General features: G+C 62.0%; 113 protein-coding genes and 1 pseudogene (2 of these 114 only partly in view). 68 read left to right on the forward strand and 46 right to left on the reverse strand.

Annotated elements, in window-relative coordinates:
• The 5 genes from HY30_RS13100 to HY30_RS19390 all read left to right on the forward strand — a co-directional run.
• Nucleotides 1-391: the 3' end of a sensor histidine kinase gene (locus HY30_RS13100; protein WP_051615459.1), read on the forward strand. Its footprint begins 980 nt before the window's first position; the window shows 391 of its 1371 coding nt (coding positions 981-1371); its start codon lies off the left edge, out of view; the stop codon is at nt 389-391.
• Between the two features lie 102 nt (nt 392-493).
• Nucleotides 494-1936: a hypothetical protein gene (locus tag HY30_RS13105; protein ID WP_162176949.1), complete on the forward strand. Its 1443-nt coding sequence runs from the start codon at nt 494-496 to the stop codon at nt 1934-1936.
• Nucleotides 1937-1945: 9 nt separating this feature from the next.
• Nucleotides 1946-2188 carry a hypothetical protein gene (locus tag HY30_RS13110; RefSeq protein ID WP_034741295.1) on the forward strand — a complete coding sequence of 81 codons (243 nt, stop codon included), beginning with the start codon at nt 1946-1948 and terminating at the stop codon, nt 2186-2188.
• Between the two features lie 245 nt (nt 2189-2433).
• Complete coding sequence (locus HY30_RS13115; protein ID WP_034741298.1) at nt 2434-3450, forward strand: zinc transporter ZntB; 1017 nt, start codon at nt 2434-2436, stop codon at nt 3448-3450.
• 9 nt (nt 3451-3459) lie between these two features.
• Entirely contained in the window at nt 3460-4920 is a 1461-nt protein-coding gene (locus HY30_RS19390) for a mechanosensitive ion channel family protein (protein WP_051615460.1), read from the forward strand.
• A 41-nt stretch (nt 4921-4961) separates the two neighbouring features.
• On the opposite strand, the gene HY30_RS13125 is transcribed toward HY30_RS19390, so the two are convergent.
• Complete coding sequence (locus tag HY30_RS13125) at nt 4962-5495, reverse strand: GcrA family cell cycle regulator (protein WP_034741301.1); 534 nt, start codon at nt 5493-5495, stop codon at nt 4962-4964.
• A gap of 275 nt (nt 5496-5770) precedes the next feature.
• Between HY30_RS13125 and HY30_RS13130 the strand changes: the two genes are divergently transcribed.
• The 3 genes from HY30_RS13130 to HY30_RS20305 all read left to right on the forward strand — a co-directional run bounded on the left by HY30_RS13130 (nt 5771) and on the right by HY30_RS20305 (nt 7898).
• A complete protein-coding gene (locus HY30_RS13130) occupies nt 5771-6646 on the forward strand; it encodes an ABC transporter permease (RefSeq protein WP_081812234.1) in 876 nt (291 codons plus the stop codon).
• Between the two features lie 80 nt (nt 6647-6726).
• Complete coding sequence (locus HY30_RS13135; protein WP_051615461.1) at nt 6727-7323, forward strand: hypothetical protein; 597 nt, start codon at nt 6727-6729, stop codon at nt 7321-7323.
• Nucleotides 7324-7556: 233 nt separating this feature from the next.
• The gene (locus HY30_RS20305; protein WP_051615462.1) at nt 7557-7898 is read left to right on the forward strand and encodes an EF-hand domain-containing protein; all 342 of its coding nucleotides are present in this window, start codon (nt 7557-7559) and stop codon (nt 7896-7898) included.
• 129 nt (nt 7899-8027) lie between these two features.
• On the opposite strand, the gene HY30_RS13145 is transcribed toward HY30_RS20305, so the two are convergent.
• Together HY30_RS13145 and HY30_RS13150 are read right to left on the reverse strand one after the other, a co-directional pair.
• A complete protein-coding gene (locus HY30_RS13145; protein ID WP_051615463.1) occupies nt 8028-8765 on the reverse strand; it encodes a GGDEF domain-containing protein in 738 nt (245 codons plus the stop codon).
• Between the two features lie 102 nt (nt 8766-8867).
• Entirely contained in the window at nt 8868-9599 is a 732-nt protein-coding gene (locus HY30_RS13150) for a GGDEF domain-containing protein (protein ID WP_051615464.1), read from the reverse strand.
• A gap of 171 nt (nt 9600-9770) precedes the next feature.
• Here HY30_RS13150 and HY30_RS13155 point away from each other — a divergent pair, with 171 nt between their 5' ends.
• Nucleotides 9771-11165 carry a Na+/H+ antiporter NhaC family protein gene (locus tag HY30_RS13155; protein WP_155839333.1) on the forward strand — a complete coding sequence of 465 codons (1395 nt, stop codon included), beginning with the start codon at nt 9771-9773 and terminating at the stop codon, nt 11163-11165.
• Nucleotides 11166-11203: 38 nt separating this feature from the next.
• On the opposite strand, the gene HY30_RS20045 is transcribed toward HY30_RS13155, so the two are convergent.
• From HY30_RS20045 to HY30_RS13175, 3 genes are all read right to left on the reverse strand, one after another.
• Entirely contained in the window at nt 11204-12430 is a 1227-nt protein-coding gene (locus HY30_RS20045) for a hypothetical protein (protein ID WP_155839334.1), read from the reverse strand.
• Nucleotides 12431-12446: 16 nt separating this feature from the next.
• A complete protein-coding gene (locus HY30_RS13170; RefSeq protein ID WP_081812236.1) occupies nt 12447-13016 on the reverse strand; it encodes a PaaI family thioesterase in 570 nt (189 codons plus the stop codon).
• An 81-nt stretch (nt 13017-13097) separates the two neighbouring features.
• Nucleotides 13098-14072, reverse strand: coding sequence for an endonuclease/exonuclease/phosphatase family protein (locus HY30_RS13175; RefSeq protein WP_051615465.1), 975 nt, complete (start codon nt 14070-14072; stop codon nt 13098-13100).
• Between the two features lie 925 nt (nt 14073-14997).
• On the opposite strand from HY30_RS13175, the gene arr reads away from it, so the two are divergent.
• Complete coding sequence (gene arr / locus HY30_RS13180) at nt 14998-15414, forward strand: NAD(+)--rifampin ADP-ribosyltransferase (protein ID WP_034741313.1); 417 nt, start codon at nt 14998-15000, stop codon at nt 15412-15414.
• A gap of 11 nt (nt 15415-15425) precedes the next feature.
• On the opposite strand, the gene HY30_RS13185 is transcribed toward arr, so the two are convergent.
• From HY30_RS13185 to uvrB, 5 genes are all read right to left on the reverse strand, one after another.
• Nucleotides 15426-15656: a hypothetical protein gene (locus HY30_RS13185; RefSeq protein ID WP_155839335.1), complete on the reverse strand. Its 231-nt coding sequence runs from the start codon at nt 15654-15656 to the stop codon at nt 15426-15428.
• A gap of 129 nt (nt 15657-15785) precedes the next feature.
• Nucleotides 15786-16292 carry a hypothetical protein gene (locus HY30_RS13190; protein WP_034741320.1) on the reverse strand — a complete coding sequence of 169 codons (507 nt, stop codon included), beginning with the start codon at nt 16290-16292 and terminating at the stop codon, nt 15786-15788.
• A 9-nt stretch (nt 16293-16301) separates the two neighbouring features.
• Nucleotides 16302-16925, reverse strand: coding sequence for a GTP pyrophosphokinase (locus HY30_RS13195; protein WP_034741323.1), 624 nt, complete (start codon nt 16923-16925; stop codon nt 16302-16304).
• Nucleotides 16922-17950, reverse strand: coding sequence for a hypothetical protein (locus tag HY30_RS13200; RefSeq protein WP_034741326.1), 1029 nt, complete (start codon nt 17948-17950; stop codon nt 16922-16924). Before HY30_RS13200 ends, HY30_RS13195 begins: the two co-directional genes overlap by 4 nt.
• A 10-nt stretch (nt 17951-17960) precedes the next feature.
• Nucleotides 17961-20150 carry an excinuclease ABC subunit UvrB gene (uvrB, locus tag HY30_RS13205; RefSeq protein WP_034741329.1) on the reverse strand — a complete coding sequence of 730 codons (2190 nt, stop codon included), beginning with the start codon at nt 20148-20150 and terminating at the stop codon, nt 17961-17963.
• 258 nt (nt 20151-20408) lie between these two features.
• On the opposite strand from uvrB, the gene HY30_RS13215 reads away from it, so the two are divergent.
• Nucleotides 20409-21593, forward strand: coding sequence for a ParA family protein (locus tag HY30_RS13215; RefSeq protein ID WP_034741334.1), 1185 nt, complete (start codon nt 20409-20411; stop codon nt 21591-21593).
• Nucleotides 21580-22026, forward strand: a complete 447-nt coding sequence (locus tag HY30_RS13220; RefSeq protein WP_034741336.1) for a hypothetical protein — start codon at nt 21580-21582, stop codon at nt 22024-22026. Before HY30_RS13215 ends, HY30_RS13220 begins: the two co-directional genes overlap by 14 nt.
• A 160-nt stretch (nt 22027-22186) precedes the next feature.
• On the opposite strand, the gene HY30_RS13225 is transcribed toward HY30_RS13220, so the two are convergent.
• Nucleotides 22187-22642, reverse strand: a complete 456-nt coding sequence (locus tag HY30_RS13225) for a PEGA domain-containing protein (RefSeq protein ID WP_034741338.1) — start codon at nt 22640-22642, stop codon at nt 22187-22189.
• A gap of 328 nt (nt 22643-22970) precedes the next feature.
• Here HY30_RS13225 and HY30_RS13230 point away from each other — a divergent pair, with 328 nt between their 5' ends.
• A complete protein-coding gene (locus HY30_RS13230; protein WP_034741340.1) occupies nt 22971-23324 on the forward strand; it encodes a PilZ domain-containing protein in 354 nt (117 codons plus the stop codon).
• Between the two features lie 22 nt (nt 23325-23346).
• On the opposite strand, the gene HY30_RS13235 is transcribed toward HY30_RS13230, so the two are convergent.
• Nucleotides 23347-25716: a TonB-dependent receptor gene (locus HY30_RS13235; protein WP_051615466.1), complete on the reverse strand. Its 2370-nt coding sequence runs from the start codon at nt 25714-25716 to the stop codon at nt 23347-23349.
• Between the two features lie 226 nt (nt 25717-25942).
• Here HY30_RS13235 and HY30_RS13240 point away from each other — a divergent pair, with 226 nt between their 5' ends.
• Complete coding sequence (locus HY30_RS13240) at nt 25943-26389, forward strand: RrF2 family transcriptional regulator (RefSeq protein WP_051615467.1); 447 nt, start codon at nt 25943-25945, stop codon at nt 26387-26389.
• Between the two features lie 56 nt (nt 26390-26445).
• Nucleotides 26446-27357: a DMT family transporter gene (locus HY30_RS13245; RefSeq protein ID WP_051615468.1), complete on the forward strand. Its 912-nt coding sequence runs from the start codon at nt 26446-26448 to the stop codon at nt 27355-27357.
• A gap of 88 nt (nt 27358-27445) precedes the next feature.
• On the opposite strand, the gene HY30_RS13250 is transcribed toward HY30_RS13245, so the two are convergent.
• On the reverse strand, nt 27446-27655 hold the full coding sequence (locus HY30_RS13250; RefSeq protein ID WP_034741341.1) for a cold-shock protein: 210 nt from the start codon (nt 27653-27655) through the stop codon (nt 27446-27448).
• Between the two features lie 291 nt (nt 27656-27946).
• Here HY30_RS13250 and HY30_RS13255 point away from each other — a divergent pair, with 291 nt between their 5' ends.
• The 4 genes from HY30_RS13255 to HY30_RS13270 all read left to right on the forward strand — a co-directional run bounded on the left by HY30_RS13255 (nt 27947) and on the right by HY30_RS13270 (nt 30941).
• Entirely contained in the window at nt 27947-28318 is a 372-nt protein-coding gene (locus HY30_RS13255; RefSeq protein WP_034741343.1) for a PilZ domain-containing protein, read from the forward strand.
• 175 nt (nt 28319-28493) lie between these two features.
• On the forward strand, nt 28494-29972 hold the full coding sequence (locus HY30_RS13260) for a sigma-54-dependent transcriptional regulator (protein ID WP_034741633.1): 1479 nt from the start codon (nt 28494-28496) through the stop codon (nt 29970-29972).
• A 135-nt stretch (nt 29973-30107) separates the two neighbouring features.
• Nucleotides 30108-30584: an SRPBCC family protein gene (locus tag HY30_RS13265; protein WP_034741345.1), complete on the forward strand. Its 477-nt coding sequence runs from the start codon at nt 30108-30110 to the stop codon at nt 30582-30584.
• A gap of 12 nt (nt 30585-30596) precedes the next feature.
• Nucleotides 30597-30941, forward strand: a complete 345-nt coding sequence (locus tag HY30_RS13270; RefSeq protein ID WP_034741347.1) for an ArsR/SmtB family transcription factor — start codon at nt 30597-30599, stop codon at nt 30939-30941.
• 14 nt (nt 30942-30955) lie between these two features.
• On the opposite strand, the gene HY30_RS13275 is transcribed toward HY30_RS13270, so the two are convergent.
• On the reverse strand, nt 30956-31852 hold the full coding sequence (locus tag HY30_RS13275) for a hydrogen peroxide-inducible genes activator (RefSeq protein ID WP_034741350.1): 897 nt from the start codon (nt 31850-31852) through the stop codon (nt 30956-30958).
• A 125-nt stretch (nt 31853-31977) separates the two neighbouring features.
• Here HY30_RS13275 and HY30_RS13280 point away from each other — a divergent pair, with 125 nt between their 5' ends.
• From HY30_RS13280 to HY30_RS13340, 12 genes are all read left to right on the forward strand, one after another.
• Entirely contained in the window at nt 31978-32526 is a 549-nt protein-coding gene (locus HY30_RS13280) for a peroxiredoxin (RefSeq protein ID WP_034741352.1), read from the forward strand.
• Between the two features lie 242 nt (nt 32527-32768).
• A complete protein-coding gene (gene ahpD, locus HY30_RS13285; RefSeq protein ID WP_034741355.1) occupies nt 32769-33311 on the forward strand; it encodes an alkylhydroperoxidase, AhpD family in 543 nt (180 codons plus the stop codon).
• 452 nt (nt 33312-33763) lie between these two features.
• The gene (locus HY30_RS13295; protein ID WP_051615469.1) at nt 33764-34279 is read left to right on the forward strand and encodes a division/cell wall cluster transcriptional repressor MraZ; all 516 of its coding nucleotides are present in this window, start codon (nt 33764-33766) and stop codon (nt 34277-34279) included.
• Nucleotides 34279-35307 (forward strand): 16S rRNA (cytosine(1402)-N(4))-methyltransferase RsmH, encoded by a 1029-nt coding sequence (gene rsmH, locus HY30_RS13300; RefSeq protein ID WP_034741360.1) that lies wholly within the window; start codon nt 34279-34281, stop codon nt 35305-35307. Before HY30_RS13295 ends, rsmH begins: the two co-directional genes overlap by 1 nt.
• Nucleotides 35304-35639: a cell division protein FtsL gene (gene ftsL / locus HY30_RS13305; RefSeq protein ID WP_051615470.1), complete on the forward strand. Its 336-nt coding sequence runs from the start codon at nt 35304-35306 to the stop codon at nt 35637-35639. Before rsmH ends, ftsL begins: the two co-directional genes overlap by 4 nt.
• A complete protein-coding gene (locus HY30_RS13310; RefSeq protein WP_034741363.1) occupies nt 35636-37264 on the forward strand; it encodes a peptidoglycan D,D-transpeptidase FtsI family protein in 1629 nt (542 codons plus the stop codon). Before ftsL ends, HY30_RS13310 begins: the two co-directional genes overlap by 4 nt.
• Nucleotides 37261-38697: a UDP-N-acetylmuramoyl-L-alanyl-D-glutamate--2,6-diaminopimelate ligase gene (locus HY30_RS13315; protein ID WP_034741364.1), complete on the forward strand. Its 1437-nt coding sequence runs from the start codon at nt 37261-37263 to the stop codon at nt 38695-38697. The genes HY30_RS13310 and HY30_RS13315 overlap by 4 nt, the downstream gene beginning before the upstream one ends.
• The gene (locus HY30_RS13320) at nt 38694-40130 is read left to right on the forward strand and encodes a UDP-N-acetylmuramoyl-tripeptide--D-alanyl-D-alanine ligase (RefSeq protein ID WP_034741367.1); all 1437 of its coding nucleotides are present in this window, start codon (nt 38694-38696) and stop codon (nt 40128-40130) included. The genes HY30_RS13315 and HY30_RS13320 overlap by 4 nt, the downstream gene beginning before the upstream one ends.
• Nucleotides 40130-41323, forward strand: coding sequence for a phospho-N-acetylmuramoyl-pentapeptide-transferase (gene mraY, locus HY30_RS13325; RefSeq protein ID WP_034741370.1), 1194 nt, complete (start codon nt 40130-40132; stop codon nt 41321-41323). Before HY30_RS13320 ends, mraY begins: the two co-directional genes overlap by 1 nt.
• Nucleotides 41324-41333: 10 nt before the next feature.
• On the forward strand, nt 41334-42749 hold the full coding sequence (murD, locus tag HY30_RS13330) for a UDP-N-acetylmuramoyl-L-alanine--D-glutamate ligase (protein WP_034741373.1): 1416 nt from the start codon (nt 41334-41336) through the stop codon (nt 42747-42749).
• Nucleotides 42746-43897 carry an FtsW/RodA/SpoVE family cell cycle protein gene (locus tag HY30_RS13335; RefSeq protein ID WP_241765720.1) on the forward strand — a complete coding sequence of 384 codons (1152 nt, stop codon included), beginning with the start codon at nt 42746-42748 and terminating at the stop codon, nt 43895-43897. The genes murD and HY30_RS13335 overlap by 4 nt, the downstream gene beginning before the upstream one ends.
• Entirely contained in the window at nt 43890-44990 is a 1101-nt protein-coding gene (locus tag HY30_RS13340; RefSeq protein WP_034741377.1) for a UDP-N-acetylglucosamine--N-acetylmuramyl-(pentapeptide) pyrophosphoryl-undecaprenol N-acetylglucosamine transferase, read from the forward strand. The genes HY30_RS13335 and HY30_RS13340 overlap by 8 nt, the downstream gene beginning before the upstream one ends.
• Here HY30_RS13340 and HY30_RS13345 read toward each other — a convergent pair.
• Nucleotides 44987-45475 (reverse strand): annotated as a pseudogene (locus tag HY30_RS13345) (DUF3291 domain-containing protein). The gene HY30_RS13340 and the pseudogene HY30_RS13345 sit on opposite strands and share 4 nt — an antisense overlap.
• 192 nt (nt 45476-45667) lie before the next feature.
• Between HY30_RS13345 and murC the strand changes: the two are divergent.
• A complete protein-coding gene (murC, locus tag HY30_RS13350) occupies nt 45668-47089 on the forward strand; it encodes a UDP-N-acetylmuramate--L-alanine ligase (protein ID WP_034741380.1) in 1422 nt (473 codons plus the stop codon).
• Nucleotides 47090-47210: 121 nt separating this feature from the next.
• Entirely contained in the window at nt 47211-48728 is a 1518-nt protein-coding gene (locus HY30_RS13355; RefSeq protein ID WP_241765721.1) for an MFS transporter, read from the forward strand.
• Nucleotides 48729-48798: 70 nt separating this feature from the next.
• On the opposite strand, the gene HY30_RS13360 is transcribed toward HY30_RS13355, so the two are convergent.
• The 3 genes from HY30_RS13360 to HY30_RS13370 all read right to left on the reverse strand — a co-directional run bounded on the left by HY30_RS13360 (nt 48799) and on the right by HY30_RS13370 (nt 50556).
• Nucleotides 48799-49410: a TadE/TadG family type IV pilus assembly protein gene (locus tag HY30_RS13360; RefSeq protein WP_034741383.1), complete on the reverse strand. Its 612-nt coding sequence runs from the start codon at nt 49408-49410 to the stop codon at nt 48799-48801.
• A 3-nt stretch (nt 49411-49413) separates the two neighbouring features.
• Complete coding sequence (locus HY30_RS13365) at nt 49414-49974, reverse strand: TadE/TadG family type IV pilus assembly protein (protein ID WP_081812237.1); 561 nt, start codon at nt 49972-49974, stop codon at nt 49414-49416.
• Between the two features lie 138 nt (nt 49975-50112).
• Nucleotides 50113-50556 carry a pilus assembly protein N-terminal domain-containing protein gene (locus HY30_RS13370; RefSeq protein ID WP_034741386.1) on the reverse strand — a complete coding sequence of 148 codons (444 nt, stop codon included), beginning with the start codon at nt 50554-50556 and terminating at the stop codon, nt 50113-50115.
• Between the two features lie 262 nt (nt 50557-50818).
• Between HY30_RS13370 and HY30_RS19770 the strand changes: the two genes are divergently transcribed.
• From HY30_RS19770 to HY30_RS13410, 9 genes are all read left to right on the forward strand, one after another.
• Nucleotides 50819-50992, forward strand: coding sequence for a Flp family type IVb pilin (locus tag HY30_RS19770; RefSeq protein ID WP_081812238.1), 174 nt, complete (start codon nt 50819-50821; stop codon nt 50990-50992).
• Nucleotides 50993-51159: 167 nt separating this feature from the next.
• Nucleotides 51160-51675: an A24 family peptidase gene (locus HY30_RS13375; RefSeq protein ID WP_034741647.1), complete on the forward strand. Its 516-nt coding sequence runs from the start codon at nt 51160-51162 to the stop codon at nt 51673-51675.
• A 100-nt stretch (nt 51676-51775) separates the two neighbouring features.
• A complete protein-coding gene (gene cpaB, locus HY30_RS13380; RefSeq protein ID WP_034741389.1) occupies nt 51776-52618 on the forward strand; it encodes a Flp pilus assembly protein CpaB in 843 nt (280 codons plus the stop codon).
• Between the two features lie 2 nt (nt 52619-52620).
• Entirely contained in the window at nt 52621-54189 is a 1569-nt protein-coding gene (locus HY30_RS13385) for a type II and III secretion system protein family protein (RefSeq protein WP_034741392.1), read from the forward strand.
• 11 nt (nt 54190-54200) lie between these two features.
• Nucleotides 54201-54911 carry a CpaD family pilus assembly protein gene (locus tag HY30_RS13390; RefSeq protein ID WP_051615472.1) on the forward strand — a complete coding sequence of 237 codons (711 nt, stop codon included), beginning with the start codon at nt 54201-54203 and terminating at the stop codon, nt 54909-54911.
• Between the two features lie 33 nt (nt 54912-54944).
• The gene (locus HY30_RS13395; RefSeq protein WP_034741395.1) at nt 54945-56342 is read left to right on the forward strand and encodes a CpaE/TadZ family protein; all 1398 of its coding nucleotides are present in this window, start codon (nt 54945-54947) and stop codon (nt 56340-56342) included.
• A gap of 23 nt (nt 56343-56365) precedes the next feature.
• Nucleotides 56366-57856, forward strand: coding sequence for a TadA family conjugal transfer-associated ATPase (locus HY30_RS13400; protein ID WP_034741398.1), 1491 nt, complete (start codon nt 56366-56368; stop codon nt 57854-57856).
• Between the two features lie 3 nt (nt 57857-57859).
• Nucleotides 57860-58888: a type II secretion system F family protein gene (locus tag HY30_RS13405; protein WP_241765723.1), complete on the forward strand. Its 1029-nt coding sequence runs from the start codon at nt 57860-57862 to the stop codon at nt 58886-58888.
• An 11-nt stretch (nt 58889-58899) separates the two neighbouring features.
• Nucleotides 58900-59925, forward strand: coding sequence for a type II secretion system F family protein (locus HY30_RS13410; protein WP_034741401.1), 1026 nt, complete (start codon nt 58900-58902; stop codon nt 59923-59925).
• A gap of 80 nt (nt 59926-60005) precedes the next feature.
• Here the strand turns inward: HY30_RS13410 and HY30_RS13415 are convergent, their stop codons facing one another.
• Nucleotides 60006-60971: a tetratricopeptide repeat protein gene (locus HY30_RS13415; RefSeq protein WP_034741404.1), complete on the reverse strand. Its 966-nt coding sequence runs from the start codon at nt 60969-60971 to the stop codon at nt 60006-60008.
• 116 nt (nt 60972-61087) lie between these two features.
• Here HY30_RS13415 and HY30_RS13420 point away from each other — a divergent pair, with 116 nt between their 5' ends.
• The gene (locus HY30_RS13420; protein ID WP_034741407.1) at nt 61088-62452 is read left to right on the forward strand and encodes a leucyl aminopeptidase family protein; all 1365 of its coding nucleotides are present in this window, start codon (nt 61088-61090) and stop codon (nt 62450-62452) included.
• Here the strand turns inward: HY30_RS13420 and HY30_RS13425 are convergent.
• Nucleotides 62440-63114 carry a tetratricopeptide repeat protein gene (locus HY30_RS13425; RefSeq protein ID WP_034741410.1) on the reverse strand — a complete coding sequence of 225 codons (675 nt, stop codon included), beginning with the start codon at nt 63112-63114 and terminating at the stop codon, nt 62440-62442. The genes HY30_RS13420 and HY30_RS13425 overlap by 13 nt on opposite strands.
• Nucleotides 63115-63175: 61 nt before the next feature.
• On the opposite strand from HY30_RS13425, the gene HY30_RS13430 reads away from it, so the two are divergent.
• The gene (locus HY30_RS13430) at nt 63176-64030 is read left to right on the forward strand and encodes an SDR family oxidoreductase (RefSeq protein WP_034741413.1); all 855 of its coding nucleotides are present in this window, start codon (nt 63176-63178) and stop codon (nt 64028-64030) included.
• Here HY30_RS13430 and HY30_RS13435 read toward each other — a convergent pair.
• Nucleotides 64020-65708, reverse strand: coding sequence for a diguanylate cyclase (locus tag HY30_RS13435; RefSeq protein ID WP_155839339.1), 1689 nt, complete (start codon nt 65706-65708; stop codon nt 64020-64022). The two genes, HY30_RS13430 and HY30_RS13435, sit on opposite strands and share 11 nt — an antisense overlap.
• A 183-nt stretch (nt 65709-65891) precedes the next feature.
• The gene (locus HY30_RS13440; RefSeq protein ID WP_034741418.1) at nt 65892-66467 is read right to left on the reverse strand and encodes an EF-hand domain-containing protein; all 576 of its coding nucleotides are present in this window, start codon (nt 66465-66467) and stop codon (nt 65892-65894) included.
• 213 nt (nt 66468-66680) lie between these two features.
• On the opposite strand from HY30_RS13440, the gene HY30_RS13445 reads away from it, so the two are divergent.
• On the forward strand, nt 66681-68417 hold the full coding sequence (locus HY30_RS13445; RefSeq protein ID WP_241765724.1) for a tetratricopeptide repeat protein: 1737 nt from the start codon (nt 66681-66683) through the stop codon (nt 68415-68417).
• Here HY30_RS13445 and HY30_RS13450 read toward each other — a convergent pair.
• A complete protein-coding gene (locus tag HY30_RS13450) occupies nt 68414-69169 on the reverse strand; it encodes an alpha/beta hydrolase (protein WP_034741421.1) in 756 nt (251 codons plus the stop codon). The two genes, HY30_RS13445 and HY30_RS13450, sit on opposite strands and share 4 nt — an antisense overlap.
• Before the next feature lie 58 nt (nt 69170-69227).
• Here HY30_RS13450 and HY30_RS13455 point away from each other — a divergent pair, with 58 nt between their 5' ends.
• The 13 genes from HY30_RS13455 to HY30_RS13515 all read left to right on the forward strand — a co-directional run bounded on the left by HY30_RS13455 (nt 69228) and on the right by HY30_RS13515 (nt 80332).
• Nucleotides 69228-70388, forward strand: coding sequence for a glycosyltransferase family 4 protein (locus HY30_RS13455; RefSeq protein ID WP_034741423.1), 1161 nt, complete (start codon nt 69228-69230; stop codon nt 70386-70388).
• 17 nt (nt 70389-70405) lie between these two features.
• The gene (locus HY30_RS13460) at nt 70406-71443 is read left to right on the forward strand and encodes a glycosyltransferase family 9 protein (RefSeq protein ID WP_241765725.1); all 1038 of its coding nucleotides are present in this window, start codon (nt 70406-70408) and stop codon (nt 71441-71443) included.
• A gap of 97 nt (nt 71444-71540) precedes the next feature.
• Nucleotides 71541-72080 carry a translation initiation factor IF-3 gene (infC, locus tag HY30_RS13465; protein ID WP_081812241.1) on the forward strand — a complete coding sequence of 180 codons (540 nt, stop codon included), beginning with the start codon at nt 71541-71543 and terminating at the stop codon, nt 72078-72080.
• Complete coding sequence (locus tag HY30_RS19400; protein WP_051615473.1) at nt 72077-72457, forward strand: I78 family peptidase inhibitor; 381 nt, start codon at nt 72077-72079, stop codon at nt 72455-72457. Before infC ends, HY30_RS19400 begins: the two co-directional genes overlap by 4 nt.
• Nucleotides 72458-72929: 472 nt before the next feature.
• On the forward strand, nt 72930-73133 hold the full coding sequence (rpmI, locus tag HY30_RS13475; protein ID WP_034741433.1) for a 50S ribosomal protein L35: 204 nt from the start codon (nt 72930-72932) through the stop codon (nt 73131-73133).
• Between the two features lie 42 nt (nt 73134-73175).
• Nucleotides 73176-73538: a 50S ribosomal protein L20 gene (gene rplT / locus HY30_RS13480; RefSeq protein ID WP_034741436.1), complete on the forward strand. Its 363-nt coding sequence runs from the start codon at nt 73176-73178 to the stop codon at nt 73536-73538.
• Nucleotides 73539-73663: 125 nt separating this feature from the next.
• Nucleotides 73664-74740 (forward strand): phenylalanine--tRNA ligase subunit alpha, encoded by a 1077-nt coding sequence (gene pheS, locus HY30_RS13485; protein ID WP_034741439.1) that lies wholly within the window; start codon nt 73664-73666, stop codon nt 74738-74740.
• Nucleotides 74741-74750: 10 nt separating this feature from the next.
• Nucleotides 74751-75359 (forward strand): hypothetical protein, encoded by a 609-nt coding sequence (locus HY30_RS13490; RefSeq protein WP_034741442.1) that lies wholly within the window; start codon nt 74751-74753, stop codon nt 75357-75359.
• Nucleotides 75360-75378: 19 nt separating this feature from the next.
• A complete protein-coding gene (gene pheT / locus HY30_RS13495; RefSeq protein WP_034741445.1) occupies nt 75379-77772 on the forward strand; it encodes a phenylalanine--tRNA ligase subunit beta in 2394 nt (797 codons plus the stop codon).
• A gap of 33 nt (nt 77773-77805) precedes the next feature.
• Nucleotides 77806-78660 carry an ion transporter gene (locus tag HY30_RS13500; protein WP_051615474.1) on the forward strand — a complete coding sequence of 285 codons (855 nt, stop codon included), beginning with the start codon at nt 77806-77808 and terminating at the stop codon, nt 78658-78660.
• Between the two features lie 29 nt (nt 78661-78689).
• Entirely contained in the window at nt 78690-79523 is an 834-nt protein-coding gene (gene dapB / locus HY30_RS13505; RefSeq protein WP_034741449.1) for a 4-hydroxy-tetrahydrodipicolinate reductase, read from the forward strand.
• 99 nt (nt 79524-79622) lie between these two features.
• Entirely contained in the window at nt 79623-80027 is a 405-nt protein-coding gene (locus tag HY30_RS13510) for a PTS sugar transporter subunit IIA (RefSeq protein WP_034741666.1), read from the forward strand.
• Entirely contained in the window at nt 80027-80332 is a 306-nt protein-coding gene (locus HY30_RS13515; RefSeq protein ID WP_241765728.1) for an HPr family phosphocarrier protein, read from the forward strand. The genes HY30_RS13510 and HY30_RS13515 overlap by 1 nt, the downstream gene beginning before the upstream one ends.
• Before the next feature lie 28 nt (nt 80333-80360).
• Here the strand turns inward: HY30_RS13515 and HY30_RS19405 are convergent, their stop codons facing one another.
• Nucleotides 80361-80972 (reverse strand): EF-hand domain-containing protein, encoded by a 612-nt coding sequence (locus HY30_RS19405; RefSeq protein ID WP_051615475.1) that lies wholly within the window; start codon nt 80970-80972, stop codon nt 80361-80363.
• A gap of 200 nt (nt 80973-81172) precedes the next feature.
• On the opposite strand from HY30_RS19405, the gene HY30_RS13525 reads away from it, so the two are divergent.
• Complete coding sequence (locus HY30_RS13525) at nt 81173-83623, forward strand: sensor histidine kinase (RefSeq protein WP_241765729.1); 2451 nt, start codon at nt 81173-81175, stop codon at nt 83621-83623.
• Nucleotides 83624-83627: 4 nt separating this feature from the next.
• On the opposite strand, the gene HY30_RS13530 is transcribed toward HY30_RS13525, so the two are convergent.
• The 3 genes from HY30_RS13530 to HY30_RS13540 all read right to left on the reverse strand — a co-directional run bounded on the left by HY30_RS13530 (nt 83628) and on the right by HY30_RS13540 (nt 86532).
• The gene (locus tag HY30_RS13530; RefSeq protein ID WP_155839340.1) at nt 83628-84452 is read right to left on the reverse strand and encodes a GGDEF domain-containing protein; all 825 of its coding nucleotides are present in this window, start codon (nt 84450-84452) and stop codon (nt 83628-83630) included.
• Between the two features lie 264 nt (nt 84453-84716).
• Nucleotides 84717-85532 (reverse strand): methyltransferase domain-containing protein, encoded by an 816-nt coding sequence (locus HY30_RS13535; RefSeq protein WP_051615476.1) that lies wholly within the window; start codon nt 85530-85532, stop codon nt 84717-84719.
• Nucleotides 85533-85560: 28 nt separating this feature from the next.
• Nucleotides 85561-86532 carry an oxidoreductase gene (locus tag HY30_RS13540; RefSeq protein WP_034741456.1) on the reverse strand — a complete coding sequence of 324 codons (972 nt, stop codon included), beginning with the start codon at nt 86530-86532 and terminating at the stop codon, nt 85561-85563.
• Between the two features lie 155 nt (nt 86533-86687).
• Here HY30_RS13540 and HY30_RS19410 point away from each other — a divergent pair, with 155 nt between their 5' ends.
• Nucleotides 86688-87287, forward strand: coding sequence for a tetratricopeptide repeat protein (locus HY30_RS19410; RefSeq protein WP_155839341.1), 600 nt, complete (start codon nt 86688-86690; stop codon nt 87285-87287).
• A gap of 2 nt (nt 87288-87289) precedes the next feature.
• On the opposite strand, the gene HY30_RS19415 is transcribed toward HY30_RS19410, so the two are convergent.
• Nucleotides 87290-87823, reverse strand: a complete 534-nt coding sequence (locus HY30_RS19415) for a bactofilin family protein (protein WP_051615478.1) — start codon at nt 87821-87823, stop codon at nt 87290-87292.
• Nucleotides 87824-87979: 156 nt separating this feature from the next.
• Between HY30_RS19415 and HY30_RS13555 the strand changes: the two genes are divergently transcribed.
• Nucleotides 87980-88639, forward strand: coding sequence for a GH25 family lysozyme (locus HY30_RS13555; protein ID WP_051615479.1), 660 nt, complete (start codon nt 87980-87982; stop codon nt 88637-88639).
• Between the two features lie 4 nt (nt 88640-88643).
• On the opposite strand, the gene HY30_RS13560 is transcribed toward HY30_RS13555, so the two are convergent.
• From HY30_RS13560 to miaA, 7 genes are all read right to left on the reverse strand, one after another.
• A complete protein-coding gene (locus tag HY30_RS13560) occupies nt 88644-89348 on the reverse strand; it encodes an endonuclease/exonuclease/phosphatase family protein (protein WP_034741458.1) in 705 nt (234 codons plus the stop codon).
• Between the two features lie 15 nt (nt 89349-89363).
• Nucleotides 89364-90383, reverse strand: a complete 1020-nt coding sequence (ilvC, locus tag HY30_RS13565; RefSeq protein WP_034741460.1) for a ketol-acid reductoisomerase — start codon at nt 90381-90383, stop codon at nt 89364-89366.
• Nucleotides 90384-90435: 52 nt separating this feature from the next.
• Nucleotides 90436-91089, reverse strand: a complete 654-nt coding sequence (locus tag HY30_RS13570; RefSeq protein ID WP_034741464.1) for a hypothetical protein — start codon at nt 91087-91089, stop codon at nt 90436-90438.
• Nucleotides 91086-91652: an acetolactate synthase small subunit gene (gene ilvN, locus HY30_RS13575; protein WP_034741467.1), complete on the reverse strand. Its 567-nt coding sequence runs from the start codon at nt 91650-91652 to the stop codon at nt 91086-91088. The genes HY30_RS13570 and ilvN overlap by 4 nt, the downstream gene beginning before the upstream one ends.
• Entirely contained in the window at nt 91649-92347 is a 699-nt protein-coding gene (locus HY30_RS13580) for a hypothetical protein (RefSeq protein WP_155839342.1), read from the reverse strand. The genes ilvN and HY30_RS13580 overlap by 4 nt, the downstream gene beginning before the upstream one ends.
• A gap of 38 nt (nt 92348-92385) precedes the next feature.
• A complete protein-coding gene (locus HY30_RS13585; protein WP_034741474.1) occupies nt 92386-94182 on the reverse strand; it encodes an acetolactate synthase 3 large subunit in 1797 nt (598 codons plus the stop codon).
• 172 nt (nt 94183-94354) lie between these two features.
• Nucleotides 94355-95305, reverse strand: coding sequence for a tRNA (adenosine(37)-N6)-dimethylallyltransferase MiaA (gene miaA / locus HY30_RS13590; protein ID WP_034741477.1), 951 nt, complete (start codon nt 95303-95305; stop codon nt 94355-94357).
• Between the two features lie 56 nt (nt 95306-95361).
• Here miaA and serB point away from each other — a divergent pair, with 56 nt between their 5' ends.
• Entirely contained in the window at nt 95362-96285 is a 924-nt protein-coding gene (gene serB / locus HY30_RS13595) for a phosphoserine phosphatase SerB (protein WP_081812243.1), read from the forward strand.
• A 210-nt stretch (nt 96286-96495) separates the two neighbouring features.
• Nucleotides 96496-97683, forward strand: a complete 1188-nt coding sequence (locus HY30_RS13600) for a pyridoxal phosphate-dependent aminotransferase (protein ID WP_034741480.1) — start codon at nt 96496-96498, stop codon at nt 97681-97683.
• A 67-nt stretch (nt 97684-97750) separates the two neighbouring features.
• Here HY30_RS13600 and HY30_RS13605 read toward each other — a convergent pair whose 3' ends face one another.
• The 4 genes from HY30_RS13605 to hflK all read right to left on the reverse strand — a co-directional run bounded on the left by HY30_RS13605 (nt 97751) and on the right by hflK (nt 101520).
• The gene (locus tag HY30_RS13605; protein ID WP_051615480.1) at nt 97751-99202 is read right to left on the reverse strand and encodes a Do family serine endopeptidase; all 1452 of its coding nucleotides are present in this window, start codon (nt 99200-99202) and stop codon (nt 97751-97753) included.
• A 78-nt stretch (nt 99203-99280) separates the two neighbouring features.
• Complete coding sequence (locus HY30_RS13610; RefSeq protein ID WP_034741483.1) at nt 99281-99481, reverse strand: DUF2065 domain-containing protein; 201 nt, start codon at nt 99479-99481, stop codon at nt 99281-99283.
• A 12-nt stretch (nt 99482-99493) separates the two neighbouring features.
• A complete protein-coding gene (hflC, locus tag HY30_RS13615) occupies nt 99494-100390 on the reverse strand; it encodes a protease modulator HflC (protein WP_034741486.1) in 897 nt (298 codons plus the stop codon).
• Nucleotides 100390-101520 (reverse strand): FtsH protease activity modulator HflK, encoded by a 1131-nt coding sequence (gene hflK, locus HY30_RS13620; RefSeq protein ID WP_034741489.1) that lies wholly within the window; start codon nt 101518-101520, stop codon nt 100390-100392. Before hflK ends, hflC begins: the two co-directional genes overlap by 1 nt.
• Nucleotides 101521-101615: 95 nt before the next feature.
• Between hflK and HY30_RS13625 the strand changes: the two genes are divergently transcribed.
• Nucleotides 101616-102767 carry an Mrp/NBP35 family ATP-binding protein gene (locus HY30_RS13625; RefSeq protein ID WP_034741493.1) on the forward strand — a complete coding sequence of 384 codons (1152 nt, stop codon included), beginning with the start codon at nt 101616-101618 and terminating at the stop codon, nt 102765-102767.
• Between the two features lie 56 nt (nt 102768-102823).
• Here the strand turns inward: HY30_RS13625 and HY30_RS13630 are convergent, their stop codons facing one another.
• Nucleotides 102824-103561, reverse strand: coding sequence for an SDR family NAD(P)-dependent oxidoreductase (locus HY30_RS13630; RefSeq protein WP_034741496.1), 738 nt, complete (start codon nt 103559-103561; stop codon nt 102824-102826).
• Between the two features lie 86 nt (nt 103562-103647).
• On the opposite strand from HY30_RS13630, the gene HY30_RS13635 reads away from it, so the two are divergent.
• Nucleotides 103648-104004 (forward strand): winged helix-turn-helix transcriptional regulator, encoded by a 357-nt coding sequence (locus HY30_RS13635; protein ID WP_034741499.1) that lies wholly within the window; start codon nt 103648-103650, stop codon nt 104002-104004.
• A gap of 5 nt (nt 104005-104009) precedes the next feature.
• Here HY30_RS13635 and HY30_RS13640 read toward each other — a convergent pair whose 3' ends face one another.
• Entirely contained in the window at nt 104010-104918 is a 909-nt protein-coding gene (locus HY30_RS13640; protein ID WP_034741502.1) for an SMP-30/gluconolactonase/LRE family protein, read from the reverse strand.
• A 113-nt stretch (nt 104919-105031) separates the two neighbouring features.
• Nucleotides 105032-105568: a dihydrofolate reductase gene (locus HY30_RS13645; RefSeq protein WP_241765730.1), complete on the reverse strand. Its 537-nt coding sequence runs from the start codon at nt 105566-105568 to the stop codon at nt 105032-105034.
• Between the two features lie 157 nt (nt 105569-105725).
• Here HY30_RS13645 and HY30_RS13650 point away from each other — a divergent pair, with 157 nt between their 5' ends.
• Nucleotides 105726-106463, forward strand: coding sequence for a hypothetical protein (locus HY30_RS13650; RefSeq protein WP_241765731.1), 738 nt, complete (start codon nt 105726-105728; stop codon nt 106461-106463).
• Between the two features lie 4 nt (nt 106464-106467).
• Here HY30_RS13650 and HY30_RS13655 read toward each other — a convergent pair whose 3' ends face one another.
• On the reverse strand, nt 106468-107154 hold the full coding sequence (locus HY30_RS13655) for an aquaporin (RefSeq protein WP_034741509.1): 687 nt from the start codon (nt 107152-107154) through the stop codon (nt 106468-106470).
• 146 nt (nt 107155-107300) lie between these two features.
• On the opposite strand from HY30_RS13655, the gene HY30_RS13660 reads away from it, so the two are divergent.
• Complete coding sequence (locus HY30_RS13660) at nt 107301-109295, forward strand: TonB-dependent receptor (RefSeq protein ID WP_034741700.1); 1995 nt, start codon at nt 107301-107303, stop codon at nt 109293-109295.
• Between the two features lie 6 nt (nt 109296-109301).
• Here the strand turns inward: HY30_RS13660 and HY30_RS20515 are convergent, their stop codons facing one another.
• Nucleotides 109302-109634, reverse strand: a complete 333-nt coding sequence (locus HY30_RS20515; protein ID WP_155839343.1) for an excalibur calcium-binding domain-containing protein — start codon at nt 109632-109634, stop codon at nt 109302-109304.
• Nucleotides 109635-109722: 88 nt separating this feature from the next.
• Complete coding sequence (locus HY30_RS13670) at nt 109723-110517, reverse strand: thymidylate synthase (protein WP_034741512.1); 795 nt, start codon at nt 110515-110517, stop codon at nt 109723-109725.
• A gap of 153 nt (nt 110518-110670) precedes the next feature.
• On the opposite strand from HY30_RS13670, the gene HY30_RS13675 reads away from it, so the two are divergent.
• On the forward strand, nt 110671-112024 hold the 5' portion of the coding sequence (locus HY30_RS13675) for a TadE/TadG family type IV pilus assembly protein (RefSeq protein WP_034741516.1). It continues 23 nt past the right edge of the window; 1354 of the gene's 1377 nt are visible here — the first part of the coding sequence; it begins with the start codon at nt 110671-110673; its stop codon lies beyond the right edge, outside the window.

Genomic DNA, 112024 nt, shown 5'->3' on the forward strand with positions numbered 1-112024 from the left:
GCTGAAATATACGCCAGCGGGCGGCAAGGTGACCGTGTTTTACGGCAATACTCCCAGCATGGTCGAAGCGCGCGCCAAGGCCGGACATGGCTGGCGCGAAGGCGAGCGGATGACGCTGCTGCCGGCGGCGGGCCGTCCGGGCAAGCCGGATCCTTCAGTCTGGCTGCGTATCGAGGACCAGGGGCCGGGCATCGAGCGCGAACACCTGCCGCGCCTAGGCGAGCGCTTCTATCGCGCCGACCAGAGCCGGGGCGGCAAGATTACCGGCACGGGGCTGGGCCTCGCCATCGTCAAGCATATCATGGCGCACCATCGCGGCGGCCTCGCCGTGGAGACCCGCCTCGGCAAGGGCAGCGCCTTCGGCATCTGGCTGCCCGCCGCGCGGATCTAGCCGGGTCAGACCGTACCAAGACGTCTGCGTGTTTACTATTCTATCATTGGGTGTATTATAAAATTATCTAATTAAAAGGATGGCGTTGGGGGGTGTTTTGTCGTGTGGATATCGAAACTTGTGATGCTCGGTTGCGCGGTTTATCTGACAGCCTGCGCGAACCTAAATACAATTGAACGCACAACCCGCCTTCCGGACGGAGCCAAGGCAGTTCACCTTGATATCCAGCAACGTGTACTGATTATGAATGAACTCGGGCGGTATTGCGCTGAGCCGAGCCCTGATGGCCTTGCCGCCTATGCCGCTGCACTGGGCGTAAGCGCGAGCAATCCGGCATCCTCTGCCTTGTCGGCGGCAGGATCAGGTGGAAGCGCTGCGGCGAGTATAGGACTCCGTACACAGTCGATTACGTTGATGCGGGATGCCATGTTCCGGGTCTGTGAGGCTTATGCAAACCAGGCCATTGGGGAAGCACACTATGCCACTATGCTCGACCGCAGCCAGAACCTGACCGCCGTGATCCTCGCCGTCGAACAATTGACGGGCCCGATGTCAGCGAGCCAAGCAGCACTGACAACGACGACAGATGCGACGGCATCAGCGTCGCTTGTTGCTATCGGTCGCCAGCTTGAGCTGGCGATGAAGCAAGTCGAGTTGGCCAACACGCGGCTTGAGGAAGCGACGGCGCGGCAGACAAAGGTGAATCAGGAGCTTGAAATCGCAAATGCAGAGCGGGAGGCCAGGCAAGATGCGCGGGACAACGCTGACAAGGCTGCCACTACAGCGCAAATCGCAAAGCTGGACCGCGACCTTAAGGCGGCAACCGATCGCAGCGATGCCCTGCAACGCGAGAGCGAATCCCTAGAAAAGACTGTCGAATTGCGTAAGGAGTTTCTGGCCTCCGCGCAGCAGTCTAAGGAGATAATCGAACAGAAGCAGGAAACGGCCTTTGCGTCTGCAGCGGCAGGAACATCAAGCGGTAGCAAATTCAATGCGCCTGCCGATGCATCCAAGCTGTCGGAAAGTGCGAGCATTGCGATAGCTGGGGCCGTCAAGGAGATGGTCGTTGCGGTGCTCGACAAAGACTATCTGATGGAGAGCTGCATTTCTGTCCTCACCATGGGGGGAGAAAGTGCGCCAGCGGGGGCCAATATTGCTGCTGTTGCAGCGGCGGCGAAGCGCCAAGAAGACAATGATAACTTCCGTAGCCAGTGCATCAAATTGATTAAGGTCCAGACAGAGCTCAAAATCGCAGAGGACAAACTTGCGGCTACAAAAGCCGCGGTGCAGACTTCCGAAATTCTCAGCAGACCCGCCCTCGACCCGGTCCTGGATTGCGTCAGTGACGATGGGGTGGGTGTTGATGACAAGAGGCTGCAAGCCATTGTGGATTTGACCAGCGCGGGCAAGATCAGCGCGAATGTCAAAGCAAGCCTGAAGGGGAGGACAGCCGCGAGCCTGCGCGGATTTCTATCTCAACGTCCGGATGTCCTCAATGCGATGGTCGATGTGATCTTGAAAGATAATTCGGTGTGCAGCAATTAGGGTGATCCAATGACCGACGTTACAATCGAGATGTGCAAGAGCCGGGCCGATGCAGAAGAGCGCAAGGAACAGATCAAGGCAATGGCGCCGGGTATCGGGTTTTCCAGCAGAATCATCGAGGATGTAGTCACGCTGGCAGTTTTCCAGACGCCGACTGCGGCACCTGGCGGTGTAATCACAAAACTTGCCGACACGACGGCGGCAGCGTTGAATGTGGCGGCTGCCGCAATCCTCATCATCTGGACCGAGTAGATTCAGAAGTCCGGCGGCAAAGCCTGGCCGGGGGCACTGGCGGTCCGGAGCGACCGCTAGTTGAGGCATCTGATGTTGCAAAGCAGATCTCGAGAGATGCCGTAGGGGCCGGTGTCATGTCGGCTGAATGTCCGGATCAGAGGCAGTGCCCCAGTCATCCGCCATGCGAGCAAGCCGTGTGTTTGCTTGGAGGGGCGTGTTAGGGTTTAGTCTCTGAACGTGGACAGGAAACTGCAGGCAGCTTAATGGCAAAACGGACCGAAAAGGGCACGACGCAGACTGAGGCGGGTCCCTTGATGGTGTTCGGGTGCGTGCTGGACGGTGCGGGGGGATGCCGGACCATTGGCTGGGATGCGGTGCAGGACTGGCAGCCGGCCAATGAGCAGGAAGTGTTGTGGCTGCATCTCGACCGGACAGCCGAGGGCGCGGCCGAGTGGATGCACAGGGCGCTGCCGGCCTCTGAAGCGACGATCGAGGTGCTGCTGTCGAACGAGACGCGCCCGCGTGTGTTCCGTGAAGGGGAGGGGCTTGTCTGCGTGCTGCGCGGGGTGAACTTCAACCCGGGCGACGAGCCGGAAGACATGATTGCCATGCAGGTCTGGGCCGAGCGGTCGCGCGTCGTGACGCTGCGGCGGCGCCGGCTGCAGACACCGCGCGATGTGCTGGCGCACCTTGAGGAGCGCGGCGACGGGCCGAAGACGGCGGGCGACCTTGTGATGGCGCTGTCAAAGGAGCTGATCGGCAAGATCAACCTGGCCATCACCGACATGAACGAGCGGATCGACGAGCTGGAAGCCGATGCAGCAGACACAAAGACCGACGAGATGCTGGACGAGATTGGCGGCATCCGGCGGACCTGCCTCGCGTTCAAGCGCTATATCTCGCCCCAGTTCGACGCGCTGCTGGCACTGAAGCAGGACCCGCCGGACTGGATGTCGCCGGAGAATCGATTGACGGTGCGCGAGATGCTGGACCGGCTGAGCCGCTACCTTGAAGACCTTGACGTTTCCAAGGAGAGCGCGCTGGTGCTGCAGGACGATCTCAACAACCGGGCCGCTGCCGAGATGAACCGGACCATGTTCGTGTTCTCGATCATCGCGGCGATCTTCCTGCCGCTCGGTTTCGTAACGGGGCTGCTCGGCATCAATGTCGGCGGCATGCCGGGCGTGAATTCGAGCGGGGCGTTCTGGATCACGGTCGTGATCCTTGCGATCATTGTCGGTATCGAGTTCATGCTATTCAAGCTGATGAAATGGTTATGAGGCGGCCCCATGAATCCTGACGATATCGAAATCGATACCGAGGCCGTTGCCGAGCAGGTGGGCACGCTGTGGGGCCAGCTGCAGGTCTGGTTCGATGACTTCCTCGATCAGGCGCTCTCGGAAGCGACCCTGTGGCAGGCAGGTGTCGTGGTTCTGGCCGTTGTGCTGGCCTGGCTGATCGCGCGCATTCCCTACAAGCGACTGGTGGAATTCGTCGAGGAGCGCGGCAAGCCGGATGCCATCGGGCGGCTGTTCCGGTCGATTGCCAGCGTGATGTGGCCGCTGTTCACCGTGATCCTCGTATGGGCTGCGATTGCGGGCTTCGTCGTGGCGGACCTGAACCGGGACGGTTTGCGCATCGTGGCGAGCCTGCTCATGGCCTGGATCATCATCCGGCTGCTCACGGCCAACATGAAAAAGAGCTTCCTGTCGCGCACGATTGCGATTGTCGCATGGACGGTGGCGGCGCTTTATATCCTGCGCTGGCTGGGACCGACGGTTTCGGCGCTGAACGATTTCCAGATCCCGATCGGCAAGGGGTCGATCTCGGCCTGGCGGATCCTGACCAGTTTGGCGATTGCCATCGTCGCGCTCTGGGTGGGACGCGTGGCCGGTGCCACGGCGCAGACGCGGCTGCGGTCGACCAGCAAGCTGAACCCGTCCATGGCGGGCCTGCTGGGGCAGGTGGCCAACATCCTGCTGATGGTGATCGCGATTGCGATTGCGCTGCAGACCGTGGGTGTGAACCTGAGCGCGCTGACCATCTTCTCCGGTGCCCTCGGCGTCGGCATCGGTTTCGGCCTTCAGTCGATCTTCTCGAACTTCATATCGGGCGTGATCATCCTGATCGAGAAATCGGTCAAAGTGGGTGACTTCATCGAGCTGCAGTCGGGCGTCACCGGCCTCGTCAACGAAATCAATATCCGCTCCACGGTCGTCACCACCAATGACAATGTCGATATCCTTGTGCCCAACGAGGAGTTCATCAAGGCGCAGGTGATCAACTGGACCCTGCGCGAGGCGCGCCGGCGCACGCATATCAAGTTTGGCGTGGCCTATGGCAGCGACAAGAACCTGGTGCGCAAGGCGGGCATGGAAGCGGCCGCCGAAGTGCAGTGGACGCTGGAGAACATGGGCCCGCGCATGCCGCAGGTCTGGCTGACCGGGTTTGGCGACAGCAGCCTGGATTTCGAGCTGGTCGTGTGGCTGACTGAGGAAGCGGTGAAGAAGCCGGCCAAGGTGACGGCCGACTATAACTGGGCGATCCATTCGGCGCTCGAACGGCACGGCATCGAGATTCCGTTCCCGCAGCAGGACCTGCACTTCCGGGGCAGCGACGTGTTGCGCGTGCAGATCACGCCGGAAGGCACGGCCGAGGCGGAAGCGGCGGCTGCTGCCAAGGCAGCGGAGGACGAAGCGGCCGAAGCGGAGGCCGCAAAAGCGGACACTAAGAAAGCCCCCGAAGAATAACTCCGGGGGCTTTCCTGTTTGTCGCGTTTTGCCGACCCGTGTCAGCCAGCTATGCGACGCACATAATCATACTGGCTTTTCTTGGTGTCGCGCTTGCGGGCGGGCTGGAAGGCCACTTTCGCATGCTCGGTGCAATACGGGCCGCAGTCTGATTTGCGTCCACAGAAGGCGAATTTGGGATCGGCCGGGTCGCCGATTGGCCATTTGCACATGGAATCCCGCAGCGTGAGGATGGTGGCAGCGCCGCCATCGGCCAGACGCATCGGGGGCAAGGGAGCGCTCATCGCCGTGCGCTCGACAGCCGGCTTGGCCTCTTCGGCGGCGGGCGCGGTGACGGCCGGCGTTGGCGTCGTGACCGTTCCGTCCGGCATGAGCCTTGGCTTCGGCCGGGCCAGGCGCGGGGGACGTTTCACCGGGCGTGAAGGTGTCGCGCGGCCGGACAGGCCCAGGCGATGCACCTTGCCGATCACGGCATTGCGCGTGACGCCGCCCAGCTGTTTCGCAATCTGGGAGGCCGAATGGCCCTCTGCCCAGAGTTTCTTGAGCACATTTACGCGTTCATCGGTCCAAGACATGGATTGAGGTCTCCCAGCTCCAGGATGCGGGCCCGATACGCGGTCCCGTCAGCCCCTATATGTTGTGATAGCAGTTACGCGCCATCTCTCTCAGCACCTAGATATCGTATCAGGACCGAAATGAAACACAACATGCAGACTTAGCTTTCCACAGGCTTTCCATATCTTGTGTCATGTGAGTCGCACTTTTGGCAGGCGTGCCCGAATTGTGATCAGGGCAAAAAAAGCGGGCCTGCCCCCTCGTTCCGGGGCGCGTTGCATACTAGATAGCGGACATGACAGATATTTCACCAGACGCCACCTCCGTAAGCCCTGTTTCCACAAGTTCTTCGCGTTCAGAATCCAGTCTCAGGGTGATCCGCCAATATGGCGCGTTCAACGGCCTGGGTCTGTGGACGCTTTACAAGCGCGAAGTGGGCCGGTTCCTCAAGGTGTGGATGCAGACCGTGTTCGCGCCCGTGGTGACCACGCTCCTGTTCATGACTGTGTTCAAGCTGGCCTTTGGCGACCGAGGGCGCCTGACCGGCGACTTTGACGGGCTGAACTATAACGACTTCCTGGCGCCGGGCCTTGTTGTCATGGCGATCCTGCAGAACGCCTTCCAGAATACGAGCTCCAGCCTGGTGCAGGCCAAGTTCAATTCCACGCATGTCGATTTCCTGATGCCGCCCCTGTCGCCGCTTGAGCTGACGGCGGGCTTCCTTGGCGGGGCCATCACACGCGGCATCATCGTGGCGATGATCTCGGCCATCGGCATCGAGGTCAGCGGCCTCGCGGACATGTCGGTCGTGCATGTCTGGCCGATCATCTGGTTCAGCATGACCTCGGCCATCGTGCTCGGCGCGCTGGGCGCCATGGGCGGCATCTGGGCCGACAAGTTCGACCACCTCTCGGCCGTGACCAACTTCATCATCGTGCCGCTGACCTTCCTGTCGGGCACGTTCTACGACATCAAGGTGATGCACGAGCCCTTCCTGACACTGGCGCATCTGGATCCGTTCTTCTACATGATTGACGGGTTCCGGTATGGGTTCCTGGGCGTGGCAAACAGCTCGATCGTGACCGGCATGTGGGTGACGGGCGGGCTGTCGGTGGTGCTGACGGCGGGCGTCTGGTGGATGTTCAGGACCGGTTACAAGCTGAAAGCCTGATATTCCCCGATCACGGGAGTCGCGTTGACCCAATGGTTAACGGCCCCCTTAATGCCCTCCGAAGACACCGGAGGAACGCCATGCGTATCGCAAAACTCGCCGCCGGCACTGTGCTGGCCCTCGCTCTGGCCGGTTGCCAGAACCTGATCCCGCAGGAGATGAGCGTTGCCGACTATTGCGCCAATCCCGACAAGGCGAAGGAAAATGTCTGCCGCCTGAAAGTCGAGATCGACGGCCAGTCGACGGCGCTTTCCGAGACCGACATGCGGCTCTCCGAGGCGCGCAGCGTGGCCGACAGCGCAACTGATGCGGCTGCCCGCGCGCAGGCCACGGCTGACGAGGCCAAGGCTGCTGCCGAAGCGGCCCTGGCCAAGACGGACGAGATGGTCTGCGAGACACGCACAGTCCAGAAAAGTGACACAGGCACCTGCCGGCCGGGCTATACGCTGACCAGCTGCACCCAGACGCGCTACACGACGCGGGCAGGGGGCCTTTCCTTCCTGCGCGAGATCAATGACGAGAAGTGCCGCTTCAATGACCGCGTGCTGGAGATGCAGGTCCGCTGCTGCAACACAGCCTCGGCCGCGCCGGCACCTGAAGATGCAACCGTCGACGAGAACATGCCGGAGCCGGAGGCAACGCCCGAGGCACCTGCTGAATCGCCGCTGGGCTACTAATGTAGCTCATCGGCGAGCCCGGGGCACACCGGGGGGAAGGAAGTCGTCTGCAGGGATTTGCAGGCGGCTTTTTCGTATGCGGTTTGCGAAAGCGGGCAGGGGGCGGTTCGCCACATTTTGGCCCGGAGTCTTAGAAATCGGACAGGTTGGGAACGTGTGGGGCGGGGCGGGCTTGTTCTTTCACCAGCGCCGGGCACGGCCCGAAACGCCGGGATGTCAAAAGGAGAGACACCATGAAGAAGACATTCGCATTCGCCGCCCTTGCCACACTGATGGGCGCCCCTGCCTTCGCGGCCGCCGAACCGGCCCTGGCCGAAGTCGACGCAAACGCCGACGGCTTTGTCACCATCGAAGAGCTACAGGCCAATGACCTCGACGTCACGGCGGAATCCTTCGCTGACTGGGACGTCAATGGCGACGCCAAACTGTCGGAAGCCGAATTCACGGCTTGGCAGAAGGCCAGCTCCGAAGACTGGGGCAAGCCGACCATGACCCCGGCGCCGGATGAGGCAACCGCTATTGACGATGCAGATGATGCAGCCGACGCGGCCGATGATCAAATGGAAGAACGCTAATACGCCTGGAGCGTAATCCCCCTTCCGCTTCAGGATAAGGAAAGGCCCCGGCTGATTGTCGGGGCCTTTTTATACGCTTCCATTGGGGGCGATTTCGACTCGATGGTCGCACGATCCGTCGTCGCGGTTTCAGGCTGCGAGTGTGAACCGGTTACGGCCGTGGTTCTTGGCCTCGTAGAGGGCCTTGTCGGCACGGCTGAGTAGGGTCGATAGCGTGTCGCCGGGCGCAGCGAGCGCGAGGCCGAGACTGACCGTGACGCTGATGCGCTCACCGCGATAATAGAAGCTGGTCGCCTCGGCACTTTTGCAGACGGCATCGGCCAGCTGCGCCAGGTGCTCCGCATCCGTTACATTTGTCAGGATGGTGAATTCCTCGCCACCGAGGCGCGAGACCAGCGCTTCGGCCGGCACGGCGTGCAGCAGGGTCTGCGCAATATGGACCAGCGTTTCGTCGCCGGCCTCGTGGCCATGCTCATCATTGACGCGCTTGAACCAGTCAATGTCGACCAAGAGCAGCGCGGCCTGTGCAGCGCCTTGACGGGACGTTGCGAGGCGGTGTTCGCCCTCGGTGAGGAAGGCGCGGCGATTGGCCAGGCCTGTCAGCGGGTCGCTATTGGCGGCCATCTGGGTCTGCAGGTGGAGGCGCAGATATCGCACGTTCTGACGCACACTGTACGTCAGCAGCGAGGCGGCCACGGTGCCCGTCAGGACAACCGACAGAACCAACGCATGCAGGCGGCCATGCAGATCGAGATCAGCCGTGCTGAGCCAGGCGGCGAGCGCCGACGTGATCAGCGCGCCGAGCATCCCGAGCACGACAAAGCGGATCTGCTGGGCCCAGAAAATCTGCCTTATGCTGTCTATCACGCTGTTATCCTCGGGTGGGGCAGGGGTCATGATAGACTTTATACGTTAATATAATTTATGAGACCTCAGCCCGATCGGTGAAATTTGCGGCAAACATGGGGCTCAGGCGGCGACCGAGAACTGGTTGCGGCCATGGTCCTTGGCGCCATAAAGCGCCTTGTCGGCGCGGCTGAGCAGGGCCGACAGCGTGTCGCCCGGGCGGGCGATGGCGAGGCCCAGGCTGATCGTCACGCGGATGACCTCGCCATGATAGATGATGTGCGTGGCCTCGGTGGCGCGGCGCAGCTTTTCGGCGAGGCGGGTCAGCTCTGCGGGACCGGAAATCTCGCACATCACGGTGAATTCCTCGCCGCCGAGGCGGGCGATCAGGGCGCCATCGGGGGCGGCATGGATGAGGGTTTGGGCGACGTGGCAGAGGACGTCGTCTCCGGCCTCGTGTCCGTGCATGTCATTGACGCGTTTGAACCAGTCGATGTCGACGAGGAGGAGGGCCGTCTGGGAGCGGCCGGCGCTCGCGAGGCGGGCGGCGCCCCGGCGGTTGAAGCAGCGCCGGTTGGCGAGGCCGGTCAGGTCGTCGCTATTGGCCAGGCGCTCGTACTGGAGGTGAAGCGCAAGGTGGCGCGAATTCTGGCGGATGGCATAGGCCGAGCCAAGCGGCGCGAGGATGCCCGAAATGCCGGCGGCCAGGATGACGCCCCGGATGCGGATGGCCATGTCGAGGTCGTAGGTGGAGATCCAGATCATCGCCATGGCAGCGGCCACAACCCCGACGCAGACGATCATGCTCGTCTGGATTTGCTGTTTCCAGAACTGGTGTCTGAAATCGTTCGTCATACCGGGCTCCCGCCGATGTGTGAGTATCGGCGCGCTCTACCGTCCAAGCCCCAATATTTATTGGCGGAAAACGATCAAATTTCATGCATAAGCCGGTGCACGCGCAGCGGGGAGGGGCGGGACGCGGCAAGGTGCAGATGGCGGGCTGGGCTTTTGCGCGCGGATGGGTTTATGTGCCCGCTTCAATTCACAGGAGGCTGGGCCCTGGATATCCTGACTGTACTGCCGCCGGTTCTGGCGATCGTGGTCGCCATGCTGACGCGCAATGTGTATGCGGCGCTGGGCCTCGCCCTGCTGGCATCGGAAACGCTGATCGCGCACTTCAACCCCGGCATGGGGGCACTCGGCGCCATCGACCGGGCCGTCGGCGTGTTCGACTCGACGGGCAATACGCGCGTGCTGCTGTTCTGCCTGCTCATCGGCGCGCTGATCGCGTGGATGCGAGATAGTGGCGGCGTGGAGGCACTGGTGAGCAGCCTGATGAAGCGCGGCCTCGTCTCGACGCCCCGGCGCGCGGCGCTGGCCCCGGCGCTGTCAGGCACGGCGATCTTCGTCGAAACCAATGTCAGCCTGCTCAGCAGCGGCGTGCTCGGCCAGCGCCTGTTCGACGCGCACGGGCTCAGCCGCGAACGCCTCGCCTATATCATCGACTCCACGTCGGCGCCGGTCAGCGCGCTGATCCTGTTGAACGGCTGGGGCGCCTATGCGCTCGGCCTAGTGGAGCCCTATGGATTCGAAAGCCCGATTGGCGTCGTCGCGGGCACCATTCCGTGGAATTTCTATGCGCTGGTGACGCTGGCGGGTGTCTATTTCACCGTGTTCTCGGGCCGCGTGTTCGGGCCGATGAAGACGGCGGGGCAGGGCCGCGACGTGCTGGTGGAAGACGAAGAGGCCATCGCGCCGACGCGGGCGATCTACATGTGGCTGCCGCTGCTGGTGATGATCGCCGGGGCGCTGGGCTTCATGGCGTGGACGGGCGGCGGCAACATCCTGGCGGGCAATGGCAGCCAGTCGATCCTCTGGGCCATCTGCCTCGCCATGCTGGTGGCGGCACTGCTGCTGATCAGCGGCAAGGCCTTCCCGAAAGGCGGGCTGCGGGAACGCGGCTTTGCGGGCATTTCGGAAATGGTGCCGGTTGTGGCCATCCTCTTCCTGTCGATTGCGCTGGGCGACAGCCTGCGCGTGCTGGGCACGGGGGCGTTCCTCTCCAGCGTGGCGGCGCAATTCGTTTCGCCCATCGTGATCCCGGCGGTCCTGTTCGTGGTGGCGGGCGTGACGGCCTTCATGACGGGCACCAGCTGGGGCACCTATGGCATCATGATCCCGATTGCGATGCCGCTCGCCCTGGCGCTCGGCATTCCGCCATCGCTGGTGCTGGCGGCGGTGCTCGGCGGCGGCGTGTTCGGTGACCATTGCTCGCCCATTTCCGACACCACGATCATCGCCTCGCTGGCCGCCGGCTGTGACCATATCGACCACGTCCGCACGCAGATGCCCTACGCACTGGTCGGCGGCGGGATTGCGGTGGTGATGTACCTCGTGGCGGGACTTGTGGTGAGTTTGTAGGGGAGGGGGGCGGTGCATTGCGCCCCGCTCGACCCACCCTACCCTTGCTGGCTTTCAATAGCGGCTAGGAGAGAATCCAGCGAAGGTGCGAACAGTTTCCTGATTTGCTCCTCTATTCCGGCGAGATCTTGGGCGGAGAATACATTCGAAGATACCAATTTGGAGATGTATTCTGCCAAAGCCATTTCAATAAACCAAAAGCTCAGTGGTCCGGATTCTAGTTCATCGTCCATCATGTCACTACCGCCGAAATGCGTCCGGAGACTCCAATAGTGAGATGCGAGCGGACCGAATATTTTCTTGATGGCTGCTTTTTCTTGTCGCGACCGGCGTAAATCTCGATCCGCAGAGGCGCGCCTAAGCTCCAATTTATCTTCAAGGGATGCAGGCGGTCGCTGAAGTATCAGATCGGTCGCGCCGCTATGGCGTTGCCCTGCCATCCTGCAATATAGATGTATACGTACTAAAGCAGCTAAATGATCTAAATGTTGTTGCGGAGTCGAGGTATTCTCCGGCGATGAAGCAAAGATGCTCACATTTGTATTTGCTCCAGCTTGCGGGCACTCAATTGTCAGATAGTCAATTCTCAGTCCTGTGTATTCTGGGCGCGGGATGAACACAATGCGGGCTTCATTTTGGTACTCATAGAAAGGCTTTTTGTTCAGTACGTCAACGCGAAACCCTGTTAGATATTTCTCGGCATAAGCTTGGTTTGAGTAAGTCACAAATCCCGTCGTCACATCGAATACATCCCGTACGGACTTCCCCTCGACTTGAGGATGTCCATGAACAGTTCCGTAAGCATATAAACTTTGTGCCACGTGAACCAGGGAGGGGAATCTCACAACGGAGTTATACTCCGGGCTAAGAAAAGTAGTGCTTTTGGAGTCAGGGGATAAATGGGTTTGCGAGCGACTGGCGCAGAACAAGAAACATGGAATGTGAGTGCGGTCTATGAAATCTGTTATCAGAACGTCTTTGACGCCTTCGCTAATGACCATACCTATTTTCGCTGCATCTGCACGCTTTCTCTCTTCTTCGGCAGGTATATCACCATTGCCGACTTCCATCCTTTCTAAAACGGTTTCTCCGCTTGCCTCATCCCGGTCCCCAATATTTCTGTCGCCAGTAGCAACTTCCAATAGGCGGTAAAGCCGAGCGTTTCCGATTCTGAATGAACCGCCGGCGAGTTTGTCCGTAAACTGTGAGGATAGATACTTGTATACTGGAACATCCAAGGCTGCGTTTGTGCGTTGATTGTCCACGTACCAAATCTCCAAATTATGTCGGCTTGCCACTATAGCTTATTCTAATCTTCGTGCCTTCGTTGGCTTCAATACAATGGTGTCTTCGCTTGTAGTAGAGTGGGTTGTTATTGCGGCTATTCTGTGATCGGCGCCGCGCGCTATTATGAGCCCCCTTCCGCAAAACCATCTGCGTACACCGGAACAGCGCCATACGCTTTCCCGTGTCGGCGTGGGTGACTTCGCAGTGCCAGACCTGGGTGGCGCCGCCGATGTGGACCGGGGTGGCGCGGGCGTGGACGCGGCCTTCGAGCGCGGTGGCGAAGAAGTTTGATTTCAGCTCGATCGTGGTGAAGCCGCTGGCCGTGTCTGACACGTTGGCGAGCGTGCCATAGCCGCAGAGCGAGTCCGCGAGCGTCACCACGCTGCCGGCATGGAGGAAGCCATTGGGGGCGTGGTGCGTGGGCACAATGTCGAAATGGCCTTCGACGCGGCCGCGCTCCATCACCGTGACGACAAGGCCGAGATGGCCGGGGAGATTGCCCTCGCCACGCTGGGTGAAGGCGGCGGCGCTGACCTGGTCGTCAGGCAGGAGATAGGACGTCATGCGGGGCTCCATGGAAGGGCGTGTGATGCCCCCTATGAAAGCCGCCGCAGGGCCGCGCGCAAGGCGTGACGTCGGGCGAGCCTATGCGGGGCGCAGCAGCAGGCGGTAGAGCATGGGATAATGGTCCGAGCCGCAGGCTTTCAGGCGGCGGATCTGCTTGATATCGAAATCGTCGGTGGCGAAGACATGGTCGAGGGGCCAGGCGAGGACCGGGTTGCCCGCGCCGAAGGAATTGTAGAGGCCGCGCCCGCGCTTGGGGTCGCAGAGGCTGGCGTGGTCCTTGAACTGGCGCACCATCCATGACCAGCCGACTTCGTTGAAGTCTCCCATCACGAGGGCGGGGCGTTCCTGCTGGCGCAGCTCGTCGGCGACGATCATCAGCTCGTCATCGAGATATTCCGTGTCGTCGCGCGGGCGGGGCGGGCGCGGATGGATGCAGTAGAGGCGCACTTCGCGGCCGCCCGCCTCAATGTCGATGGTGAGGGAGGGGACGTGGCTCTGGCAGAGATAGCGCTCCTGCACGCGCGCGATGGGGAAGCGCGAATAGACGAGGAGGCCGTTATGTTCCTCCTTGGGCAGAAGGCTTGTGTGGGGATAGGTTTCTTCGAGCGAGCGCAGGGCGCTGCGCCAGCGGGCATTGGTTTCCGAGAGGAACACGACGTCGGCATCGGCCTCGCGGATGCGGGCGCGGACGGCGTCCTCGTCGGTATTCTCCTGCAGGACATTGAGGAGGAGGACGGAGAGGCCCGTGCCCTCGGCGCCGGGGAGGGCGGTGTCCATTTCCAGCGGGCGGCCGCTTGTATAGGGCCAGAGGTCTGCCGCGCAGGTGACGAAGGCGGCGGCATAGGCGAGCATCAGCAGGGCGGCGGGCAGGCTGTCCACGCCGTAGAGGAACAGGAACAGCGCGGCGACGATGATGAGGGCGATGCAGGTCTGCTGGCGGCCATAGACCCAGACGCGGAGCCACCAGATCTCGGTTTTGAACTTGGGAACGAAGGCGGCGAAGAGGCCAAGCGCGCCCAGCAGGTAGAAGGCGGGCTTGAGGAGGGCGAGCATGGGCGGGCTTTCGGGGCAGGGGAATGCGGGCGTGCGGGGAGACTACGCGCGGATCACCGAGGGGTTGCGCCGGCCGCGTGGGGGACAGGGCGCGGGCTTTCCGACCGGGATGGGGGCGGGTGTAGATTGCTCGCCAGAGGACGTAGGGCCCCAACAGAAAAAGACGTGAGCGGTGAGGCTCACGTCTTCTCTGGTGCATCGAATCGGACTACCGAGACTATGTGCTAGCACTCGTCGCCGGTCATCTCAGCCACCGGGCGACACTTGATCCGCCGAAACGGGTCTCCTGTCACCTTTCCGGATCCGGCTGGTCGCCTTTTGGGGGCGCCCATGCTGGGCCCGAGGCCTTCCATCACCCAGGGGCGAAGTTCAGACCTGACCGCCGGAATTTCCAGAGGATTTTCCTTTGGTCCCGTGTTTCGGATCGCGCCCCGGTCACGGTCTAGGGCTCCTGGTTCAGGGGTCTAGCTCCCCCTCAATCGGTCACCGCCTGCTTTATCCCTTCACTTTACAAGGCCCTTTGCGCGGCTGCTCTCACAGCCTGGCTCCTGGCCCGGTATCGTCCGGGGACGGTGTGCATCGCCAACGCGCCTTGGGTGGGTGTGCTCCCGTCCTGACTTCGTTGGTTAACCGAAACGATCTCACCAAAGCCCCGGTGAGTCGAGTCCCTGTCCATCACTTTTTCGCCTCTCGGGGGAGGAATTTCACAGTTTTGCGACGGGTGTGAAATTGCTGCGCCGCACACGGATACGAAGCACGAACAGATGCACGGAAAAAGCACGAAAACAGCCCGGAGGATGATGTCAGGTGTCCCTCTCCCTGCCACCCTGGAGATGGCGATGAATGCTTTTCTTTCAAGAATTGTTCGCGCGCCGGTTTTTCGCATAGTGCGGGGCTCAGGCAGTTCAGGCGGAGGGCGAGCGACATGTATGCACGGGATGTGGACGCGGCGGCGGAATTCTATCACGGCACACGGGCGGACCTTGGCACGGGAGACCTGATCGGTCCCGGCCACCGCTCCAATTATGGCAGCCGGCGCGTGGCCAAGCATGTCTATTTTGCCGCGACTCTGGAGGCGGCGATCTGGGGAGCGGAACTGGCGCAGGGCGAGGGGCGCCAGCGCATCTACCGCGTCGTGCCGACGGGCGCGTTCGAGGACGACCCCAACCTCACCGATCAGAAATTCCCCGGCAATCCGTCCATGTCCTACCGCACGCGTGATGCGCTGCGCATCATTGGTGAGGTTGAAACATGGCAGGGCCATGCGCCCGACGTGCTTCAGGCAATGCGTGACCACGTCGCGGAGCTGGCGCGTCAGGGGATCGAAGCGCTTGATGAGTGAGGAGGGCGCCGTCAGACGTCGAGGAAGGAGGCGAGGCTGAGGATGCGGTCGGCGGCGAGGAGTTCGATGCGCTGGCGCAGGGAGGCGGGCGAGCCCTTCATCTGCTTCTCGGTGACGCGGAAGCTCACGATGATCTCCGTGCCGTCGATGCGGTGCACGGCCCGCACCTTCGCATCACGGTCCTCAAGGTCGATGGTGACCCCATCGATTTGCCACAGTTCCAGCCGCACCATATTCTCCAACCACGCGAGTGCCCCTGTCGAGGATACAGCTATTTGGAGAATTGTCGCGACCGGGCGTGGAAGAAGGTGTGCGTGGAGGTTGAGGGGGTTTGGTAGGTTGGGTTGAGCGAGGTGATTCCCACTCAACGCTTACTTCCAATAGCCAGAGCGCTGTTGTGGTTCTGCAAAAGTATCCGTTACATCATGAAGTCGGTCAGATTTTCTCTTGGCAGAGACATATCCGAGCAGAAACACTAAACCGTATAAAACGTAGCAAACCAATCCTGCTGTGAAGGCGCTCGCTAACTGTTCCTGGGGTAGAGATTGGGCGGCACCGAAAGCGATGAAGCCAGAAAACATTCCCACGCTTGATGTCAAATATGAGTAACGAGCTAAGGGCTTAGTTTTCCTGACGAAAAGTAGCACTGCGAGACCAAGGATAATGGGCAGGATGGCCATAGTAGAAGCGGTAACATAGTCCAATATCCGATCAACTTCGACATCACCCGTATTCGCAAAGGGTCGGTTGCAGAAGAAGAACAGCGTTGAGGTTATCAACCAAAGAGATAGGAATACCAATATCAGGCGCATCGACACTCCTAAACTTCTAACCTGAAGCAAGTGAAGGTTGGATGGCAGAGCGATACCCACCATCATTTGCTGCTTCTAGGGTTTCCTAAACTGCACTATTCTACTTCGAGCGATCTCTTCGAACGCATTGTCTGCGCCCCAAGCCTGAGCAGAGGCAAAAGCTATCTTCCGCTTATCGTCAAAGGTTAGTGGCTCGTTTTCTTCTTTATAGTCGAGATCGTGGCTTGCCTCTGACCACGCATGTTGGAAAACCGTCTTGATTTGAAGCTCAAAAATCTCAGGTGCTTGGTCGGGCATGCCTTCTACGAGAACGTCTGAGGGCAAAAGCAACACAAAGTGCTTTCCGAAATAGCCAAATTCGTACTCTGAGTTGGGAGATAATTCCTTCTCCTCAATCGGTGTGAAGTGCGTTTCAACCATCTTGGTGAGCGCCTCCACGTCTGGCCTGTAGAACGTCACTATTCGGGCACCAACTACGTCTTGAATTTGTTCAAGCGGATCGCTGTACTTAGCTGAGCCGTCGTTATTGAGTTTTGCGGCTTTCTTGACAAAGCTATCAATTGCCTTGGCCCGGCACGAAATGCGGTCCACACGCGGTTGTTTTTCGAAGACCTCTTTTAAGTGCAGCTCAAGTCGGGCGGCCAGCGGAACTAAATGTTTCTCTCGGATTTCCTGATAAGCCTTGTCGAAGCTGATCATTTTTCAGCTCCGATCCGACGGCGAACAATTCGCTCATCAACAATTCGCCCGGTCGTTTGAAATTGGGTTTTGTCGCCGACTTTCTTGGCCTCGAAAACTTCAGCAAACTGAATCGCATCCGCTGTGAGTACCCCTCCATTGTCGAGGACAATGGATCGGTACTTAAAATGCTCCGAGAACGCGACCGGTGCAAACTTGAAGTTTTCAGAGTAGGTGCCCGGATTTTTCAGGTGAGATTTGATAGCCGCGATGGTCTCAGCGGTGAAATTTAGCTTTTGAGCTATGTCTTCGATGCTCGTTACGCTTCCAGAAAATTTTGAGAGCAACATGCCAGCGCCAGCTATCTGTTGCTTAACGTCTAAACTCTTTGAGACCGTTGCAGCTTTCTTCAGCGCTTCAGCCATGCGCTTAGTTCCAGCTACTGACGTCGTAACAAAATCAGACTCTAAGAAATCGAAAATCCAGTACTCGGATGAAAGCCCGCTTACATCATTGATCTGCTTATCGACTGCCTTTCCTTTCCAAGCGCTGGAAGTCGAGATGACGTTTTTATAGGCGACAGCTTTGTACGAACGAGCGCTCTTCATGAATACACGTTCGAGATATTCAACTGAGAGCCCGCCGTTCTTCTCGTCAGCGAGTATCCCGCTGTCAGCCGGAAACCTCGAAATTACCACCATGGGCTTTCCCTTATAAAGCCCACGAACGAGAAATAGCAGACCCAAGCCGGATCGTTTGGTCGTGACCAATTCCAGTTTGTGCGCAATTTTCGTGGCGGTCGATAAACTGGGCGTCTCTGAGAACTCTGCGATAAGGTCTCGCGCGGCATTTTTTTGCTTTCCATCGGGCGCCATCTTGAAAACGATATCGATGTTGCACTCTTGATCAGAGGTCTCGAAAATACCGTTCAACATGTCAAAAAGCTTGCCGCTTTTAGGTAGTACCGTTCCTGCCGTGTTGGATTTTTTAGCGCTTTTGAGCTCTTTCACTAGGAATGAGCAAATGTGGGTTACCCCATCGGTCATAGATCGGCCCCTAAATCCCCAAATCCTGCTCCCGCAGCCGCTTTAGCTCGTCGCGCAGCCGCGCCGCATCTTCGAATTCCAGGTTAGCGGCGGCTTCGCGCATCCGTTTTTCTGTATCTGCGATGACAGCTTTCAAGTTGTGACCAGATTCACCGGCAAGTGGCAAGGCTTTTTCTTCGGCCATGCCTTTGTCGCGGTCACGGCGGGCGCGGGATTTGGTGCCGGGTTTCTCGCCCAGCTCGCCGAGGATGTCCTGCACGCCGCGGATGATCGTGGTCGGCGTGATGCCGTGCTCCAGGTTGTGGGCGATCTGTTTCTCGCGGCGGCGGCTGGTCTCTTCCATGGCGCGTTCCATGGAGCCGGTGATGCGGTCGGCATAGAGGACGACGCGGGCCTCGGAGTTGCGCGCGGCGCGGCCGATGGTCTGCACGAGGCTGGTCTCCGAGCGCAGGAAGCCCTCCTTGTCCGCATCGAGGATGCCGACAAAGGCGCACTCGGGAATGTCGAGCCCCTCACGCAGCAGGTTGATGCCGACGAGCACGTCGAACACGCCGAGCCGGAGATCGCGGATGATCTCGATGCGCTCGATCGTGTCGATGTCGGAGTGCATGTAGCGCACCTTGACGCCGTTCTCGTGGAGGAATTCGGTGAGGTCTTCCGACATCTTCTTGGTCAGCGTCGTGATCAGCGAGCGGAAGCCCTTGGCCGCGACGGCCTTCACCTCCGCCATGACATCATCGACCTGGTTGGCGCCGTCCTTCGAGACGGGGCGGACCTCGACGGGCGGGTCGATCAGGCCGGTGGGGCGGATGACCTGTTCGGTGAAGACGCCGCCTGTGCGCTCCAGTTCCCACTTGCCGGGCGTGGCCGAGACGTGGATCGTCTGCGGGCGCATGGCGTCCCATTCCTCGAACTTGAGGGGGCGGTTGTCCATGCAGGAGGGGAGGCGGAAGCCGTATTCGGCCAGCGTCGACTTGCGGCTGAAGTCGCCCTTGAACATGGCGCCGATCTGCGGGACGGTCTGGTGGCTCTCGTCGGCGAAGACGAGGGCATTGTCCGGCAGGTATTCGAACATGGTCGGCGGCGGCTCACCGGGCTTGCGGCCGGTGAGGTAGCGGCTGTAATTCTCGATGCCGTTGCAGCTGCCGGTGGCCTGCAGCATTTCGATGTCATACTGGCAGCGCTGCTGGATGCGCTGGGCCTCGAGCAGTTTCCCGTGTTTCTCGAAATGCGCGATCGTGGCCTTCAGCTCGGCCTTGATCTTCTCGGTGGCCTGCTGGAGCGTCGGGCGGGGCGTGACATAGTGGCTGTTGGCGTAGATCTTGATCGCGGGGAGGGACTGGATCTTCGCGCCGGTGAGGGGGTCGAACTCGGTGATGGCTTCCAGCTCGTCGCCGAAGAAGGAGAGCTTCCAGGCGCGGTCCTCATAGTGGGCGGGGAAGATGTCGATGACGTCGCCCTTCACGCGGAACGTGCCGCGCGTGAAGGCGATGTCGTTGCGAGTGTACTGGTTGGCGACGAGGCGCTCGGCAACGGCACGCGGGTCGATGCGCTGGCCGGGCTCGAGCTTGAAGGTCATCGAGGTATAGGTCTCGACCGAGCCGATGCCGTAGATGCACGAGACGGAGGCGACGATGATGACGTCGTCGCGTTCGAGGATGGCGCGGGTGGCCGAGTGGCGCATCCGGTCGATGGCCTCGTTGATGGAGGATTCCTTCTCGATATAGAGGTCGGCGCGGGGCACGTAGGCCTCCGGCTGGTAGTAGTCGTAGTAGGAGACGAAATACTCGACGCTGTTCTCGGGGAAGAAGGATTTGAACTCGCCATAGAGCTGGGCGGCGAGGGTCTTGTTGGGGGCGAGGATCAGGGCAGGGCGCTGGGTCGCCTCGATGATCTTGGCCATGGTGAAGGTCTTGCCGGTACCGGTCGCGCCGAGGAGGACCTGGTCGCGCTCGCCGGCCTGGATGCCATCGACGAGTTCGGGAATGGCGGTGGCCTGGTCGCCCGCAGGCTCGTAGGGCGCGTGGACCTTGAAGCGCTTGCCGCCTTCCAGCTTGTCCCACTCGCGGTCGGGCCTGTGCGGCGTCCACAGCATCGGGGCCACGGTCTCGATGGCGCCCTGCGCCGGCCCGTCCAGCGTGAACACGGACGGGGCTTCAGAGACGCCTTTGGCGGGGGATTTGGAGGAGGAACGGGCCATGCGTCCAGATATGGATGCGGGGCAGGGGCGTGTCTAGGGTGTTCTTGGTTTGTTTGCTGTTGCTGCTGACATGAACAGGAGGGCGGTGAATGACCTTTTCTTTCATCATGAGGCCCAGCGGATACGGGACAAGTTCTTACGGCTCCGTTTTATCGGCTTTGAAAGTGGTGCCAATAGCGAGGGGCGTCGATCCTACTTGCAGTTGCTGCTTGCTAAGTCCAACATCCAATTTGGGTTGAGGAAAGGGGCGGGTGCTGAATGTTAGAGGAATCGGCTAATAGTGAATCCTTACAAATGCCTGATGCTCAAAAGCTTTGGGAATGGGGCGTTAGCTTTGTACCAGACGAATATAAGCAGTGGGTCGTGGTGGGGGGAACTGCACTTGTAACCGCTCTCGTAGTTCTAAACTACGCTACGACTTTGTTGCGCTTTTGGCGGGAAGTGAGAAATTTTTGGAAGTCGAAAAAGCCTGTCGTGCCTCTTGGCCCAGATGAGATGCCTCCTCCCAAAATTAGTTTTTGGACCAAGCCTGTCAACGTCGCTAAACGGCCTTCGAAGCTTTCGAATTCGATTCCAATAGTCACAATCGCGGCAATGAAAGGAGGGGTTGGAAAGACTACTCTAACCGCCAACCTTGCTGCGTTTTTGGACAGGAGGGGTTCGCGAGTTTTGCTTATCGATTTCGATTATCAGGGGTCTTTATCTCAGATGGTCACGGCAGCGGCAAACTTATCAGTTAAAGCTAGCGTTGTAGACAGTTTGATAGACGGCACCGCAACGACCGAGAGCATACTCACCTCGGCGCGAAGCTTATCGCCAGCGCTTCCGAATACGAAACTGCTCAGCTGCTATTATCAATTTTCGGACACTGAGACCAACGTAATGGTGAACTGGGTGTGTGCGGATCGAATGGGTGGCGAGACCGAGGAAATCCGTTTTCGGCTTGAGCGGCTTTTGCATAACCGAGATTTCCAGTCACAATTTGACTTTGTGTTGATTGATGCGCCTCCTCGCTTTTCCACAGGAGCGATGAATGCATTTTGTGCGAGCACACACATGATTATACCGACAGTGCTGGATACAATGTCGGCTGAAGCGGCAACTTATTTTTCGCAAGATATCGCATCAATGCGTCAGGAACTGTTTCCGGAACTGCAATTGATTGGCGTTATCCCTTCGATGACTTATCAAACCGCGAAATATACGCGTAGAGAAGACGATATTATCGACTACTTGAACGACAATCTGAAGAAATTTTGGGGCGGGCGCTCCGTCGTCTTGGAGAAGGCGAACATTCCTCGAAAAAATGCGATCGGAGACGTGGCTGGCTTAGATATCGGATATCTCGACGCTGGCACGAAGACCGCGACAGCTGAAGTCCGGAAAATATTTGACAGAGTAGGCGCGGAATTTTTGAGACGGTTAGAACATGAACAAAGCTAGACTGATTGCCGACCTGAAGAGCCTGATGAAGGATGTTGAGGACTTAGGCGGTAATGCACCTTCGTCGCTTCTACTTGAGTTCGTAACGGGACTTGAGAACCAGACGTTTACCATTTCAACCAAGACTACCCGGAAACCCAGTGGTATTCCTCGCAAGCCCCGTAAAACGGCAGCAGGAAAAAAGGATCCGGCGGCCGTGGCAAACACAATTTCTGAACTGAGCTCTAAGCTTAGAGCCGCTTTTGAAAGCGATGAGAAGTTTGAGCGTACTGTTCAGGATCTTGAAGAAAGCGGCTTAACAAAAGCCAGTGTCATTGAAGTTTATAATGCCGTTTTTGATACTCGGAAGTCTTTTCCAAAATCAGTATCCAAAGACGCGCTGCTGAAAGCGTTACGTAAAGATCGTATCGCAAAGGTACGAGCAGCGTCTTAGCATTTATTCGGCGGAACACTCGTGGTGCCGATTTATCACGGCTACCTCCTGCTCCCCATTCATCGCCGCTCGCGCTTTTTCCTCCGCGTCCTCCAACAAAAAAGGGTGCGGAGCTTTTGCGCCGCACCCTCTGTCTCAGGCTCTAGAGCCGCGTGCGTGATCAGCTGGCGGGCTGGTCGTCTGTGAGCTCTTCGAGCTTGGTGGCGATCTCGGCCTTTGCGCTGGTGTCTTCGGGCAGTTTTTCCAGGGTGACCTTGAGCGGATTGGGCACGAGTTCCTGCGTCGCGCCATTATTGGCGTCGAGGATGGCGCCGATGCCGCCGCCGAGGATGACGTTGCCGGCCATGCCCGCGCCGCCGCCACCGGACATCTGGTGCGTGATGTTATGGGTCGTGGTCTTGTAACCCTCTTTCTCGATCGTGACGGAGAATTCGGCTTCGCGCTTCACCTTCGGAATGGCGCAGGGCGTCGGCGTGCAGCTGAGGCCGAGGCTGGTCGACACGTTTGCACCCGATGGTTCCGTTTCCACGAGGAATGCCTCGGTTGTGCCGCGTGTGACTGTCGCGCAGCCGCTTATGGCTATTGCCAATGGCAATAGCAGGAAGAGTGGTTTCATTGTTTAGGAGCCCCCAGGCTTTAAGTAATTACAGGTTGCCGATTCTACGGCAAGTTTAGTTATGGGTTGAGGGTGGGGGCTGGCAAGGCTTTTCTTGGAAATGGCGAGCGACAAGTTGCCTGCCGCGCTTTTGCCCTGGCATCGAAGGTCTTGATCACGGCGTTCGGCCTGGGCTCCGTACACGGCTGTTGCGGCGGCATCAGTTCACAGGGTAAATCGCCCGTTAAGATAGAATTTCGATAAAAGTAACTTTTTCCGGGAAATCCATATTGCTGCCACAGTCGTAAATTATTCTGCGCAATATAATAAAAAGTCGCAGGAGGATGCGATGAGTGCGTTGAGTGACAAGAGGGCGTCTGCGCGGGTGCGCGTGAACATGCCCGGGCGGATCGTCGTGACGAGCCTGGATGCGGCGCGCGACTGCGTGATCCGGGACCTGTCGGCGCATGGCGCGAACCTTCAGGTGCGCGACTGGGCCGAGGTGCCGCTTGAATTCTATCTCCTGTTCCAGAGCCTCGCCCACCCGGGGGGCGTGCGCCGCACCTGCCAGCGCCGCTGGCAGGTGGGCGATGTCGTGGGCGTCCAGTTTATCGATGCGGCCGTGGACGTCGCCGTGCGCAACACTCTGGCCGACGACACGGACCTCTACGCCCGCCTGACAGGCCTGCCGCTGAAGATTTAGGGCGGGCGGCGGTCAAGGCCGCTCAGAACTTCGCCGCGAGCGTGATGCCCCATGTGCGCGGGTCTCCCGGCTGGCCGACGATCAGGCCGGAATTGCCGGGCTGGGCCGCGAGGAGTTCGAAATAATCCTCATCGAGCAGGTTGCGCGCCCAGAGATAGACGCTCCAATCATCAGTTGCGCGAAAGCCGATACGGCCGTTGACGAGGGCGTAGCCGTCGACCGTCATGTAGCGCGACTCCGACGGGCTTGAGGAGAAGTCGGACCGGAAACTGGTATCCACGGCAAGGAAGCCATCGCCCTCGCGGCCGAGGAAGTGGCTGGCTGTCGTGTACTCGCCGCCGATGGCGCCGGCCCACTCGGAAATGCCGGGCAACCGCGACCCGGAGATGTCGACGACTTGCGGGCCTCCCGTTCCCTCGATTGGGGGAGGGGCGTCCGTGAAGGAGACATACTTGCCGTCGGTCCAGGCAAGCGCGGCGTGGAAGGTGAGGTGATCATTGACGGTGAGGTTTCCGTCAAGCTCGATGCCCCGCACACGGACCTTCTCTGCATTGGCGAGATAGCCGCGCAGCACGCCGACCTGCGCGTTGACGACCTGGGTCTGATAGTCGGAGATTTCGGTATTGAAGGCGGTGATGTTCGTGGTGAGGCCGGGGAGCGGCTGGGCCTTGAGGCCGATTTCGATATGGCGGACATCCTCCGGCTTCACTGTGGCGGCATCGAGCGCGGGCTGGCCGGACGCATCGTTCGGGATGCCGCCGAGGTTCAGGCCGACGGACTTGAATCCGGTGGCGAATGTGGCGTAGCCGTTCAGCGTGTCGGTGAATTCATAGGCGGCGGTCAACTGGCCGGAGATATTGGTATCGTCGGTCTCGGTCGCGTAGGCGAGCGGGGCAAGGATGGAGCGCTGCAGGGCGATAAGAACGGGGTCGGTCGTCTGCAGGCCGCCATAGACCTCCGCATTATAATCGACGCTTTTCTTGTCATAGTTGACGCGCAGGCCGGGCAGTAGGCGCAGCCTGTCCGTCACGCGCCATTCGAGCTGGCCGAAGAGAGCGGCACTGGTGTTTTCGGAGCTGATGTCGGACGTCTGGCCGTAGCCGTCGAGCAGGCCCGGCGTATCGGCGCCAGGGCTGGCCGGGTTCAGCAGCCAGCGCGCAGCGGCGCTGCCCTGTTGCTGCTTTCCGGTCGAGTCGATGGTCTGGTGGAATCCAAAGGCCCCGATGACGAAGCCCAGGTTCGGGGAGATGTCGCCGGCATAGCGCAGCTCCTGCGTCCACTGGCGCTGCTCTGACGGGTTGGCCGAGATCGTGGTGATCGGAAGGCCGATGAAGTCGCGGTCACTGGACGGGTCCCAGTCCCAGTAGCGCCAGGCGGTGATTGCCGTCAGCGTGCCGGGGCCGACATCCCATTCGGCGGTGAGGGAGAGGCCGCCGATGTCCTGGTTGGACTTGTGGCGCGTGTCTGTGTCGGTGAGGCGGTCGAAAGGATTGAAGCTCGGCGGGGCATAGCCGAGGTCAGCGGCCATGGCGACGTATCGGCGGGACGGATCGCGCAGGGTCGGCGCGACACTAACGGGCACGAGAGCATAGCCTTCAGGACGTTGGCGCGTGTAATCGCCCGCGAGCGTGATGGAGAGGGCATCCGACGCCTCGAAGAGGAGTGCTCCGCGCAGGCCGAGATTGTCGAGCGTGTTGAGATCATTCTGTTCGGTTGTATTGTAGAGCGTGCCGTCGCGATGCGTGCCGGAGAAAGACAACCGCGCGGCGACCTTGTCTGACAGGGGGCCGCTGACGGAGGCCTTGGCCTGCGTGAAGCCGAGACTGCCATAGCTGAGCTCGGCTTGCGTTTCAGGTTCGAATGAGGGCTTGCGCGTGGTGATGTTGACGGCGCCCGCGGTCGTGTTCTTGCCGAAGAGCGTGCCTTGAGGGCCGCGCAGGACTTCGACCTGGGCGACGTCGATGAAATCGAGCGTGGTGGCGGCGGGGCGCGCCTGGAAGACGCCGTCGACATAGAATCCGACGCCTGCATCGAGGCCGTCATTGGTGAGGCCGAACGGCGCGCCGATGCCGCGAATATTGACGGCGGTGTTGCGCGGGTTGGTGGAGTAGAATTGCAGGCTGGGGATCAGTTCCTTGAGACGACCGACATTGAACGAGCCGGTGTCAGCCAGGAGATCTGCGCTGAGGACCGAGATGGGGATTGGCACATCCTGCAGTTTTTCCTCCACCCGGCGAGCCGTCACGACGATGGTTTCGCGGCGCAGTTCCGCGTCCGGAGCATCGGTTGGCGGGGAAATATCGGCGGTGACCGGGACGTCTTCCTGGGCATAGGCAGAGGGGGCAGCAAGCAGGATGGTGGCGAGGGGCCACAGGGCGGATCGGGGCGTCATTGAGCAACTCCTTGCTATTAATACACTTAACTCGATCTGTTTAGTAGGAATTAGTCAAGACACGCTGGCGTGGGCGTTTTCAGTCTGAGGAAAGGACGATTTGCGCCCCGGCCCTGCGGCTGCTGCAGGACCAGAAGAAATAAGCCTATCGACTTAATCGACATTACATTTTAGCTATCAGATATTGCCCTTGCGCGGGGCGGCGACCAAACGGGCACCGGACACGATGATTTCCCAGAAAGCCAAATACGCCTTGCGGGCGCTGATCGATCTGGCTGAGGCATCGCATGATGATCCCGTCCAAATCAGCGACATTGCCGCCTCGCAGGATATTCCGCGCAAGTTCCTGGAGCAGATCCTGCTGGACCTGAAACACCAGGGCCTTGTGGCCAGCCGACGAGGCAAGGCGGGCGGCTATATCCTGCTGCGCGCGCCGGAGGCGATCACGTTCGGGGAAGTGCTGCGCATCATTGATGGCCCGCTGGCGCCGCTGCCCTGCCTGTCCAAGACGGCCTATCACCGATGCGTCGACTGCAAGGATGAGGCAGCCTGCCAGATCCGCCGCGTCTTTGCTGGCGCGGCCGATGCGACACGCGGCGTGCTCGACAAGGCGACGATCGCCGACGCGATGGGCGATGCCGGGCGGGCCGGCGCAGCGACTGTGCTCGCCTAAAGGGCTAGCTTCTGAAAGCTCTGGACAGCGTGCGGGGCTGGCCCTAGCGAGCTCCCATGATCGCGCGTCTCCTCTCTGCTCCCCTGTTGCTTGCCGTTCTGGCCGTGGCCATGGGCTCGGGCATTGATGCGCTGGTGAAGGCGACGGCGCCGGGGGCGGGGGTCATGGTGCTGGTGGCGTGGCGATTCCTGTTCGGAGCGATGATTGCAGGCGCGGTTTTCCTGCTGCAGCGGCGCGCCTGGCCGCCGGGTGAAGCCGTGCGCTTTCATATCATGCGCAGCCTGATGCAGGTGGCGAGTGCCATCCTGCTCTTCCATGCGCTGACGCAGCTGGCGCTGGCCGAGACGGTGCTGATCGGTTTCACGGCGGCGCTGATGGTGCCTTTTGCGGCATGGATCATTCTGGGCGAGGCTGTCTCGCCGCGCGCATTCGGGCTGACGGTGCTGGGCTTTGCCGGCGCGGCATTTGCGGTGAGCGCGGCGCCCGAGGGGGCCGTGGGCGCACACCGGCTGCTCGGCATTGCCTCGGTCCTGGCATCGGCCATGCTCTATGCGATTGTGCTGGTGCTGCTGCGCCTGCGCGCGGTGAAGGAGGATGCGACGACGATTGCCCTGTTCACCAATGGCGTGCCGGCGCTCTGCCTGTCGCCCTTCCTGTTTGGCATTGCCGGGCCGGTGAACGTGAATGACCTGCCTGTCTTCATGCTGCTGGGAGCGATCGGTTATGCAGTCTGGTACCTGCTGACGCTGGCCTATGCACGGGCGCGGGCGCAATTGCTGGCGCCACTGGAATATACGGCGCTGATCTGGGCGGCGCTGATCGGCTTTGTCTTCTTTGACGAAGTGCCGGGCTGGCGCGTGGCCGTCGGCGCGGTGCTGATTGTCGCCGCGTGCCTCGGTGTGGCCTTCGAGAACCATTTCGCGACACGCCGCGAAACCGGCCAGCCGGTCAGCGACCTGCCGGACTAGGGGCCCATAACGAAAAGCCCCCGCACCTTGCGATGCGGGGGCTTCAGGATCGTGTGGCTCTCGCGGCGTACGCGGGGCCTAAAGGCTTTTAGGCGGAGGCCAGTTGGCCAGCCGACATCTTGCCGCTGCGAGCGTCTTTTTCGAGCTCGTAGCTGACTTTCTGGCCGTCGTTGAGCGTGGCCATGCCAGCGCGCTCGACTGCAGAGATGTGAACGAACACATCAGCGCCGCCGGCGTCGGGTTGAATGAAGCCAAAGCCTTTTTGGCTGTTGAACCACTTAACAGTTCCTGTGGACATAGATCTTACCTGGTCTAAAAAATTCACGGACACGCGGAGTTGCGCGTACATGATCAATCTCGGTTATTGCGGGGGAGTAAGTCGGTCTTGCAGCGGCGCTTAAGCACGGCCTTAGTTGCGAGTTATCCGACACAAGTTCGAAGTCGATGGAAACCTTATCGCACAGATCGGGGGCTTCCACAATGCACCTTTACATGGCGGCGCCCGCACGCCGCCGTATCTTGCTGCTTATAGCTGAATTGGTGGAATTTATTTGCAAATGGTTTACCCGGCTTGCGCATATTCGCCCGCATGGACAGATTCACCTCAAGACTGCAGGCGGGCCTCAAGCGGGTCCAGATGGAGTTCCGGCGCGCAGAACCGCGTGTCGAGGCTTACCGGCCCGGCCGCATGGTCTGGCCTGATCTCTGCGCATCGCGGGATATTTCCATCCTCGACATGTCGCCATCGGGCGCGAAACTGACCTTCGGGGAAGGGGCCATCCTTCCCGAGCTTCCACGCGAATTCTACTTGTTCATCCATGGCCTGGGCGGCCATGTGTCGGTACGCCTTGTCTGCGAAAAACGCTGGCAGCGCGCGGAACTGGTGGGCGTGAAGTTCATCAAGAAGCTGGAAGACGCCGATTTCGAGCGTCTGGTGGCTGCGGCACCGTCCGAGCACTAGCGCGGCCAATCCGGCGAATTCGCCAGAAATTTCATCGATTCATTGAACGTGATCCACACATCCCTGTGTCAGAACGGGGCGTCGCGATGTGGGACGCCTTCTGTTCCATTTCGCTCCACTAACTGATGGCACGGGGGCGGCTTCAGACCCTCCGGCTACGAACAAGGGTATGATGATGGCGAAGACCGTACTGGTAATTGATGATGATCCGACACAGCGCCGCCTGCTTCAGGCTGCGGTGGAGAAGGCGGGCTTTGCCTGCCGCACGGCGCCTGACGGCGAAGCGGGCATTGCGGTTGCGGCCGATCCGAAGGATGGCGTCGACGTTGTCCTGCTGGACCTGACCATGCCCGGCCTTTCGGGCCTCGACACGCTCGAGCGCCTTGCTGCCAAGCGTCCGGACCTGCCTGTCATCATGCTGACCGCCACAAGCGGTATCGACACGATTGTCCAGTCGATGCGCCGCGGCGCGGTCGACTTCATCGTCAAGCCGGCCAATCCGGAACGCGTGGTTGTCTCGATACGGAACGCCCTGAAGATGCAATCGCTGACGGGCGAAGTGAAACGCCTATCTCGCAAGGCCGAGGGCGGCATGAGCTTTGACGACATGATCGCGTCGGCTGCGCCCATGCGCCAGGTGATCCGTCTTGCCGAACGCGCGGCCGTCTCAGACATTCCGGTCCTGATCCTCGGCGAAAGCGGTGTGGGTAAGGAAGTTGTTGCGCGCTGCATTCAGGGCGCTTCGGGCCGCTCGGGCAAGCCATTCGTCACCGTCAACTGCGGCGCCATCCCGGAAAACCTGGTTGAATCGATCCTGTTCGGACACGAGAAGGGGGCCTTTACCGGCGCTGTCTCCAAGTCGCCCGGCAAGTTTCTTGAAGCCGATGGCGGCACGCTGTTCCTCGACGAGGTGGGCGAACTGCCGCTCGACGCGCAGGTCAAGCTGCTCCGCGCTTTGCAGGAAGGTGAGGTCGACGCTGTCGGCTCGCGCCGTCCGACCAAGGTGGACGTGCGCATCATCTCTGCCACCAACCGCGACCTTGCCCAGCAGGTTGCCGATGGCACATTCCGCGAAGACCTGTTCTATCGCCTCAATGTTTTCCCTGTGGACATGCCGAGCTTGCGGGAACGCCGCGATGACATCCCGGCCCTGGTCGAGCATTTCATCACGCGCTTCAACGCGAGCGAAGGCACGAAAGTGTCCGGTGCATCCGATGATACGCTGAAAATGCTCTATGCGTTCGACTGGCCGGGCAACGTGCGCCAGCTGGAGAATGCCGTGTTCCGCGCAGTGGTCCTTTGCGAGAGCGACAAGCTGCAGCCACAGGACTTCCCGCAGATCTCCGGCCAGATGCCGGACATTTCGAGCCTGCCGGCAGCGCCTGTTGCGGCCAACGCCGTGCCGACGGCCCCCATGGCCGCCAATGACGTGGGCGCTGCGGGCGCTTCGTCCAGCCCCGTCAGCATCACCGATGAGCATGGCGAGCTGCGCTCGCTGACCGATATCGAGCACGATATCCTTCAGTATGCGATTGATTTCTATGACGGCCACATGAGCGAAGTCTCGCGCCGTCTCGGCATCGGGCGCTCGACGCTGTACCGCAAGGTCCGCGAATACGATCTTGAAGTCCGCAGCGAACGCGAAGCGGGCTAGGATATAAAAGGCAGGAAACGCTGGGAAACGGTCCTTCGAGGCCGTTTCCTTTATCGCAACACTAAAGTTTTCACTTGACTGTTGGCGGGCGCTGATAATACTGAAGTTCAGGCTTTAGTATTCCAGGAGATTTCCATGCCCATCCCTACCGTCACCCATGGCACCTTCACGATTGAGCGCACGTTCAAGTCTGCACCCGCGCGCGTGTTCGACGCCTTTTCCGACCAGGCCAAGAAGCGCCGCTGGTTCGCCGAAGGACCGGGCTTCCACCTCGACGCGTTCGAGATGGATTTCCGCGTCGGCGGGTCGGACCGGCTTCGGTTTCGTTTCGTCGCCGACAAGCCGATCGCCGAAGGTACGCCTTGCGCCAATGACACGGTCTACATGGACATCGTGCCGGATGCCCGGATCGTCATTGCCTATGGGATGAGCGTTGCCGGGCAGCCCATATCGTCCTCACTGGCCACAATGGAATTCCTCCCTGACGGTACAGGGACCCGGTTCGTGTTCACCGAGCAGGCAGCGTTCTTTGCAGGCGGCGACGGAATCGAGATACGCGAGGCGGGCACGCGCGAACTGTTTGGGCAGCTTGCGACCGAACTCGGTGAATAGGGGAGAGTGAGAATGCAGGCGCGCGCGACCGGCCCGACCATTGACGATGTATTCCATGCGCTGGGCGACCCGACGCGCCGGGCCATTGTCGAGCGCCTGAGCCAGCGCCCGGAATCCATGTCAGACCTGGCGGCGCCCTTTGACATGTCGCTCGCCGCCGTCGGGCAGCATGTTCAGGTGCTCGAGCGCAGCGGTCTTGTGCGTACAGAGAAGATTGGCCGGACGCGAACCTGCGAGATCAACCCGCTTGGAATGGCGCTCGCACGGCAATGGCTGGAAGCGCGCCGTCGGCTCTGGGAGACGCGGTTCGACCGGCTCGCGGATTTCCTCGGCGAGAACGAGGACGGCGCGGACTGACAAAAGCTGGCGCGTCAGGTCAGCGCCGCCTTCACCACCTCGCCGATCTTGCGGGCGTCGGCTTCGCGGGGGCTGCCGGTTTTCCAGGCGATGCCCACCTGACGGCCGATGACAGGGGTCGTGAATTCGCGCACGGCCACGTCATGGCTGACCGCGAGGCCATGATCCATGGCAAGGCGGGGGAGGAGGGAGACGCCGAGCCCGCCTGCCACCATGTTGACCAGCGTGCCAAGCGAGGTGGCCGCAACCTGGCCCGCATGGTCGCCGGTCTTGAGGCGGCAGATCGAGAGCGCGTGCTCGCGCAGGCAATGGCCGTCTTCGAGCAGCAGGATGTCCTCGCCATTGAGGTCTTCGGGCGAGAGGCCGTTCTTCTTGGCCAGCGGGTGGCTGGTCGAGGAAGCGAACAGGAATTCATCATCGAACAGCGGCACGGTCTCGATGCCGGGCGCATCCCAGGGTAGGCCGATCAGCGCCGCGTCCAGCGTGCGGGTGCGCAACTGGTCAATCAGGCGCGTTGTCTTGTCTTCATGCAGGTAGAGCTTGAGGTCCGGATAGACCTCCGACAGCGCCCGCACGGTCTGCGGCAGCACGAAGGGCGCAATCGTCGGGATGGCACCGAGATGGAAGGGGCCTGTCAGCATGGCCCCGGCGCTCTGCACAACCTGGACGAGCGCGTGCGCGTCAGCGAGCAGGGCGCTGGCGCGGGCGACGGCGAGCTCTCCGGCATGCGTCAGCCGGGCGCCGCGGGCCTCGCGATCGGCGAGGCGCACGCCCAGCAGGTCTTCCAGTTCCTTGATGCCGGCCGATAGCGTCGGCTGCGTCACATGACACGCCTCGGCCGCCCGGGAGAAGGACCCGGTATCGCCGAGGGCGGTGAGGAACTGAAGCTGACGTAGCGTCGGTATAGCCATAGACTGCCTCTATATCAAATACTGGAAATATCAATTTTTCTTTTGGAAAAAACAACCCCAAGTGCAGCACTCGCGGGCTTCACCGGGCCCGCTTACTGCAGCATTCCCAACAGGAGACCTCCCATATGCTCGGCATTGGCCAGAAACTTCCCGATTTTAAAGTCACCGGCGTGAAACCAAAATTCATGCAACACGAAGAAGGCGGCGTCAGCGCGTTCGAAGACCTCACGCAGGACAGCTTTGAGGGCAAGTGGAAGGTCATCTTCTTCTACCCGAAAGACTTCACCTTCGTCTGCCCGACCGAGATTGCCGAATTCGCCCGTCTTGGCGAAGAATTCGCGGATCGCGATGCCGTGGTTCTCGGCGGCTCGACCGACAATGAATTCGTCAAGCTCGCCTGGCGCCGCGACCATGCGGACCTTGCAGAACTGCCAATCTGGCAGTTTGGCGATACCAATGGCTCGCTCGTCGACGGTCTGGGTATCCGCGATCCTGAAGCCGGCGTTGCCTATCGCGCCACTTTTGTCGTCGACCCGTTCAACGTCATTCAGCACGTCTATGTGAACAACCTGAATGTCGGCCGGAACCCTTCGGACACGCTGCGCGTGCTCGACGCCCTGCAGACCGACGAGCTGTGCCCATGTAACCGCCCGGTCGGCGGAGATACATTGTAATTTTGTAATTTGCCGCTGCGGCGGCGAATACCCAAATGAGTCCTGCAGGCAAGGAATGACGGCCTTATCCCTCCCCCCTTGAGGGCCGTTATTTCCCTGCAGGATACGACGTCCGGCGAGCTGCCGTTTGCGCCTTTACCCCTTGGGCGCTCGGCCAGTTTGTCCCCGCAAGCCCCATGGCGCTCGCCGGATTACGTCTCTCCCGCCCATCCCTGCACCTCTTCCCCGAAAGGACACGCTTGATGTCGCTCGACACCCTGAAATCCCGCATGCCGGACTATGCCAAGGACCTGAAGCTGAACCTGGGCTCGCTGGTCAATGAAACCGTGCTGACCGATCAGCAGAAATATGGCTGCCTGCTCGCGTCGGCCCATGCTGTCGGCGAGCCTGTGACGCTGCGCGCCCTCGAGGCCGAAGCGCAGGGCAAGATGACCCCCGAAGCGATCAAGGCGGCCAAGGCGGCGAGCGCGATTATGGGCATGAACAATGTCTATTACCGTGCCACGCACCTGATCTCGAACACGACCTATACGACCGTGCCGGCCAAGCTGCGCATGAACGTCATCGGTTCGCCCGGTATCGAGAAGGCAGATTTCGAACTCTTCTCGCTGGCGGTATCGGCTGTGAACGGCTGCGGCATGTGCCTTGATGCGCACGAGGCCGAACTGCGCAAGCATGGCCTGACGACCGACCAGATCCAGGCAGGCCTGCGCATCGGCGCGGTGGTCAATGCCGCTGCCCGCGTGATGGCCGCCGAAACGGCGCTGGAATCCGAAACGGCCTGAGCGCTGAAATATCCCTGATCCTGACGCCGCCGGAGTTAGCGCTTCAGCGGCGTTTGCTTGCGTGCGCACATGTATTCGCCAAGGGCAGGGAAGGGGTGCGCAAAGGATTCGGAAAGGCCTGTGATGTTTTCAGGCAGCTGCGGACATTGATTTGATGTAATGTCAGGCAAATAGGCAGGAATTCGCAGCCAGTTTTTGACCGCGATGCAAACCGACAACACGGCCCTTCAGTCAATTGATTAACAAGGAATAAATAAACCCGCCCCATGCCCGCCCAAGGGGGTGTTCCTGTATGTTCCTGCTGTGTGCTTTTTATGTTCCGTGGTGGAGGGGGTGTGGATATTTCGATTCACCGTGTTCGCCCATTGAGGCCCATAGCTGCCCATGATATTCCAAATTTACACATGGGTAACCATGCTGGGGTTTAGGCATAACTATTACAGGGTTGGCGGGTGTTCGTTTCCACCTATGAGAGCGCTATTGATGCAAAAGGCCGGGTTTCCATCCCCGCGCCCTTTCGCGCAGAGCTTGGGGGAAGCACGCGGATCTTTCTCTGGCAGGCGCTGGACGGCTCCGGCTGCCTCGAAGGCGGCGGTGAGGCCCTGATGGCCATGTACCGCGCCACGCTCACACGCCTCGCCCCGCAATCCGAAGTTCGCAAGGTGCTGGTCAACCGCATCATCGCCGGATCGGCCGACCTGAAGATGGACGAAACCGGCCGGATCAAGCTGCCCGAAGACCTCTGCAAGGCGGCCGAGCTTGAGGGCCGCATCAAGTTTGCCGGCAATATGGACAGTTTCCAGATATGGAACCCCGAGAAGCACGCCGCCTACAATGCCTCGATGGAGGCGGCTGCCGCCTCGCCGGACGTGATGGCCGCCTTTGGCCGGGCCTATTCCGAAGTGCTGCACCAGCAGGGCGCCGGGCATTATAATGGCCCCAAACTGGTCGAAGGAGGCGAAGGCTGATGAGCGCACGGCACACATCCCCGCGCCCTGAGGCATCCGGCCACCGGCCCGTCATGCTGGACGAAGTGCTCGCATGGCTTGGCCCCCAGGACGGCGACCGGATCGTTGACGGCACATTCGGCGGCGGCGGCTACACCCGCGCCATCCTGCTGGCCGCGAAATGCAGCGTCCTGGCCATCGACCGCGACCTTGATGCCATCCTGCGCGCCGAGAAAATGGCCACGGAAACCCCTCGCCTGACGCCTTTGCTGGGCCGGTTCGGCGAGATGGACACATTGGTCCGGAATGCCGGGTTCGAGACGGTCGACGGTGTCGTGCTCGATATCGGCGTCTCCAGCTTCCAGATCGACGAGGGCGAGCGCGGCTTTTCCTTCATGAAGGATGGCCCGCTCGACATGCGCATGGGCGCCGCCGGGCCGACAGCGGCGGATGTGGTCAACACCATGTCCGAACGGGACTTGGCCAACATCATCTTCCGCCTCGGCGAAGAGAAGCAGGCGCGGCGCATTGCCCGCCATATCGTGCAGCGCCGGGCGCAAAAGCCTTTCGAGACCACGGCAGACCTGGCCGATGCCGTCGAAGTGGCCGTTGGCGGGCGGCGAGGGGCGCGCACGCACCCGGCCACGCTGACCTTCCAAGCCATCCGCATGTACGTGAATGACGAGTTGGGCGAGCTGGCCCGTGCGCTGCAGGCGGCCGAGCGGCTGCTGCGGCCGGGCGGACGGCTGGTCATCGTTGCGTTCCACTCGCTGGAAGACCGGATGGTCAAGCAATGGCTACGCGACCGGGGCGGCAAGACGGGCGGTGGCTCACGTCACATGCCGCTGGCAGCCAAGGGGCCGGAGCCGACCTTCGAACTCTCTGTTTCTAAAGCAATTGTCCCTTCTGATAAGGAAGTGGAAGGCAATCCGCGTGCACGCTCAGCCAAGTTGCGGGCCGCGATCCGTACAGGCGCACCTGCGATCGAGGAAGAGACCAGCGACGGCATGAACCTGCCGCCGCTGTCGGACCTGGAGGATGCCCTATGAGTCGCCGTGCCTTTTTCTTTGGAATCCTGGTTGTCGGGCTGCTGATTGTCAGCCTCTACCGGGCAAAATACGGCGCCAAGGACACGGCGGCCGAGATCATGGCTGTCGAGGCCCAGATCGAGGATGCGCGCCACGAGAAGGCGCTGCTCGAGACCGAGCTGTCGCACATGAGCCGGCGCGAGTGGATCGAGGAATATGCCCGGGGCGAGCTGGGCATGGCGCCGCCGCGTTCCGACCAGATTGCCGGTGAGGGCGACCTTGATGCGCTTGTCGGCCCGCCGGTGAAGGCTGGCGCGGCACCCAAACCGCAGCAGACGGGGGGCGAAAAGTGACCCGCGACGCCCGCGACCGCACACGGCTGGCAGGATTAGGCCTCAGCGCCCTCTTCGTCGTGCTGGCGGGCAAGGGCGGCTATCTTGCCATCTCGGGATCAACACCGGGCCATGCACACAGCGTGGCCAAGGCCGAAGCGCCTGTCCGGGCCGACATTGTCGACCGCAATGGCGAGCTTCTCGCGACATCGGTGACCGCCTATTCGCTGGTCGCCAATCCGAAACTGATCTGGGACGCGGGGGAGGTTGCCCACTCGCTCAAGGGCGTGTTCCCTGACATCAATGTCGCGACCCTGACAAAACACCTGTCCAACGAGACGCGTGAATTCGTCTATGTGAAACGCGGCCTGACCCCGCGCCAGCGCAAGGCCGTGTTCGACCTTGGCCTTGAGGGCCTGCGCTTCGAGGAAGAAAGCCGCCGGGCCTATCCGCGCGGCACGCTGGCCGGCCATATCCTCGGTTTCACAAATGTGGACGGGAAGGGCATTGGCGGCATCGAATATGCGATGGATGATCGCCTCAAGGCGGGCGGCGAACCGCTTCGGCTGACCATCGACAATGGCGTCCAGTCGGCTGTTGAGTCCGAACTCTCCGCCGCCGCTGCCGAACATGACATTCAGGGCGGCGCCGTGATCCTGATGGACGCGCATACCGGCGAGGTGCGCGCCATGGCCAGCTGGCCGCCGCTGGACGCCAACCGCGCGCTCGACCTGCCGCTGGACGACACGGCCCGCCTCAACCGGGCAACCGGTGCGGTCTATGAGCTTGGGTCCGTGTTCAAGCCCTTCACGGTGGCGGCTGCGCTGGAATCCGGCGCGATCAAGCCAACCGACATTTTCGACGTGCGCACGCCGATGGAAATCCGCGGCTACACGATCCACGACCTCCACCCGATTTCGGGCACCGGCACCGTCACCCGCATCATCTCGGAAAGCTCGAACCTCGGCACCGTGCACATCAATGCCGCCCTGGGCCCGCGCCGCCAGAAAGCCTTCCTTGGCGCGCTTGGCCTGCTGGACCGGGCGCCGATTGAGCTGGCAGGCAGTGCCAGCCCGATCCTGCCGGAGCGTTTCGACGATCTTTCCTCCGCAACCATCTCCTATGGCCACGGCATCGCCGTGACGCCCATGGCCTTCCTTGAAGGCTTCTCGGCCTTTGCGAATGGCGGCGAGCGGGTCGCGCCGACCCTCGTTGCAGACGATGCCCGCAAGGCAGTGCCGGTGCGTGTCATGTCGGCCCTGACGACCGACATGGTCAATGCGATGATGCGTGAAGCGGTGCTGACCGGCACCGGCAAGCGCGCCGAAGTGGCGGGCTACCGCGTCGCCGGCAAGACAGGCACGGCGGAAAAGCCGACGCTGGGGGGCTATGACGACACCCATAACGTGACGAGCTTTGCGGCCATTTTTCCCTATGACCGCCCCCAATATGCCCTGATCGTGACATTGGATGACCCCAAGGTAGGGGCGGAACGTGGCGATACTGCTGCGCTGAATGCGGCGCCAACGGCCGGACGCATCATCGAACGTGTCGCGCCTCTGCTCGGGCTCGCCCCGCGTTTCGAGGGTGTCCGTCCTGCTGGCGCTGAACTCCGCTCTGCATCGGATGAGAGGAGTTCCCTGTGAAGCTGAAAGACCTGTTCCCCCTCGCCGAAGATGGCGACACCGAAATCACCGGCATGACGGCCGACAGCCGCAAGGTGCAGCCGGGCTTCCTGTTTGCCGCCTTGCAGGGCACGGCAACGGACGGCCGCAAATACGTGCCGCAGGCCATCGAGGCGGGCGCCGCAGCGATCCTGTCGGATGGCGGCATCGAGAACGTGCCTGTGCCGCATATCATTGCGGATGAGCCGCGCCTTGCGCTGGCCCTTGCGGCCAAGCGCTTCTACAATTCTCAGCCAGACACCGTCGTCGCCATCACCGGCACGAATGGCAAGTCATCCACCGTGGACTTCCTGCGCCAGATATGGTCGCGCGCCGGCTATGGCGCCGCCTCCATGGGCACGCTCGGCGCCATCGGCCCCGGCGGCAAGATCGATGTCGGCCACACGACGCCCGACCCGGTGACCATCCACGAAACACTCCGCGAACTCGTGCGCCAGGGCGTGACGCACTGCGCGATGGAAGCTTCCAGCCACGGGCTTGAGCAGTTCCGCCTTGATGGCGTTGACCTTTCGGCCGTCGCCTTCCTCAATTTCACGCAGGACCATCTCGATTATCACGCGACGATGGAAGCCTATCTCGACGCCAAGCTCCGCCTCTTCCGCAAGCTCGGCCACGCGGGCATGCCGGCCATCGTCAACGCTGACAGCGACCATCGCGAGGCATTTGAAGGCGCGGCGACGGAAGCGGGCCTCAAGGTCGTGTCCTTCGGCTGGCGCGGCGAGGATCTCTGGATCGACGAGATCATGCCGCGGGCCACCGGCCAGGTGCTGACGCTGTTCTGGCGCGATGTGGAGCACAAGCCGCTGGAGCTGCCGCTGATCGGTGAGTTCCAGGCACTGAACGCGCTCGGCGCGGCGGCGATTGCCCTGTCGCTGGGCATGGACTTCGAAACGGTGGCCGATGGCCTGACCCATCTGCAGCCTGTCAAAGGCCGCCTCGAACTCGTCGGCAAGACACCGGCCGGGGCAGGGGTGTTCGTCGACTATGCGCACACGCCTGATGGTCTGGACGTACTGCTGCGCGCCGTGCGCCCGCACACGGCGGGCCGTCTGAAAGTGATCTTCGGCTGCGGCGGTGACCGCGACGCCAAGAAGCGCCCGATCATGGGCGAGATCGCCACGCGCCAGGCCGACGATGTGATCGTGACCGACGATAATCCCCGCACGGAAGATGCCGCTGCCATCCGCAAGGCCGTGCTGGCGGGCGCCCCGGGCGCGCGTGAGATCGGCGACCGCGAGGAAGCGATCCGCACGGTCATCGCGGAACTGAAAAAGGGCGACACGCTGGTCATCGCCGGCAAGGGCCACGAGACCGGCCAGATCGTCGGCAAGACGATCATTCCCTTCTCCGACCAGGATACGGCGCTTTCGGCGCTGGCAGGGGAGGACGCATGAGCCAGCTCCTCTGGACCTCTGAAGAGATTGCCCTCGCAACCGGCGGCACGGCCTCAGACCCGTTCTGGGTGTCGGGCTCGATCTCGATCGATACGCGCACCCTGATGCCGGGCGACCTGTTCGTGGCGCTGCAGGATGCGCGCGACGGGCACGACTTTGCCGAGGCCGCCTTCAAGGCAGGCGCGGCTGGCGCGCTCGTTTCGAAGCCGGTCAGCGGCGGGCCGACCATGATGGTCGACGATGTGCAGGCCGCGCTGGAAATGATGGGCATTGCGGCGCGGTTGCGCTCCGGCGCCATCCGCACGGCTGTGACGGGCAGCGTGGGCAAGACCAGCGTCAAGGAAATGCTGGCGCGCATCTATCGCGCGGCGGGCCCGGCGCACTGGAACGTCAAAAGTTTCAACAATCACTGGGGCGTGCCGCTGACACTGGCGCGCATGCCGGAAAATACCGAACGCGCCGTCTTCGAGATCGGCATGTCGACGCCCGGCGAGATCGCCCCGCGCAGCCATATGGTGCGCCCGCATATCGGCATCATCACCTGCATTGCCGGCGCGCACCTTGAAGGCCTCGGCAGCCTTGAGGGCGTCGCCAACGAGAAGGCCGACATCTTTGCCGGCATGGAAGCGGGCGGCACGTTCATCCTGCCTGCCGACGATGCCTTCCTGGACTTCCTGTCGGCGCGCGCCCGTGAGCTGTGCCCCACAGGCAATCGCGAGACATTCGGCTTTGCCGAAGACGCGACAGCGCGGGTGACGGGATATGAATCAAACGGCGTGACGAGCCGCATCACCGTGGAAGTGATCGGCCAGAGCGTCAGTGTGGAGATCGAGGCAGTCGGGAAGCATTGGGCCCTCAACGTGGCCGCAGCGCTTCTCGCGGCAAGCCAGACGGGGCGCTCATTGGCGGACTGTGCCGAGGCCCTGTCTGGCTATTCGCCGCCACCCGGTCGCGGCACGGCCGAACGCCTGCCCCTGCCGCAGGGCGGGCACTTCACGCTGGTCGACGATGCCTACAATGCGAACCCCGCCAGCATGCGCGCGGCGCTCGCGGCCCTGGCCCAGCGGCCCGGCGGCCGACGTCTCGTCGCGCTCGGCGAGATGCTGGAAATCGGCGCGGAATCCAACAGCGAACATGCCGGTCTGGCGGCAGATGTCGTGGCCAGCGGCGCCGAGGGCGTCTTCCTCGCCGGTGACAAAATGACTCACCTTGCCGAGGCCCTTCCGCCGGGTCTTCAGCAGGCATGGGCCCCCAAGGCAGATGAGCTGTGGAATGCGCTGCTAAATGCAGTCCGTGATGGCGACGTGCTCTTGATCAAAGGGTCGAATGCCTCCGGGATGGGACGTATTGCAGACCGCTTGCGCCAACGAAGTGCAGCGGCTGGTTTGGGCAAGATGGATAGCAGCGCAGAAGACGCTGCAGAGGTCAGGTGATGCTGTACGAATGGTTGGCTGCGGATAGCGGTTTCTTCAATCTGCTGAACTATATCACCTTCCGCGCTGGCGCGGCGGTTGTGACCGCCTTCCTTGTGACGGTCGTGTTCGGCGACATGATCATCAACATGCTCCGGGCCCGGCAGGGCAAGGGCCAGCCGATCCGCGACCTGTCGCTGGAACAGCAGTTGTCGAAGCAGGGCACGCCCACGATGGGCGGTGTGCTCATCTGGATCGGCCTGCTTGTCGGCGTGCTGCTCTGGGGCAACCTTCGCAACCCCTATGTCTGGGTCGTGCTGTTCGTGACGCTCTCCTATGCGCTGCTCGGCTTCCTCGATGATTATGCCAAGGTGACGAAGCAGAGCGCCGATGGCGTGTCGGCCCGCGCCCGCCTGCTGATCGGCTTCGGCATTGCCGCTGTCGCCTGCGCGTTCATCATGGGCCTTCATGGCGCCCACACGCCTGCCGGACATGCCGAGTGGGGCTCGCTGAACGGCCTCGCCGAGATGATCGCAAGCATGGCGCCGAAAACATCCGTCCAGCCTGCTGACCCGGCCTTCTCCGGCGGCGTTGCAGTGCCCTTCGTGAACAATTACTTCCTGCCGCTCGGCGGCTTCTTCATCCTCTTCGGCATGATCGTCGTCGTCGGCAGCGCCAATGCGGTGAACTTCACCGACGGGCTCGACGGCCTCGCCATCGTGCCGATGACCTTCGCCGCCGCCGCCTATGCGATGATTGCCTACCTCACCGGTAACTTCGTCTTCGCCGAATACCTCGGCATCCAGTTCGCGCCCGGCGCGGGCGAGATTTCCGTCCTGCTCGGCGCGATGATCGGCGCAGGCATGGGTTTCCTCTGGTTCAATGCCTATCCGGCCAAGGTCTTCATGGGCGACACAGGCTCGCTTGGCCTCGGCGGCATGCTCGGCGTCGTGGCCGTGGCGACCAAGCACGAGTTCGCCCTCGTCATCATTGGCGGCCTCTTCGTGATGGAAGCCCTGTCGGTCATGATGCAGGTCGGCTGGTTCAAGATCACCAAGCGCCTGACCGGCACCGGCAAGCGCATCTTCCTGATGGCGCCGCTGCACCATCACTTCCAGAAAAAGAACTGGCCGGAAACGCGTGTCGTCGCGCGCTTCTGGATCCTGTCGGTCCTCTTCGCCCTCGCGGGCCTCGCAACACTGAAGCTGAGGTGACCGCAAAGCCATGATCCCCATTACGGAATACGCAGGACGGGATGTCGCCGTGTTTGGCCTTGGCCGGACAGGCCTCAGCGCAGCAAAAGCGCTGAAGGCGGGCGGCGCACGCGTGCATGCGTGGGACGATAATGAGGAAACACGCAACAAGGCCGAAGCGGCGGGCCTCACCCTGTCGGACATCAACAAGCGCGACTGGCAGACCTTTGCCGCGCTCGTCCTGTCGCCCGGCATTCCCTACAAGTTCCCGGCGCCGCACCGCATCGTGCGCATGGCCGAAATGACAGGCGTGCCGGTTGTCGGCGACATGGAACTCTTCGCCCGCGCCGTGCAGTCGCTGCCGGAACGCGGCCGCCCGAAAATCATCGGCATCACCGGCACCAATGGCAAGTCGACCACGACCTCGCTGATCGGCCATATCCTGAAACAGGCCGGGCGCGACGCGCGCATCGGCGGCAATATCGGCACCGGCGTGCTGGACCTTGCTGCCCTCCATGCCAACGCCGTCTATGTGCTGGAGCTTTCGTCCTACCAGCTGGACCTCGTGAAAAGCCTGCACTGCGATGTGGCGGTGTTGCTCAACATGAGCCCGGACCATCTCGACCGGCATGGCGGCATGGAAGGCTACCAGGCCGCCAAGATGCGCATCTTCCAGAACCAGCAGAAGGGCGATGTGGCCATTGTCGGCTTTGACGATGTCATCACGCAGTCGATCGCCATTGGCCTCTCCGGACAAGGCAAGGCCCGCGTTGTCCATGCCTCGTCGACCTATGCCCTTGGCAGGGGCGTCAGTGCAATCGATGGCAAGCTCTATGACAACCAGTCGGGCAAGGCCGAGTTCATCGGCAATCTCGCCGAATGCCCGGCGCTGCCCGGCAAGCACAATCACCAGAACGCCGCTGCCGCCTATGCCGCCTGCCGCGCGCTGGGCGTCGAGCATGGGGTCATCATGGCCGGACTCAAATCCTTCCCCGGCCTGCCGCACCGCCTCGAAACGGTTGGCACCATTGATGGCGTGCGCTTCGTGAATGATTCCAAGGCCACCAATGCCCAGGCTGCCGAACAGGCGCTGAAGGCCTTCAAGAATGTCTACTGGATTGCGGGCGGCGTTCCCAAGGCCGAAGGCATCGAGCCTCTCGCGCCGCTCTTCCCGAACATTGCCAAGGCCTACCTGATCGGCGCAGCCGAAGACGCCTTCGCCAACACGCTGAAGGGCAAGGTCGCGCTGCAGAAATGCGGGACGCTGGAGAACGCTGTCGCGGCCGCCCTTCGGGATGCCAAGGCCGCAGGTGAGGAGGGCGCCATCGTGCTGCTCTCGCCCGCCTGCGCCAGTTTCGACCAGTTCCGCGATTTCGAGCATCGGGGCGATGTCTTCCGCTCGATTGTCCAGTCGATGATGCCCGCCGAGCTCAAGGTGATGGCTTGAGCCCAGCGCCGACCGCCTTGCAGTTTGCCCGGTCGGACACGTCCTGGCTCACCGAATGGCGCCGCACGATTGACTGGGGCCTGATGGGCGGGGCCTTCTTCCTCATCGGGATTGGCCTGCTCATGTCACTGGCAGCGGGGCCAACAGCCGCGATCCGCATCGGCTATGACAACGAATACTATTTCATCATCCGCCAGGCCGTGTTTGCGGCGGCGGCAGCGGTCATCCTTGTCTCCTTCAGCCTGCTTGACCAGACATGGGCCCGGCGGGCGGCAGCGGTGATCTTCTTTGTGTCGCTGGCGCTGATGATCTGGATCCTTGTTTTCGGCTACGAGGCCAAGGGCGCCCAGCGCTGGATCCGGATTGGCAGCTTCTCGCTGCAGCCAAGCGAAATCGTCAAGCCCGCCCTGATCGTGCTCAGCGGCTGGCTGCTGGCCCAGCGCGAGGCCTATCCGAGCGGGCCGTGGGCGGTCATCGCCTTTCTCTTCTATGCGGTGACGCTTGGCCTCTTGCTGTTGCAGCCGGATGTCGGCCAGTCCGTGCTGCTGACGGCGGCCTTCGTCATCACCTTCTTCATCAGCGGCCTGCCCTGGCGCTGGGCTGCGGCCTTTGCCGGGGGCGGGGCCGGGCTTTCGGGCCTGCTCTATGCGTTGCTGCCGCATGTGCGGGCGCGGGTGAACAGCTTCTTCAACCCGACGCAATACGACACCTACCAGATCGACAAGGCGGCCGAGGCCATCGGGCGCGGCGGCCTGTTCGGTGTCGGGCCGGGGGAGGGGCTTGTGAAAGCCAGCCTGCCGGACGCGCATACAGACTTCATCTTCTCCGTCATGGTCGAGGAATTCGGCCTTGTGGCCGCCATCGTCCTGCTCGCGGCTTTCTCGCTCATGGTCCTGCGCGGCTTCCGGGCGGCGGCCCGTCTGGAAGACGGTTATGCGCGCGCGGCCGCTGCGGGATTGTTTTCATTATTCGGCCTTCAGGCGGCCATAAACATCGCCGTAAATGTAGCCTTGATCCCGCCCAAGGGCATGACACTGCCTTTTGTATCGTATGGAGGCTCTTCTATGATCGGCACGGCATTGACACTCGGGCTTGCACTGGCACTTGTGCGCGGACAAGGTACGCGCACAAGGGGACGGTATGGGTGACGGTAGCTCCGACAAGCTGGTAATCATCGCGGCAGGCGGCACGGGGGGACACATGTTCCCGGCGCGCGCCTTCGCCGACGAGATGCGTGCGCGCGGGTGGACCGTGGGCCTGATCTCGGATTCCCGCGGGCTGCGCTATGCCGCTGACTTCCCCGCCGCCTGGAAGGAAGAGGTGAAAGCCGCCTCGCCGAACTTCCGCAAGCCGTGGACACTTCCCGCAGCGGCCCTGAAAATCAATGCCGGTATCAGCCGCGCGACCAAGCTGATGAAGGCAACAAAGCCTGCGCTCGTCGCCGGTTTTGGCGGCTATCCGGCCTATCCTGCGCTGGCGGCGGCCAAGCGGCTGAATGTGCCGATCATCATCCATGAACAGAACGCGGTGCTCGGCCGGGTGAACCGCCAGTTCGCGCGCCATGCCAAGCTGGTGGCGAGCGGCTTCAACCGGCTCGACTACCTGCCGCCGGGCGCTGCCCATATGGCCATCGGCAATCCGGTGCGCGCGCCCATCATTGCCATGCGCGATCAGCCTTACCCCCCCACCGACGGCAAGCTGAACCTGTTCGTCACCGGTGGCAGCCAGGGGTCCAGCATTATTGGAGACACGGTACCGCTGGCCATCGCCGATCATATCCCTGCGCCGTTGCGGGCCCGTTTGAAAGTGGTGCAGCAGGTGCGCGAGGAGCAGATGGAGGGCGTGCGCAACCTCTATCGCCGCGCCGGTGTCGATGCGGATCTCGCGCCCTTCTTCAGCGACATGCCCGAACGCCTCGCGGCGGCGCACCTCGTCGTGGCGCGCTCAGGCGCGGGAACGGTCAGCGAACTCGCCGTCGTTGGGCGCCCGTCGATCCTGATCCCCCTCGCCATCGCCATGGACGACCATCAGGCCGCCAATGCCGAAGCGCTGACGGATGTCGACGCGGCAGACATGGTGCTGGAGTCCAATCTCTATCCCAAACTGCTCGGCAGCCTGATCGCCGTGCGCCTGGAACATGGCGACGACCTGCGCAAACGCGCCGCCGCCGCGAAATCGGCGGGCAAGATGAATGCAGCCGCAGACCTCGCCGACATGGCCGAACGGGTGGCTGAGCTTTAGGCGGCCGAAGGGCGGCAGCCGTGGGTCTTGTGCATCTGCGCCGCGCGCAGCCAGTCCCAGCCGAAAGCGGCATCTCAATCGCCGTCGCGTTCGCGTGCGGCAAGCCTTTCCAGCGCTTCATCCAGCGTCGGTGTGTGCCCGGCCGGCACCCACCACATGACGAAATGCATGCCGCCGAGTATCTCGAACCATTCCTCGCGCCGCTCATAGAACTTGCGGTGGACGGTGCCCCAGACGAAGCGCTCAAGGCTTTCCACGTCTTCCCACACGGTCAGGTTCGACACGAATTGCGGGTCGCCGTCGATCTTCGCTTCGGTATTGCCTGTGCCGGGTTCGCCGGAGCCCTCCATCATCCAGACAAATCCCGGCATGGACTTGCCGAGGCCGTTGATGAAATCGAGATTGTCCATGAAATCCTTGACGCGCGGGTCGTCGGTAGGCGCGAGCAGGCGGCCGATATTGAGCTCTGCAAGGTGCATTTTCATCGACAGGTCCCCACGTCCCGAAAGCGCCCCAAAGCACCTCTGATTGCGTCAATCAATCGCCACGATTGGTGGCGAACTTGCAGCTTGCCGCGCCGGGCTGGCAATTTCAATGGGCACGGGTCCTTGCCTACGGAATGCGCAGCGCGGTAACGCTATCGCTGACACTCTCTCTCTGACGGATCGGTCTTCTTCATGGCTTCACCCACTCCTTTCGACCTCGGCCCGGCGCATATCGTTGGCATCGGCGGCATCGGCATGTCCGGCATCGCCGACGTGATGCTGACCATGGGCTATCAGGTCCAGGGCTCGGACATTTCCGAAAGCGCCAACGTCCAGCGCCTGCAGGAGAAAGGCGCGAAAGTGTTCATCGGTCACAAGGGCGAGAACGTGAAGGGAGCCGGAACGGTCATCATTTCCTCCGCCATCAAGAAGGACAATCCGGAAGTGCTGGCCGCCCGGGCTGCAGGCATCCCCGTTGTCCGCCGCGCCAATATGCTCGCCGAGATCACGCGCCTCAAATACACGGTCTGCGTGGCCGGTACGCACGGCAAGACGACGACGACCAGCATGGTCGCCTGCCTGCTCGACGGTTGCGGCATCGACCCGACGGTCATCAATGGCGGTATCATCCATGCCTATGGTTCGAACTATAAAGCCGGCGAGAGCGACTGGATGGTGGTCGAAAGCGACGAGAGCGACGGCACGTTCGCCAAGCTGCACCCGACCTGCGCGATCGTCACGAATATCGACCCGGAGCACATGGACCATTACGGCTCCATGGATAAGCTGCGCGAGGCATTCGACACATTCGTCGAGAACCTGCCCTTCTATGGCTTTGCCGTGCTCTGCACCGACCATCCTGAAGTGCAGGACCTCGCCGCCCGCGTCACTGACCGCCGCCGGATCAGCTATGGCTTCAACCGTCAGGCCGATGTGCGCGCGATCAACCTGAACACCGATCTCGAAGGGGCCCATTTCGATGTCGCGCTGCGCCGGCCCGGTTCAGCCACGCCGCGCATCATTGCCAACTTGACCCTGCCCATGGCGGGCGAGCACAATGTGCAGAACTCGCTGGCCGCGATTACCGTGGCGCTGGAGCTTGGCGCGAGCGATGACCAGATCCGCACGGCCCTTGCGGGCTTCGGAGGGGTCAAGCGTCGCTTCACAACGGTCGGGGAATGGTCACCGAAGGGTCCGAACGCGGCCCCGGTGCGGATCATCGATGACTATGGCCACCACCCGGTCGAGATTGCCGCCGTGCTCAAGGCAGCCCGCGCCATGCTTGGCCAGGGCCAGCTGATTGCCGTCTGCCAGCCCCACCGCTACACGCGCCTGCGCGACCTGTTTGACGAATTCTCGCGCTGCTTCGATGCCGCCGACGAAGTCTATGTGGCGCCTGTCTATGAAGCGGGCGAATCGCCGATCGACGGCATTACGAGCGATGCACTGGTCGCGAGCATCAAGCGCCACGGCCACCGCGGCGCGCATGTCCTCGCCTCGCTGGACGACTTGCCGGACATGGTCCGCAAGGTGGCCCAGCCGGGTGCGATGGTCGTCTGTCTCGGAGCGGGGGACATTACAAAATATGCCGGCGAGCTCGCTTCCAAACTGTAGCAGCCATAGCAGGTGACGCGACGCAAAGTAGCTTGATCGCTGTCAAAGACCTTTCCTCGCGCCACGGAATGTCGCACGGTTGTCCCCGAGCGCCGCTCAGAGCGCACCGGGAGAGCAGTCTATGAGTAGCGACATTACCGAACCGACCTTGCCAGCGACGGAGGGCCAGATGGCCGAAATCGAGGATGCCCAGATGGGCTTTGTTCGAGGCGGTGAAGGTGGCGCAACCGGCAAGACGGGCCTCGCCTGGGCCTGGTTCGAATGGGCCCGCAATCCGTATTACATTCTCATCGTCATCTATATTTTCGCGCCCTATTTCGCGCGTGACATCATCGGCGGAAACCTGCTGGCCAGCGGCGCGCTGGACGGCATGGACCCGGCCAAGGCCAATGCGGTTGCGGGTGCGCAGGGGCAGGCGACCGTCGCGGCTGTCACCAAATGGGCTGGCCTGATTGCGGCGCTGACCGCGCCCTTCCTCGGTGCCGCCTTTGATCGCGGCCTGAAGCGCAAGCCGTTCATCTTCATGAACATGGCCGTCATGGCCGCAGCGAGTTTCATGCTCTGGTGGGCGATCCCCGGCAATGCAGGTCTCTCGATCCCCATGATCATGGGCCTGCTGATCATCGCCTATGTATCCTACACCTATAGTGAGGTGGCGCATAATTCGATGCTGTCGGACGCGGCGCGGCCTGAGGCCCTGCCGGGCGTTTCCGGCCTTGGCCTAGCGCTCGGCAACGGTGCGGCTACGCTGATGTTCATCGCAATCGTCTTGCTGTTCGCTTTGCCGGACGTGATCCACTGGCCGTTCAAATCGGCAGCCTTCGGGATCGACACGTCAAAGTTCGAGCAATTCCGCCTTGCCGGACCGCTCTGCGCTGTCTGGCTCGCGATCATGATCTTTCCCTTTTTCCGCTACGCCAAGGACACCGGCATTAAGGGCACGCCCATCATCCCGGCCTTCCGCGATGGCGTGCGCGGCGTGATCAGTACGGTGAAGCGGGCGAGCGAGCATCGCGAGGCCTTCAAGTTCCTGATCGCACGTACGCTCTATGCCGATGGCATGGCGGCATTGCTGGCCGTTGGCGCGGTCTATGTCAGCCTGTTCCTCGGCTGGGGCCTGATCGAGCTGACCGTCTATGCGATCTGGGCGTCGATGTGGGCCGTTGTCGGCGGCATCTTTGGCGGCTGGCTGGACCGGCGCATGGGACCGAAGAATGCGCTGATCTTCGAACTGTCGGCGATTGTCGTCGTCATGTTCTATGGCCTGTCGATCACCAAGGAGACGATCCTCTTCGGGCTGATCCCGAATGTGGAACTGTTTGACTGGCCGTATTTCGGAACGCTGTCTGACCTTGCCTACCTCGTGCAGGGCATGCTGATCGCGATCTTTGCCACTGCCAATATCTCGTCTAGCCGCTCGATGGTCGTGCATGTCGCGCCGCCGCATATGCGCGGCGAGTTCTTTGGTCTCTTCGCGATCGCCGGAACGATCACGGTGTGGATGGGCCCGCTGCTGATCGAGTATTTCACCAAATGGTCTCAGGACCAGCGGATCGGCATGTCGGCGATCGCGCTCCTCTTCTTCCTGGGGCTCGCGATGCTCACCACAATTAACGCAAAAGACAGGCCGGCCTCCTGACGGAGGCCGGCTGCCGGCGTTTCCTCTTTATAGGGTAGGACGCTGCGTCTTGTGCGCAATCATTCGCGACTTAGCTGGTCGGGCCGAACGGGTTGCCATTGGTGTTCTTGTCATGCGTGCGGTTGATCTCGTTCACGCGGCGGGGACGAAGATAGAACGTATCCGACACCGTGCGCTCGGTCTGGAGCACGTAACCGAACGGGCTCTTATAGTTGTAATAGACTTCCGCCATGATGACGGAGCCGGGGGAGGGGACGATGCCGGGTTCCACCGCGACACTGGTGCCTGGCGCAAGGGCCGTGAGATTGTAGGCATCCGACCAGGCAACTTTCGGGTGGCCGTCGCCACTGTCGACAAGGCTGGTGATCCGGAGATTGGCAGCGTTTGCATCATAGGGCTGCATCATGACTTTGGCGGCATCGAACATCTCATGCATGTCGGCATCAGTGACCGTCGACAGGCGGGCGGTGAGATCTCCAAGGCTGGCGCTGGTTGAAGTGACCCGGCGATCAACCCGCATCAGGAAGCTAAGCTCGATGCAGCCGAAGTAGACAAGGATCATGACAGGCGCGATCAGGGCGAATTCGACGGCTGACACACCCCGCTCATTATAGCAGAGACCCTTGATGCCCCGCCATTGGCTACGCTGCGTCAGGCGCAAAAGGAGTGATGTGGCTGACATCGGCTAATCTCCGAAAGGTTCGTTGCGGAACACGGCATTTGCCTGCACCAGGAATTTCGAGCCCGCCATATTGGCCAGCGGTGCCGACATCACAGGTGTCATGAGACTCCACTCATAGAAGATACGTACAGCGACAATGTCATTCGGACCGCCCGGATCGTAGCCGAAACCGTCGGCATCAAACTCGCCATCCTCATCCAGCGGCATGTCGATGTTGGCCGCCGAAAACCCGTTCAGGGCCTTTACGTCAATGTGCAGCTTGGCATCGCAATCGAGTATGCCCATGAACCGGTCACACACGGAAGTCCGGAAATTCTGCTCATTGAAGCCATTTTCCTGTGCCTGACCCGTGCGGATCTGGCGGGAAGCTTCGGCAACGGCATGTTCCATGATCGTGGAGACAACAAACAGAACGCAAATTTCAAGAAGGCCGAAAATAAGCAGGAAGAAAGGCGCTGCGACCATGGCGAACTCGACCGCCGCAAGGCCGCGACGGTCTTTCGCATACGCCTGCCACGTCCGCATGATACGGGGCGTGATGATACCCAGACCGGTGTAGAACATGACGTCACCCCTATCAGACTCGTGTCTCAGTATTGTTTCAATATCAGGTCTGAGTTTGTGCCGGGTTGAGCAAGTTGATGAAATTTTACCGATTTCACGGGCGGCGGCATGTAAGCCGCCAGCCGTCATGAGCGATAACTAGTTGCCGTCGTTGAGGGTCTGCAGGCTTTTTTGCTGCCTGACAATCTGGTCAAAGTATTCACCGGAATCGCCCGTGCTCATCACCGAGCGACATTCGGGGGCGCAGTCATAGGTAAAGCTCTGGCCCGACTTGTTGACGGTGACGAGGTTTGACGAATTGGCCGTCACAACGACATCGGAGGACAGGATCTGGTTTCCGGCGGAATCGAAGATCATCAGGTTCGTCGTGCCGAAGGCTTTGCCGGTGATGAATAGCAGGTGTTCATTGTGTACCGCAACGTCTGCCACGTTCTTGTTGCCGATAACGATGCTTGCGGCTGAGCCGGGGACGCGTACGGGAACTGTCTTGTTCGCCTCTACGGAGATGCTCTGTGCGACGGCTGAAGCGGCGAACAGGGAGCCTGCCAATGCGATCATGCTGTATTTGGCAAGGATGTTCATTGTCGGTGCTCCACCATTTGCTTGAGAAAAACCTTTGTATGAAGAAGGTTGCTCGTTTCCTAATCGGCTCAGAAGTGACCTTATTCTATAGACGCCGAGATTCGCGGTGAGCGGATGCAAAGAAGGTAAACGAATCACTCATTTGCTTTCACGGATTATCTGGATTCCTTCATCTGATATTTGGAATAGTCCTGTAATTTCAGCAGTGTTCCAGAAAGAAAAGAATGTCTGGAACTTTTTTATCGCATGATGGGAGTTTCCAATGTTTGCACGTTTTCTTAAAGACGAATCCGGCGCCACGGCTATCGAATACGGCCTGATCGCTGCTCTGATCGCAGTTGCTATCATCGGTGGTGTTACCGCCCTTGGTACGAACGCCAACGCGACGTTCACCACGGTTTCCGAATCGATGGGCGCAGCACCAGCTGCTGAGTAATTGATCGTCTGAACCTCTAAGGTTTGGGGAAAGGCCGTCAGGGAAACCTGGCGGCCTTTCCTTTTTTGGCTGTCGTCAGCCAGACGGTCGATGCGAAGTGTGTAAAACCTTCCTTTAGTCTTTTCGCCCAGAGTTGCGCTCGAACGCAGGACAATGGGGCGATGCTAATGATCTTGAATATTCTTGCCGGACTGTTTCTGGCCTTGTGCCTGCTGGCCGCAATCCATGACGTGAACAGACTGACCATTCCGAACTGGCTGAATCTGGCGCTGGCGGGCCTGTTCATTCCTGCGGCGGCGGTTTCGGGTCTGCCACTCGAAATCCTCGGTGGCCACCTGATGATTGCCGCCTTGGCGTTCCTTATCGCCTTTGGCCTGTTCGCCTTCAGGATTTTTGGGGGAGGGGATGCCAAGATGATCCCCGCCGTGATGTTGTGGCTTGGACCTGAGGCTGGCGTGCCTTTCGTTTTCAGCATGGCTCTGGCAGGTGGCGCGTGCGCCCTCCTGATCCTGGCGGTGCGCCGCACGGTACCTGCGGCTGCTGTGCCTGGCGTCGTACGGGCACCTTTCGAGGAGAATGCCGGCGTTCCATATGGCGTGGCGATCGCGGCCGGGACGTTTATGGCGGCTTCGGCGTCTCCATTTCTTTCTGATTTATTAAACCAAGTGAGTGCATGGAGTTAACCAAGCCTTAGGCCCAATCATGGAAATGTCCTGATTGGACGGGGGGTCCGCATAGTCGCTGATCACCTGCCAGGTTCAGTCATTACAGGGAGTGGCGCTAATGTCGCCCATGCGTCTCATAATTCTGGTTGGTGCTGCGATGGCAGCCATGGCTGCCGCTTTCCTGGTGCGCAATATGGCGAAACCGACAACGGTCACCGAGATTGTTCCCGAGATCCAGACCCAGGTCACGGAAGTTTCCGAGACCCAGGTTCTTGTCGCGCGGCGCAAGCTCGAGATCGGCGACCGGCTTGCGAGCAGCGATTTCGAATGGGCGCCCTGGCCGAAGGCGAATGTTGCAGAGGGTTATCTGACCGAAGCCAAGGATCCGGATGCCATTGAAAGGGTGACTGGCGCCATTGTGCGCATACCCATCTTTGACCGCGAGCCGATCAATCCGGCGAAACTGGTCCTGGCATCCGATTCCAGCGTGATGGCGGCGATCCTGTCGCCGGGAATGCGCGCGATGTCTGTCGAGATATCCACCGAGTCAGCCTCGGGCGGCTTTATCCTGCCCAATGACAAGGTTGACGTCATCCTTACGCACGAAATTCAGGTCCAGACAGACCAGATGATGACCGAGCGACCTTCGACGTCCACGATCATCAAGAACGTTCGCGTTCTGGCGATCGATCAGGTTTTCAAGCCTGATGAGAATGGCGGGTCTTCCCAGATTGGCAATACCGCGACGCTTGAGCTGACCGAAAAGGAAGCCGAGCTGATTGCGCAGGCCCAGAGAATGGGAAGCCTCTCGCTGGCCCTGCGGCCCTGGTCTGACTCAGGTGACGACCAGAAACGGGATTCACGCACGGACATGCTGAACGGCGGCTCCGGCATGCAGGGCGGCATCACGATTTTTCGCAATGGCTCGGTGACCACGACGACAGGGCTTGGGGGAAGTTGAGCATGGCATTTCGGTCTCCCATGAAGACGGGCCTTCTGTTGGCCGCCGCGGTTCTCGGACCGTGTTTCGCGCAGGCTGCGCCCAATGACATGGGAACGGTCATCACCGCGCCCGGGCAATCCAACGTGTCGCAACAAGTTACGCTTGGGCTCAACAAGTCTCTCATCATCGATCTGGAATATCCGGCGGCTGATGTCGTGATCACGAACCCGGCCATCGCGGATGCTGTGGTGCAAACGTCCAAGCGGATCATCTTCCGGGGTGTGAAGTACGGCCAGACGAATGCCTTCGTCTTCGATCGTGACGGAAACCAGCTGCTGAACCTTGAAATCAATGTCGAAACCGACATGACCAGCCTTCATCAGTTGATTGAGCGGCATATCCCCGATGCGCGTGTCAATGTTGAGGGCCTGAACGGCAATGTGCTGATCACCGGCAGCGTGGATGACATGCAGCAAAGCGATCAGGTCGAGCGCCTTGTCTCTGCTTTTCTTGGCGCAGATGACAAGACCCAGATCGTCAATATGGTCGAGATTGCCGCCAAGGATCAGGTCATGCTGGAAGTGCGCATAGTCGAGATGCAGCGCACGGCCATCAAGCAGCTGGGCATCAGCCTGTCTGGCACGCCCGCCTTTGGCGACATGGCCAAGCTGGTCGAGAAGCAATTGTTTTCCGACACCAATGGCGATGGCATTCCCGAAGACACGGGAACCACGGGCCTTTTCCCCGGCTTGCCGCAGAGCTTTTCAGGCACTGTCAGCGCCAGCAACAGCTTCCCGATTCAGGGCAGGGCGCTGGGTGGTCTCGGTGGCACGTTGACCTATTCCAACTATGTTGGAGACGATCTGCAGTCGAGCGTCGGGGTTGCCCTCGATGCCCTTGAGCGTATTGGCATCGTCAAGACGCTCGCCGAGCCCAACATTGTCGCCATGTCGGGCGAGAGTGCCAAGTTCCTGGCGGGCGGTGAATTCCCTGTGCCTGTTGGCCAGGACAAGAACGGCAACGTCACCATCGATTTCAAGCCTTATGGTGTGGGCCTTGGCTTCACGCCGGTCGTGCTGTCCGAAGGGCGCATCTCGCTCAAGGTTTCAACGGAAGTATCGGAACTCACCTCGCAGGGATCGTTCCAGGGCAACACCCAGTCCGTGATCGATTCCAATGGCAATATCCAGCAGGTCGCGGGGATCACCATTCCGGCGCTTTCCGTTCGCCGCGCCGAATCCGTGATCGAACTGCCTTCAGGCGGGTCGATGATGATGGCCGGCCTGATCCAGTCCAAGACCCGCCAGACGCTGGACCAGATTCCCGGCCTCAAGAAACTGCCCGTCCTCGGCGCGCTCTTCCAGTCGCGTGACTTCCTGCAGGACGAGTCCGAGCTGGTCGTGATCGTGACGCCTTACCTGGTGGATCCGACCCAGAAAGACCAGCTGCGCACACCGGCAGACGGCTATGCCAATGCGTCTGATGCGAAGACGATTTTCTTCGGCAAGCTGAACGAACAATACGGCAAGGACGGTGCGCCCGTGGACGCAGAAAACTACCGTTCACCCGTTGGATTTATTGAAGAGTAAGGGATATCCGAATGAACCCGACGCTTAAGACAGCCAATACTCTGATCGCCGCGGGCCTGTGCCTGGTCGGCCTGACAGCTTGTGCAAGCCAGGCGCCGACGGCTGTGCCGTCATCCTATCTGCAAGGCACCGCGCTGGATCGCAATGCCATCGGCGTGACCAAGCGGACCGAATTCCTGGAAATCAACATCGACCCGATGACCAGCGAGCTCAGCCTGAAGGACAAGGCGCGCATCGAGGATTTCGTGCGCACCTATCGCGTCAAGGGCCATGGGCCACTGATCGTCTCGCTGCCTGAAACGAGCGACAATTCGCAGCTGGCTGTCGAGGCCATCGTGACCGCGCGCGAGATCGCCTGGCAGAATGGTGTCGAATATGACGAGATCGCTGGCAGCAGTCATGGCGCCGACTCTGACGCGTCCGAACCCATGATCATGGCCTTTCAAGTGTATGACGCGGTCAAGCCCGACTGCAAGTCGATGGCGGAATATGACGTGGCCGATATCAGGTCGAACAATGAAATGCCCAGCCTTGGCTGCTCGATCCGTACAAATCAGGCGGCAATGATCGCCGATGCGGCCGATCTCCTGGGACAACGTGATCTGGATCAGGGCGACGCGCTGCGCCGAAAGGTCATTCTCGAAAAGTTCCGCAATGGCGATTCAACGGCTTCGGCCCGCTCATCCGCGGAATCCGGCGCGATCTCCAGTGCGGTCAACTAGGCGCGGCCCGTCGAATAGAAGGACGAAAGTATAATGTCGAAAGAGAAAGCGCTCTTTGAAGACGAATTCGACGCAGACTTCGACGATGTCTTCGCTGAAGATCAGGGAATCGATGCCCTGGATGCTCCAGCCAATGATGCATTCGACAGCTTCATGAGCAGCGATGACCTGCTGGCGGCGCCTGAGCAGAAGCCTGTCCTGTCGGACCAGCCGATCTTCACGATGCCTGATTTCAATGGCGGCGACGCACCTCTGCCGGCGATTTCCATCAAGGTTTTCTACGAGCGCGAGGAAACGCGCATGATGATGGATGTGTGCGCCCGCGACCGCCGCATGGGCCGCGCCACACTGGAGGCCATTCCCGGCGGCATTCCGGCCGCCATCGCCTACATGCAGCAGAATCCGACGCCAAACCTGCTGATGATCGAGTCCTCGGCCAACGCGCAGCAGATCCTCGGCGAAATTGATTCGCTGGCCGAGCATTGCGACGAGAATGTCCAGGTCATGGTCGTTGGCGTGGTCAACGATATCAAGCTTTATCGCCAGCTCGTGGCGCGCGGTGTCAGCGAATATCTCGTGCCGCCGTTCGAGCCGATCCAGATCATCCGGTCCATCTCCAGCCTCTTCGTCGACCCGGACAGGCCCTTTGTCGGCAAGCAGATTTCCGTGATCGGCGCAAAGGGCGGGGTAGGGGCCTCCACCATCGCGCACAATCTGGCCTGGGCGCTGGCCGAGAACACGCGCGTGAACACGACGCTTGTGGATCTTGATCTCTCCTTCGGCACCACGGCGCTCGATTTCAACCAGGAAACCCCTCAGACCATTGCTGATGCCCTGCTGGCGCCTGAACGCGCTGACGATGCCGTCATCGAGCGTCTGCTTGCCAAGGCGACCGACAGGCTGTCGCTGTTTACCGCGCCCGCCTCGATCAACCAGATCATGGACATCCCCGACGAGGCCTTCACGACCGTGATTGAAAGCGTTCGCCGGAACGTGCCCTATATGGTGCTCGACCTGCCGCATACATGGAGCCGCTGGGTGCAGCGCACCCTGGTCGCGTCTGACGAAGTCATCATCGTCTGCCAGCCGGACCTTGCCTCGCTGCGCAACGGCAAGAACTTCATCGACCAGCTCAAGGGCCAGCGCCCGAACGATAATCCGCCACGGCTGGTGATCAACATGAGCGGGGTTCCGAAACGCCCGGAAATCCCGATCAAGGATTTCGCCGCGGCCATCGGCGTCGAGCCGGAAATCATCCTGCCTTTCGAACCGGAATTGTTCGGAACGGCGGCCAATAATGGCCAGATGATTTCCGAGACGGATGCAGCGTCACGTTCCTCCATGGCGATCGACCATCTGGCCACGGTTCTGACCGGCCGGGTCGTCGCAAAGCCGGCCAAGTCTTTCCTCAACAAACTCCTCGGCAAGTAACCTCAATCGAAAGGGGCCCTTAGATGGCCTTCGGCAAGCGTTCCGGATCACCAGATGCAGCAGCACCAGCGGCGCCCAGACCGGCGGCTCCCGTGGCGCAGCCGCGTCCTCAGGTGTCCAAGCCGAAAGCGCCTGATCCCGTCCATGTAAAAGGTGCGCCAAAGCTGAGCGCGGGTGCGCCCGTCAAGATCAAGACACCGGAAATCAAGCCGGAGCCGGTCCGCAAGGTCAACCAGCAGTCCGAGCAATATTACGCAACAAAGACAACGGTCTTCAACGCACTCATCGACACGATCGACCTTTCGCAGCTCGCCCAGCTTGATGCGGAAAGCGCGCGCGAAGAGATCCGCGACATCGTGGTCGAGATCATCAGCATCAAGAATGTGCTGATGTCGATTTCCGAGCAGGAACAGCTGCTCGACGATATCTGTAACGACGTGCTGGGCTATGGCCCGCTCGAACCGCTGCTGGCGCGCGACGACATTGCCGACATCATGGTCAACGGTGCGGACACGACCTATATCGAGGTCAACGGCAAGATCGAGCGGACCAATATCCGCTTCCGTGACAATGCCCAGCTGATGAACATCTGCCAGCGCATCGTGAGCCAGGTTGGCCGCCGCGTGGATGAAAGCTCACCGATCTGTGACGCGCGCCTGCTCGACGGTTCACGTGTAAACGTTATCGCGCCGCCGCTGGCGATTGACGGTCCCACACTTACCATTCGTAAGTTCAAGAAGGACAAGCTGCAGCTGCAGGACCTCGTGAATTTCGGATCGATCAGCGAGGCGGGTGCCGAAGTGCTGCGCATTATCGGCCATTCGCGCTGCAACGTTCTCATCTCCGGCGGTACGGGTTCGGGCAAGACAACGCTCCTGAACTGTTTGACGGCCTTTATCGAGCCCGGCGAGCGCGTCATCACCTGCGAAGACTCCGCCGAACTCCAGCTGCAGCAGCCGCACGTCGTGCGCCTTGAAACGCGCCCGCCGAACATTGAAGGCTCCGGCGAGATCACGATGCGCGAACTGGTCAAGAACTGCCTGCGTATGCGCCCGGAACGCATCATCGTCGGCGAGGTTCGCGGACCGGAAGCGTTCGACCTTCTCCAGGCCATGAACACGGGCCACGATGGTTCGATGGGCACGCTGCACGCCAACAGCCCGCGCGAAGCCCTCAGCCGTGTGGAATCCATGATCACGATGGGCGGCTTCTCGCTGCCCGCCAAGACGATCCGCGAAATGATCGTCGGCTCGATTGATATCGTCGTCCAGGCCTCGCGCCTGCGTGACGGTTCGCGCCGCATCATGTGCATCACCGAAGTGATGGGCATGGAGGGCGACACGATCGTGCTCCAGGACGTGCTCAAGTTCGAGATGGATGGCGAGGACGCGAACGGCAAGATCATCGGCGCCCACCGTGGCACGGGTGTCGGCCGTCCGCGCTTCTGGGAGCGTGCGTCCTATTACAATCTTGAGCGTGAACTCGCGGCGGCGCTCGACGCGCTGGGGAGCTGATCCATGGATAGCACCCTGATGATCTACGCTGTTGCCGGTCTCGCCTTTGTGGCGCTGGCGGGCATTGGTCTGGCGTTCACCAGCGGGGAAGGGGATGCGGCCAAGAAGCGTGCCAGGGCCATCGGTGCAGGCGCGTCAGCCGGCAAGGTGCGCGGCAAGGTTCAGGACGAGAATTCCAAGCGGCGCGCCAAAACGGAGGCAATGCTCGACAACCTGCGCAAGCAGGACAAGGAGCGCCGCCGGTCCATCGCGCCGCGCGACGTTGCCTCGAAGATCGCGCAGGCTGGCCTCGAACTGCCCGTATCCGCTTTCTGGATCGGCTCACTGGTGCTGGGTATCGTGTGCGCCTTCCTCATCTACCTGTCCGGCGCGGATGGCCTCGTCATTTCCGGCATATCCTTCAAGAGCAAGCCGGTCCTGATTGCCGGCGCGTTTCTCGCCGGTTCGCTTGGCCTGCCACGGTTCATCCTCGGCTTCCTGACCAAGGGCCGCTACAAGAAGATGATCAACCAGTTCGCCGATGCGCTCGACATCATCGTGCGGGGTGTGAGATCCGGCCTGCCGCTGAATGAATGTATCCGCATCATTGCCAAGGAAAGCCCCGAGCCGCTCCGCAAGGAGTTCATTTCGCTGGCGGACAACCTCGCCATGGGCGCGGGCCTGGAGCGGTCACTGAACAGTTTTTACAAGCGCGTGCCGCTGCAGGAAGTGAACTTCTTCGTGATCGTGCTGCTGATCCAGGGCAAGGCGGGGGGTAACCTGTCCGAGGCTCTGGGCAACCTGTCGACCGTGATCCGTGCACGCAAGATGATGCGGGAAAAGGTCAAGGCCCTGTCATCTGAAGCCAAGGCCTCGGCCATGATCATCGGTTCCCTTCCGTTCGCCGTGGGCGTCATGGTGTTCCTCACGACGCCCGACTACATCATGCAACTTTTCATTACAGAGACAGGTCATCTCGTCCTGGCCATGGCCGCAGGGATGATGGGCATGGGCATCATGGTAATGAAAAAGATGATCAACTTTGACATGTAGGGTGACAGGCGATGTATGATTTCCTTGTAAGCTTCACCCACCCCGACACGCTGGCGGCCTATCTCGTTGCTGCAGCCGTGTTTGCGACATTCGTTACGGTCTTCCTGCCTTACCTGAAGGGCGACAAGCTGGAGACGCGCCTCAAGGCCGTGTCGACCCAGCGCGAAAAGCTCCGCAAGCAGAGCCGCGCCGCGCTCGAAACCAAGAGCCTGCGCCGCGAAGACAAGAGCATGATGGGGGTAGTGGCCTCCAAGCTGAACCTGGCCAAGGCGCTTGAAGACCCGAACGTGGTCAAGCTGATGAACCAGGCCGGCCTGCGCGGCCCCGGCCCGATCTCGGCCTTCTATTTTGCCCGTATGGCACTGCCCTTTGTCGGCCTCCTGCTGACCTTCTTCTATATCTTCTTCGTCAATGACCTCGGCCTGAACCCGACCATGAAATACGGCTCGCTGGCCTTCGGCATGGCTGCCGGATTCTATGCGCCGAACATCTACGTCAAGAACCTTGCCGCCAAGCGCCAGAAGTCGATCATGCTCGGTTTCCCGGACTCGCTCGACATGCTGCTGATCTGCGTCGAGGCCGGCATGTCGATCGAGCTTGGCTTCAACAAGGTCAGCCAGGAGATCGGCTCTGCCTCGCCGGAACTGGCCGAGGAATTCGGCCTCACCGTGGCGGAACTGTCCTACCTGCCGGACCGGCGCCAGGCCTATGACAACCTCGCCGCACGGACAGGGCATGAAGGCGTCAAGGCCGTCTGCATGGCGCTGTCACAGGCGGAACGCTACGGTACACCGCTTGGCGATGCGCTGCGCGTCATGGCCAAGGAAAACCGCGAGATGCGCATGTCGGCCGCCGAGAAGAAGGCCGCGGCGCTGCCTGCCAAGCTGACAGTGCCGATGATCCTGTTCTTCCTGCCCGTCCTCTTCCTGGTCGTTCTGGGCCCGGCTTACATCAAGTACCAGCAGATGCAGGAGAAGAATTCCGCCGCGCCCGCTCTGACAACCTCGCAGATCGAACGGCCCCTGCGCGACGTCTGATACGGCCGCTTGAAAGATGGATTGCCCGATGCCCGTCTGCTGCCTGCAGGCGGGCATTTTCCGTTTGACGGTGGGGCGGTCTAATTCCGGCGCAGGCGCAGGCCGGTATCGCTGCTGTCCGGCATCGCGGCCGGCGCATCGGTGACCGGTATTGATGTCGCGGCCTGTGGGCGATCTGAATCCGGGCCTGCGGTACGCGGCGCCGTCGGGGCAGGCGGCAGCTTGCCCAGTTCGGCATGTTCCGCGAGCGCTTCCCATGTGCGTGTCGGTTGCACCATTTCGCGCAGCAGTTCTACGTTCTGCTCGACGATGCGCGGCGGAGCATTGCCGCCGCTGGCTTCCTTCATCTCGGCATACTTGCCCTGCAGGCCCAGCACGAGCGCAAGGTTTTCCTTCACGCGCGTATTGGTGTCGGGCTGGGCATCGGCCAGCCGCAGCTTCGCTTCGGCGCCGGCAAGATCACCGGCCAGCGCCAGTGACAGGCCGTAGTTGGCGAGTGTTGAGGTCCGGTTCGGCTCGATGGCGAGGGCGCGCTCATAGGCGGTCTGGGCATCGGCGTGACGGTCGATCTGGTCGAAGGCCGTGCCGAGCGCCGCCCAGGCCTCGGCCCGCTCAGGCTCCAGCGTGGCGGCCTGGCTATAGGCCTGGATCGCGGCGGCAAAGTCCTGCTTGGTCGAAAGGGCCCGGCCAAGCACCATCAGGAGTTCGGCGCTGTCGGGATGCACGACCAGCTCCTGCGAGAGCACATCAATGGCGCGGTCGTCGCTGCCGATCTCGCGCAGGGCCTTGGCAAAGGTGATGGCGGTTTCGAGGTTTTCCGGGTCCTTGGCATGTTCCTTGGACCAGAAGTTCGCCTTGGTCAGCGGATCGGCGCGATTGGCGGCAGCGACCTCTTCCGGGCTGGCCGGCTTCATCGCTTCTTCCATGGCCTTTTCAAGCTGGGCCTTCTGCGCCTTTTCCTCTTTCGACGCCGTGCTTGCGCAGCCTGTTGTCGTCGCAGCCAGGACAAGCGCGAGGACAGCCAGTGACGTTTTGACTCTGGACATGGGAAGGCTCCAAGTATGTATCAGGTGCATGTGAGGCCGAGTCTGGCCTGCCGAGGTCAAGGTTCAGTTAACAAAACCGGCCGCCTGATTAACAAATCGCCCGGAGAGGCACGTAAATGCACAAGAGTTTCACCGCCGAGGGGGCCAAAGCGGCCGCCATCCACCTGTTCACCCCAGCCGGCTTCGACGGCCTGAAGGATGATCCCTTTCCCGGCGCCCGCGCGCTGGCCAAGGGGCAGGGGTTTACCGGCGCGGCGGGGCAGGTGGTTTATCAGGCGGGGGAAGACGGCAAACTGAGCCATGTGCTGGCTGGCATCGGCAAGGGGCAGGACGCGCTGGCTGTCGCGGCCATCTCTGCGAAACTTCCCGAAGGCGCCTATGCGATTGCCGGGGACGGCGGAATGGCCTTTGCCCATATCGCAGCCGGCTGGGCCGATGGCGCCTACCGCTTCGATCGCTACCTCAAGGACAAGGCCAAGCCGCCGCTTCTGGTTATGCCTGTAAGCGCCGACGCTGACGCCCTCTCGCGGGAAGCCGATGCCTGCGCACTGCTGCGTGATCTCGTCAACACGCCCGCCGCCGACATGGGCCCGCAGGATGTTGACGCGACCATCGCCAGTATTGCAGAGCGTTTCGGCGCGACGCTGACGACCATCGTGGGGGATGACCTGCTGGAAGAGAACTATCCGCTGGTGCATGCCGTCGGCCGGGCTGCCGTTTACGCGCCGCGCTTCATGGAACTGGAATGGGGTGACCCGGCGCACCCGAGCCTGGCACTGGTCGGCAAGGGCGTGACCTTCGATTCCGGTGGTCTCGACATCAAACCGGGCAGCGGCATGCGGATCATGAAGAAGGACATGGGCGGGGCCGCGCATGTCATTGCGCTGTCGCAGCTGATCATGAGCGCGAAGCTGCCTGTGCACCTGAAACTCTATGTCCCGTCGGTCGAGAATGCCGTGGCCGGGGACGCCTTCCGGCCGGGGGATATTCTCAACAGCCGCAAGGGCCTGACCGTGGAGATCGACAATACGGACGCAGAGGGACGCCTGATCCTCGCCGACGCGCTGGCGCGGGCCTGTGAGTTCAAGCCGGACGTGCTGATCGATTTTGCGACTCTGACCGGGGCCGCGCGGGTGGCGCTGGGAGCCGATCTTGCGCCGTTCTATACGGATGATGAGGATATGGCAGGGGCCATTCAGGCGGGGTCTGCCATGTCCGGCGATCCTGTCTGGCGCATGCCGCTCTGGGATCCCTATCTCTCAGACCTGAAAAGCCCGATTGCCGATCTCGTCAATTCCGGCGGCCGGTTTGCCGGCTCGATCACGGCCGCGCTGTTCCTGAAACAGTTCGTCGACGCGAAAAGCTGGACGCATCTGGACGTGTGGGCCTGGCGGCTTGGCAAGTATGGACGGCCCGAGGGCGCAGCCGCGTGCGGCCTGCGCGCTGTGTGGCAAATGCTGCAGGACCGCTATTCGGTCTGAGGCGACACCATGCGCACTTCCGAGAGGCGGATGGCCTCGCGGATACGGCCACGCAGGACGAGCGTGTCGATATTGTCCGGTTCGGCAGCCATGGCGGCCTTAACGTCGGCGAGGGCCGGTTCGAGGTCGTTCATGTTGAGCCGGGCTTCGGCGCGCAGCTGGTGGGCCGCCGCAAGGCCGGGGGAGGCCGAGAGGGCCTTGTCGAGATCCTTGATGGCTTCGGGCCATTTCTCGAGCAATATCTGGGCGCTGGCGCGGTCGACGAGGAGATTGGCGTCGTCGGGCATGATTTTCAGGGCATTGGTGAGCGTCACGACGGCCGCTTCCGGGGCGCCGGCGACGAGCCAGGCATTGCCCGCCTGCATCAGGTAAACGGCGCGCTGGTCCATCGATCCGCCGTCGCTGGCATTGGCCAGTTCTTCAAGCCTTGCTGCACCTTCAGCCTCCTGGCCGAGGGCAATCAGGGCAAGCGCGACGCACTGGCGGGCGCCGGGCCGATTGCCTTCGAAACTCCAGGCGAGGGCGTCTTCATAGGCCTCGTCGGGGTCTTCATCGATGCGGGCGATACAGGCGTCGAGGCGGGTGGCTTCGCGCTGGGCAAAATCAGTGCTGACATTCTGCAGCATGGCGAGTGAGATCGCCGCGGCGGCAAGGATAGACATGGATAAGAAGCTCCGGGACCTGTAGTGAGGTCTATAGTCATGACTGGGAGGCCGAGCGCAAATGACAGTTCCGCCATCACTGCTTTTTGTCTTTGGACTGGGCTATTCGGCGCGGGCACTGGGCGAGCGCCTGGTGGCGCGGGGCTGCGACGTCACGGGGACTTCCCGGACCATTCCGGGACCGTTCCCGGACCGCTTTGAGGTCGTTCAGTGGGACGGCAAGGGACAAATTGCGCCGCCCGAGGGCGCACACTGGCTGATCACGCTGCCGCCGGACGCGGACGGCTGCCCGGCGGCGCGCGTGGCAGGGCATCTCGCCCAGCAGGCGGCCTCGGTGACCTACCTTTCGACGACAGGCGTCTATGGCGACCTTGGCGGCGGCTGGGCGATGGAATGGAGCCCGGTCAATCCGGGCTCGCAAAGATCGAAGCAGCGGGTGCTGGCTGAGACGCAGTGGCGCGAGGCGACCGGGGACAAAGTGCGTATTGTCCGCCTGCCGGGCATCTATGGACCTGGGCGCTCACCATTCGAGAAGCTGCGGAACGGCACGGCGACGCGTGTGGTGAAGCTGGGGCAGGTGTTCAGCCGGGTGCATGTCGACGACATCGCGGGCGGACTGGAAGCGCTGATGCTGAGGCCGGAGGCAAGCGGGGTGTTCCACCTCTGCGACGACCTCGCGGCGCCGCCGCAGGACGTGACCGGTTTTGCGGCGGAGCTGCTGGGCCTTGAGCCGCCGTCCGAAACGCTGCTCGACGAGACCGACATGAGCGCGATGGCGCGCAGCTTCTATGCCGAGTGCAAGCGGGTGTCGAACGCGCGGGCCAAGGCGGCGCTGGGCTGGCGGCCGGTCTATCCAACTTACCGGGAAGGGCTGACCGCCGTGCTCGCCGCCGAACAGGACAGCCCTAGGCGTTGACCACGACGGGTTTGAAGCCGGGCTGGCCGACGGGTGACTGGCGCTGATCAAACAGGCGCACGACGCCCTTGCCTTCACGCTTGGCGGCATAGAGGGCCGAGTCGGCGCGGGAAATGCTTTCCCGGAAATCCACATGATCGTCGATGAAGGCGACGCCGACGCTGGCGCCGACATTCAGCAATGTGCCGCGGAAGGCGATGGGGCGGTTGATGACTGCAATGCACTGGTTTCCGAAGGCCTGAATCTCCGCGCGGGCGTCCTTGCTGGAATAGACGATCAGGAATTCGTCGCCACCGGTGCGGAAGGGCTTGGCGCGCCCTGCACCGACATTTTTCAGGCGGCTGGCGATGACCTGGAGCACCAGGTCGCCGGCATCGTGGCCATGCGTGTCATTGATGACCTTGAAGCCATCGAGGTCGACGGCGAGCACGGCCGTGCAGGCGGGCGTGTTGCTGCGCGTCAGGGCCGCGAGCGTCGTGTCGAGGTCGCGCCGGTTGGAGAGGCCGGTGAGCGGATCGGTTGCGGCGCTGGCTTCGGCATCCTTGACGCGGTTGCTGATTGCCCAGCTGAACTGGAACACGGTGAAGCAGAGGCCCAGCGGCACGATATAATGGTTGATCTCGAAATAGGGCGTGATCTCGAAGAGGCGCAGATAGAGCCAGACCGTCGCCATGATCAGCGGCGCCCAGCCGACGAGAACGGCCCCGGCACCCGGCACGCCGCGGCGATGCAGCGCCCATACGCCGATCAGCACGACAACAGGGCCGATGCCCGAGCAGATCATGTAAACGGCGCGCGACAGGAGACCCGGGAAGAAGCCGCCGATGCTGCTGAGCACGCATAGCGCCACAAGTCCGTTGATCACGATGTAGAAGGATGGCCAGCGACGACGGATATCCAGGAAGTTGGAGATGAACACGGCACCGAAGGCGGTGACGGCGCCCTGAAGGATGTAGACGAGCGTTATCGTGCTGACATTCGATCGCGGCCAGAAGAGCGATTTGCCCATGCCGGTCGAAAAGATCACATAGGTGATGGCCGTGACGCAGAACCAGAAATAGAGCCCATAGGCCGGCGTGTCGGATTTGCGCGCGATGGACCAGGCATAGGCGGTGAATGTGCAGGCGATACCCATCAGAAGCGCGAAGATGCCAACCGAGCCCTGAAACCAGGACTGGTAGTCGGCGCTGGTGTGAAACCAGACCGGCATGACAACCATGGGGCCGCCACTCGCGCGGATATAGACGGTACGGGTCTCGCCGGCGGGCACATCAATTTCGAAAGTCGGGAAGGGGGCGGGCAAGCCAATGCCGGAAAGGGCGACACCCGAACCGGCCGTCCCCGTCTGAATGTATCCATCCGCATCAAGAAGATAAATATCGACGCGCTCAAGATAAGGAAAGCGGACGACAAGATCGCCGTGCAGGTCGGTCGCGCCGGAATTGCGCAATTGCGTGCGCATCCAGACGTCGCCTTTCCGGCTGCTCGCCTGGAAGGCATCGGCGTGGTTCTTGACGAAAGCAATGTCACTGGTCGGGCTGAGGATGTCCGCAAGCGTGATGGCGGTCGGCACATCGCTGGCGACCGTCGCATGCCGACTGATATTCATGCGGCCGTCGAGGTTGCCCACGTCAATCGCCTGCGCATCGGACGGGAAGCTCAGCGAGACCCAGACCACGATGAGAAGGCTTAAGAATCGGCCCGCAAAATTTAGAAAGTCGCCCCGCAAGATGTGTCCGCCCGGTGTTTCAAACTACTGACGGGGCTTATGACAGACAAAGCGGTATTTATGCTTAGTGCGGGGCGTCGGATTTGCGGCGGGGCGTACACAGATTGTTAAGGGTGCCCTTCGTCCGCTGACTCAGCGCGGCGGGCGGCTGCCGCCCCGGGGCCCGCCCATATCGCCGCCCGGGCCCATGCCGCCGCGCTGCATCATGGCGCCGGACTCGGCGCGGGCGGGTGCGTCGATCAGGAGTTCGGCACGCGTCAGGCGGCGGTCATGATCCTTGTCGAGCGCGGCAAATTCGCTGATCAGGCGGGTGCGGAATTCGCTTTCGCTGACCTGTCCGTCGAAATTGCTGTCAAAGGCAATATTGTTCGGCAGCGCGTCCGCGTCGCCCAGTGCGTGGACGGACCACTCGGCCAGCCCGAGGGCGGATGCGCCGGAATGGCCGGACAGATTAAAGCCCTGCCAGTCGTGCAGGATGCCGCTATCCAGCTCGGATTCGTCGATGACATGGTCCTGGTTCAGATCCATGCCGGCAAAGAGGAGGCCGATCGGTCGGGCGATCTTGCCGCCCTGCACGCGCATGGTCTCGCCCTGCATGTTGCGTCCGCCCTGTTGCGGTGGCTGGCGCCCGGAGGCGCAGGCCGTGGTGAGGAGGAGGGTAGCAAGGCAGATGCCTGCACCCGCGCGGGACGATGGAGTGATTTTCATTATGGAGAGCCCCTTCAAGCCTGAAACATGTCAGGCTTCAACGCGTCTCAATGCTCCCGTCCGTCGCGCGGTTACCCATTTGTAATACCGGGCTGACGCATGAAGCGACAAAGGGGGATCACCGGAAGGACAATTCGTGCTAAGAGGGATTTATTAACAGAAAGGGGCTGGTAGCCGCCTGGCTGGCACGTCCCGGTGATGAGGGGACGAACAATGAGACACCGCATTTTCACAATGGCGGTCAGCGCCGTCGCGTTGACCGGGTGCAGCCATTTCAAGACGTCAGGACATGGCACGGACGGCCTGGCCATGGAGCCGGTATCGGAACTGGCCGCCACGCCGCCAGAAACCGAGAAGCTGGATGTCACCGCCACGGCGGGGGCGCCGCTGTTCGAGGGCATGGGCGACTTCCACCGCAAGATATCAACGTCGAGTGCGGAGGCGCAGAAATATTTCGATCAGGGGATGATGCTGGCCTTCGGATTCAATCACGCCGAGAGCATCCGCTCGTTCAAGGCGGCGCAAAAGCTCGACCCGGAATGTGCCATGTGTTTCTGGGGCGAGGCGATGGCCACGGGCCCGAACATCAACGTCACCAGCAAGGGCAAGGCTGTGATGTCGGATGCCGACCGGGTGGCGGCCTTTGCCGCGATTACCAAGGCGCTGGAGCTGAAGGACACTGCGACGCCCGCAGAGCAGGCGCTGATAGCGGCCATGGCCGCGCGCTATAATGGCGATCCGTCGACGTCGCGCGAGCCGCTGGATGTCGCCTATGCCGAGGCGATGGGAGACTATGTGAGGGACCATCCGGACGATTATGATGCCGAGGCCATGTATGCCGAGGCATGGATGAACACGATGCCGTGGGACTATTGGTCGGCGGATGGCGCGCCAAAGCCGGAGACGGTGAAAGTGATCAGCGCGCTGGAGGACATTATCGCCAATGCGCCCGAGCATCCGCTGGCGCTGCACCTCTATATCCATGCGGTGGAGGCCTCTGCCGATCCGGGGCGGGCCGAGGATGAGGCCGACAGGCTGGCGGGCCTCGTGCCCGGATCGGGGCATCTGGTGCACATGCCGGCGCATATCTACTGGCGCGTGGGGCGCTATGACGATGCGGCCAAGGCCAATATCACGGCGGCCAAGGTGGACGAGGATTATATCGCGCAGTGCAATGCGCAGGGTTTCTATCCGGCGCTCTATTATCCGCATAATATCCATTTCCTGTGGGCGGCGGCCAGCATGTCGGGCCAGCAGGACATGGCCATCGAGGCCGGGCAGAAAGTGGCCGACAATGTGCGCATGGAGCAGATCCAGGAGTTCCCGACGATCGAGTTCTTCAAGACGATCCCGCTATTGTCACTGGTGCAGTTCGGCCAGTGGGAGACGATCCTCGCAACGGAGCCGCCGCCCGAGACGCTCGATTATTCGAATGCGATCTGGCATTACGCACGCGGCGTGGCCCTGGCGCGGAGCGGCGATGTCGCAGCAGCTTCTGCCGAACGGGAGGCGCTGGCGGGGCTGACGGGCAGCGTGCAGATCAGTTTCATGGACACGGCGGATTATCCGGCCAGCACGCTGCTGACGATTGCGGACGAGCTGTTGCAGGGCGAGATTGCCAGTGCTGAGGCCAGTCATGAGGACGCGATTGCGCATTTCACGGCTGCCGTGGAAGCGCAGGACTCGCTGCCCTATATGGAGCCGCCTTTCTGGTATTACCCAACACGGCAATCGCTGGGCGAGGCGCTGATCGCGGCGGGCCAGTATGCCGAGGCGGAGGCCGTCTACCGGAAAGACCTTGAAGAGTACCCGCACAATGGCTGGTCCATGTCCGGCCTGATGAAGGCGCTGGAGAAGCAGGGCAAGAGCGATGAGGCCGCCGAGATGAAGCCCATGTTCGATATTGTCTGGCGCAATTCGGACGTGACGCTGGACGGCTCGCGCCTCTAGGCGAGGGTGCGGGCGATCTCGGTGCAGGTGTCGAGCAGGCGGGCGATGTCCTGCTCGCGGCTGAGGCGGTGGTCGCCGTCCTTGATGAGGGTGATGGTGAGGTCGGTGGCGGTCATCGTGTCGACGAGGCGGGCGGCGTGGGTCCATGGCACGTCGGCATCTTCCATGCCCTGCAGGATGCGGACGGGGCCGTCAAAGGCGATGGGCTTGTCGAGGATCTGCCACTGGCGGCCATCCTCGATCAGGGCGCGGGTGATGACATAGGGTTCGTCATAGTCCGAGGGGCGCAGGGTCTGGCCGGTCTCCATGATCTCGGCCTGCGCCTCGGGGGAGAATTCGGGCCACATCAGCTTTTCGGTAAAGTCCGGCGCCGGGGCGATGAGGACGAGGCCTTTGACACGCTCGGGCCGGGCGAGGGCCGAGAGCAGGGCCATCCAGCCGCCCATGCTGGAGCCGACAAGGACGAGCGGGCCGTCTGTCTGGTTGTCGATGGCGGCGAGGGCGTCGGCGCGCCACTGGCTGACCGTGCCGTCCTCGAAGGCGCCTTCGGACTGGCCATGGCCGGAATAATCGAAGGCGAGGAAGCCGTGGCCGGCCTGATTCGCCCAGTCTTCCAGACGCAGCACTTTGGTGCCGGTCATGTCGGACTTGAAGCCGCACATCCAGACATAGGTGAGATCGCCCGTGCTGGCGTTGCTGCGGCGAAAGGCGAGGCGGTGGCCAGCGGGGCCGGTGAAATAGGACGTTGTCATTGCCTCTCCGTTCCGCCATCTGTCTCCCCTGTCAAGCGAGCGAGGGACGAGAGCAGCTTTGGACGATTTTCCGGATCTCAGCGGCAAGACCATCCTCCAGGTGGCGCCTGAACTCTCGGCCGGCGGCGTGGAGCGCACCGTGCTGGAAGTAACCGAGGCGATTATTGCGGCCGGTGGCCGGGCGCTGCTGGCGAGCAAGGGCGGGCGGCTGGAGGACGAGTTTGCGGCGCTGGGCGGCGAACTTTTCCGGATGGACGCGAAATCGAAGAACCCGCTGACGCTGAAAATGAACGAGGGCAAGCTGAAGAGCCTGATCGCGCGCGAAGGCGTGAGCCTTGTGCATGCGCGGTCGCGGGCGCCGGCCTGGAGCGCCTATTGGGCGGCGAAGGCGGCAGGCGTGCCGTTCGTGACGACCTATCATGGCGCCTATTCGGGCACGAGCGGCCTGAAGCGGCGCTATAATTCGGTCATGGCGAAGGGCGATCTCGTGATTGCCAATTCCAACTGGATTGCGGCGCATGTGCATGATGTGCACGGGATTGCGGCTGAGAAGATCGTCACCATTCCGCGCGGTGTGGACCTTGATGTGTTTGACCCGGCCAGGGTCGCGCCTGCCCGGATCGAGGCGGTGCGCGGGCGCTGGGGCATCGCGGGCGACAGCCGTTTGACGCTGTTCCTGCCGGGGCGCCTGACCGAGTGGAAGGGCCAGCTGGTCGCGATCGAGGCGCTGGGCCTGATGTCGGTGGACGAGCTGAAGAAGCTGGTTCTGGTGCTGGCGGGCGATCCGCAGGGCCGGGCGGGCTATGTGACCCGGCTGGAGGATGCGATCCTCGCGCACAGGCTGGGCGGCACGGTGCTGCTGGCCGAACATGAACGCGACATGCCGGCGGCGTGCCTTGCGGCAGATATCGTGATGACGCCATCCATCAGGCCGGAAGCCTTCGGACGGGTGGCGGCGGAGGCTTCGGCCATGGGGCGGCCGGTGATCGTGGCGGACCATGGCGGCGGGCGCGAAACGGTGATCGAGGGCGAGACCGGCGCGCGGGTGGAACCGGGCAGTCCGGCAGCGCTGGCAGGCGCCATCAGGGCCCTGCTGGACGTCGGCCCGAGTGCCCGCGCAGGCATGGGAAAGGCCGGCCAGGCGCATGTCCGGGCGCATTTCTCCAAGCGGGGGCTTCAGGCGGCGACGCTTAATGTCTATAAGCGGTTGTTGGAGTAGGGATTTATACCGCAGACATGGCCAGGAGTGAGACCACGATGAGCCCGGTGAACCCGGGCGCCAGCGCAAAGGAAGTGCTGATCATCAAGCTCAGCGCGCTCGGCGACTTCGTGCTGTCGCTGGGGGCGATGAAGGCTGTGCGCGAGACTCATCCCTCGGCGCGGATTACCCTGCTGACGACGCCATTCTTCGAGGAATTCGGCAAGCTCTGCCCCTATGTGGACCGGGTGGAGACCGATGGCCGCCCCGAGGGCATGAAGGCGACGGCGGCGCTGATCCAGCGGATCCGCAAGGCCGATTATGACATTATCTATGATTTCCAGACCAGCGGGCGCACCAAGAACTATTTCACCGCGCTGAGCCGCTCGGGCAAGGCGCCGCTCTGGTCGGGCCATCATGAGAAGGCGGCCTTTTTCCACGATAATGCCGAGCGGGGGCGGATGCACTCGATTGACCGCCTGGCGGAGCAGCTGGAAGTGGCGGGCGTGCCGCCGGAAGGCCGCTGGCTGGGCACGAGCGCGCCCTTCCCGGACCTTTCATGGGTGCGTCACAAGCTGGGCGACACGCCGCGCCTGCAGCCCGCCTATTTCTCGCTGGAAGAGCCCTACATGCTGCTGATCCCCGGCGCCTCGGCGCACCGGGAGGCCAAGCGCTGGCCGGAAGAGAATTATGCCGAACTCGCCTCGCGGGTGGCCGATGCGGGCATCCAGCCGGTGATTATCGGCGGCAAGGCGGAGGGCCCGCTGGCGCACGAGATCGTGCGGCGCGAGCCACGGGCGAAGAGCCTTGTGACGCGGACGGACCTGTTCCAGATCGTGACGCTGGCCGAGAAGGCGCTGTTCGTGGTCGGCAATGATACCGGCCCGATGCATATGGCGACGCTGGCCGGGGCGCCGGGCATTGCCCTGTTCGCCCTGACCGAGAGCAACCCGGACCATGCCGCGCCGCGCGGCCCAAAACAGCCGGTGATCATCAATTCGGCCCCGACGCTGAAAGAGCTGAGCGTGGACGATGTATGGCAGTCGGTGCGGGCCCTTGGGCTGTTGCCTGCTTGACTTGCAACAAATTTGGGAACAACCGACGCGCCTTGATGATTAGGCCAACGAATGGCATATTCACCAAGCCTATGAACAGCCACAAAGGAGACAGGCCATAGCTCGCAGACCAGACGCCGACGCCCCGCCGAAACAGACCGGCCCGCGCATCAATGACGACATTCGTGCCGCCAAGGTTCTATTGATTGATGAGAACGGTGAGAAACAGGGCGTGATGCCCCTCGCAGCAGCCCTTGATGCGGCGCGCGAGGCGAGCATGGACCTTGTTGAAGTGTCCCCCGACCAGGAAGTCCCGGTCGTGAAGATTCTCGACTATGGCAAACTCCGCTTTGAAGAGCGCAAGAAGAAGGCTGCTGCCAAGAAAAAGCAGCGCTCCAGCGAACTCAAAGAGATCAAGATGCGCCCGAACATCGACACGCATGACTATGAGGTCAAGGCGCGCGCGATGCAGCGTTTCTTCGACGATGGCGACAAGGTGAAGGTGACCCTTCGCTTCCGTGGCCGCGAAATGGCGCACCAGCATCTCGGCATGCAATTGCTCGAGCGGGTGAAGCTGCAGTTCGAAGAGACCACGAAAGTGGAAACCGAACCCAAGCTGGAAGGCCGTCAGATGACGATGGTCCTAGCGCCGCGATGAAGATGCATGCTGGCCTGATCCTGGGCTTTGCCCTGATGGCGGGCGCCTGTTCGGCGCCTGCGCCGGAAACCGCGCCCGAAGCCGCTGCACCTGAGGCGGCCGAGCCTGCGCCGGCCGAGACGCCGGATGCTGCGACCGAGACCGACACGGCCGTGCAGCCGGAAATGAACCCGATCGACACGATGGATGACACGTGCGGCATGGCTGCGCTGGAAACCTATGTGGGCCAGCAGGCCAGCGCGATTCCCGAGGCCGAAATGCCCGAGAACACCCGCGTGGTCGGCCCGGACGACCAGGTGACGATGGACTATGTGCCAACGCGCCTGAACGTGCTGACCGATGCCGAAGGCGTGGTGCTCAGCCTGAAGTGCGGCTGATTCTGATTTAGAAGCAGACAGAACAAAGAACCGGACGGGCCCCTTGGCCCTCCGGTTTTTCTCTTTGTGGCGGGCGGAGGGAAGAGGGCCGCATCGCTTTATGAAGATGACACAGGAAAACACCGGGTCGCGAACCCTGTTTCCCTCCGTTTGCCGGGGCTTTCGCCCCCATGACAGCTGCCTGGGAAAACCAGCCGTCATGACAGGCACATCATGGCCCCGCCGGGCTTGCGGTCGGACAGGTTTTCGGGGATCTGGCGAGGCAATTGGGGCCGGGCCGGGGAGACGGGCTGCGCTTTCCCCCGTTTCCGGCGCAAATCGCCTGCTGAATCGGGCATCTGGCCCCTTGATTCTCTGTTCCTGATCCGTCATAAGCCGGCTCTTCCGAGCGGTGCGGGCGAACGGCATGCCCCTCTGCTCATGAACGACCAAGGGCCGCCCAAGGGTGAGAGCTCATATAAGGAGACAAGAAATGCCGAAGATGAAGACCAAGAAAGCCGCTGCAAAGCGGTTCAAGATCACCGCTACGGGCAAGCTGAAGCACGGTGTCGTGGGTAAACGCCACCGTCTGATGAGCCATAATGCCAAGTACATCCGCCAGAACCGGGGCACGAAAGTCGCTTCGAGTGCTGATGTCGCGCGCGTCATGAAGAAGTTCCTGCCGTACGGCCTGTAGGCTTTTCCCGTTTTTCCCCCGATCTTGACTTAGGAGGCCACCATGCCCCGTTCACGTAACAAAGTGCCAGCGCACGCTCGCCACAAGAAAATCATCAAGCAGGCCAAAGGCTTCCGCAACCGTTCGAAGAACACGTTCACGAACGCGAATTCGGCCGTCTGGAAAGCCGGCCAGTACGCCTATGTCGGCCGCAAGGTCAAAAAGCGTACGTTCCGCTCGCTCTGGATCCAGCGCATCAACGCCGCTGTCCGCATCCATGACGACGAACTCACATATAGCCGCTTCATCGACGGCTTGACCAAGGCCGGCATCGAAGTCGACCGTAAAGTCATGTCCGACATCGCGATCCGCGAGCCGGAAGCGTTTGCTGCACTGGTCAAGCAGGCGAAAGCCGCGCTCGCCTAGGCTGCACACACCGTTGCTGCAATACAGGAGAGCCCGGCCCCCAAAGCCGGGCTTTTCCTTTGGGCGTTTGCATGTTGACCCGAAGCGACTAGAAAGCGCGCTGAATCGCAAGAGAGGCTGAAACCTTGTCTGATATCAAAACGATAGAGAAAGAGGCCCTTGCGGCGATTGCCGCGGCGACGAGCCTCGACGCGCTGGACGCCGTGCGCGTGGCCGAGCTGGGCAAGAAAGGCCGCGTGTCCGGCCTGATGGGCGCACTGGGCAAGATGACGCCCGAAGAGCGCAAGGAAAACGGGCCGAAGCTGAACGCGCTGAAAGTGACGGTGGATGACGCCGTGCGTGCGCGCAAGGCGTCACTGGAAGGCGAGGCGCTCGAGGCGCAGCTGGCGACCGAGAAGGTCGACCTGACGCTGCCGCCGGCGCCCGGCCCACGCGCCGGCACGCTGCACCCCGTGATGCAGGTGTTCGAGGAGATTGCGGCGATCTTCGGCGACATGGGCTTCACCGTGGCCGAGGGCCCGGACATTGAAGACGACTGGCACAATTTCACCGCGCTGAACTTCCCCGAAGGCCACCCGGCGCGCGAGACGCATGACACGTTCTTCCTCGACGCCCCCGAAGGCGGCACGCCGAAAGTGCTGCGCACGCATACGAGCCCTGTGCAGATCCGCACCATGATAAGCGAGAAGCCGCCGATCCGGATTCTCGTGCCGGGCCGCGTTTACCGCAATGACTGGGATGCGACGCATACGCCGATGTTCCACCAGGTCGAAGGCCTGGTCATCGAGGAGGGCATCCACATGGGCCACCTCAAGGGCTGCCTGATCGATTTCGTGAAGGCCTTCTTTGAAGTGGACAATGTCGTCTCGCGCTTCCGCCCGCACTTCTTCCCGTTCACCGAGCCATCGGCCGAGATGGACGTGCAGTGCCTGCGCGAAGGCGGCACGGTTGAGGTGGGCAAGGGCACGGACTGGCTGGAAGTGCTGGGCTGCGGCATGGTGCATCCGAACGTGCTGCGCAATTGCGGGCTGGACCCGGCGACGCATCAGGGCTTTGCCTTCGGCATGGGCGTCGATCGCCTCGCCATGCTGAAATACGGCATGCCGGACCTGCGGCCTTACTTTGAGGCTGACCCGCAATGGACGCGCCACTATGGCTTTGCACCATGGACAACCCCGTCGGTCAGCGGCGGACTGAGCTGAGGACGGACAGATGGGCAATGGCAACAAGGCGGAAATGCTGATCGCGATCTGCGCGGTGATTACCAGCGTGGTGGCCCTGTTCATTGGCTGGGATCAGGCGCGCCAGATGCGATCGCAGCAGCGCGCCGATGTCTGGCCGATCCTGCAAGTGACGCATCAGACCGAGGTGAACAGTGAAATCGTCAGATATGCGGTCGAGATCCGCAATGCGGGTGTCGGCCCGGCGCTGATCGATTCCAGCTATATTTACATTCCGGGGCGGGATGAGTCTGCCAGCTTCGACGAGCTGGTGACCTATTCGGTGCCGGAGACGTTCGATGCGCCGCTACTGACAACCGCGTCAATCGAGGGGCGGGTCATACGGCAGGGCGATTTCCTGGTGCCGATCAGCGCAACATGGCCGATGACGGAGGAGACCGCCGAGGGCTTGCAGACGCGTGTCACGCAGTTCGTGTCGGGCGAGCTGGAGCCGGCCGTCGTGTTTTCCTGTTTCTGCTCGATCCTGGAGGATTGCTGGATCTCCAGCACCCTGCAGCACCAGCCGCGCCCGGCAGCCGTCAAATCCTGTTCCACGCTTGAGCGCGATGCCAAGGACCTACTCGCCGAATACGGCTCATGAGCACTGAAAGACAGACGATATGAAGTTCACCCTTTCCTGGCTGACCGATCACCTGGCGACAAAAGCCGGGCTCGACGAGATTCTGGCGTTGATGCTGAAGGCAGGGCTGGAGGTCGAGGAAGTGATCGACCCTGCGGCCAAGCTTGCGCCATTCACCGTGTGCAAGGTGATCGCGGCCGAGGCGCATCCGGATGCCGACAAGCTGCGCGTGTGCCAGGTGGAAACCGTTGACGGCATGAAGCAGATCGTGTGCGGCGCGCCGAATGCGCGGGCCGGCATGACGGCGATCTATGCGCCGCTCGGCGCCTATATTCCGGGGCTTGAGTTTGCGCTCGACAAGAAGCCGCGTGCCATTCGCGGCGTCGAGAGCCAGGGCATGATGTGCTCAACCAAGGAACTGGAAGCGGGCGAGGACCATGACGGCATTGCCGACCTGGACGCGTCCATTCCGATGGGCACGCCGGCGGCCAAGGCGCTTGGCCTGACAGACCCGGTGATCGATTTCGAAGTGACGCCGAACCGGCCGGACTGGCTGGGCGTGCAAGGCATTGCGCGTGACCTCGCCGCAGCCGGCGCGGGGCGCTTCATCCGCACGGACGTCAAGAAGGTTGCGGGCAGTTTCGATTGCCCGGTGGAGATCAAGCTGGACGCGCCGGAGGCCTGCCCGATGTTTGCGGGCGCGCTGGTGCGCGGCGTGACCAATGGTCCGTCACCGGACTGGATGCAGGCGCGGCTGAAGGCCGTGGGTATCCAGCCGAAATCGCTGCTGGTGGATGTGACCAATTATATCTCGCTGGATCAGGCGCGCCCGCTGCACGTCTATGACGCCGCCAAGCTGCGTAGCACGATTGTGGCGCGGCGGGGCAAGGACGGTGAAACGCTGGATGCGCTGGACGGCAAGACCTACAAGGTGACGCCGGACATGTGCGTGATCGCGGACGCAAGCGGCGTGATCGGCCTGGGCGGCGTGATGGGCGGTGCCTCGACGGCGGTGTCGCCTGAGACGACGGATGTGTTCATCGAGAGCGCCTGGTTTGATCCGCTGACGACGGCGCGGACCGGCCGGGCGACGGGCATTCATTCCGATGCGCGTTACCGGTTCGAGCGGGGGGTTGATCCGCAGAGCTGTGTCGATGGCCTCAACATGGCGCTGGCGCTGATCCTGGAGCATGGCGGCGGCACGGCTTCAAAGGCCAATGTGGCCGGATCGATTGATGCGCGCATCAACAAGGTCACGTTCTATCCGGCTGACGTCGAGCGCCTCACGGGCCTCGTGGTGAAGCTGCCGGAAATGCGCCGTATCCTGAAGGACCTTGAGTTCGACATCGAGGACGCGGGCGATGCCTGGTACCTGCTGCCGCCGAGCCACCGGTTCGACATGGAACAGTCGGCCGACATCGTGGAAGAGATTGCCCGGCTGATCGGCTATGATTCGCTGCCGGTGACCTCGCTGCCGGAACCGGCGGGCGGCCGCCGTGCGATCACGACGCCGATCCAGGAACGCGTGCGTGTATCGCGCCGTGTGCTGGCCGCGCGCGGTTTCCTTGAGGCGGTGACATGGAGCTTCATGGCAAAGGATGATGCGGCGCTGTTTGCCAAGCATGATCCGGCGCTGGCTGTGGCGAACCCCGTCGCGAGCGAACTGAACTACATGCGCCCGTCAATCATCGGCAACCTGGCCGTGGCTGCGCAGAAGGCGGCCAATCATGGCGAGCCGGGCGCGCGTCTGTTCGAGGTTGGCCCGATCTATCTGGGCGATGGTCCGAAGGACCAGCGCACAGTGGCAGCCGGCATTGTGCGGCCCGCCGTGCAGCGCCACTGGCAGGGCAAGCCCGCGGCTTATGATTCCTTTGCAGCCAAGGCGGACCTGTTCGCCATTCTCGAGGCGCTCGGCCAGCCGGGCGACCGGTTCCAGGTGGGCGTGCCGACGCAGCCGCACTGGCATCCGGGGCAGGCAGCTTGCCTGAAACTGGGGCCGAAAGTGACGGTTGGCCATTTCGGCGCTGTCCATCCGGGCGTGCTGAAGGCGCTGGGCGTGGACGGGCCGATGTTCGGGTTCGAGCTGAACCTCAATGCGCTGCCGCAGATGAAGGTGAAATCGACCAAGACCAAGCCCGTGCTGCAACGCGCCGACCTGACGCCGATCCGCCGCGACTTTGCTTTCCTCGTCGATGATGCCGTGCCGGCCGCCGATCTCGTGAAGCACGCGACCGGCGCCGACAAGCAGCTGATCGTCTCGGCCGATGTGTTCGACATCTATCAGGGCACCGGCGTGCCCGAGGGCAAGAAATCGGTTGCCTTCGAGGTGACGATCCAGCCGCGCGAGAAGATGACGGACGAGGATATCCAGGGCCTGATGGACAAGGTTGTTGCCTCTGTCGCCAAAGGCGCGGGGGGCGTGCTAAGAGGCTAGCCAGACTGCATTTACGGGAAGGGGACCCTGTCGATGGTGGTGCATCAGATCGCTGTTCAGCAAGGCCTTCGCTACAAGCTCTATATGGAGCTGGTGCCGGAGGCCCGCGAACATGGCATTTCGCGGCTGAACTGGCTGATCATTATCCTCGTGCTGCTGAGCTTCCTGTCGCTGGCACTTGAGACCGAGCCGACGCTGACGGCCATGCCGGCATGGCGGGCGGCCTTCGATGCGTTCAATGTGTTCGTCGTGACCGTGTTCGCGATCGAATATGTGGTGCGCGTCTATATCCACGGGCTGAAGGAGGAATATGCCGGGGTTTCCGGGCACCTGCGCTACATGACGCGGTTCTATTCCATTGCGGACCTTCTGGCCTTCCTGCCGGAAATGATCGTGCTGATCCTCGGGGGCGGCGTGCCGCTGGTGGCGCTGCGGGTGTTCCGGCTGTTCCGGCTGATCAAGCTGGCGCGGTTCGTGCCGGCCTTTGATGTGCTGGGCGCGGCGGTGCGGCGGGCGGGATCGCAGCTCCTGACGACGCTCGCGATGGCGCTGGCGCTGGTCTATGTCTCGGCGGTGGCGCTCTATTTCATCGAAGGCGTGGGCGGCAAGCATCAGGAGACGTTCCAGTCGATCCCGCGGGCGATCTGGTGGGCGATCGCGACGCTGACGACGGTGGGCTATGGTGATGTGTACCCGGTGACGCCGCTGGGGCGGGCCTTTGCCTCGGTGATTGCATTGGCCGGTATTGGCGTGGTGGCGCTGCCTGCAGGTGTGTTCGCGAGTGCCTTTTCCGACGAGTTGCGCGAGCGGGAACTTGCAAAACTGGAGCACAGGGTTGAGGTAGCGGAAGAAGCGGCCGGGATCACGCCTGATCCGGATGACCGCTGACGCGCCTAAAGACTGCCGGAAGGACCCCGATGACCGATACAGAAGCCCGCACCCCGTTCAGCGTTGCCATAGCTGGCGTGGCTGGCCGGATGGGCCGCCAGCTGGTGGCCGCCGCGCTCGATGAGGGCCTTGTCGTGGCTGGTGGCACCGAGGCGCCGGGCAAGGGCCCGTTCGACCGCGATATTGGCGAGCTGGCGGGACGTCAGGCGCTAGGCGTTCGCCCGGTGACCGATCCTGTGGCGGCGGCGGCGAATGCCGATGTCTGGATCGATTTCACGCGACCGGAAGCGACGCTGGCGGCGCTCAATTCGCTGAAGCATACGCGGGTCAGCGGTGTCGTGATCGGCACCACGGGCATGAGCGCCGCAGAAGAGAAAGAGGTGGCACGGGCGGCTGAGCAGCTCGCCATCGTCAAGGCAGGCAATTTCTCGGTCGGCATCAACCTGCTGCAAGCCCTGACGCGGATCGCGGCGAGCCGGCTGGGCGAGGGCTGGGACATCGAGATCCTTGAAACGCACCACCGCCGCAAGGTGGATGCGCCTTCGGGAACGGCGCTGATGCTGGGCGAGGCGGCCGCCGAGGGGCGTGGCAGCGGGCTGGATGACCTGCGGGCGGCGCCCTATGACGGGCCGGCCAGTGCCCGCGTGCCCGGGCAGATCGGGTTTTCCGTGCGCCGGATGGGCGATGTGATCGGCGAGCATTCGGTCAGCATCGGCTCGGACAGGGAAATCCTGACGCTGAGCCACCAGGCGCTGGACCGCGCGGTGTTTGCGCATGGCGCATTACAGGCAGCGGCCTGGGTGAAGGGGCGCGCGCCCGGTCTTTACGGCATGGATGACGTGCTGGGGCTTTCGGGCAACTGAGCCCGACAGCCGTATTGTAACAGCTGAATCAGGGTTGACGCAAAACTGTTGCGTGGCAGCATGACATGTTCGTTAGGAACGGATGTGGAAGGTATCGGCATGATCGGCATTGTTGTCGTCAGCCATGGAAAGCTCGCGCGGGAACTCGTTGCGGCCACAGAACATGTGGTGGGCGAGCAGCCCTGCTTTCGTTCGATTTCCATTGAGGTCGAAGACGATATCGAGGCACGTCGTGACCAGATCCGTGAAACAGCCAAGTCCTGCGACAGCGGGCGCGGCGTTATCATCCTGACCGACATGTTCGGCGGCACGCCGTCCAACCTCGCCATGTCGATCATGAGCGCGGGAAATATCGAGGTCCTGTCGGGCGTGAACCTGCCCATGCTGATCAAGCTGGCCGAAGTGCGCGAGACGCTTTCGCTGCCGGAGGCCTCCAAGGTCGCCGCCGAAGCGGGCCGCAAATATATCAGCATCGCCTCTGAACTGCTGGCGAAGACCAGCTAGTGCAGCCCTCCACCACATCCGCCAGCCAGCGCGTCATGATCGTGAACCGCAAGGGGCTTCATGCGCGGGCCTCTGCGCGCCTGTCGCGGCTGGCCGGTGAATTTGACGCCAATGTCGTCGTGCATCACGAGAACCAGAGCGCCGATGCGCGCTCGATCATGGACCTGCTGATGCTGGTGGCGCACATGGGCTGTGAAGTGGAGCTGACGGCCGAGGGAAGGGAAGCGGCGGAAGCCGTGACGGCGCTGGCGGCACTGATCGCGGAAGGCTTTGGCGAGCAGGGCCCGGACGACGTCGTCTGCTGAAGCCCTTTAGTGACGGGCAAAACGCCGGTTAATTGCGCGCGGCATCCTCATCCCGGTCAAGATCGGTCATTTCCCGGTAGCGCTTGTCGTTTTCTTTTGGTTCAGGCGCGGCGAGGTTTGCGATCAGGATCGTGCCATCGGGCTCGGCATAGGCCGCGGCGAGCTGGGCGATGACAGCCACGAATTCGTTGCGGGTGACGACGCGGTCGAGATTGGGGTCGAAGCGGACCGGGTTGGCCAGCGTGTCGTCCCGCGTGGGCAGGTCGCGGGCCCAGTCCTGCTGTTCCAGCGCGCTGAGTGTGTCGTCCTTGTTGGCATCCGCGAGGATGAAGGCGGCATCGGCGCCGACGCGTAGTTCTTCCGGCGTGACCCAGCCGTCATCATTTGTGTCGAAACTCATGATCAGGCCGCCGCCGGGCACGAGCCGATTGGCGGCGTGGCGGCCATGCGGCGCCTTGGGATTGAGATGGCCCTGACCCGGCAGCAGGACGAGTTCATCGTCTTCCACGGGGGCGTCACTGCTCATCGAAACAGTCTCGACGAGGCGCTCGGCCTCTTCCTCACTTACGCTTTCGGCTGCTGCAGATGCGGAGAGGCAAAGAAGCGCCGAGAGGGTTGTTGCCAGGAGGCGAAGGTGCATGGACGGTTTCCGTGGGGTGGCCAGAGGGGTAGACTATGCGCCTGTGGTTTATTTGCAACATGACGTTTCAGTTACCTTGCATGGTGGGAGGGGTGGTCTTACCGTCTCGTTAACCCGGCCTTAATGGAAAGGGAGCATTCCGTTAACCACTTCCGGCTGCCGTCGACGCGGCCGATTCGCGTAATGGAACTGGAAGATTTATGGCGATAAGTGCAGAGCAGGTGCCAATCATCATGTCCGCCGGGGCGGCTTCGCTGGGCCTCGCGGCACTGTTGTGGGCATTGCGGGTTTCGGATGGTGCGCGCGGCGCTGCGCGCAAGTTTCGCGACCGGTCTTCCGAGCTTGAAACCGCGCTGGCCGAGCACCGCTCCGTCCTTGGGGCGCACCCCGGTGTCATCCTTGTCTGGCAGGGCGATGCGATGGAAGCCGATGGCGACGAGATCATCGCGCCGGAACTTTATGGCTCGCCTGTCGCGCTGGCTGGCCTTCTGAGCTTTACCGATGACGCAATTTCCATGGATCCTGCGGTGCGAATCATCGAGGGCCTTGCTGACCTTGAAGCGCGCGACAGCGCGGGGCAGGACACGACGCTGCGCATCCGCCTGCGCGAGTTGCGCGAGACGGGGCAGGCCTTTTCGCTAACGATTATCGGGCCTTCCGGCCGTTTCCTCGAGGCCGACGGACGCACGGCTGGCGCGCGCGCCGTTGTCTGGGTGACCGATACGACGATCAAGGGGCTGGAGGAAAGCTCGGCCCGGGGCAAGCTGGAAGAGGCGCGGCAAGTGATTGCGCGCGACCCCACGGCCTTTCTCGACATGCTGGGCAAGTCGCCATTCCCGGCCTGGCGCGTATCCGGCATGGGCAAGCTGCAATGGGTGAACCCGGCCTATATCGAGGCCGTTGACGGCATCAACCTGGACCGCGTGCTGGACCGCCAGCTGATGCTGGACCAGGCCGCTGCCGAACAGGCGCGCAAGACGATTTCCGAAGGCGTCGATATCGACGAGACGCGCCATATGGTGATCAATGGCGAACGCCGCGCGATGCGCGTGCTGACCTTCCCGCTCTCGGGCGGGGCAGGGGCCATGGCCTTTGACGTGACCGCGCAGGAAAATGCGCGCGAGGAACTGAACCGCCACGTGCGCGCGCATGACGAAACGCTTAACCATGTGGCTGACGCGGTGGCCATCTTTGGCGCCGACCGCAAGCTGACCTTCTACAACAAGGCTTTCCGCGACATGTGGGACCTTGAAGAGACCTTCCTGCTGGACCGGCCGACGCATGGCCAGCTGCTGGACCGGCTGCGCGAGCGGCGCAAGCTGCCGGCGCGGACGAATTATGCCGAATGGCGCGCCGAGGAGCTGTCCTACTATCTCGATATTGACGGGGTGAAGGAAGATATCTGGTCGCTGCCCGATGCCCGCACCCTGTCCGTCACGCGCCAGCGTCACCCGATGGGCGGCCTGTTGCTGCTGTTCAAGGACATTACCGGCGAACTGGAACTGAAGACCAAGTTCAATGCGATCGTGAAGACGCAGACCTCGACGCTGGACAACCTCCACGAGGCGGTTGCCGTGTTTGGCGGCGACGGACGGCTGAAACTGTTCAACAAGGCCTTTGAACGCCTGTGGAGCCTTCCGCACGAGCTGCTGAAAGACAAGCCGGACTATTCCGTCGTGGTGGAGGCCTGTGTGCCGCTGTTCCACGATGTCGAGATCTGGGAGGGCATCAAGGCCCATATCACCGATCCGTCCGCTCGCGCCCGCCAGTCGACGACCGGCGAGATGCGACGGTCCGACGGGTCGATGCTGACCTACCTGACCCATCCGCTGCCGGATGGGAATACGCTGATTGCCTTTGCCGACGTGACGGCGACGCGGCGTGTGGAATCGGCCCTGCGCGACCGGGCCGAAGCCTTCGAGGCCGCCGACAGGCTGAAGACGGAATTCGTGCGCAATGTGAGTTACCAGCTGCGCTCGCCGCTGACGGTCATCTTCGGTTATGCCGAGCTGCTGGAAACGCAGCGCAACGGCCAGCTGACCGAACGCCAGTCCGACTATGTCAGCGCGATCCTCTCAGCTTCCGACCATTTGTCGAAACTGATCGAGAACATTCTCGACCTCGCCATGATCGAGGCGGGCCGCATGGACCTCGACCTCGAGGATGTGCAGCTGCAGGACGTGATCGAGGAAAGCATCGAGATGGTTGTCTCGAAAGCCGAGGACACGGAAATCAGTGTGCGGTCGGACGTCAAAGGCAAGCTGGGCGTCATTCGCGCCGACCAGCGCCGGATACGCCAGGTCCTGTTCAACCTGATTTCCAACTCGCTGCGCTTTACCGAATCCGGCGGCGAGATTGTCGTCTCGGCCCAGCGGATCGGCGACATGGTCACGCTGTCTGTGCGCGACAATGGCAAGGGTCTGGACGCCGAGAAGCGGGCGACGAGCTTTGACAGCTTCGTTTCCGGCGACCAGCGCGGCGCAGGCCTTGGCCTTGCGCTCGTGAAGCACTTCGTCGACCTGCATGGCGGCACGGTGGGCATGAAGCCGGTCGAAGGTGGCGGGCTGGAAGTGACCTGCTGGCTGCCGGCGCAGGCCGTCGTGCATCATGGCAGTTCGCCCGAACTGATGCTGGCCGAGGCGCGCGCCTAACGGATCAGACCGCGATCGACAGGTCGTCGCCATCCTTGGCTCGGCCGACGATCGTGATGCCGCAATCGGGATTGCGCTTCAGGGCCAGGAGGGCCTTGTCCGTCGCAACGAACATCTCTGATGCCGAACTGAAGGCGTCCGGGTTGAGACTGACACTGACGCTGGAGGGCGCATCGAGCGTCTTGCCATAATAGGTGTGCGATACGGCGAGGTCATCGCGCAGCCTTGTGGCAAAGCCGACGACATCACGTGCGTCATACGTATCCCAGAGAAGAATGGCGAACTCATCGCCCCCGAGACGTGCGCCGAGACCCGGCCGGTCGGCGATGGCCCTGCGCAGGCGCTGGGCCACATGGCGCAGCACGGCGTCGCCGGCATCGTGGCCATAGCCGTCATTGATCTGCTTGAAATTGTCGAGGTCGAGCAGGATCAGCGAGAAGGGTGGGCCGCCAAGCCCGACCGCGCCGAATGCGTCGGCAAAAGCCTGTTCGAAACGGCGGCGGTTGGCGAGGCCGGTGAGGAAATCGGAATGGGCCAGTTCCGCAAGGCGCTGCTGCGCCTCTTCCAGTTCCTGGTTCTTGCTGAGGACGTGCTCTGCATTGCGGGAGGCGAGGCGATAGGCGCGGCGGAACTTGCCGGAGAGGATGACATTCTCGCGCAGCACGACGGCATTGAAGAGAACAGCCGGGCCGGAAATCAGTGTACCGAATATCATGCCGCGCGAAAGGTCAGCCCAGAAGTTGGAGCCCGACACGCGAGAGACGATCAACTCTCCGACAGCGATGGCTGACAGGATCATGATGGTGGTGCCGATGGTTATCCGCAGCACATCGCGATGTGATTCAATCTTTGGATTCAGGCGTGCCCGCAGCCACCTGAAAAGGAGCCCCTTCCTATTCACGATACGTCCCTCCGCGTCCTGCGTCACACCTTTTACATCGCGCGCGTTCAGACAGGTTGAAGCGGGTTCGATGAGTTTTTCAGAGGCCGTTAACACTTGCGAAGCCACGCCATTTCAGGCGTGCTTAACGCCACAAAAACGGCCCGCCGCGTGGGAGCGACGGGCCTGTAGCTGCAACTGCAGAAGGGCGTTTCAGCCCTTGGTGAATTTCAGCAGGAAGCGGTTTGTCTTGCGCCGGATGGCCGGATCAAAAACATTCAGGCTGCCATCATCTTCCGCATTGGCGAGGAGGTCGCTTTCCTCGGAAAGCGTGAAGCCATTGGCCTCTGCCATGGAGATAATGATGGCCTTGTCGATACGGTGCGTCTCGCCGCCGGTCGTGGCTGGGGCGCCGACAGGGGCCATATGGTCAAGCACGATGAACTGGCCGCCCGGCCTGGTGACACGGGCAATCTCGGCAAAAGCCTTGTCGGGGTCGCCCAGCGCGCCGGGCTCTGCGCCTTCGGGCGTGTACCAGAGCTCATGGGGGCCGAGCAGCCAGGTGGTGACATCGACAGAGCCATCCGGAATGGCGGAGAGATCGTCAAAGGGCGCGCGCACCGGCGTGACATTGGCGAGGCGGCCATCGACTCGTTTGGAGACGGCATCCCCAAGGAAGGCATCGAAGGCGGGCGGGTTCTGCATGTAGACCTTGCCGCTGTCACCGACGACGCGGGAGAAGAGTTCCGTATACGTGCCTCCAGCCGCTTCAAGGTCCAGCACGGTCATGCCAGGCAAGATGCCGGTGAAGGTGAGGACATCTTTCGACTTGCGGATATCATATTGTTCATAGTCGGCGGCGGGCCGGTCATCCTGTCCGAAGACGCTGGCATAGTCGAACGTGGCGACGGATACTTCTGTCGCGGGCGCTTCGACGGGCGCCAGTGTGGCGCTGTCATCCGGCGCGGCGGGCGTCGTGCAAGCAGTGGCGAGTCCACCCGCCAATAGTGCAGCAAATAGGTATTTCATTATTCTGTCCTCCTCATGCGCCTGTGTCTCAGGCGTCAGCCAGCATTTTCTCACTCATGGTCCAGAGGCGTTCTGCCTTTTCATCATCGCAGATCCAGGCGCGGGCATGTTCCCAGCGCTGGCTGTTTTCATCGGCGAGTTTGGCGATGTCGCAATCCTCGCAGTAGACGCCGCCGTGGCCGTTGAGCTGGGGCGATGTTGCGGCCCAGACGCTGGTCGACGCGCCTTGTTCCGGCGTCTTGAACATGGCCTGTACCTGGGGCGGGATCGAGCCATCTGGGGCTTTCCATCCAAGCTGAACCATTTCTTCCTCGCTGAGGTGGCGCTGGAGGGGCGTGAAGATGCCGCCCGGATGGACGGAAAAAGCCCGCACGCCGACATCGCGGCCCCGATGGTCGACACCGAGGGCGAAGAGCGCATTGGCGGACTTGGCCTGTCCGTAGGCGTCCCACTTGTCATAGGGCGTGTTGTTGAAATGCGGGTCGTCCCAGTGCACGTCAGAGCGGACATGGCCGGTCGAGGAGAGGCAGACGACGCGGGCGGAGTCTGCCCGTTGCATGGACGGGGCGAGGGCGAGGCTCATGGCCATGTGGCCGAGGTGGTTGGTGCCGAACTGGCGTTCCCAGCCGGGGCCGACGCGGCCTTCGGGGCAGGCCATGATGCCGGCATTGTTGATCAGGATATCGAGGCCGCGCTTGGTCTCGTCATATTCACGGGTGAATTTGTCGACGCTGCGCAGGTCTGCCAGGTCCATGGACGCAATTTCGATGTCGCCGGCGACGTCAGCGAGCGTATCCTCGGCGACTTCGACGCGGCGGGCGGGCACGGTGACACGGGCGCCTGCTACGGCCAGTGCGCGGACCGTTTCGAGTCCGATGCCGGAATAGCCGCCTGTCACGATCGCGTTACGGCCTGTCAGGTCGATGCCGGCGAGCACTTCGCTGGCGGTCGTCTTTCCACCAAAGCCTGATCCGATGGGTTTCTGGTCTTGCGCTGCCATATGCCTGATGTCTCCCGAACTGTTTTGCCGAGTTTGCGCCGAGAGGGCCATGGCGGCAAGGGGAGGTTACGATTCCTTAAGCAGCCCGGCGCATGGACGCCGCGCCGGGCAAGGCATATATTGAATGTTACAGAATATCATTGGAGATTGCTGCCATGCGCTTCCTGACAAGTGTTGTTTTTATCGCCGCTACGGGCCTGATGGCGGCGCCGGCCTCCGCGCAATACGGGCAGAAGGTCGAGCGCACGCAGGCCGAGATCGCGCTAGAGCAGGCGACCCAGAACCTGGAAAAGGACCGCGCCGGGCGCGCTGAGGCCATCCAGGCGTGCGCCACAAAAGATTATGCAGCCTGCACCAAGCTTGGTGACTATTACCGCAAGGGCTGGGGCGGCATGCAGGATTACAAGCTGGCCGGCGAAGCCTACCGCAAGGCCTGCAATGGCAAGGACGCGGCTGGCTGTGCGTCGCTCGCCTACCTGACCACCAAGGGCGACGGCGTCGAGCAGGACCTCGCGCAGTCGCGCCTGCTTTACAAGAAATCGTGCGATCTCGGCGAAGTGAGCGGCTGTGCCGGCTATGGCAACATGGTGTTTGCGGGCAAGGGCGGCGCGAAGAACGTGGCCGAGGGCACGCGTATCCTGCAGTCAGCCTGTGACGACGGCTACAAATGGGCCTGCGACCGGATCACGGGCCTCGCCGCCTATGACCCCAATGATGACACATGGGAACGGCTGAAAGACGGCGCCGGGCGCTGAGCCTAGCTGCCTGAGCCGGTCTTTGCTGGCTGGGTGAACATGGTGTTGACGAAAGGGGGCAGGGGCGCTGGCTGAGGCGCGGGTGCGGACATGTCTGCCTGAACCTGTTTCGGGCTGGGCTGTGGCCGGGCTTGCGGCTGGACAGGGGCGGCCTGTTGCGGCGTGTTCCAGTCGGCAGGGCGATCCGGCGCAATCAGCAGATCGGCCAGGACGGTGGCGCCGCCATCCACCCGCATGCTGGGCGCATAGGCGCGCCCTTCGATACGGCAACCGGGAAAGGCTTCGATCATCTCGCTGGCGCTGATCGTGCCGGTGAGTGAGCCGTGAACCACGATGACCGTACCGTCGACGTTGCCATCGACAATGGCGCCGGCCTCTATGATCAGAAGGCCATCCGCAGCGACGTCGCCTTTCAGATGACCTGACACGATGGTCGGGCCGGTGAAGGCGATTTGGCCTTCCAGGCGCGTGCCTGCGGCGATGAAGCTGCCTTCGCCCGGCTTGCCGGGGCGGGTCGGCGAAAGTGGGTTTGCCAATGGTCACATCCCTTGGTGACTGAAATACAAGGGATTTCAGAGCAAAATGCGTGCCATGAGGCCTTCGCAATGGCCTTCATATGGTCTTGCGGCCGCCGCCGGAGCGCAGGCGTTTCGACGCGACGGCGCCTTGTTTGCGTGCCAGATTGGCCCCCAATGGACCTTCGACTCACCCTGTTCTGCGTATTCCTGGCCCTTTCTGCGTGCTCGGCAGAGCCGTCTGCGGCCCCGTCTGGGCCCGGCCTTCTGCCACCGGGCGCGGCGGGCATCGACCTGTCGCATCATAATGGCGCGGTGAACTGGGACTTGCTTGAGGGGGCCGGGATCGACTTCATCTATCTGAAGGCAACCGAAGGGCGCGACTGGACGGATGCGGATTTCCAGCAGAACTGGATCGAGGCAACGCGGCGGGGCTATGCCGTCGGGGCCTATCACTTCTATATATTGTGCAAGCCGTGGGAGGCGCAGGCGGTGAACTTCATCCGCGCGGTGGAAGTGCGTGACGGGACGCTACCGCCGGCGGTGGACCTGGAGTATGCCCATAATTGCAAGCCGTTCCGGGACGCGGCCGGAACAAAGGCCGAGCTGCGGGCCTTTCTGGACAGGCTGGAAGCGGAATATGGCGCGGTGCCGGTGCTCTACACGACAAAGGAATTCTACACCGACTGGATCGCCGGATCCTTCGACCGCTATCCGCTGTGGATACGCAGTGTCGAGGGCGCGCCGGACATGCCTTACGCCATCTGGCAGCATTCGATGCGGGGCAAGGTGGCGGGCGTGAAAGGCGACGTGGATTTGAACCGGGCTGCTGAATGACCGCTCAGTCGAAATCGACCAGAATGCCGAAGTGATCGCTTCGGGCCCTGCCGGAGGCGTCTTTCCGGTCGAGGGCGCGAACATGAGTGGGGCGCAGGTCGCCGCGTGTAGCGACATGGTCGATGGTCATGTCGTCGAGTGGAGCAAGTGAACCGCGTGTTACCACGTCCAGACCGGTGAGGGCTGCTTCGAGTTTCTCGTAAGATTTGTGAGGGCCCCAGGCTCTCGGCATGCGGCGGTTATAGTCGCCTGCAACTATCAGGGGATGCAGGTGGCTGAGGGCGTCGAGGGCGGGGCCAAGCTGGTCGAGGAATAATTCGTGCTGCTTCCACGGCTGAGTCTTTTCACCGGGAGGCGACGTCGGTGCCATGTGCCATGGAATGCAGATGCCGAAACAATAGACTGCGCGTCCGTCAATCTCGGTCTTGCCGAGCACGGCGCCGCCAAGATCGGCGAGTGAGGGGGGCAGGGGTATGTCCGTCCATGGCGCCTTGCTCCAGATCAGGACCAGCCGTTCGCTGTCGGTCTTGGGCCCGACACCGTATCCGCGATGTGACAGGACATGGCCGCCCAGGGACTCAAGCGAGGAGAGGTGGGCTTCCGTCAGGACGACGAGGTCAGGCTGGAGCGAGTGTATCTCGGAAACAAGAGACGCGGCCTGCCACGTGTGCGGGCCGCGTCTCTCTATGTTCCAGTTGATCAGGCGCATAAGCGCGTGAGCAGCCTAGTTGCGGGCCTTGTCGACCAGGCGGTCGTTCTGGGCCCAGTGCATCATGCCGCGCAGTTTTTCGCCGACTTCCTCGATGAGGTGGTCGTTCATGCGGGCGCGCTTGGCGTGGAAGCTTGGAGCGCCGGCCTGGTTCTCGAGAACCCAGTTGCGGGCGAACGTGCCATCCTGGATGTCGGTGAGGACGCGCTTCATCTCGGCCTTGGTTTCCGAGTTCACGATGCGCGGGCCGGAGACGTATTCGCCGTACTCGGCCGTGTTCGAGATCGAGTAGTTCATGTTGGCGATGCCGCCTTCATAGATCAGGTCGACGATCAGCTTGGTCTCGTGGAGGCATTCGAAATAGGCCATTTCAGGCGCGTAGCCGGCTTCGACCAGCGTTTCGAAACCTGCCTTGATCAGCTCGACGATACCGCCGCAGAGGACAGCCTGTTCGCCGAAGAGGTCGGTTTCGGTTTCTTCGCGGAACGAGGTCTGGATGACGCCGGCGCGCGTGTTGCCGATGGCTTTCGAGTAGGAGAGCGCAACGTCTGTTGCCGAACCGGTGGCGTCCTGATGGACGGCGATCAGGCCCGGCAGGCCGAAGCCCATCTGGTATTGCGCGCGCAGCGTGTGGCCCGGGCCCTTTGGCGCGGAGAGCGACACGTCAACATCGGCGCGGGGACGGATGAGGTTATAGTGGATGTTGAAGCCGTGGCCGAACATGATGTGCTGGCCGGCGCGCAGGTGCGGTTCGATCTCGTTGGCGAAGAGGACGGCCTGCTTCTCGTCGGGAACGAGGATCATCAGCACGTCAGCCCATTTCGTGGCTTCTTCGACCGTGGTGACTTCGATGCCTTCGGCTTCGGCTTTCTTGCGGCTGGCCGAACCTGCAGCGAGGGCGACCTTGAGCTGCTTCACGCCGCTATCGCGCATGTTCAGGGCATGGGCGTGGCCCTGGCTGCCATAACCGACGACTGCAACTTTCTTGTTCTGGATAAGGGAAAGATCCGCATCCTGCTCGTAGTAAACTTTCATTGGCTTCAAAAAGCTCCGCTTTGGGGTGGGGGTTGATTGGAAGGGTGAGTATTCAGCCGGCGTTGCAGACCCAGCTGTCGCTGAAATTGGCGACGCCGATGATTGTCTGGTTGAGCCGGGCGATCTCGTCAGAGGCGCGGGCGTGGCGCGAGAAGTGCCGCGTGCCTGCCTCTGTTTCGACCGTTGTGATGATGTCGTGCGTATCGAGGAGAAGAACGACGCGTTTCGAACCGTCCGGATTGACCTGGATGTCCTCACGCGCGCCATATTCGGGCAGCGTCTGGGACGCCGCAGATTTCAATTCGTTGGCGATGAGCTGCGAGACGTCGGCCGGAATGTTCGTGCCGAGTGTGCAAACAGGGACACGGGTACGCTCGCTCTCGTCGCCGGGCACGGTGCGGGCTTCCAGCCAGTAATTGGGCAGAGCGCCGATCACGTCATAGATATAGGCCGTGCCGGAAGGCGAGGCCGTATCGACCACGCGCACGACGGGACGCGGGGCGGTCGCGGAGCGGCTTTCTGAACGGGCAACGAGCTGGGCAGCGCGATCGATATCGCATTGCAGCTGTGCGCTCTCGGCATCGCCTGCGAGCGCCAGCGCCGTGCCCGCCACTTTCGGGCGGCAGCTTTCCGGAGTTTCTTCTGCTGCACTGGCAGCCCCTGCAACAAGGAGGGCCGACAGGAGCAGAAGGCCGAGCCTGCTCATCCCTGTTCCTTTCCCCGTTTGATCGAGAGAACGCCTGTACGGCTGACTTCGACGAGGCCGAGCGGGCGCATCAGGTCGATGAACTGGCTGATCTTGTCGGACGCGCCGGTGAGTTCGAAGATGAAGCTCTCGTTCGTGGTGTCGATGACGCGGGCGCGGAAGATTTCGGCGATGCGCAGGGCCTCGACGCGCACTTCGCCCGTGCCGGCGACCTTGATGAGGGCCAGCTCGCGCTCGATGCCGCGCTTGGACTTGGTGATGTCGATCACTTCGCCGACGGGAACGATGCGCAGCAGCTGGGCCTCGATCTGTTCGAGGATGTGCGGTGTGCCCTGCGTGACGATGGTGATGCGCGAGCGATGCTGGCTGGCATCGACTTCGGCGACCGTCAGGCTGTCAATGTTGTAGCCACGTCCGGAGAACAGGCCGACGACGCGGGCGAGAACGCCCGGCTCGTTGTCGACGAGTACGGCAAGCGTGCGCCGTTCGACTTCCTCATCGGCATGCGAGAGGAAATAGGCGGATTTGGGATTTCCGGGGGCGCCGCTGGTGCCGTCGCTCATTGTTTCGTCTCCGTTTGGCTGCCCGGCACGCTGGATGTGTCGAGGACGATGCCGGGTCTGCGCGTTTCAAGGCGGGCTTTCAGCGCCTTGGCGCGCGCGATGGCATCGCGTCGGTTTTCATGGGTCTGGTCATTATAGCGCTCAACGATCTTGTCGAGTCGGCGCGGATCAAGGTGGGCCTGCAGTTCCGACACCATGAGGCGGCGGCAGTCATCGATGAAGTCTGCGCTGTTATCGCCGGTCGGACCGCCTTCGCGGGTCATGGATTCCAGCTCGAAATAGGCCCACATCACGGCATCAAGGATGGGCGGACGGTGGCCGCGATAGGCGCCGTCCTTGTCCACGCCCTTGTTATCGGCATCGAGATTGGGGAAGAACATGCGGCCGCGCTCGACAAGTGCCGAGAGGCTGATCAGCTGGCTGGTCTTGCCACCGATGAAGCTGCCCTCATTGGCCTGCAGGTGGCGCGTGCGGGCGAACATGGCGGCCCGGCCGAGGGCATCAATGGCGTGATTGCCCCATTCGAGGCTGGCGGCATCGATGCTCTGGCGCAGGCGTTCGGTCTGCAGGCGGCGCTGGCGGCGGGTTTCGGCGCGGGAAGCGAAGGCGCTGACGAGGGCGACGAGCGCAGAGCCGAGCGCGATCACCACATCAAGGTGTTCGCGAAGCAGGGCGAGGATCTCGCTCGTACTCATGTCTCGGTCCGTCCCATAACCCAATGCCTGTCCGGTCATCAGACCAGCTTCTTCCCGGCGTCGCTGACTTCGTTACCAGTTATCTCGCCGAGGATCATCTCATTATGCGCAGAGCCCGAGGGAATCATGGGCAGGCAGTTCTCGGCCTTTTCGACGCGGCAATCGAACAGGACCGGGCCGTCATGGGCGATCATTTCCTTGATCTTGCCGTCGAGTTCGGCCGGGTTGTCGCAGCGGATGCCATGGCCGCCGAGCGCTTCGGCCAGTTTGACGAAATCCGGGATGCTCTCTGAATAGGAGTGCGAATAGCGCTCGCCGTGCAGCAATTCCTGCCACTGGCGGACCATGCCCATCCATTCATTGTTCATGATGAAGACCTTGACCGGCAGGCGGTGCTGAACGGCGGTCGAGAATTCCTGCATCACCATCTGGATCGAGGCTTCGCCGGCAATGTCGATGACCAGCGCGCCCGGATGGGCGACCTGGATGCCGACGGCCGCCGGCAGGCCATAGCCCATCGTGCCGAGGCCGCCACTGGTCATCCAGCGGTTAGGCTCCTCGAAATGGTAGAACTGGGCGGCCCACATCTGGTGCTGGCCGACTTCGGTGGAGATATAGGTCTCGCGGTCCTTGGTCAGTTCATAGAGGCGCTGGACCGCATATTGCGGTTTGATCACCGTGTCGGAGTTCTTGTAGGCAAAGCAGTTGCGGTCGCGCCATGCGGTGATCTGTTTCTTCCAGGCGGACAGGTCGGGGCGCTTGCCCTTGCGTTTCGCCAGCTCTTTCAGGATCGCTTCCAGTGTGGCGGCGCAGTCGCCGACGACAGGCACGTCAACGCGGACGATCTTGTTGATCGAGGAGGCGTCGATGTCGATGTGAACCTTCTTGGAGTTTGGCGAGAAAGCATCGACCCGGCCGGTGACGCGGTCGTCGAAACGGGCGCCGACGCAGATCATCAGGTCGCAGTCATGCATGGCATGGTTGGCTTCGTAGCTGCCATGCATGCCGAGCATGCCGAGCCAGTCCGGGTGCGAGGCCGGGAAGGCGCCGAGGCCCATCAGCGTGGACGTGACGGGGATGCCGGTCACGGCCTGCAGTTCGCGCAGCAGTTTCGAGGCGCGGGGGCCGGAATTGATGACACCGCCACCGGTATAGAAGACCGGCGAGGAAGAGGTCATGATGAGATCGACAACGGCGGCGACTGCATCCGCGTGGGGCTGGGTCTGCGGCTTGTAGGTCGATTTGTGGATACCGTCCTTGCCGATATAGGTGCCGGTTGCGAACTGGACGTCCTTCGGGATGTCGATCACGACCGGGCCGGGGCGGCCGGATGTGGCGATCAGGAAGGCCTCGTGCATGACGCGGGCGAGGTCGTTCACGTCGGTGACGAGGTAATTGTGCTTGGAACAGGTGCGGGTGATGCCGACCGTATCGCATTCCTGGAAGGCATCCGTGCCGATCAGGTGGGTCGGGACCTGGCCGCACAGGACGACCATGGGAATGGAGTCCATCATCGCGTCGGTGATGGGCGTGACCATGTTGGTGGCGCCGGGGCCGGACGTGACGAGCGCAACGCCGCATTTGCCGGTGGAGCGGGCATAGCCTTCGGCGGCATGGCCAGCGCCCTGTTCATGGCGCACGAGGATGTGGCTGATGTCAGGCGCCGAGAAGAGCGCGTCATAGATGGGAAGCACTGCACCGCCCGGATAACCAAAGAGCGCGTCTACACCCTGCTCACGAAGCGCCTCGATGACAATCTCGGCGCCCGTCATAATGCGGGGCTCTGTCGGTGCCGGGTTAGCGGCGCGCGTCTTGGTCTTTGTGGCAGTGGTCATTGGGGCTCTCGGACTGTGTGGGAAATTCGGGCTAGGGCTGAAATGAAAAAGGGCCCCCTGAGGAGACCCTTATGTGCGCGCATCCGCAATCGACTGTATGATCAGTCGACTACGGATGCCTAATAACGAGTACTAGTGATGTGCGCACGGTGCGTTTCCTCCAACGTCGGGCTCAGGAATAATCTGCCTCTTTGACCGTGTCAATCTCCCTATAAAGGGCATGAATGACCCTGAGGCGGTTTTCCGGCTCCGGTGAGGGTATTCTCGGCCAGAAGGGGAACTGCCTGCCGATCCAGGTGAACTGCCTCTTTGCATAGCGGCGTGTATCGCGCTTGGCGTTCTCGGCGGCGAGTTCGGCGGTGATCTCACCGCGGGCAAAAGCGGTGAGCCAGGGCATGCCGTGGGCCTTCATGGCGGGGAGTTCGGGGTCGAGGTTGCGTGCCATCAGCGCGCGGGCCTCGTCCATGGCGCCCTGCATCAGCATGCCTTCGAAGCGCCGGTCGATCTTCTGGTAGAGGCGCGCGCGAGGCGGGGTGAGGGCAAAACCGATCCATTCGCCGTCATTCAGGACAGGCGGCTGGCGCTCGTCATGGAAATGGCCGAGGGGCCGGCCCGTGGCCAGCCAGACCTCATAGGCCCGCGCCAGGCGCTGGCGGTCGCCTGTGCCGAGCCGTTCGGCGGTCTCGGGATCGACGGGGGCGAGGCGGTCGCGCAGGCCTTCGGCGCCTTCGGCCTCGGCAATGGCACGCACTTCGGCGCGGATGTCTTCAGGCACGGGCGGGATGCTGGAGAGGCCCTGTGTCAGCGCCAGCAGGTAAAGGCCGGTGCCGCCCACAAGGATGGCGCGCTTGCCTTTCAGTTCCACCCGCTTGATCTCGCGGCGGGCCTCTTCCAGCCAGTCACCGGTGGAATAACGCGTTGCCGCATCGACATGGCCGAAGAGATGGTGTTCGACACCATCCATCTCCTCTGCGTCGGGCCGGGCGCTGATGACACGCAGGTCCCTGTAAACCTGCATGGAATCAGCATTGATGACCTCACCGCCCAGCCGCCGGGCGATGGCGATGGCGAGGGCGGTCTTGCCGCTGGCGGTTGGGCCGTGAATGAGGATTGCCGGATGCATGCTCTAGACCTAAGGGCTAGTCGGGTAAGTTGGAAGACACCAAGAGACGGAATAACATGAGCCAGAACCCGGATAAGTCCCGCAATTTTTTTGCTGCAACTGCTGTCGCGGCGCCATCCCGTACCGATCTGGCAGCAGAACTGGGTGAAATACTGGTGTCAGCGGGCGTGCAGGATGCGCAGCTGCGGATATTGGCGAACGGGACACCCTGGCAGGCTTGCGAGTATGTTTTTGCGGCGTCCGAGGCGGACGTTGAGGGACTTCTTGGACCGTTCAAGGCCCTTTCCGGGGTGGATGTGGCCCTTTTACCGGTCGAAGGGCGGCGCAAGCGGCTGCTGATCTCGGACATGGACTCGACCATCATCGGGCAGGAATGCTTGGACGAGCTGGCGGACTTTGCCGGCCTCAAGGCCGAGGTGTCGGCGATCACCGAGCGGGCGATGCGCGGCGAGCTGGATTTCGAGGGCGCGCTGACGACGCGGGTGGGCATGCTGAAGGGGCTGGAGCTGTCTGCGCTGGAGGCCGCCTATAAAGAGCGCATCACGCTGAACCCGGGTGCCAGGACGCTGACGGCGACGATGAAGGCAAATGGCGCACATGCGGTGCTCGTGTCGGGCGGGTTCACCTTCTTCACGTCCCGCGTGGCGGTGGCGTCGGGCTTTGATGCGCATCGCGGGAATACGCTGGTGGATGATGGCGCGGCCCTGACCGGCGAAGTGGGCCGGCCCATTCTCGGGCGCGAGGCGAAGCTGACGGCGCTCGACGAGACGGCGGCAGTGCACGGCCTTGCACGCGCCGATGCGCTAGCCCTGGGTGACGGGGCAAACGACCTCGACATGATCCGTGCAGCGGGGCTTGGCATTGCCTACCATGCCAAGCCGATTGTCGCCGAGCAGGCGACGGCGGCCATCCAGCACACGGACCTGACGGCAGCGCTGTTCTTCCAGGGCTATGCAGCGGACGAGTTCGTCACCGGCTGAGCCTGCCCGTTTTCAAGGCCATTTGCGTGCATTTCGCTTCAGGAGCGAGCCAGCCTGACTGTTTGATGTGCAGATTTGTCCCATTTAACGGGGCTTGAATAATAATCGTTGCACCACAACGGGGCCCCGTTGCGTACTGCACGCATTCCAGCGGGTGAGGTCAGTAGAGTTTTTGCCAGAAGCCCGCCCACATCCCAGAGGGCAAATGCAATGAAAAATCCTGACTATGACCAGTTGATCTCGCCATCCCGGCGTAACCTGATGAAATTTGCCGGCGTGGGTGCGCTCGGTGCAGCAGCCGGTCTGGCCGCCTGTTCCGACAGTGCCAGCGCGTCGGCGCCAGCGACTGCCGCGGCGGCCAAGGTTACCGCACCGGCCGTCAATCCGGACGGCATCGCGATCATGTCGGCCAACGAGAACCCGTATGGCCCGTCGCCGATGGCTGTTGAGGCCATGTCGAAAGAGCTGAACAACCTCAACCGTTATGCCTATCCGCTGACACAGGCTTTCGCCGAGAAAGTGGCCGCCCGTGAAGGCGTGCTGCCGGAGCAGGTTCTGGTGACCAATGGTTCCTCGCCAATCCTGGCGGCCTTCTCTGACTATGTGAACGTCAAGGGCGGCGAGATCGTCACCTCGGCGATCACGTATGAAGGCGTTCCGCGCGTTGCCGAGCAGGCCGGCACGAAAGTGGTCTACATGCCGCTGACGCAGGACCTCGGCTACGACCTTGAGGCGATCTCTGCCGCCATCGGTCCGAACACGGGCGCGGTTTACATCTGTAACCCGAACAACCCGACCGGCCGCACGATCGAGCCTGCCAAGCTGAAAGCCTTCATCGAAGACGCTTCGGCCAAGGTGCCGGTCTTCATCGACGAAGCCTATATGGACATGGCCGACGACTATCCGGCTGGCGTGATGAGCGAGTTCGTTTCGGCCGGTAAGCCGGTGATCGTGGCGCGCACATTCTCCAAGATCTACGCAATGGCCGGCCAGCGTCTCGGCTATGGCATCATGCCTGCCGACATGGCGATGGCGATGCGCAAGACGGGCCGTCTCTCGTCGGTCAACCATCTCGGCCTGGTGGCCGGCATGGCGAGCCTCGACGACAAGGCCTATTTCGATGACATGCGCCTCAAGATGATCAAGGGCCGCGAGAAACTGATCGCCATGGCGAACGATCTCGGTCGTCCGTATGCGCCAAACCCACAGGGCAACTTCATCTACATGGACCTCGGCATGAACAACCAGGAGTTCGCCGACAAGATGCTCGAGAAGGGCGTCAAAGTGGTTGGCTCGCGCTGGGCAGACAAGCCGGAATGGACACGCATCTGCGTTGGCCTCGATCACGAGATCGAAAAGTGTCACGCCGCTGCCAAGGAAATCCTCACAGCCATCTAGGCTGTGACCGACTGAACGAGGAAAGGCGCCGCTGTTGGAGCGGCGCCTTTTTCATTTGGGCGTTTGATTATTTCCTGGTCAGCTCAATCGACAGGAACTGGTCGAACCAGCCGGCATCGCCCCGGCGCTTGACGCGCAGGAGGAGGGGCTGCTGCGGCGTGGTCATGGCTGTTTCCACGCGCGACACGGTATCGGTGACCGAGGCGACCTTGTTGAAGTTCACTTCCACGATCACGTCGCCGCGGTTGAGCTTGCCGAAGGAGCGCCCGCGCGCGCTGACGCCTGTGACGACGACGCCATCAACATCTTTCGGGATACCGAAGCGGCGGCGGATATCGTCATCGATGGCGGCAAGCTCGGCGCCGAGATCATTGCTGCTGGCCGGACCATCGGGGAGGGTGTTGGCCGGTGCGCTCTCTTCATCATCCTGCAATTCGCCGAGGGTCACCGAGATCGTGCGGGCCTTGCCATCGCGGATGATGGAGAGCGGCACGGTCTTGCCGATCGGCTCGTCGGAGATGAGGCGGGTCATTTCGCGCACGCTGGAAATGGCCTGTCCGTCGAAGGCGAGGACGAGATCGCCGACTTCGAGCTTGGCCTTGTCGGCCGGGCCGTCATCGGTGATGCGGGTGATGATGACACCGCCCTTGCCCTTGGCCTTGTAGGCCTTGACGAGGGCTTCGTCTGCATCCTGAACGTTCACGCCGAGCCATGAGCGGCGCACCTTGCCATGCTCGATCAGCTGCTGCGAGATGCGCTTCACGAGGTTGGACGGCACGGAGAAGCCGATGCCGACCGAGCCGCCGGTTGGCGAGATGATGGCTGTGTTCACGCCGACGACTTCGCCGCCGAGATTGAACAGGGGGCCGCCGGAGTTGCCCCGGTTGATGGCCGCGTCGGTCTGGATGAAGTCATCGGAGCGGCCGGAATTGAGATCGCGGTTGCGGGCCGAGATGATGCCGGCGGAGACCGAACCGCCAAAGCCGAACGGGTTGCCGATGGCGATGACCCAGTCGCCGACTTCGGCATGGTCGCTGTCGGCGAGATCCACGAAGGGCAGGGGCGTGTTGCTCTTGACCTTGAGCACGGCAATGTCGGTGTCGCGGTCGCGTCCGATCAGCGTGGCTTCAAGCACGCGGCCGTCAGAGAAATTGACCTCGATCTCGTCGGCATTGTCGATGACGTGATTGTTGGTGATGATGATGCCATCCGCGCTGATGACGAAGCCGGAGCCAAGCGAGCCCTGGCGCTGGAAGCCATCCTCGTCGCGGCCGAAGAATTCGTTGAAGCGCTCCATGGGCGACCCTTCGGGGAAGGTCGGCAGGCCGTTGGGCGCAATTGTCTGCTGGGTCGAGATGTTCACCACGGCGGGCATCAGGCGCTTTGACAGCTCGCGAAGGCTGCTCGGCTGCACTTTCTGGTCCACGCCTTCGACACGTTGCGACAGGCTTTGCTGAGCGAAAGCCGGCAGCCCGGAGGCAAGGATGAAACCAAGGGCGGCGAGTGCCGGAATGCGCATGTGAGAGGAGGCTCCTGAGGATCGGATGTTGCTCGTATCCTGAGCAGTATGGCGCTTTGCGCCCCTGTTGCAACAGGGTCAGATGCCTCTGACTGCAAAGACAACCAGAAGGGCGCCGAGCACGGCCGAGGCCAGACCGGCAAAGGCCACGTCACGGCTGGACATTTCAGACAGCCGTGCAGCCATGCGGCGCATGAAGTCGGGGGCGACCGCGTAGATCGCCCCCTCCAGAAAGAACCATAGACCGGCCGCAGCCAGTATCAGGTAAAGCTTGGACACGCGCCCCGTTTCCTAGCGGGAACCGCCATTGACGCGGGCGCTTTCGATGAACTCGTCACAGATGCCGAGGCTCTTGGGGGCCACGATGATCTGCGTGCCTTCCTGGATCGCCTTGTCACAGGCAATCAGGGCGCGCTGGAAGCGGAAGAATTCCGGGTCCTTGTTGTAGGCGTTGGCATAGACTTCAGTCGACTTGGCATCGCCTTCACCGCGGATTGTCTCGGCCTGCTCGCGGGCCTGGGCCTCGATAACCGTTTTCTCGCGGCTGGCCTGGGCGCGGATAAGGCGTGCCTTTTCCTCACCTTCGGCACGGATGCGCTGGGCTTCCTGCAGACGGGCCGATTGCATCCGGCTGTAGACGCCTTCGGCCACTTCGGTTGGCAGGTCAGCCTGGCGGATGCGGACGTCGACAATGTCGATGCCATCCTCGGTCAGCTGGGCGTTCACCCGCTCCCGGATACGGTCCATCAGCTGGGAGCGCTGGCCGGAAATGATTTCCGGCACCGGCACGTCGCCCAAGGCTTCGCGGATGTTCGAGTTGGTGATCTGTTGCAACTGGCGGGCGGCAGCCGTCTCGTTGCGGAAACGCTGGTAGAATTTCAGCGGATCCTTGATGCGCCAGCGGACGAAGGCATCGACCGTGAGGCGGCGCTGGTCGGAGGCCAGCACTTCGATATTCTCGATATCAAGGCCGATATTCTTCTTATCCAGCTTTTCGATCTGCTGGAACATCGGGATCTTGAAGTAGAGGCCTGCCTGGTCCTGGCCCGGCGCGTTGAACACCTGTTTGGGCTCGCCGACCTGCAGCATCAGGGCCTGTTCGTCCTGACGGACGACGAAGAATGAATTCATGAGCACCAGAAGTACGGCGCCCGCGATGATGATGGTTAGCCATCCAAAAGTACGCATTATTGCTGCCCTCCGTTCGTGGACCGCTGCGTTCGTTCCAGCGGCAGGTAGGGAACGGCGCCGGAGTCCTGATCCATGATCAGCTTGTCGGAGCGCTCCAGCACTTTTTCCATGGTTTCAAGATACATGCGCTCACGCGTGACGCGTGGGGCCTTGCGGTATTCCTCGTAGATCTGTTCGAAGCGTGAGGCCTCACCCTGTGCGTCGGCGAGGACCTGGTCGCGATAGGCTTCCGCTTCCTGCAGGATGCGCTGGGCGCTACCACGGGCTTGCGGCACGACTTCGTTGGCGAACTGGGTGGCCTGGTTGATATTGGTTTCGGCGTCCTGTTCGGCGACGTTCACGTCGTTGAAGGCCTCGATCACCTGTTTCGGTGGATCCGACCGGTCGATCGTGACGGCGAGGATTTCGATACCGGCGCGATAATCATCGAGCAGGGCCTGGATCTGTTTGCCGACTTCCGTCTGCACGACATCACGTTCGGTCGTGATCACGCCCTGGAGGCGCGTTTTGCCGACGACTTCACGCATGACCGATTCGGCGACCTGTTCGACGGCTTCCGAGGGGTTCTTGACGTTCAGGATGAAGTTTTCCGGGTGTTCGGAGTTGACCTTCCAGAAGACGGAAAACTGGATATCGACGATGTTTTCGTCCTGCGTGAGCATCAGGCTTTCTTCGAGATTGTTGCCGATCCGCGTTTCCTTACGGTTTTCGACCTCGACGAGAACATGTTCCTCGATAGGGGCAGGCAGGTGAAAGTGCAGGCCGGGCCCGAAATTGGTCTGCCATTTGCCGAAGCGGAAAACGGCCGCCTGCTGGGTCGGATCGACCATGACGACGCTTGTGGACAGCCAGCCAAGCAGGGCAATACCGACGAGGACGACAAAGCCGAGCGGGCCGAAATTCGGGCCTGTTCCGCCGCCGCCGCGACGGCGTCCACCGCCGCCACCATTGCCATTCGAGCGTTTTCGGAAGCGCTCCTGCATCCGTTTCATCTGTGCTTCGAGGTCGTTATTATTGCCCCCGCCGCCGCCAGGGCGCGTCCATGGCGAGCCACCATCCTTGGCAGGCTCGTCGTCGGATCCGCCGCCCCATGGGCCGCTGGATTTGTTCTTGTCATCCCAGGGCATAGCCCCTCCTGTTGGTTTCGTAGGCTTCTATATAGTGTCTTGCGTGATATGTGCATGCCTCAATCCGGGCTTCAAGGACGCAGGAGTCGCAGAAAGTGTTTGGTTCGAAGGAAAAATCCCGCCGGAAACTGGCCGGGCAGGTGCGCGACGCCCTTGGTGCGCCGGACTGGCTGGAGTCGGTCGACGTGGATGATTCGGGGCGTGCAATCCTCGTATTGCTTGCAGATCCGGCCGATCAGGCGGGCGCTGAGGCGCGCCGGATCGAGGCCGAAGGACGGGCGGAACTGGTGCCCGGCGTGCGGGCTGTAACCAGCATCCTGACCGCCCAGGTAACGGCACCTGCTCACAAGCATGTAAAGCTCGAACCGGCCCCTCGGAGGGTGTCCAAGGGGGCACGCCTGTCTGATGAGGCGATGCAGCAGGGCGCGCCGACGCAGGGTGGCAGTATACCCAGGATTGCCGGAATCGACCGGATTCTGGTTGTGGCGAGCGCCAAGGGCGGGGTGGGCAAGTCGACCGTTGCGGTCAATCTCGCTGCCGCCATGGCCAAGGCGGGCATGAAAGTCGGCCTGCTGGACGCAGATGTGTACGGGCCGTCGATCCCGACCATGCTGGGCATGCAGGACGCGCAGCCGGAGACGGCGGCGTCGAAGAAACTGGTGCCGGTTGAGGCGCACGGGATGAAGACGCTGTCGATCGGCTACCTGTCTGACCCGGATGCGCCAATGATCTGGCGCGGGCCGATCGTGATGTCGGCGATTGCGCAGATGCTGAATGATGCCGAATGGGGCGAGCTGGACGTGCTGGTGATCGATACACCGCCGGGCACGGGCGATGCGCAGCTGGCGATTGCCCAGCGCGTGCCGGTGACGGCCGCGATCATCGTGACGACACCGCAGGAAGTGGCGCTAGCCGATGTGCGGCGCGGGGCGGCGATGTTTACGAAAACGGCCGTGCCCGTGCTTGGCATTGTCGAGACGATGAGCTGGTTCGAGGACCCGGCGGGCAACCGCCATTACCTGATGGGCGAGGGCGGCGGCGCGGCCATGGCGACGACGCTGGGCCTGCCCCTGCTGGGGCAGATCCCGATGCTGCAGACAATCCGGGAAGGCGGCGATTCAGGCAAGCCGGCGGCACTGGGCGGCGGCGAACCGGGGCGCATTTTCCACGAACTGGCGCGCACCGTGGCCGTTGGCCTCGATACTCTGGAAACGAAGCCCGCCCCCGAAATCATCTTCGAGGACTAGGTTGCATGACGGCCGTATCAGCGGCCGCCATGTGATGTGGTCAAAAGCCGCTGGCCTCAGACCTGCGCAAAGCCACCATCGACGAACACTTCACCGCCCGTCATGAAGCTGCTGTCGTCGGAGGCGAGGAAGGCTGCAACCGCCCCCGTTTCCGACACCTCGCCGATGCGCCCAAGCGGCGTCGAGGCGCCCATCTCCCTCATGGCGTCTTCGCCCACCTCGGTGAAGGCGAGTTCCGTCGCAGTCGGGCCGGGCGAGAGAATGTTCACCCGGATGCCCGTGCCCTTGAGGTCCAGCGCCCAGCTGCGGGCGAGGTTGCGGATCGCCGCCTTGGACGCGCTGTAGATGCTGAAGGCGGGCGTGCCCATGACGCCGGTGGTTGAGCCGGTCAGGATGACCGAGCTGCCCTTGCGCAGCAGCGGCAGCGCCTTCTGAACGGTGAATACGGTGCCGCGCACATTGATGTTGAACGTCTTGTCGAAATGCTCCGGCGTGATGTCGCCGAGGGCCGCGACCTGGCCGGTGCCGGCATTGGCGAACAGCACGTCAACATGGCCCTTGCCGGCCTTCACGGTATCGAACAGCCGGTCGAGATCGGCGAGGTTCGAGATGTCGCCCCGCACGGCCTCGGCATTTCCAGCGCCGAGTTCGGCGACCGCTGCGTCGAGCTTATCCTGACGCCGGCCGAAGAGGTAGACGAACGCGCCTTCCTCAACGAAGCGCTTTGCGGCGCCGAAGCCGATGCCCGTGCCGCCACCGGTGACGACGGCGATTTTTCCTTCAAGTCTCTTCATCTCTAGAACTCCTCTTGCTGGTGAGGGCTCTAGCTATGAGGTGATAACCTATGGACAAGTATGCACCTTTTGGTAAGTACCCATAAATGTCGTTACAATCCACTGATACGCCCGTCTTCAGCTGTGGCCTTGATGCGTCGCTGCGCATTGTCGGCGGCAAATGGAAGCCGCTGATCCTGTACTTCCTGTGCGGGGGGCCGAGCCGGTATGGCGAACTGAAGCGAGCCGTTGCCGGCGTAAGCGACAAGATGCTGATCCAGCAGCTGAAAGAGCTGGAGGCGCACGGCATGGTTATCCGCAAGGACTATGGGGAAATACCGCCACGGGTGGAGTATTCCCTCAGCCCCATGGGCCGGAGCCTCGGCGATGCGTTGAAGCCCCTGTGTGTCTGGGGCGAACAGAACGCGGGAGAGATTGCCGCTGCGCTACGGCCCGGGAGCTGACAGCCTCAGGCGTTGAAGTTCAGCACGAGGCCGGGTTCCGGCCAGCGGCACTTGATGAGCTGGCCTGTGCTGGAGAGTGTCAGCCAGGCATCCTTCATGTCGTCGCCGCCAAAGGCGATATTGGTGACCAGCATGTCCGGAAAGGCGGTGTGGCTGAACTCGCCCTGCGGCGTGATCGTCGTGATGCCGCCATTGAGGATGGTGGCGACGCAGACATTGCCGGCAGCGGTCATCGCGAGACTGTCAAAGTATTGCAGGCCCGGCATCGTGGCGACGACGCGTCCGCCATTGAACGGGCTGGCCGGCTTGATCTCGCCGGGGGCGGCAAGGTCGAAGGCCCACATGCGGCCGGTCATCGTGTCGGCCATGAAGACGGTCTGCTCGTCCGGCGAGAGGCCGACGCCGTTCGGGCTGGAATAGTGGAAATCGAGCTCCTTGGCTTCCGAAGCGCCCCTGGCGAGGAAGTAGAGGCCGCCATAGTCGCGGTGGCGGGAATAGGATTTGCCATGGTCGGTGAAGTAGAGGTTGCCCGCCTTGTCGAAGACCAGGTCGTTCGGGCCCTTCAGCTTGTTGCCGCCGACGCTGTCGAGCACGCGTTCAACCTTGCCGGTGGAGAGATCGATACGCTCGATGCGGCCGCCGGAATAGTCGTCCGCCGCGTTGCCGGGGATCAGCAGGCCTTCGACATGGGACCATTGGAAGCCGCCATTGTTGCAGCACCAGAGGGCGCCGTCCGGCCCGATGGCGAGGCCGTTGGGGCCACCGCCGGGCGTTGCCACGACCTCTGACTTGCCCTTGCCCCAGTGCCGGGAGATCTGGCCCTTCTGGATTTCAACGACAATGACGGAGCCGTCTGACATGACGACCGGGCCTTCCGGAAAGCCGAGACCATCGGCGACGAGTTCGAAATCCATGCGTGTTCCTCCTTGTTTTGGAGGGACACTAGGCCTGGCATTAAGGGGCCGCAACGCCTGACGCAGGGGAGCACAACCGGCGGGCGGCTGATCGTTCTCTGGTTATTCTGGGGTCAGGAATCGGTGTCGGCGTGGCTTGCGGCGTGGACCCGCTCAAGCTTGCGGATCGTATAGGCAAAATCATTGCCGTTAGTGGCCTCGAAATGCTCGGCCGTATGTTCGTGCCATTCATCGTCGGCGAGTTCGGGGAAATAGGCGTCGCCGTGGGGATAGGATTCGACGTCGGTCAGGTAGATGCGGTCGGCGAGCGGCATGGCCAGCTTGTAGATCGCCTCGCCGCCGATCACGAAGGCTTCCCGGCGGCCATCGCGCGCGGCCACGGCCTTGGCGGCACTCATCGCCGCGATAAAGTTGGAATAGACGCGCGCGCCAGGGGCATCATAGGTCCAGTCGCGCGTCATCACGATATTCTCGCGGCCGGGCAGGGGGCGCTTGGGCAGGCTTTCCCAGGTCTTGCGGCCCATGATGATCGGGTTGCCCATCGTGATGCGCTTGAAGAACATCATGTCGCCCTTGAGGCGCCATGGGAGTTCGCCAGCGACGCCGATGACGCCATTCCGGCCACGGGCAACAATCAGGCTAAGTTTCACGTCATTCTGCATGGATGAAGTAAGCAACTTTCAGCTTTTTCGTTGACGAGGCGCTTTTTTGCCTCGCCTTGTTAAGCATGTGAGACACATTCTTTTGGGGTGTAATCAACCGGATTTGTCAGATATCCGTCACGAAACGCAGTTGCAGGGGCATGGCGTGCTGAATTCCTTTCTCTCGATAATTACCAACGGCAATACAGGACAGGCGCTTCCGGTTTTGGTTGCGCTCGGCCTCACCTTTGCGGCGATCTACATGCTCAAAGGGCGCGCCTGGGCGCTTATGTATGTCGCTTTGATACCTTTCCTGAACTGGTCGTTCGGCGTGATTCCGGAGTTCGAGATTCTGGCCAAGAGCGCCAGCTGGCCGCATGGCCTGTCGCTGCACCCGATGACAATCGTGACAGGCATGGTGTTCGTTGTACGCGACTTCGTGCAACGGGAAATGGGCCACCGGGTGCTGGCCGTGATGGCGATGGCTGTGGCCTGGTCGTTCTTCTATGCTTGGCCGGTGATCGCACTGGCCAGTGGCATTGCCTTCGCTGTGTCTGAAGGCGTCGACTGGCTGATGTTCACGTTTACAAAATACCGGCTGTCGACGCGCATCCTGTTGTCGAGCGCACTGGCGGCGCCGGTCGACACGACCGTGTTCCTGTATGGCGCGGACCTCGCCAAGCAGCTTAACTTCAACGGAGCGATCCTTCATGGCCCGGTCACCCTGCCGATCGTTCGTTTCTTCTGGGATCAGTCCTGGATCATCCCGCTGCCCGACGGGAATACGTTCCATATTGCGAACTGGGTTGTCTTCGTGATCGGCAAGATGGTGGGCGCGGTTGCCGTGTCCATGATCATGCGGCGGCGGGAAAACCTCGGCCTGGTAGACCCGGCCGAGGCTTGAGGCATTAGCTTGGGTCTTTTTCCAGAAGGCCGAACCGGGCTTTCATGCCTGCCAGGCCTGCGCCGACCAGCGGAGCGAGCAGGAACAGCCAGAGCTGCGACATCGCATGCCCGCCTACGAACAGGGCCGGGCCGAAGCTGCGCGCCGGATTGACCGAAACGCCAGTGACCTGAATGCCGACAATGTGGATGGCTGTCAGTGTCAGGCCGATCGACAGGCCCGCCATCGGTGTGGGTGCCGCCAGGTTGGTCGATCCGAGGATGACGATCAGGAAGAGGAATGTGGCGACCACTTCAAAGATGATGGCGGCCATCAGGCTATACTCGCCGAGATAACCCGTTCCCCAGCCGTTCTGTCCGAGGCCGTTGATGGCCACGTCATAGCCGTTCTGGCCGCTGGCGATGAGTAAGAGGATGCCGGCACCGATTGTGGCGCCAATGAATTGGGCGAGCCAGTAGGTGAGCATGGTCTTGCCGTCCATGCGGCCTGCGACGAAGGCGCCGAAGCTGACGGCCGGGTTTACGTGGCAGCCGGAGATATGGCCGATGCCGTAGGCCATGGCCACGATGGCGAGCCCAAAGGCGAAGGCGATGCCGAGTTGCCCGACCTGGTCGCCGGCCAGGACGGCCGATCCGCAACCAAACAGGACTAGAGTCAGGGTGCCGATGAGTTCGGCTGCAAAGACTTTCATGATTTCCCTCCCAGGAATGAGGCGGCCCCACGCCGCCTGCCGGTGAATTTGATGCAGTTTCCCATTTTGGGCAATTGACATGCATTGTGCGGCCGCTAATAAAGTGAGACGTTATCTTATAACATCCAATGCAGGTTTCCTCCCCCATGAAATACCTTTTTGCTGCAGTGGCGACGGCGCCACTTCTTGCCGGCATGGCGCACGCCCAGGCCGAAGACGAAGTTCGCATCGAACAACCCGTTATCGTGACCCTGCCGGGGCCCCAGCGCACGGCGGGGGAAATGGTCAGCAATGTTGCCGCACTGGACCGCAAGGCCCTGGTCGAGGACATGTCATCGACGCTGGGCGATACGCTGGACCGCCAGCCGGGCGTGGCGTCTACCTCGTTCGGGCAGGGGGCGAGCCGCCCCGTGCTGCGCGGACTTGGCGCCGAGCGCGTACAGGTACTGACGAACGGTATTGGCGTGATCGACGTATCGGCGGCGAGCCCTGACCACCAGGTGGCCGCGGACGGGATTGACGCGGTGAAGGTGGAGATCCTGCGCGGGCCGGCGGCGCTGGTCTATGGCGGGCAGGCGATTGGCGGCGTGGTCAATGTGATCGACGGCCTGATCATGGAAGACCTGCCCAAGCGTCCCCTCGCGGGCGAGGCCTATGCGGCGAGCAATAGCGTGAACGATGGCACCGAGGCGGGGGGACGCGTGCAGGGCGTGCTGGGGCCGCTTGTGGGCACCCTGACGGCCTCGACGCGCGACTTTGGCAATTATGACATTCCTTCCCCGGCACAATCGGATCGCCTGCGCGCCGAAAATGGTGAACCCGCAGGACCTGACGGCGAGCTGCCAAACTCTTTCGTGCAAACCAATTCCGTCGCCGGTGGGCTGTCCTGGGTAGGCGAGAAAGGCTTCCTTGGCGGCGCGGTGCGTCAGCAGTCTTCGCAGTACGGCCTGCCGCTGGAAGAGACGGCTTTTATCGACCTGAAACAGACGCGTTATGACATGCGCGGCGGCCTCAATGTGGATAATGGCTTTTTCACCGATATCACGGCGTCGGCCTCGGTTGCCGATTATGAGCATACGGAGTTTGAGGCCCCCGGCGAACCGGGCACAATCTTCAAGACCGATGGCTTTGAGGGCCGGATCGAGGCGGGCCACGTCCTCGGTCCGCTTCAGGGCGAGTTCGGTATCCAGTATGCGGACAGTTCACTTGATGCGATTGGCGATGAGGCCTTTATCACGCCGACGGACACGAAGAGCGTCGGCGTCTTCCTCTATGAGAGTCATGACTTTGAGAGCGGCCTCGGCATCGAAGGCGGCCTGCGCGGAGAACAGGTCGATCTCGACAATGAAGGCGCAGGCAAGGTGAGCTTTGACCTCGTCAGCGGTTCCGCGGGTGTGCACAAGCACTGGGATTCCGGCTGGTTCCTTGGCACGCAGGTGTCGTGGGCCGAGCGGGCACCGAACCAGAGCGAACTGTTCGCAGACGGTCCGCACCTGGCGACAGAGCAATATGAAGTAGGCGATGCGACACTCGGCAAGGAACGCGGGCTGAACTTCGAAGGCACCGCGCGCTGGGAGAACGACGCGATGAGCTTCGGCGCGAACCTGTTCCTGACGGATTTCTCGGATTTCATCTATCTCGCTGCAACGGGCGCAGAACTGGATGACCTGCCGGTCTTCGAATTCCGCCAGCAGGACGCCCAGTTCACGGGCGGCGAACTGTTTGCCAATTACCAGCTGCTGGATGGCCCGCTGACAGCGGACTGGAAGTTCGATGCCGGGCTCGATTTCGTGAAGGCGGAATTCGATGACGGATCGGACGTGCCCTATGTGCCGCCGGTGACGTTGAATGCCGGCGCTGAAGCCGACTGGGGCGCACTGGCCCTTGGCGCGAAGCTGACCTGGGCGGGTGACCAGGATTCGCCGGGTGTCGGCCAATTGGCGACGGATGGCTATGTGACCGCTGACCTGCATGCCGATCTCGACATTGCCCGTTACGGCTTTGGGCGGACCGGAACGAAACTCTTCCTTGAAGCGCGCAATGTGAGCGACGAGGAAGTGCGCATGGCAACTTCCGTGCTGAAGGACAGCGTGCCGCAGCCGGGCCGGAATATACGCGCAGGCATCCGCTACCTGTTCTAGGGGCGGCTATTCGCAGCCAATGCCGTCATTGTCCCGGTCGAGGTGGGCGCCGTAACCCGGCTCTCCCCTCCGGACCGGGGCAGCGCCGGCGGCGCGGGCCTCGGTACAGTTGCGATAGGCGCCTGACACGGTGGGGGTGCCGCGCAGGGCGTTCGGTGCGGCTGGCGTGGCCGGACGCGGTGTAGGGCGAGCGGGAGCCGGGGCTGAGGTACGATGGCAGTGATAATCGCCGGTCTTGCGGTTGGTGTGGCAGCCCTCGGCGTTGAGCCCGCCGCCATGGGCGAAGGCGGCCAGGGGCCAGGCGACCGCCAGAATGAGGATGGCAAAGGCTTTACGCATGAAGTCAGGTCTCCAGCCCTCAAGCATGGACCTGTCTGGTTAAACGGCCTCTATTTAAACCCGGCCACTTTGCGCGAAACTGAGCCGATCAGACGGCGACAGGCGCCTTGATGTGGGCGTGGGGCGTGTAGTTCTCGACCTTGAAGTCCTCATATTCCCAGCCGAACAGGTCGGTCTTGTCCGGATTGAGCGTAATCGAGGGGAGAGGGCGCGGCTCGCGGCTGAGCTGCAGTTTCGCCTGCTCGACATGGTTGAGATAGAGGTGGGCGTCGCCGAACGTGTGCACGAATTCGCCGGCCTCAAGCCCGGTTGCCCGGGCCATCATGAGGGTTAACAGCGCATAGGATGCAATGTTAAACGGCACGCCGAGGAAAATGTCGGCCGAACGCTGGTAAAGCTGGCAGTTCAGCTTGCCGTCCATGACATTGAACTGGAACAGGCAATGGCACGGCGGCAGGGCCATTTCGTTCACATCAGCCGGGTTCCAGGCAGATACGATCAGGCGGCGCGAGTTCGGATTGGTGCGGATTTCGTCGAGCACCCACTGGATCTGGTCGATCACGCGGCCATCCGGCGCGGCCCAGCTGCGCCACTGCTTGCCATAGACAGGGCCGAGGTCGCCATTGGCGTCTGCCCAGTCGTCCCAGATGGAAACGCCGTTATCTTTCAAGTACTTGATGTTCGTGTCGCCCTTCAGGAACCAGAGCAATTCCACGATGATCGATCGCAGGTGAAGCTTCTTTGTGGTGACCATCGGGAAGCCGTCTGCGAGATCAAAGCGCATCTGGCGGCCGAACACGGCGCGCGTGCCGGTGCCTGTCCGGTCAGCCCGCTCGAAGCCGTTCTCCAGAATGTCTGACAACAGGTCGAGATACTGTTTCATGCGGGCCTCGCGTGCGATTCGTTGGTTAAAAGTCTTAACACAAACTTGCTTCGGGTGACCAACATTAGGGCGTCCAGAGAACCAAATTGAATGAATATTATGAAATATAGGGTCTTGTATCTGAGACGAAACCAGGACGGGGGAGATACGACAGTGAAAACAGGATATTTTAATCGCCTGATCAGTCATTGGCGCGCCGAGACACGCGGCAATATCGCGATTATTTTCGCCCTGTCCATCATTCCGATCCTTTCCATCGTCGGCGTTGCAATCGACACGCAGATGACGATGACGCAGAAGAACAAGGTTCAGGCCGTTATCGACAATGCCGTGATTTACGGCTCGCGTTCGATGCAGTCGGGCAAGTCCCGCGCCGAGGTGACAAAGGAAGTGAACACCTATGTCGCCGCGCTGCTGAAACAGCAGGACGGTAATCTGTCCTGTACAGGTGTGGCGATCGAGTATGTTGAGGGCAAGCAGGACATCAACGCCACAATCCTCTGCTCCCAGCCAACGACGCTCTCGAACCTGTTTGGCCAGACCAAGATGGACTTCCGGGTCCGTTCCGGTTCGACCTACGGTATCGGCAAGCTGGAAGTGGCCTTTGTCTTCGACGTGTCGGGCTCAATGCGCAACAATGGCAAGATGTCGGACCTCAAGATCGCCGCACGCGATGCTGTCGACACGTTGATGCCGGCCGATTCCAACCTAGCGAACCCTGATGATGTGCGTATTGCCATGACCACCTATGACACGATGGTCAATGCGGGCAGCTATTTCACGGCCGTCACGGGAAAGAACAAGAAACGCACGGAATCCGTGACAACCCTTCAATGGCAGCAAGTGTGCGTAGACTTCTACAGAAGTGGAAAATGCAAGAATAATGGCTATGAATGGCAGCAGGTGGAGGTGACGGATTCCGTCTCTGTCAACAATACCTGCGTTCAAGAACGTGTGGGTGCGCAGGCCTTCACGGATGCTGCTCCTGGCAAAAATGCGTGGCTGGAATCAGGTGGCGCAGAATATGACTACTGGGGTAGGTTGGTCGCGCGTAGTTGCAACAGCATTGGCCCGTTGCCGCTCACCAATAACAAGAATGCCCTGACTGGCTATATCAACAATCTGGACGATTATGGCTCAACAGCAGGCCATATGGGGGTGGCATGGGGCTGGTACCTGCTCGCCCCGACCTGGAGTTCCGTCTGGCCGGTGGCGTCAAAGCCGCTGCCCTATGATGAGCCGGACGCCGCCAAGGCCATGATAATGATGACCGACGGTGAGTTCAACGAGGCCTTTGCACCAGGTCAGGGCAACTCTTTCGACCAGGCGAAGAAACAATGCGACGCGGTCAAGGAAAAGGGCATCGTGATCTACACGGTGGCATTCCAGGCGCCGAAGGCCGGCAAGGATATCCTGAGCTATTGTGCGAGCTCGGCCAATTTCGCGTTCACGCCGGATAATGGCCAGGAATTGCAGGACGCCTACAAGATGATCGCCCAGTCGATTT

The sequence above is a fragment of the Hyphomonas chukchiensis genome, assembly GCF_000682695.1.
Taxonomy (GTDB): domain Bacteria; phylum Pseudomonadota; class Alphaproteobacteria; order Caulobacterales; family Hyphomonadaceae; genus Hyphomonas; species Hyphomonas chukchiensis.

Excerpts from the sequence above, each read along its gene's own strand:
- HY30_RS13570 (WP_034741464.1), bottom strand. The coding sequence starts at position 91,089 with ATGAGCAGGCTCGGCCTTCTGCTCCTGTCGGCCCTCCTTGTTGCAGGG.
- hflK (WP_034741489.1), bottom strand. The coding sequence starts at position 101,520 with ATGCCCTGGGATGACAAGAACAAATCCAGCGGCCCATGGGGCGGCGGA.
- HY30_RS13355 (WP_241765721.1), top strand. The coding sequence starts at position 47,211 with ATGAGTAGCGACATTACCGAACCGACCTTGCCAGCGACGGAGGGCCAG.
- HY30_RS13270 (WP_034741347.1), top strand. The coding sequence starts at position 30,597 with ATGCAGGCGCGCGCGACCGGCCCGACCATTGACGATGTATTCCATGCG.
- HY30_RS13510 (WP_034741666.1), top strand. The coding sequence starts at position 79,623 with ATGATCGGCATTGTTGTCGTCAGCCATGGAAAGCTCGCGCGGGAACTC.
- HY30_RS13170 (WP_081812236.1), bottom strand. The coding sequence starts at position 13,016 with ATGACGTCCTATCTCCTGCCTGACGACCAGGTCAGCGCCGCCGCCTTC.
- HY30_RS13150 (WP_051615464.1), bottom strand. The coding sequence starts at position 9,599 with ATGACGAACGATTTCAGACACCAGTTCTGGAAACAGCAAATCCAGACG.
- rpmI (WP_034741433.1), top strand. The coding sequence starts at position 72,930 with ATGCCGAAGATGAAGACCAAGAAAGCCGCTGCAAAGCGGTTCAAGATC.
- HY30_RS13130 (WP_081812234.1), top strand. The coding sequence starts at position 5,771 with ATGACAGATATTTCACCAGACGCCACCTCCGTAAGCCCTGTTTCCACA.
- HY30_RS13400 (WP_034741398.1), top strand. The coding sequence starts at position 56,366 with ATGGCCTTCGGCAAGCGTTCCGGATCACCAGATGCAGCAGCACCAGCG.
- ilvC (WP_034741460.1), bottom strand. The coding sequence starts at position 90,383 with ATGAAAGTTTACTACGAGCAGGATGCGGATCTTTCCCTTATCCAGAAC.
- ilvN (WP_034741467.1), bottom strand. The coding sequence starts at position 91,652 with ATGAGCGACGGCACCAGCGGCGCCCCCGGAAATCCCAAATCCGCCTAT.
- HY30_RS13220 (WP_034741336.1), top strand. The coding sequence starts at position 21,580 with ATGAACAAAGCTAGACTGATTGCCGACCTGAAGAGCCTGATGAAGGAT.
- murD (WP_034741373.1), top strand. The coding sequence starts at position 41,334 with ATGATCCCCATTACGGAATACGCAGGACGGGATGTCGCCGTGTTTGGC.
- HY30_RS13265 (WP_034741345.1), top strand. The coding sequence starts at position 30,108 with ATGCCCATCCCTACCGTCACCCATGGCACCTTCACGATTGAGCGCACG.
- dapB (WP_034741449.1), top strand. The coding sequence starts at position 78,690 with ATGACCGATACAGAAGCCCGCACCCCGTTCAGCGTTGCCATAGCTGGC.
- pheT (WP_034741445.1), top strand. The coding sequence starts at position 75,379 with ATGAAGTTCACCCTTTCCTGGCTGACCGATCACCTGGCGACAAAAGCC.
- HY30_RS13540 (WP_034741456.1), bottom strand. The coding sequence starts at position 86,532 with ATGGCAGCGCAAGACCAGAAACCCATCGGATCAGGCTTTGGTGGAAAG.
- HY30_RS19405 (WP_051615475.1), bottom strand. The coding sequence starts at position 80,972 with ATGCACCTTCGCCTCCTGGCAACAACCCTCTCGGCGCTTCTTTGCCTC.
- HY30_RS13340 (WP_034741377.1), top strand. The coding sequence starts at position 43,890 with ATGGGTGACGGTAGCTCCGACAAGCTGGTAATCATCGCGGCAGGCGGC.
- HY30_RS13360 (WP_034741383.1), bottom strand. The coding sequence starts at position 49,410 with ATGTCAGCCACATCACTCCTTTTGCGCCTGACGCAGCGTAGCCAATGG.
- murC (WP_034741380.1), top strand. The coding sequence starts at position 45,668 with ATGGCTTCACCCACTCCTTTCGACCTCGGCCCGGCGCATATCGTTGGC.
- cpaB (WP_034741389.1), top strand. The coding sequence starts at position 51,776 with ATGTCGCCCATGCGTCTCATAATTCTGGTTGGTGCTGCGATGGCAGCC.
- miaA (WP_034741477.1), bottom strand. The coding sequence starts at position 95,305 with ATGCATCCGGCAATCCTCATTCACGGCCCAACCGCCAGCGGCAAGACC.
- uvrB (WP_034741329.1), bottom strand. The coding sequence starts at position 20,150 with ATGGCCCGTTCCTCCTCCAAATCCCCCGCCAAAGGCGTCTCTGAAGCC.
- hflC (WP_034741486.1), bottom strand. The coding sequence starts at position 100,390 with ATGCGTACTTTTGGATGGCTAACCATCATCATCGCGGGCGCCGTACTT.
- HY30_RS13525 (WP_241765729.1), top strand. The coding sequence starts at position 81,173 with ATGGCGATAAGTGCAGAGCAGGTGCCAATCATCATGTCCGCCGGGGCG.
- HY30_RS13410 (WP_034741401.1), top strand. The coding sequence starts at position 58,900 with ATGTATGATTTCCTTGTAAGCTTCACCCACCCCGACACGCTGGCGGCC.
- HY30_RS13415 (WP_034741404.1), bottom strand. The coding sequence starts at position 60,971 with ATGTCCAGAGTCAAAACGTCACTGGCTGTCCTCGCGCTTGTCCTGGCT.
- HY30_RS13390 (WP_051615472.1), top strand. The coding sequence starts at position 54,201 with ATGAACCCGACGCTTAAGACAGCCAATACTCTGATCGCCGCGGGCCTG.
- HY30_RS13405 (WP_241765723.1), top strand. The coding sequence starts at position 57,860 with ATGGATAGCACCCTGATGATCTACGCTGTTGCCGGTCTCGCCTTTGTG.
- HY30_RS20515 (WP_155839343.1), bottom strand. The coding sequence starts at position 109,634 with ATGCGTAAAGCCTTTGCCATCCTCATTCTGGCGGTCGCCTGGCCCCTG.
- HY30_RS13490 (WP_034741442.1), top strand. The coding sequence starts at position 74,751 with ATGGGCAATGGCAACAAGGCGGAAATGCTGATCGCGATCTGCGCGGTG.
- serB (WP_081812243.1), top strand. The coding sequence starts at position 95,362 with ATGAGCCAGAACCCGGATAAGTCCCGCAATTTTTTTGCTGCAACTGCT.
- HY30_RS19770 (WP_081812238.1), top strand. The coding sequence starts at position 50,819 with ATGTTTGCACGTTTTCTTAAAGACGAATCCGGCGCCACGGCTATCGAA.
- HY30_RS13430 (WP_034741413.1), top strand. The coding sequence starts at position 63,176 with ATGACAGTTCCGCCATCACTGCTTTTTGTCTTTGGACTGGGCTATTCG.
- HY30_RS13600 (WP_034741480.1), top strand. The coding sequence starts at position 96,496 with ATGAAAAATCCTGACTATGACCAGTTGATCTCGCCATCCCGGCGTAAC.
- HY30_RS19400 (WP_051615473.1), top strand. The coding sequence starts at position 72,077 with ATGAAGATGCATGCTGGCCTGATCCTGGGCTTTGCCCTGATGGCGGGC.
- HY30_RS13420 (WP_034741407.1), top strand. The coding sequence starts at position 61,088 with ATGCACAAGAGTTTCACCGCCGAGGGGGCCAAAGCGGCCGCCATCCAC.
- HY30_RS13110 (WP_034741295.1), top strand. The coding sequence starts at position 1,946 with ATGACCGACGTTACAATCGAGATGTGCAAGAGCCGGGCCGATGCAGAA.
- HY30_RS13195 (WP_034741323.1), bottom strand. The coding sequence starts at position 16,925 with ATGATCAGCTTCGACAAGGCTTATCAGGAAATCCGAGAGAAACATTTA.
- HY30_RS13375 (WP_034741647.1), top strand. The coding sequence starts at position 51,160 with ATGATCTTGAATATTCTTGCCGGACTGTTTCTGGCCTTGTGCCTGCTG.
- HY30_RS13425 (WP_034741410.1), bottom strand. The coding sequence starts at position 63,114 with ATGTCTATCCTTGCCGCCGCGGCGATCTCACTCGCCATGCTGCAGAAT.
- HY30_RS13370 (WP_034741386.1), bottom strand. The coding sequence starts at position 50,556 with ATGAACATCCTTGCCAAATACAGCATGATCGCATTGGCAGGCTCCCTG.
- HY30_RS13155 (WP_155839333.1), top strand. The coding sequence starts at position 9,771 with ATGTGCCCGCTTCAATTCACAGGAGGCTGGGCCCTGGATATCCTGACT.
- HY30_RS13320 (WP_034741367.1), top strand. The coding sequence starts at position 38,694 with ATGAGCCAGCTCCTCTGGACCTCTGAAGAGATTGCCCTCGCAACCGGC.
- HY30_RS13260 (WP_034741633.1), top strand. The coding sequence starts at position 28,494 with ATGGCGAAGACCGTACTGGTAATTGATGATGATCCGACACAGCGCCGC.
- HY30_RS13395 (WP_034741395.1), top strand. The coding sequence starts at position 54,945 with ATGTCGAAAGAGAAAGCGCTCTTTGAAGACGAATTCGACGCAGACTTC.
- HY30_RS13450 (WP_034741421.1), bottom strand. The coding sequence starts at position 69,169 with ATGACAACGTCCTATTTCACCGGCCCCGCTGGCCACCGCCTCGCCTTT.
- HY30_RS13275 (WP_034741350.1), bottom strand. The coding sequence starts at position 31,852 with ATGGCTATACCGACGCTACGTCAGCTTCAGTTCCTCACCGCCCTCGGC.
- HY30_RS13255 (WP_034741343.1), top strand. The coding sequence starts at position 27,947 with ATGGACAGATTCACCTCAAGACTGCAGGCGGGCCTCAAGCGGGTCCAG.
- HY30_RS13630 (WP_034741496.1), bottom strand. The coding sequence starts at position 103,561 with ATGAAGAGACTTGAAGGAAAAATCGCCGTCGTCACCGGTGGCGGCACG.
- HY30_RS13655 (WP_034741509.1), bottom strand. The coding sequence starts at position 107,154 with ATGAAAGTCTTTGCAGCCGAACTCATCGGCACCCTGACTCTAGTCCTG.
- rsmH (WP_034741360.1), top strand. The coding sequence starts at position 34,279 with ATGAGCGCACGGCACACATCCCCGCGCCCTGAGGCATCCGGCCACCGG.
- HY30_RS13670 (WP_034741512.1), bottom strand. The coding sequence starts at position 110,517 with ATGAAACAGTATCTCGACCTGTTGTCAGACATTCTGGAGAACGGCTTC.
- HY30_RS13250 (WP_034741341.1), bottom strand. The coding sequence starts at position 27,655 with ATGTCCACAGGAACTGTTAAGTGGTTCAACAGCCAAAAAGGCTTTGGC.
- ftsL (WP_051615470.1), top strand. The coding sequence starts at position 35,304 with ATGAGTCGCCGTGCCTTTTTCTTTGGAATCCTGGTTGTCGGGCTGCTG.
- HY30_RS13585 (WP_034741474.1), bottom strand. The coding sequence starts at position 94,182 with ATGACCACTGCCACAAAGACCAAGACGCGCGCCGCTAACCCGGCACCG.
- mraY (WP_034741370.1), top strand. The coding sequence starts at position 40,130 with ATGCTGTACGAATGGTTGGCTGCGGATAGCGGTTTCTTCAATCTGCTG.
- HY30_RS13115 (WP_034741298.1), top strand. The coding sequence starts at position 2,434 with ATGGCAAAACGGACCGAAAAGGGCACGACGCAGACTGAGGCGGGTCCC.
- HY30_RS13535 (WP_051615476.1), bottom strand. The coding sequence starts at position 85,532 with ATGAAATACCTATTTGCTGCACTATTGGCGGGTGGACTCGCCACTGCT.
- HY30_RS13555 (WP_051615479.1), top strand. The coding sequence starts at position 87,980 with ATGGACCTTCGACTCACCCTGTTCTGCGTATTCCTGGCCCTTTCTGCG.
- HY30_RS13240 (WP_051615467.1), top strand. The coding sequence starts at position 25,943 with ATGATTTCCCAGAAAGCCAAATACGCCTTGCGGGCGCTGATCGATCTG.
- HY30_RS13640 (WP_034741502.1), bottom strand. The coding sequence starts at position 104,918 with ATGGATTTCGAACTCGTCGCCGATGGTCTCGGCTTTCCGGAAGGCCCG.
- HY30_RS13200 (WP_034741326.1), bottom strand. The coding sequence starts at position 17,950 with ATGACCGATGGGGTAACCCACATTTGCTCATTCCTAGTGAAAGAGCTC.
- HY30_RS13280 (WP_034741352.1), top strand. The coding sequence starts at position 31,978 with ATGCTCGGCATTGGCCAGAAACTTCCCGATTTTAAAGTCACCGGCGTG.
- HY30_RS13580 (WP_155839342.1), bottom strand. The coding sequence starts at position 92,347 with ATGAGTACGAGCGAGATCCTCGCCCTGCTTCGCGAACACCTTGATGTG.
- HY30_RS13660 (WP_034741700.1), top strand. The coding sequence starts at position 107,301 with ATGAAATACCTTTTTGCTGCAGTGGCGACGGCGCCACTTCTTGCCGGC.
- HY30_RS13235 (WP_051615466.1), bottom strand. The coding sequence starts at position 25,716 with ATGACGCCCCGATCCGCCCTGTGGCCCCTCGCCACCATCCTGCTTGCT.
- HY30_RS19410 (WP_155839341.1), top strand. The coding sequence starts at position 86,688 with ATGCGCTTCCTGACAAGTGTTGTTTTTATCGCCGCTACGGGCCTGATG.
- ahpD (WP_034741355.1), top strand. The coding sequence starts at position 32,769 with ATGTCGCTCGACACCCTGAAATCCCGCATGCCGGACTATGCCAAGGAC.
- HY30_RS13125 (WP_034741301.1), bottom strand. The coding sequence starts at position 5,495 with ATGTCTTGGACCGATGAACGCGTAAATGTGCTCAAGAAACTCTGGGCA.
- HY30_RS13225 (WP_034741338.1), bottom strand. The coding sequence starts at position 22,642 with ATGAAACCACTCTTCCTGCTATTGCCATTGGCAATAGCCATAAGCGGC.
- HY30_RS19390 (WP_051615460.1), top strand. The coding sequence starts at position 3,460 with ATGAATCCTGACGATATCGAAATCGATACCGAGGCCGTTGCCGAGCAG.
- HY30_RS13365 (WP_081812237.1), bottom strand. The coding sequence starts at position 49,974 with ATGTTCTACACCGGTCTGGGTATCATCACGCCCCGTATCATGCGGACG.
- HY30_RS13440 (WP_034741418.1), bottom strand. The coding sequence starts at position 66,467 with ATGAAAATCACTCCATCGTCCCGCGCGGGTGCAGGCATCTGCCTTGCT.
- HY30_RS13500 (WP_051615474.1), top strand. The coding sequence starts at position 77,806 with ATGGTGGTGCATCAGATCGCTGTTCAGCAAGGCCTTCGCTACAAGCTC.
- arr (WP_034741313.1), top strand. The coding sequence starts at position 14,998 with ATGTATGCACGGGATGTGGACGCGGCGGCGGAATTCTATCACGGCACA.
- HY30_RS13135 (WP_051615461.1), top strand. The coding sequence starts at position 6,727 with ATGCGTATCGCAAAACTCGCCGCCGGCACTGTGCTGGCCCTCGCTCTG.
- HY30_RS13215 (WP_034741334.1), top strand. The coding sequence starts at position 20,409 with ATGTTAGAGGAATCGGCTAATAGTGAATCCTTACAAATGCCTGATGCT.
- rplT (WP_034741436.1), top strand. The coding sequence starts at position 73,176 with ATGCCCCGTTCACGTAACAAAGTGCCAGCGCACGCTCGCCACAAGAAA.
- HY30_RS13245 (WP_051615468.1), top strand. The coding sequence starts at position 26,446 with ATGATCGCGCGTCTCCTCTCTGCTCCCCTGTTGCTTGCCGTTCTGGCC.
- HY30_RS13230 (WP_034741340.1), top strand. The coding sequence starts at position 22,971 with ATGAGTGCGTTGAGTGACAAGAGGGCGTCTGCGCGGGTGCGCGTGAAC.
- HY30_RS13460 (WP_241765725.1), top strand. The coding sequence starts at position 70,406 with ATGGCCAGGAGTGAGACCACGATGAGCCCGGTGAACCCGGGCGCCAGC.
- HY30_RS13385 (WP_034741392.1), top strand. The coding sequence starts at position 52,621 with ATGGCATTTCGGTCTCCCATGAAGACGGGCCTTCTGTTGGCCGCCGCG.
- HY30_RS13560 (WP_034741458.1), bottom strand. The coding sequence starts at position 89,348 with ATGCGCCTGATCAACTGGAACATAGAGAGACGCGGCCCGCACACGTGG.
- HY30_RS13445 (WP_241765724.1), top strand. The coding sequence starts at position 66,681 with ATGAGACACCGCATTTTCACAATGGCGGTCAGCGCCGTCGCGTTGACC.
- HY30_RS20305 (WP_051615462.1), top strand. The coding sequence starts at position 7,557 with ATGAAGAAGACATTCGCATTCGCCGCCCTTGCCACACTGATGGGCGCC.
- HY30_RS13635 (WP_034741499.1), top strand. The coding sequence starts at position 103,648 with ATGTCGTTACAATCCACTGATACGCCCGTCTTCAGCTGTGGCCTTGAT.
- HY30_RS13175 (WP_051615465.1), bottom strand. The coding sequence starts at position 14,072 with ATGCTCGCCCTCCTCAAGCCCGCCTTCTACCTGCTGGGCGCGCTTGGC.
- HY30_RS13190 (WP_034741320.1), bottom strand. The coding sequence starts at position 16,292 with ATGATGGTGGGTATCGCTCTGCCATCCAACCTTCACTTGCTTCAGGTT.
- HY30_RS13605 (WP_051615480.1), bottom strand. The coding sequence starts at position 99,202 with ATGCGCATTCCGGCACTCGCCGCCCTTGGTTTCATCCTTGCCTCCGGG.